This window comes from Kitasatospora sp. NPDC002965 (assembly GCF_040611255.1).
In the GTDB taxonomy this organism is placed as follows: domain Bacteria; phylum Actinomycetota; class Actinomycetes; order Streptomycetales; family Streptomycetaceae; genus Kitasatospora.
Genome location: NZ_JBEXNT010000008.1, coordinates 1 through 115,343 on the forward strand (window position 1 = coordinate 1; position 115,343 = coordinate 115,343).

Genomic DNA, 115,343 nt, shown 5'->3' on the forward strand with positions numbered 1-115,343 from the left:
GCTGCCCGTCGGCCGCCGGGCCGGCGGACCGCCACGCCTCCTCGGCCTCCCAGGACGGCTCCACGGGCCGCCCGCCCGCCTCGGCCGCGAGTGCGGCGAGGTCCGGGGCGTACCCGTCGACGAACAGTTCGCCGAGGGCCGTCCGCACCCGCAGCGGCCCGCCCTGGCCGCGCCGCAGCGAGCCGCGCACTCGGGCGTCCAGACCGGCGGCGAGGGCGGTCTCCTGGAGCGCCGAGGTCAGCACCGGGTGCGGGCTGACCTCCAGCAGCAGCCGGTGGCCGTCGGCCAGCAGCGCCGTGGCGGCCTCCGCGAACCGCACGGTGCCGCGCAGGTTGCGGCACCAGTGGTCGGCGTCCAGCACCGGGTCGGCCAGCCGCCCGCCGGTCAGGCCCGAGTAGAACGGCAGCCGTGCGGGCCGGGGCCGCAGCGGGGCGAGCGCGGCGCGCAGCTCGGGCAGGATCGAGTCGATGTGCGCGGAGTGCGCGGCCAGCCCGACCGCGACCAGCCGCGCGTGCAGGCCGAGTTCGCCGGAGCGGGCGACCAGGTCGGCGGCGGCGTCGGCGTCACCCGAGACGACCACCGAGCCGGGGCCGTTGATCGCGGCCACCGCCAGCCGTCCGCGCCAGCGCTCCAGCAGCGGGCGGACGCGGTCGGCGGGGGCCATCACGGAGACCATCTCGCCGCGTCCGGTCAGCGTGGCCTGCAAGCGGCTCCAGTGCGCGACCACCCGGGCCGCGTCCTCCAGGTCGAGCGCTCCACTGACCACGGCGGAGCTGATCTCGCCCATGCTGTGCCCCAGCACGGCGGCGGGCCGCACCCCGTGGCTCTCCCAGAGCGCGACCAGCGCGAGCGTCACGGCGAACAGGGCCGGCTGCACCACCGCGGCGCCCTCCAGCGCGGGTGCGCCCGCCGTGCCGCGCAGCACGTCCTGCACCGCCCAGCCGGTGAACGGCTCCAGTGCCTGCGCGCAGTCGTCGAGCCGGGCCGCGAAGGCCGGTGCCAGGTCCAGCAGTTCCACGGCCATGCCGGGCCACTGGGACCCCTGGCCGGGGAAGACGAAGGCCACGGTGCCGTCCCCGGCGGTTCCGGTCAGCGACACCGGTGCTCCCTCCGCGCCCGCTCCGGCCGGCCCCGTCCCCGCTGTGCCCGCCGTTCCTGCGGCCAGCGCGGCGAGTTGCGCGAGCAGGCCGTCCCGGTCGGTCGCCGCGAGCGCGGCCCGGTGCCGCCCGGTGGCCGGCCGGCCGGCGAGGGCGGCCGCCACGTCGGCGGCGCCGAGCTCCGGCCGGCCGACCAGTGTGCCGTGCAGCAGCCCTGCCCGGGCGGCGAGCTGGCCCGCGGTGTCGCCGGACAGCGGATACAGGAAGGGCACACCGGTGTCGGATCCGTGAGTCATCGTGCTGCACTCCTTCGCGACGGGCCGGACGGTCGGACGTGGGCGATCCGCCGGGGGTCCACCCGGCGGAGCGGTGCGAGCTGGTTCCGTGCGGAGCCCGGGAGAGGCCCTGCCGGGGAGCGGAGGCCCCGGAGCGGCCACCCGGCCACCGGAGGGCTGCCGGCCCTACGGACGGCCGGCGTGACGAGCGCCGGAACTTCCCCGGCGCACGGGAGCGACCCGGCGGTGTCTCCCCCTCCGGGGGGCCGGCCGGCGGCGGCGCACCGGTAGTCCGGACCGCCTCCTCCGCATTCCCGCCCCGGCGATTGCGACCGGGATCCGATGAGGGAGCCGACCGGAACGGGAATTGCTGAATGCTCGGGGCATATGCTGCCAGCCGCAAATATCATTTCAATAGCGGGAACCGCGACACTGCTCGTTCGGGGCGTCCGGGGCACTTCCGGAAGCCGGTTTCGACTGTTTCCGGTTTATTCTCCGGGCCGCCCCTGCTACGGTGCTGGAGCGGCAGTTGAGCGGTCGGTCGGCCGCCCTCCGGTGGGACTCGCGCTCCACGCCGACACCCTTCCCCTTTCATTTTCAAGGAATTCCCGAAGGAGTCGCACATGGCACTGGGATATCTTTTCGGCGGCGGTGTCGGAACCGAGCCGCACGGCATCGAGCTGTACCAGGCATATCCCGTGATGCGGGACCTCTATGCCCGCATAGCCGAATGGAGCGGGCTGACCACCGGCCAACTGCTCGACGAGGAACTGCCCAAGGAGGTCGAGGAGCGCCAGAGCGTCGGCAGCATCCGGGAGGCCGCGCTGGCGCTGGCCGTCCACGACATCCTCGCCGAGCACGACCTGCACCCGGCGGTGCTCGGCGGCCTGAGCCTGGGCGCGATGACGGCGAGCGCACTGTCCGGGGCACTGGAGCGGCGCGCGCTGATCGAGATGCTGGCGCACTCCCGCGCCGTCACCCCGCCGCCCGCCGACGCGCCTGCCCAGGGCATGGCGCTGGCCTTCGTCCCGGCCGGCACCGAGATCACCGCGCTGACCGGGGACCGGCCCGGCGTCCACCTGTCGGGGGATTTCGGTCCCACGGCGGACGGCGCCGCGGCCATCATGATGCTCTCCGGGGATCGGGAGGCTCTGGAGGCGCTCGCCGCCGGGTTGCCGCCCGGCCTGGTCACCCCGCTCCCGGACCGTCCGATCGCCGCCCACTCGCCGCTGCGCGGGTACTTCCGGACGTTCATGGCCCCGTACATCGACGCGATGTCCTTCGAGGCCCCCGGGCTGCCGCTGGCGTCGTGCCTGGACCGCAAGCTCCTCGTCACCGGCGAGGACGTCCGTGACCTCTTCCACCGCAACGCCACCGACCCGATCAGTGTCGTCGACGTGTACACCGGCATGAAGGAGCAGGGGGTGCGGCTCGGGCTGGTGATGGGCGGGTCCATCCCCGACGGCATCCTGCGGTTCCCGTTCCCGGTGGTGCACGTGGACCGGCCCGAGCACGTCGAGCAGGTGCTGACCACCGTCTACGAGCTCGGCATCGAGATCACCGAGGGGCGGTCCGCGCGGTGACCGCCACGGCGGCCGCCACGGTGACCGGAGCGGGGGCGGTGCGGCCGGGTGCCGCCTGCGACGCGCTGGTCGAGGGCTGGCTCGACACCGACCTCGACGAGTGGACCCGCCGCATCCTGCGGCGGCACTTCGACCCCGAGGCCGGCAGTCCGTACTGGCTGCGCCGGGCGGCCGGGCTGGACTTCGATCCCCGGGACATCACCCGCTACGAGGAGCTCACCGCCTTCGGCCCGTTCCCGTTGGAGGACCTGCGGTCCGGCGACCCGGCGGACCTCGTCCCGCTCGCCGTGCCGCGCCCGCTGACCGGGCGGGTGTGGGACACCGGCGGCACCACCGGCGCGCCGTGCCGGGTGTTCTACACCCCGGACATGCTGCTGCACCGCGGGGCGTGGCGGCGCTGGTCCTTCGTCAGCGAGGGTTTCGAGCCCGGCCGGAGCTGGTTGCAGGCCACCCCGACCGGGCCCCACCTGATCGGCAACGGCGTCTGGGAGTCGAGCGAGCTGTACGCGGGCCGGGTGTACGCGATCGACATGGACCCGCGCTGGGTGAAGCGGCTGATCCGGGGCGGCCGGCTGGCCGACGCCCGCGAGTACACCACCCACCTGCTGGAACAGATCGCCGACGTCCTCGGGCGCGGCGGGGTGCACTACGCCACCACCACGCCGGCGATCTTCCAGGCGCTCCGGCAGCGCCACCCCGAGCTGGTCGCCGCGCTCGACGGGGTCCGGCTCAGCGGGACCCAGATCTCGCCGGACACCCACCAGGACTTCACGGCCGCGCTCAACGGCGGTATCTGCGGCATCAGTTACGGCAACACCTTCGGCAACGCGGCCGGGCTGGCCGAGCGGCAGACGGGAGACCTGCTGCCGTACGTGCCGAACTACCCGCAGGTGACGATGGCGGTGGTGGACCGGGAGGACTGGTCGGCCCCGGTGGCGTACGGGGCGTCGGGGCAGGTGCGGCTGACCGTGCTGCACGAGGACCTCCTCCTGCCGAACATCCTGGAGCGCGACCAGGCGCTGCGCTACGACTGCGCGGGGCTGTGGCCCAGCGACGGCGTGGCCAACGTCCGGCCGCTGCAGGTGACCAACACCGCCCCGGAAGGGCTCTACTGACCGGCAGCCGCACAGCCGTGACCGGGGCGGCCGCCGTCCCGGTCCCGGGCCCGGCCAGCGGCCAGCAGGTCGGACTCGCGGGTGACCACCTGCCGGAACGCGGCGGGCGGCACGCCTCGCGGAGGAGCTGGTGCGGGGGCAGGTGCGGTTCATGCTCGAACCCGGGGACTACCCGGTATCAACCGGCGCCGCTGCCTGCACGGGAGGGAGGCGGTGCAGTGCGGGCAGGAGGACGTCCCGGAGGCCGAGCGCCGGCTGCTGCAGCTGTTCCTGCGCGCCCCGGCCAGTCTCGGGGCGGCCTCGTAACCCGCGGACCTAACGGCCTCGGGGGAAATAGTGATGGGCCTGGTTCCTTCTGAGGGCCACGTGCCCGGCTCACGCGTCGGCGCCAGTAGGCTCCAGCGCATGTCACAGCCGATCAAACTCGTCATCCTGATCACTACTCTTCCGGGCCGCGGCCGGGAACAGATCGCTGCATTCGAGCGTCTCGCGCCGATCGTGCGAGCCGAACCGGGATGCCTGCAATACGACCTGCACCAGGTGAGCGGCGAGCCTGACCGCTTCGTTCTCATCGAGCGGTGGTCGTCGAAGGAGACACTTGCCGCACACGACGTCGCACCGCACATGATCGAAGCCGATGCGGCCAGCCCAACGTTCCGAGCGGGGCCCGCAGAAGTCATCCAGCTCGTCGCTGAACCCCTGGCCTGACCGCATCGTGTACGGTGCCCCGAATCCGGCGCCCGGCCCGGCGCGCCCCCGGTGACCAGGCGGCGGGCGGTGAGGAAGTCGCCGTCCCAGCGCCGGTTCTGGAGGACCGAGAGCAGGGTCCCCCGGACACGGGCGAACGCGCACAGCTTCAGTGCCTCGGCGGCGCCGGCGGCCAGCGGCTTGTCCACCACGGTGGCGAGCCCGGCTTCGAGCGCGGCGCGGGCGAGCGGGACATGGGTGCGGTTCGCCAGGCCGTAGCCGATCAGGCCGACGCGGAACGGGGCACGCGAGGAGGGACGCGACACGTGACTCGTACGCCCCGCTCAATCACGAGGGCTGTCACCGGGGCCGTGGCGCGTCCTCCCACCGGGGCCGGGAGGCGCGCCGGGCACTGCGGCGGTCAGCGGGCGGCGTGGGCGCCCCGGGGGCGACGCTTGGAACGGATGACGACGACGACTGCGCCGGCCAGCAGGAAGGCGGAGCCGATCGAGGCGAGGATGCCGGCCGAACGGTCGGAGCCGGTCTGGGCGAGCCTCTCCGGGGCGGTGACCGGCGCGGACCCGTCGGCGGCGGTGGTGGGCGGGACAGCGGCCGCCACCGCGATGGGAGTGGAACCGGCCGTGGTCGCGGACACCGGGGTGGTGGCGGCCGGGGCCGGGGTGGTCGGAGCCGCCGGGGCGGTGGTGGCGGCCGGGGCCGAGGTCTTCGGGGCCGGGGCGGTGGTGGCCGAGTGGGCGTGATCGCCCTGGTGGGCGTCGGCGCCGCTGGTGCCGTTCGCGGTCGGCACCGGCGCGGTGCCGGGGGCGTTGCCGCTGCCGTCGAAGACCACGTCCGAGCAGGAGTAGAACGCCTCCGGGCTGTCCGAGCGCTGCCAGATCGCGTAGATCAGCTGCCGGCCGCTGCGCCCGGCGGGGATCGTGCCGGGCAGGATGTACGAGCCGTCGACCAGCTTGGGGTCGGTGACCGTGAGGAAGGGCTGCGCCTCCAGGTTCGACCAGGCCAGCGGCTTCGCCGGGTCGTAGCCCGCGTTGGTGAGGAAGAGCTGGAAGGTGCCCTTGTGCGGGGCGGTGGCCCGGTAGCGGAAGGTGAAGTCGGTGCCGGACACCAGGTTGGTGGCGGGCCAGTCGGTGCGCGGCAGGTCCAGGCCCTTGTAGACCGGGTCGCCGGCGCTGCACAGCTTGCCGTCCGCGATCAGCTGACGGTGACGGCCCGCGGCGTCGCCGATCCGCAGGCTCATCCAGTCGTACAGCGCGGCCTTGCCACCGGCCGCGACGGCGGCCTTGCAGGCGGCCGACTTCGGGTTCTCGGCACCTTCCAGGAAGCAGCCCTCGACCCGGCTGAGCGGGTTTTGCATCGAGCCGTGCGCGGCGGCGGTGCCGCCTCCGAGGACACCGGTCAGTCCGGCGGTGGCGAGGACGAGGGCTGCTGTGGAGAGACGGCGGCTGCGCACGGGCATGGTGGGGGAACCCCTTCGGAGGGAGCCGGTAGGTGAGGGTGCCGCTCACGCTAGCCGCTGTCGACGGCCCTGCCGGGGGTTGACCAGCTCGGTTAGGGGCCGCTTAAGGAGCCTTTGAGGCACGGGCGCGGGAAGCGCACGGAGGGCCGGCGGCACCCGCGGTCACGGCGGGCTGAGGTTGACTCCGGTACTCGAGCGCGGGTCGAAAGAGGACGGGAAGTTCTATGCCCTCCAGGGTGAGCCGCCACTTGGCACTCTGAAGACCAATGAGCGGCCTAGTGGTGCATTCGTCCGGAAAGAACGCGTTCATGTCTTGCCAGCATTGAACCTCCAGGCGCTTCGGGAAAAACCCGGCCGGAGGGAGCACGGTTCTGCATCTATCTCCTCTCGACCGCCACGTCCGATAGGAATGAACCACTGAAAACTGAGTATCTCATCAGTCCTGGAATCGGGAAACGCGTGCTGCCTGACGGCACCATCCGCAGCCACAACCCTCTCGGCAACTATGAGGAGGCCCTGGCCTTCCCCGCCCCGCAGGGCGAGTTGAACTCCATGGCCGCCTGACCTTCACGGACCGGGAGGGCGAACCCATGAAGCGAATCGCTGGCCAGGAGCCGTGTCCTCGCGCCAGTACCTCAAAACGGTCTCGTGCACGATGTCCAGGCGATTCGCAGCGACGAGGCACGAGACCGGGTCCGGCCCGCCGGCGTCCGCCTCGAAGGCAACGAGGACGGGCGGTCTTCCACCAAGCAGACCGGTGACCGCCGCCAGTTCCTCGGACGTGGGGGCGCGAAAGAGAGGATCTTGGAACGTCGCCGGGCAGCTGACGAAGAGCGGATCGCCGAAGACCAGTTCCAGACCGTGGTGATAGGTGAGGTCGTAATCCGCAGCGAGCCGGAACTGCCCGCGGTCCCAGGCGACAACGTCCCAGTCCCACCAGGACCCCTCGGGGAGCTCGACCCCCGCATGCCCTTGTTCAGCGCCCACTTCCCGGCCCCCGATCAGTTCGAACTGACGACAGGCTACACAGCCGCTCGCCGCCACTGTTTGACGAGTTAGGTCCCTGAGGTGTCTGGACAGACCCGTTCACCGGGCTGAGCCCGCGTGCTTTGGGTCAGTTGGTGACCCAGCTGCGGAGAGAGGGCGCCGGACGCTCCGAGTCGCGGGCGGCCGTGGAGGATGCCCCTGGCGGACCGTGTCCTGCTGGTCGCCGCGTACTGGCGTACCAACCTGACACTACGGCAGCTGGCGCCGCTGTTCGGCGTGTCGAGTCTGCGGCCAGTCGCGTCATCGATCGCCTTGGCCCCGAGCCCGCGCTCACACCACGCAAGCGGTTCGCGAAGGACGCAGTGCTGATCGTGGATGGCACCCTGGTACCCACCCGCGACCGAAGCATTGCCGAGCAGTCAAAGAGCTATCGGTACTCCACCGCCAACCAGGGCGTCATCGATGCCGACACCCGGGCGGTCGTGATCGTCGGCCGGCCCGTGCCGGGTAACCGTCATGACTCCCGTGGTCGGGAGGAGTCCGGCGCCAGGGCCACCGTCGGTCACACCACGACCGTTGCCGACGGCGGCTACCAGGGCACCGGACTTGTCATCCCGCACCGCCGCGCCAGAGGCAAGGGACTTCCCGGCCTGGAAGGAGGAACACAACCGCTCACACAAGCGAGTTCGGGCTCGCGTCGAACACGCCTTCGCCTGCATGAAGAGCTGGGGGTCCTCCGCGACTTCCGCCTGAAAGGCAACGGCGTCCACTGCGCCGTGCTCGGCGTCGCCCGCCTGCACAACCTCGCCCCCACCGGATAGCCGCGCCCCCGGCCACCCGCGTCCACACTGCCCCCAGGATCACTTACGGGACAGGCTTTAGATGTGGGACTTCCGCACCGAGTGCCATGCCGCGCCGGCCAGAGCCCGGGTCGACCGGACCAGTCCCAGCCCTTCGTGCTCCCGGTACAGTCGCCAGTTGTGTTCGACGAGGTCGAGCTTGTTGGAGGACAGCGACCCCGCCCGCCCGGCCCGGTATACCGCCAGCGGCTCCTGCAGGCCCCGGGCGTGGTGTCCGTCCCGCATGATGTCCAGCCACAGCGCGTAGTCCTGCCGCTTGGGCATGTCCGGCATCAGCCTCGTGCCGAGCACGGTGCGGGAGTACATGGCGGTCAGGGCCCCGATGTGGTCCTGCACCAGCATGTCCCGGTACGTCACGCGCTCGCGCGCCTCGATCACCCGGCCGTTCGGAACGAAGTCCCGGGCCTCGCCCTCGTAGTCGCCGTCGACCTTGAAGTACGAGGTGAACGTCAACGGCGCGTCACCGGTGGCGGCGAACTCGATCTGCCGCTCCAGCTTCTGGGGCAGCCACATGTCGTCGCTGTCGAGGAAGGCCACGAACTCCCCGCGTGCCCGCGCCAGGGCGAGGTTGCGGGCACGGGCGGCGCCGCCCTGCTGGGGCGCCGCCTCGGGGAGCACCCGCTCGTCCTCGCGGGCCAGGTCCCGCAGCAGCTCCATGGAGCCGTCGCCGGAGGCATCGTCGGTGACCAGCAGTTCCACGTCGACGTGGCTCTGGGCGAGCACCGAGCGCACCGACGCGCCGAGGGTGGCCGCCGAGTTGTGGACCGGCATCACCACGGAAACCAGGGGCACGGCAGTGCTCCTCACTCGAATCGGGGTCGTCATGGACGTTGTCGTCGCCGGTCAGGGCCACGTCGGGCGGTCGCTCGCGGTGCGCGCCGCCGAGGTGGGCGACCGCGGCGTCGGCCACGACCTGGACCAGCACCGTATCAAGCAGCTCGCCACCGGCGAGTCCGGCGGGTTCCGTGCGCGGTTCTGCTGAGGTCGCCGGGTGGTCGGCTCCGGATGCTCGCTGCCCCGGCTCGGTACTCCGGCTCGGGCCGCGGCGCCGTCGAATCTTGGGGCGAGCCATGCCGAATTCGGCCACACAGGTGGCGAATTATCGCATTGAGAGACGAATTGATCACTATCTGTGATGTGATCGGTTCCTGTCAGGCGGGCGGTCCCGATGGCGACGGGTCGATGCCTGCTGCTCGGTGCCCGGTGTGGTGAGTCCTGGCCTGGTCTGCTCCGTCGGCCGGGTGCTTCCAGCAGCGTCACTCGTGTCGGTAGCGAGGGAGTGTGTCTCATGTCCGTCTCCGTTGCGGATCTGTTCGTCGGCCTTCCGGCTCGGAGGACTCTTCGCGCTGGGCCTAGATCTGTTCGAACTTCCTTGGCTGTGCGCGCTGTTGGGGTCCGGAAGGGAGCTGGTGCTCCAGGGGGCCTGGGTCCGGCGGGAGCGGCTGACGCCGGCCGGGCTGTCGCGGGGTGAGCGGGCGGATCGGCCGACGCTGAGTTCGTCGCGGATGCGGCGGGCGAATGAGACCCGCCACTCGACCGGTACGCGGTACTGCCCTGCCCTGCACGCCCGAGACCTGGAGTCTGCGATGGCAATTCCTGTTCCGCCCGTTCCCCACGCGAGGGTGATCTTCGTCGGCGTCGGCCAGGGGGACTGTACCTTGATCGTCTTCCCGGACCCGCCACACGGCACCGGCGAGGTGGTGCTGATCGACTGCGGCTCCACCAAGGGTGCGAAGTGCCTGATTCCCGGACCGCCGGAGCGGGTCGTGGACGCGCTCACCAACGTCAAGCACCTCCTCACCACGTACGTGCCGAAGAAGACGATCGACTACCTGTTCATCACACACGCCGACGAGGACCACTACAACCTCCTGGTGCGGGCGCTCGACGGGTTCACGGTCAAGGACAGCTACTTCACCGGGGTGCTGGAGGACTACAAGAACGGTCGGGACTCCTTCGGCACGGTCAAGGCCGATGCGACCTACGCCTGGTTGAAGGCCAAGGGGGCGAAGCCGCTGGCCAACTCCCTGGCCTTCAGCGGCCCTGCGGCCGGTGGTGGTGCGAGCACCCCGTGGCAGTACGGGCGGCCGGTCGTTCCACTCGGCGGCGACGACGGGCTCTACGTCGTCGCCGCCAATGCCTCCGGCTCCTACGCGACGCGGCACGCCAAGTGGCAGCAGGTCCTGGCCGCGTCGACGGATCCGCACGAGAAGGTGCGGCTGCAGAAGGAGCTGGGCCGCTATGACCCGAACCCGGACAGCGCGGTGCTGGCGCTGGTCTACAAGAAGGCAGTCATGATGCTCATGGGCGACGCGACGGTACTCACCGAGGAGTTCATTCTCGGCGCCTGGGCGCCCCAGCTCCCCTCGGCCAACATCACGCTCAAGATGGGGCATCACGGCAGCGACACCTCCTCCCGCGAGAAGTGGGTCAGGCTGCTCAAACCGCAGCGACTCACGGTCAGTTCAGGCACCAAGGCGTTCAACGGCTCGGGCATCCCCAAGATCAGCCACCTGGAACAGGTCAAGCTGTGGTCCGGTGCCGTCCAGCCGGCCGACTCCCACGAGTACACCTACTTCGACGACCGCCCCGCGTACAAGTCGTTCGTCCCCGACTTCACCGACCAGTCGATCTTCACCTCGCAGTTGATGGTGAACCCGCTCTGGACGGACACGATGCCGGACGACGAGCGCTTCATCTGCGGTACCTGGCACCTGACGCTCGATGCCGCCGGCAACGTCCTGATCGACTACTGACGGACCAGCGAGGGGACACATCATGGCGCTGACAACAGAGGAACTCCGGCGCAGGTTCCCCGTGGTCGGAGGCGAGTTCCGGCTGACGGCGGAGGAACTGGCCGTGCCGGGGACGGAGGAACTCTTCGGCACCCACCTGGGCGGCCCCCTCTCCGTGACCGGGGTGACCGCCGCCGACCCGGAACACCTCACGCTCTCCGGAGCGGTCGCGATCCCCGGTCTCTCTCCGGGAGCCGCGGTGACGGTCACCTTCTCGGCGAACGCGACGGCGTCACCCCCGGTCGTGACCGGCCTGACCCTCGACGTCACCCTGACCACCGCCCCGGACCCGGGCGAGTGGAGGATCGACCTGCCGTACCTGCGGCTCGAAGCGGGCTTCCTCCGCGAGTACGGGTTCGAACGGCTGCTGTTGGTGCTGTCGGCCGAACCCGGCGCCGGTGATGTGGTGTCCACGGTCGCGACCGTGGGCGGCGATCTGCCGTTCGCCGCCGCCGGGGGAGTGGCGCTGAGGCTGCGGACACTGGTCCAGGAGGGGCCGGCCGCCAGCACGTACACCCTGAACGGCGAATTCTCCGGAGTGACCTTCTCCGCCGTGGGCGACCTCGGCCAACTCGTGCCGGGCGCGTCCTCCGAGCGCTTCGCGCTGCCCGACCTGCCCGGCCTCCCGCTCCCGGCCACGGTCGAACTCGCCGGTCTGAGCGTCGTCTTCACCCCCGACGTCCATCGTGCGGCCGCAGGGCTGGACCCCGTGCTGGCCGCCTCGGTGCGGGTGAACATCCCCGCCCGCTGGCCGCTGATCCCCGGCGTGTTCGAGATCGAGGAGATCGACGTCGAGTTCGGCGTCGGGTCCCCCCGCACCGCCGGGGCGAGCGTGCGTGCCCGGCTCGGCGGCGTCCTGCGCATTGGCGAGGCCTTCGTGGGGGTGTCGGTCTCCGTACCGGAACTCGATCTCACGGCCGAGCTGCTCCGGCCGCTCCCGCTCACCGACGCCCTCGCCCTGTTCCTGCCCGGTGTCGAGGTCCCCCTCGGGGAGGTCGAGGCCTTCAGCGCGTGGGTCAACGCGAGGTCCAAGGACTACAGCGCCGAGTTGGACCTCGCGGGCCCCTGGAGCATCGGGGACGTCTTCGCCCTCACCGGTATCACCCTGTCCGTCCAGAGCACCGGAACCGGCCGCCCGGCCGCCCGGCTGTTCGCGGAGGCCGCTCTGGGCCGGTCCGTGCTGAGCGTCGAGGCCGGCTACGACAAGGGCGTGTGGCAGTTCACCGGCATCGCCAGGGACGTGGTCCCCGCCGACCTGTTCGACCTGTTCGGCGTGGCACCGCCCGCACTGCTCGCCGACCTGACCGTCCGCGAGACCAGGGTGTCGTTCGACAGCGGCGGCCGGGAGTTCGACCTGGTCTGCTCCTGTGAATTCCCGCTCGGCGACGCCGACGCCGTGCTCGCCCTGGCCGTCCGTCTGTCGCACAGGGCATCGGGCGGTTACGACAGGACAGTCTCGGGGACGCTCACGGTGCAGGTCCCGGACGGGCACGGTGGCTTGCGCGCGCTGGACTTCGGCGTCGACCATCGCGAGGATGCCACCGGGTCGACGATCACCGCGGTGTGGAACGCGGACGAAGGCATCGCGCTGACCGACCTGGTGGCCGCGCTCGGCGTCGAGCTGCCCGAGCTGCCCGAGGTGTTGCGGCCGGTGCTCACCGCGCTGTCGGTGCGGTACGACTCCGTGACGGGTCAGGTGCTGCTGACGGCTTCGACCGAGCGCACCGGGTGGGTCTACGTCAGCCGTCCGGGTACCGGCGCCGGTGCCCCCCGGGTCAACGCGGCCGCGGTGCGGGCCCGGCTCGGGGCGCGCGTCTCGGATCTGCCGTTGGTCGGCGAGGCGATTCCGCCCGGTGCGGACCTCGTCATCGACGGTGTCGCCTTCACCTCGACGCCGACCGGGTGGACCGCGGCCCAGGCCGTCGCGGTCAACGACGCGCTGAACCGGATCGACTCCGTGGCGGGGCGCCGGCTGCCGCGCTTCGCCGCCGGTACGACGGCCGGGCCCGGCCTCGCCGTCCAGATCGAGCTGAGTATCGGCGGGGTGCCGCAGGAGCCGCTGCTCCTGCCGATCACCACAGGGTCGGGCGGCACACTCGTGGCCGCCTCCCGGGGCCCGGTCACCGTGCACGCTGCTTCGGACGACACGTCGTCACGTGACCTCGGCCTGACCTTCGGGGCGCTGCGAATCTCGCGGATCGGCGTCGGCCTCGCGGACGGGCAGATCTTCGTCGCGCTGGACGCGGTCCTGTCGGTGGGCCCGGTCCGGCTGGTCCTGATGGGTCTCGGACTGGGAATCGACGGGGAGTTGAGCGTCTCGCCGCGATTGCGCGGGGCGGGCGTACAGCTGGACAGGCCGCCACTGAGGATCAGCGGCATGGTCGAGCGCCGTACCGGCTCGGAGGTCGCCCCGGGGCTCAAGGAGCAGTTCGTCGGGCTCGCCTCGGTCGAGACCGGCTTCTTCGCCCTGAACGCCGCCGGGTCGTACGCCAAGGCCGTGGACGGCTGGTCGTCGATGTTCCTCTTCGGCGAGATCTCCGGCGGCGAGCGCGGGCTGTTCGGCCCGCCCCCGTTCCGGGTGATCGCCCTCTCGCTCGGCTTCGGTGTCAACAGCACGGTCCGCACACCCCGGATCGACCAGGTCGGCGAGTTCCCGCTGGTGAACCGGCTGGACGGCAGCGGCAGCGGCGACACCCCGGAGAAGGTGCTGGAGAAGCTCGCCGGCCCCGGCGGCTGGATCACCCCGCGCGAGGGCCAGTACTGGGGCGCGGGCGGGATCGAGTTCAGCTCGTTCGAATTCATCCGCTCCCGCGCGCTGCTGCTGGTCGAGGGCGGCCAGTCCTGGAAGGTTCTGCTGATCGGCCGCACCACCGTCGACCTGCCGCGCAGCAAGGCCGCCAGGAAGCCGATCGCCCGGCTCGTCATCGACCTGGCCATCGGCTACCACCACGACCAGGGCCTGTTCTCGATGGACGCGGTCATCGCGCCCGGCTCGTACGTCATCGACCCGGCGGCCGAGCTGACCGGTGGCCTGTCCTTCTACATCTGGGGCCAGGACCGCACCGCCGTCGGGGGCGGCAAGGGCTTCGTGTTCACGCTGGGCGGCTACCACCCCCGTTTCAGGCGGCCCGCGTACTACCCCAACCCGCCGCGCGTGGGGTGGCGGTGGGCGATCGGCCCGGTGGCGATCCGCGGCCAGGTGTACGCGGCGCTCACCGACGGTGCGTTCATGGCCGGCGGCGAGCTGTCCGCGAACTACGACAAGGGACACGGCATCCAGCTCCAGGCGTGGTTCACGGCCTGGCTGGACGCGCTGGTGCAGTGGAAGCCGTTCTACTTCGACCTGTCGATGGGCCTGAGCATCGGGGTTGCGGCCACCGTCAAGGTGCTGTTCATCCGGGTCCGGGTCTCCCTGGAAGTCGGGGTGTCGCTGGACCTGTGGGGGCCGCCGATCGGCGGCCGGGCCAGGATCAAGGTCTGGTTCATCAGCTTCACCGTCGAGTTCGGCACCGGCCGGGACGGCGTACCGCCGATCGAGTGGGGGGAGTTCAGCGTCCAGCTGCCCGCCCCGCTGTCGGTCACCCCGCTGCGCGGGCTGCTGGTCGACGTCGACCCCGAGGAGACCGCGATCCGGTCCGCAACGGGGGAGCCCCTGCTGGTCTCCATGGACGGATTCGCCGTGCGCACCGAGGCCGCCGTCCCCGCCGGCCGCATCCTCCTCAACGGCCGGCCGTTCGCCGGGACCGAGGACGACACCATCGACATCCGGCCGATGGGGCCGAAGGGACAGGGCGTGGTCTCCGATCACCACGTCACCCTGAAGCGGTTCGACAGCGTCTACACCCCCACCGGATGGGGCGTGGCCGTCTACCGGCAGGACATGCCCAAGGCGATGTGGGGTGCGCCGCTGGGAAAGCCCGGCGACGTGCTGGACGGTGACGGGCTCCTCAGCGGCTGCCTGGCCGGCATCACCTTCGAGATCCCCAAGCCCGAACTGGCTCCCGCGGTCGGCTGGGTGGACGCGGAGGCGCTGGAGGCCGACGGGCTGCCGGATGCGCCGATCCCGTTGCTGGGCTCGGCGCCGGAGGGGCCGCCGTCCGTCCCGGACGACGAGGGCGAGGGCAGCATCGGCGCCATCGTCGACCCCGACCGCGGTATCGCCGCCCGGACCACCGCCGCCCGCCGCGCCTCGGTGCACGCCGCCCTGGCCGGCCTCGGCCTCGCCCCCGGCACCGACGAGCCGCTGACCCGCTACGCGGACCTCGCGAAGACCACGTTCACCAACGCGCCCATGACCACCACAGCCGAGAGGTGAACCGACGTTGAGCGGTACCGAAGACCTCCGCGTCGCCTTCCACGACTACCGTCGCCCGCTTGCCGCCGCCGGCGTCTACACGCTCACGGCGGAGCACCACCTGACCAAGGACGGCAACCGGGTCGACGTGAACCCGGCCATCCCCGCCACCACACAGCAGTTCGAGATCCGCGCGGTCCGGTTCGTCCTCGACCCCTCGTCCGTGCACGCCCACTACCCGGCCGAGGGCGCCGCCGGCGACTTCGGCCGCACCCTGCCGCACATCACCCTGGACCGCTCCATCCTGCCCTGGGAGCGGCTGCTGAAGGCCCGCGCGGTGCCCGAACAGGCCCCGTGGCTGGCGCTGATGGTGTTCCGCGCGGGTGAACTGCCCGACGACCCGGAGGGTTTGGGCCGGACCACCACCCGCACCGTCGCCGAACTGTGCCGCCCCGGCGACGGCATCCTCGGGCCCGACCTCAGCAACGAAGGCATCACCCCGGCCATCGAGGCAAGCCGCTGCCAGAGCATCGACGTCCCGGCCGGGCTGTTCACCGCGCTGGTGCCGCGTGAGGAGGAACTGAACTACCTCGCCCACGTCCGCGACGTCTCCACCCGACCGCAACGGCGCGACGACGGCGAGATCCTGACCGAGGGCCAGTACGCCGTCCTGGCCGCCAACCGCCTCCCCCGACAGCCCGGCACCTACACCGCGCACCTGGTCTCCCTGGAAGGCTTCAACGGCAAGCTCGACCCCGGCCAACTGGGCGCGAGCGTAAGGTCCGTGCGGCTGTGCGTGCTGCACTCCTGGACGTTCACCAGCGACCCGGCCGGCACCCGCGACGCCGCAGCCCTGCTGAGCAACCTCGTCGCACCGGCCCGCGAGGAAGGAGGGCGGGAGAACCTGGCACTTCGCCTGCGCCCCAGCGCGGACACCGCGGCCCGGTCCACGCCGGACGCCGAGCGGTATGCCGAGCGCCGCCTGCACCTGGGCTACACCCCGCTGCCGTACCGGCTGCTGTCGGGGGAGACCACCTACGGCTGGTACCGCGGCCCGTTCGTCCCCGTGATCGCCGCCGAGACCCGTGACTTCGCCCGCGACACCCCGAAGACCACGGCCGACCACGCCCTGATCTACGAGCCGGAGCACGGCCTGTTCGACGTCTCCTACGCCGCCGCCTGGACACTCGGCCGCACCCTGGCGCTGAGTGACCCCGACTACAGCGAGGAGATCACCCGCGCGCGGCGCGAACTGGCCAACACCGCGGCGACGATGATGGCCCTGGCCGCCGCCGGCCCGGCGCTCGCCGACGCCGACCCCGCCGACCTGAACGGGCGGACTCTACGGGAGCTGGCCGCTCCCGGTTTCGCGTCGAGTCTCCTCGACGCGTTCACCCGCCCCCTCGCCCCGCACGACCGGGCCCCGGCATCGGCCCGCCGCACCCGCGTCACCCGGCAGAGCGCCCGCGCCGTACTCGCGACCGGACCCAAGGCCGCGGCCCTACAGGCCACCGCCGAACGACACACCCGCACCCTGCCGGCCTGGCTGGACGAACTGACGCTGCTCCGCCGGGTGCCGTTCAACTACCTGGTGCCCAACCCCGCGATGCTCCCCCCGGAGTCGATCCGGCTGTTCCGCATCGACGAGAACTGGATCGAGGCACTGCTCGCCGGAGCCCGCGACGTCGGCGTCCACACCTCGCTGGACGCACTCGTCGACACGGCGCTCACCGCCGCCGTCGACCGCCGCCGCACCCGCGTCCGCACAGCGGAAACCGGCCGGGCCGGGCTGCTGATCCGCTCCGAACTCGTCGAAGCCTGGCCGGTGTTCGACATCCTCACCACCACCGGCGGGGCGAACGTCGCCGAACTGCGCCGCGACCACCTCGCCCCCGACACGCTGCTGCTGCTCCTGGACGCCCTGCCCGACGAGATCGTCATCCGCGAGCCCGGCCAAGGCATCCACTTCGGCATCGACAGCAACGACGCCGCAGGCGACAACAGCGTCATCAACCTGCGTGAGCACCGGCCCGGGCCCGACCTCGGCCACCCGCTGCGCCGCGACTACCCCGCCGCAGGCGGCCTGCTCACCCGCCACCTGCGGCTGCCCGACGGGGGCGGTGCGCCGGACGTTCTCGCCCTGCGCGGCGACCGGGGCCTCGTCCCCGCGCTCGCCGCCGACCTCGACCCGGACCTCGACGACCTCGCACCCGGCGAGTTCGCCCTGCAACTCGTCAACGCCCCCGTCGAGCAACGCCTGACCCTCGACGCGACGCCCGGCCAGGAGAGCGCCCGATGACCGACACCGACCTGATCGTCCCCGTCGAGGTCCACGCGCTGCTGGCCACCCGCGACGTGGCCGCGTACGACGACTTCCGGCGCTGGACCCCCAAATACCCGTGGACGTTCTCCAAGGACCACCGCAGCAACGCCGAACCGCCCATCCAGCACTCCGAGGGGAACCCCGGCGAGGGCATCCACGTGCAGTGGCAGCTGCCCGAGGCCCTGACCACCGGAGCGATCGACCCCGTCACCGGCGTCAGCACCTTCCCGTGGGTGCCCAACCGCTGGCTCGTGGTGCGCTACGCCCAGGTGCGCGGTGAGCTGAAGGCCGCCGGGTTCCTGATCCACAGCGACTACCTGGAGAAGGCCGACGGCGGGCCCGAAGAGTCGGCCTTCACCCCGTTCGTCGACCCGGCCTCCCCCAAGGAAGCGCCGCGCCACGACTACATCGGCCGCGTCCACCCGCTGAGCGATGGTCCCTGGCGCGAGCCGCCCGCCCGCCCGCAGCTGTTTCTCACCGCGATCGGCAGCGGACTTCCCGCCTTCGCCGCCTTCGCCCCGTACCACGAGAACGTCTTCCTCTTCCACGACACCCTCGCCGACCTCAAGGCCAACGACAACTACCCGCCGCCGTGCACCGTCAGCTACTGCGTGATCGGCTGGTACAGCCGGGACGACGCCGACATCCTCACCACCGCGCGCGACATCGAGGGCCTGCTGCCTCCCGACGCCGACCCCGACAGTCCGGCCGACGTGCTGCGGGCCCTGGGCTGGGCCGCCCCCGACGACATGCCGAAAACGATCACCCGGACCCGGTACGTCGGCACCGCCCTCGGCATCCCGTGGAACCGCGAGGGCGGACACCACGACTCCGACCGCCCCAAAACCCAGGACGTCAAGGTCGCGATCGGCCACAGCACCGCCGACGCCGTCGCCGCCCTCGCCGACCACCAGAGCGGCGGCACCGACCTCGCCGACCAGGTCCGCGCCCTGTTCCACGGCAACCCCGACGCGCTCGACGGCCCCGACCGGCAGGTCTCCCTCGACGAGATCACCCGCCGGTCCTGGTTCAGCGGCCACGACGGCGGCGCCACCTGGCAGGTCGTCAACCGGCCGAGCGACCAGGCCGACACCCAGGCCCCACCCCCCGACCAGCCGGACTGGATCACCGCCCTCAACCGCGACCAGGACGACCACGACCAGGCCAAGCACCGGCTCGCCTCCGCACAATGGCGGCTGTGGACGCTGTGGTGGCTGCGCCGCCTCCCCGAGAACCGCCGCCCCCTCGACTACACCTTCGACGAGCAAACCTGGGACCAGCGGATCCACGAGGCCGGAACGCGGGTGACAGAACTCGAAGCGGAGGTCGAACGGCTGAGCGGGAAGGTCCCGCACGGTCTCACCCCCGAAGAGGTCCAGGCCGCGATCGACCGCTACCCCGCGGACAACAAGCTGGAGCTGGCCGACGAGCTGGAGCTGAAGCGCACGCCCCGGCAGAGCTACCACCGCCCCGCAGACCCCGTCCTCGCCCTGACCGGCTCGGGCACCTCGCAGCCGCTCGGCCGCGACGAGGACGACCCGCTGCCTTGCCGCCTGCCCTCCGCGCTGCTCACCCGGGTGAAGATCAACAATGGCTGGGTCGACGCCCCGGCCAACCCGAAGCTGCCCGCCAACACGCCCGAAGTCCCGGGCATCATCGGGGCGGTGGTCGCCGAGTTCGCCCTGCTCGACCAGGCCGTGCGCACCCCGGCCGCCGGCGGCGCCGACACCGCGCTGCACGCCGTCGTCGCCGACCCGGCCGCCAACTCCCAAGGCCCGTGGCCCGAGTACAGCCAGGTATGGCGCCAGCCCTGGCTCCCGCTCTACCTCCAGTGGGAGATCAAACACTGCGCCACCCCGTACCAGAGCCAGGACGCCGCCCCCAACTGGGAGTTCGGCCTCGGTGAGGACGGCGATCCCGAACCCGACCGCTACCGCTACCGCTGGACGGGCAGGGGTGCGGCCCCTGGCGACGGTGACGGCGGACGGCGGTGGAACGCGTTCGGTGGGCGTGCCTTCGTCACCCCCTCCACCCGCTTCGTGCTGCGCGAGCAGGCCCGCAGGCTCGCCGAGCACGCCCCGCCGCAGCTCGCCCGTCAACTGCGCGCCATGCGCGAGGAACTGGAGGGCGTCGACGTGCTCTCCCAGACCCTCGACGGCTTCCACGACTGGCTCATCCAGCAGGACGGCGCAGCCCAGGCCGTTACCGACCACTCGATCCTGGCCCTGGCCGGCGAGACCAACCACGTCCCCGACGGCGCGGAAGGCCACGGCGCGCAACGCTTCCAGCCCGTGCGAGCCGGCCAGTTCCACTTCGTCGAGCTGGTCGTCATCGACCGCTTCGGACGCGTGTGCTCGCTGGTGCAGCCGGTCGACACCCAACCCGTCCAGTTCCCCCTGATCCGCGCGGACAGCGTCGTACCCGACCGCGACCTGTTCCCGAACCCGCCCGGCCCGCAGCGCTTCGTCCAGCTACCGCCCCGGCTCGTCCAACCGGCCCGGGTACGCCTGGACGCCGTGCCACTGCGCGCCGACCAGCCACCCGCCGAGGCGGCCGAAACCGTCGACACCACACAACTCCCGGGCGCCGACGCGCCCGTGGCCGGATGGCTGCTGGTCAACCACCTCGACCGGACACTGCTGGTCTACGGCCCCGACGGAGAACCCCTCGGCGAACTGCGCGTGGTCCGCGACGTCCGGAACACCCGCACGACAGCCTGGAACACGCTCCCGCACGCCCCCTACCGCCACCCGGAGGACGACGACTTCGCCGCCGCCTACCCGCATGTCTCAGCCTTCGCCCGCGGCCTGCTCGGCCACGAGCCGGAAGCCTTCGAGGCGCTGGCCAGGACGATCGACACCGCGCTCGACCACATCCTCGAACCCTCACCCGACGAGGACCGCTCCCCGGCACGGCTGATCGGCCGCCCCATCGCCCTCATCCGCACCCGCCTCAACCTGGACCTGATGGGCGAGCCGCTGACCGACCCCAGCTGGAAGCGCGCGCTCGTCCCGCCGGACGAGGACTACCCCGACCCGAGTGACTACCCCGACCACCGGAACTACCCCGACTACCGCTGGACCGTGCGCCTCGGCGACCCCGACCGGCTGTCCGACGGCCTCATCGGCTACTTCGCCGCCGACGACCACGACCGGCGCACCCGCTACCACCGCTTCCACGCCGTCGACCCGGACGGCCCGTCGAACGACTACGTGACGGCCATCGACACCGGCGCCCACCTCACCCTTCCCGCCCGGCCCGCCGACCGCCCCGCCACCCACCACCTCACCCTGCTCGCCTGCCCGCACACCGCCGTCCATGCCACCACCGACATCCTCCCCGTCGCCGACGTCACCGTGGACGCGGACACCACCCACCGGGCCCTGGCCCGCATCCGCGCCTCCTTCCGCCTCAACCCCCTGCTCGCCCCCGACCGGTTCGGCCCCCCGGTGGCGGCCGCCTCCCTCAAAGCCCGGCCCGGCCACCCCGTCTCGGCGATGACGGACGGCGACCCGACCACCTCCCACGAGAGCAGCGAACCGCCGGCGGCAGGTGACTGGGTCCGGCTCGACCTGCACACCGAACGGCGAGTGGAAGCCGTCGACATCCTCCTCGGCCGCCCGGACGGCAGCGGCACCCCGACAGCCACCGAGCTGGAGGCCTCCACCGACGGCGAGCAGTGGACCGTCCTGCGCGGCCACACCCGGGTGACCGAGATCCACCACACTCCCGAACCACCGCTCACCGCGCGCTTCCTGCGGCTGCGACACACCAGCTCCGCCGCCGAACCCTGCGCCGTCCGCGAGTTCGGCGTGCAAGCCGAACCGCCGGACAAATCCCTCGTCATGCCCCGCCCCGCAGCCTGGCACGGCGACTGGACCTGGGCCGAACCGATCCCCGTGGACGGCACCGCGACCGGCCTGCCGCTGCCCGACTGGGACGAGCACCTCATTGACAACGCCGACCAGCTCTCCCACCCCGACGCACCCCTTCCCGTCGCCCGCTCCGGCTACCTCCAACTCCAGCCGCCGGCCCCGGGACGGACCCGCTCCACCCCGGCCCCCGCCCCTGCCCCGGCCCTCGCCCCTGCCCAGGCCCCGGAAGGAACCGCGTCGTGACCAGCCCCAACCCGGCCCTCCTCCTCCCGTACCGCCTGGAGCACACCCCGGCGACGGCCACACAGCCCGGAGAGGCGGCCCTCGACCGCGTCCGCCTCACCATCGGCGACGACCCGGACGGCCGCAGTGCCTGGCCGGTGCGGTGCGCGCGGATCTCCGTCGGCCTCCCGCTCGCCGAGCACGCATCCGTGCCGTCCGGAGAACCCGTCATCCTGCGCACCCGACTGGAACTCGAACGCGGCACCGGCCACGGCCGGCAGTGGTTGGTCGAGACCACCACCACCGACCCGGCCGTCACCACCCTCACGCTGATCCCCGCCGAACCTGCCCGTTTCGACGGAACCTGGGCCCTCACCCTCACCCTCGACATCAGCACCCCGCTCGGCACCCGGTGCCGCATCACCGAGGACACCGCGCTCGGCGACAGCAGCCCGCAGCGCCGCGCCGGCACCGCCGCCTTCACCGGCGCACCCCTGCCCAACTGACCCCCTGCACAGAGGAGTTCCACAGCCGTGACCACCGCTGACCTCCCCATGCTGCTCCCGCCCGCCATGGTTCCGGAGCCCGGCACGCTGAATGTCTCGACCTTCGCGAAACCGGAGTACGCCAAACTGACCTTCACCTACGGCAAGGTGAAGTCCGGCGGTAACTGGCCCGTGCACTGCAAGTGGTTCAAGGTCCGCATCCCGACCGGCCGCCAGGCATCCGCCCTGACCAGCGAACCGTCCCTGATCCGCCACGAGTTGACCGTGCCGGAGGGCAAACGGCAGTGGACCGTCGAGCGCGACACCCGTGACCCCAACCAGGTCGTCTTCACCTGCTCACCGCCGCCGGGCGAGCCCGCCGCGTTCGACGGAACCTGGAGCGTCGAGCTGGAGTTGTGGGGCATCGAGGTCAACGGCGGCGTCGGCCCGGTCGCGATCGTCTGGGAGGAGTCCACCTCGGCCGCCGGGGCAACCGGCCGATTCGAGGACCGCACCGGCCGGGGCGAGGTCAGCAAGCGAGACGACTCGTTCTACCTGCACAGCTTCCGCCCGGCCTCCGTGGCCATCGGCCGCAACACCAAGGCCACCCTCCACTGGGAAGGCACCCCCCACGCGACGTACACCATGTACTACCGCAAGCCGGACGGCACCCAGGGATCGTCCACGGCCGCCGGCGGCAGCTGGACCTCCCCGGTGGAGCTGGTCGACGACTCGACCTTCACCCTCGAAGCGAAAATGGAGAACGAAGTTCGCTATCTCACCACCTACATCAAGGTCAACGACCCCGACATCGCCGTCACCACGGTGACTGCCGCCGGCGACAGTGTGTTCAACGGGCATGTCACCCAGGCGGCCGGCAAGGTCCTCCGCGTCGGGGAAATCCGTGGTCCCCACAGCGCCACAGCGCCCAACGAGAGGCCCCTGACCATCGCAGGCGGTGCCTTGACCATCTCGAACAGCAGCACCGAATTCAGCAACGCCATCATCGCGAAGGCCATCAAGTCGCCCGAAAACGCTGCGCTCACTATCGAGAACATGCCGAGTGCCGTGAACATCGCCAAAAAGGTGAAGGTCACTTTCGCCGACGGCGTTCTCTCGGTCACCGGCGATGGGACCTACAGCGGCGCCATCAGTACCATCAGCATCGCGGCCAGCCAGATCAACGGACGCGGGGCCGGCGCGCTCGGCCTCAACGGCAGTGTCACGGTCAACGGCACCCTCGCTGCTACCGGTGACGTCACCGCCGGCGGCAATGTCACTCTTGACCCTGGGGCGACCGGGTATCTCTGGCTCAAGACGGGCCGCTTCGACACCGCGGCGCAGGCCACCGTGAACCTCCACGGTGGCCTCAACGCCAACGGTGGCCTGAACATGGGCGCAGGCAAGAACATCACCGTCCCCCAGGGCGGTGGCTCGCTTGTGGTGGCCGACGCGTTCGTCGCGAAATCCCATCATCCGGGCTACACGTATCCCAAGGTGGAGGTGGGGCCGACGGGCGTTGCCACCTCCTTCACCCACAAGGGGAGGCGCGTCCTGCGTACCGGTGACCTGGTCTACCTCAAGTCTCACTGGCAGAACAGCTATCTCAAGGCCGACCCCAACGACAAGGAACAGAAGGTCACCCGGACACCGTCCCCCGACATGAGCAACGGTCGCTTCATGTGGTATTTGGACATCTCCGGATATTCGCCTGCCGCCGTGGTCGACGAGGAGGCCGAGGACGCCGAGGACGCCGAGGCCCTGGAATAGCAGGGGCGTGGCAAAGTCCCGGTGACCACGTGATCCTGGAGCCGATCGCCCGGCTCCCGGCGGACTCAGCGCCCTCGGCGGACCCAGTTCCTCAGGTGCGGTGCCTCCGCGCCGACGGTGGTCGATCTGCCGTGGCCGGGGTGCACCACGGTCTCCGGTGGCAGAACCAGGAGTTCGGTTCGGATGGAGCGGATGATGGTGGGGAAGTCGGAGTAGGAGCGCCCGGTTGCGCCGGGGCCGCCCGCGAACAGGGTGTCGCCGGTGAACACCGAGCCCAGCGCAGGGGCGTAGAGCGAGATCGCGCCCGGGCTGTGGCCGGGTGTGTGCAAGACGGTCAGTTCGGTGTCGGCGGCGGCGATCCTACGTCGGTCGGTGAGGTAGCCGTCCGGGTCCCGGTCGGGATGGATGTGCTTCCACAACAGTCGGTCATCGAGGTGGATCAAGATCGGTGCACCCGTCGCGTCGGCCACCGCGGGGGCGGCGTTGATGTGGTCGTTGTGGCCGTGGGTGCAGACGATCGCTGTCACCCGTCGGTCGCCGACAGCGGTGGCGATGGCATCGACGTCGTGCGCCGCGTCGATGACGACGACCTCGCTGTCGTCGCCGACGATCCAGACGTTGTTGTCCACCTCCCACGTCTCGCCGTCCAGGTGGAAGGTGCCGGAGGTGACGGTGCGCTCGATTCGGGTCAGGGTCACAGCACGACCACCGAACGCAGAACGTCCCCCTTGTGCATGCGGGCGAAGGCGTCCTCGACCCCGTCCAGTTCGACGGTCTCACTGACGAAGGCGTCCAGGTCCAGACGGCCCTGCAGGTAGAGGTCGACGAGCACGGGGAAGTCGCGGGAGGGGAGGCAGTCACCGTACCAACTGGACTTCAGCGCACCGCCTCGGCCGAACACGTCCGACAACGGCAACTGCAACTGCATCTCGGGAGTGGGGACGCCGACCAGGACGACCGTGCCCGCCAGGTCGCGGGCGTAGAACGCCTGCTGGAACGTCTCCGTGCGACCGACCGCGTCGATGACCACGTCGGCGCCGAACCCTCCGGTCAGACCTCGTACGGCGGCGACAGCGTCGGTCCGGCTGGAGTCGACGGTGTCGGTGGCTCCCAGGGACAGCGCGGTGTCCAGCTTTCGGTTGTCGAGGTCGACGGCAATGATCTTCGCTGCGCCGGCGAGTCGTGCGCCGACCACGGCAGCGCTTCCCACGCCGCCGCACCCGATGACGGCGACCGAGTCGCCGCGGCCGATGTTGCCGGTGTTGAGAGCAGCTCCCAGCCCGGCCATGATCCCGCAGCCGAGCAGGCCCGCGGCGGCGGGCGCCGCCGCGGCGCTGACCCTGGTGCACTGTCCTGCCGCGACCAGGGTCTTCTCGGCGAAGGCGCCGATCCCCAGGGCGGGCGTCAGCTCGGTGCCGTCGAGCAGGGTCATCTTCTGCGTGGCGTTGTGCGTCTCGAAGCAGTACCAGGGCCGACCGCGCCGACAGGCCCGGCAACGGCCACAGACCGCGCGCCAGTTGAGGATGACGAAGTCGCCCGGGACGAGGTCCGTCACGCCCGCGCCGACCGACTCCACCACACCCGCGGCCTCGTGGCCGAGCAGGAACGGAAAGTCGTCGTTGATGCCGCCTTCTCGGTAGTGCAGGTCAGTGTGGCAAACCCCGCACGCCTGCACCTGCACCACCGCCTCGCCGGGACCCGGATCGGGCACCACGATGGTCTCGATCCGGACCGGCTCGCCTTTCGTCCGAGCCACGACACCTCGTACGTGCTGGGGCATTGTGTTGCTCCTCTTGTTTCGTTCGATCGATGGGTTTGCTTGCAGCCGGTCACTGCGGCGCGCGGACGAGAACCGGGCAGGAAGGATCCGGGCGCGCAGATCTCGCGCCGGCGGGCCCGGCCGGCTGAGACCAGGACGAGAGCGGTGACCGCGGGGCCGGGCTTGTCGTGGTCGACAGGCGCCGAATCACCCCCGCCCGCTGCCGCCGCTCCGAGCGAGCACGGACCATGCCGAGCGGGACGTATGCGCCCGCGAACGGCGTCTAGAGGTCGAGTGCCAGGTTCTCATCCCGGCCTCGGGAGACGCAGACGAGCATGACGTCTCCGCGCTTCTTCTCGTCATCGGTCAACAGGTGATCACGATGATCCACCGCACCGGCGAGGACCCGCGTCTCGCACGACCCGCAGACGCCCTCCCGGCAGGTGGACGGGACGATGATCCCGGCGCCTTCCAGAGCGTGCAGGACGGTCCTGTCCTTCGGTACGAGGATCTCCTTGCGCGTGCGGGCGAGCCAGACGCGGCACTCGCGCTCGTTCCCCACAGCGGCGACAGGCTCGGCAGGGGGTGCGAACCTCTCCACGCGCAGGGTGACGGCCGGCTTGTCCGTGGCCGCCGTGGCGAGGTCGTGGAGCATGCCCTCCGGGCCGCAGGCGTAGACCTGGGTGCCGTCAGGGACGGAGCGCAGGATCGCCGTCAGGTCGGGCCGCCCCCGGTCGGCGGTGGTCCAGACCTCTACTGCCGGAGCGAATGCCTCCACTTCGTCGAGGAAGGTCATGGCGTCTCGGTCACGACCGACGTACAGCAGGCGCCATCGCGCACCGGAACCGGCCAGGGAGCGTGCCATGGGCAGCAGCGGGGTGATCCCGATGCCGCCGGCGACGAGGAGGTACGCGGGGGCGGGGGCGAGCCGGAAGGTGTTGCGGGGAAGGACTGCTTCGAGCACATCGCCGACTTCCAGGGCGTCGACGAGGAAGGCCGATCCGCCGCGGGAGTCCGGGGTGCGGCGCACGGCCACGCGCCAGGAGTACCGGTCTGCGGGGTCGCCGCACAAGGAGTAGGAGCGCCGGAATCGCTGGTCGGAGCGGGCGATGGTGAGATCGACGTGCGCCCCCGGAGTCCAGGGCGGCAGTTGGTCTCCTCGCTCGTGCCGGAGGGTGATGACGGCGACGTCACCGACCGGCCGGTGCAGGTCGGCGACCTGGAGCGTGATCACCGGGGCCGCCGCCCGGGCTGCCGTCCGTGCTGCGGTCTGGGCTGCCGCCCGTGCCGCCGCCTGGGCTGTGGCCCGGGTGGCGGCCTGCACCGCCGCCCGGGCTGCCGCGACGTCCCCGGCCGGCGTGGTCGCTCCCGCGCCCCCCAGGTCGACCTTCAGGCTGGTCGGACCGCGGAACTCCCAGCCTCGTACCACTGGCTCCTCGGCCAGTCGCATGGACGGGTAGGCCGTCAGCAATTCCTCCAGCGCGATGCGCACCTGGGTGCGGGCCAGTGTGGCGCCCACGCAGGAGTGGACCCCGGCACTGAAGGCCAGATGCTGGTTGTGCTCACGCCAGAGATGGAACTCGTCGGGAGACTCCCAGTGCCGCGGGTCCCGGTTGGCGGATGCCAGGACTGCGAGCACGATCGCGCCTTCGTCCAGGGGCACGCCCGAGACGATGGCCGGGGCGGTCACCCGCCGGGTGACGGTTCCGACCGGGGACCCGAACCGCAGCGCCTCCTCGACGAGGCGCACGATCGCGGACTTGTCGCGGTCGATCTCCCGGCGGACCGCCTGGTTTGCCAGGTAGGCCGTGAGCGCATGCCCGAAGAGGTCACGGGGCTCCTGCATACCGCCGATGAGCAGCAGCTTGGTAGTCGCCGCGATCTCGTCGAACGTGGCACCGCTCGCGGCGAGGCCGGCCAGCAGCGTTCCGGGTTCAGGCCCTCGTCGTAGCCGGTGGCGCACCATGTCGTCCACGGCGGCACCGGCCTCGTCCGCCTGTCGCTGCTTGCCCGGGTCACGCTCGTAGTTGGCGGCGCCCGCGGCGATCCCCTCGACCCACCAGGTGAATACCGCGGCGGGCATGTCGGGCAGCCCGGTGACGTGCAGCAGGGTGCGGATCGCCAGCGACTGGGCGAACCCGTTCACGAGGTCCACCTCGCTGTGTGGGCGAAGCTCATCGAGAAGGCTGCGGACGTTCCTGCGGACCGCGCGCTCCACGGTCCGTTGAACGACCGATGGGCGCAGCCCCTCTGTCAGGGGTGCCCGCAGCCGGTCGTGGTAGGCGCCGTCGCTGTGCAGCAGGTTCGGACCGATACTCCGCGACAGAGGTGAGTCGTGCACTGCCGCGCTGAAGGACTGCGCGTCGCGGGAAATGCGATGCACGTCCTCCCATCTCGTCACCAGGAACGCGTGTGCGGCGGGAACCCAGGAGACAGGTTCGATGTCCCGGAGACGCTCGTAGACGGGGAAGGGGTCACTGTCGAGTTCACTGATCGAAATGGTCGCACCGAGCGAGCCGGGCGTCGGCGGCCCGGGCGCCGGCGGCTCGGGGCTGGAAGTCGTTGTGCTCATGGGATCAGCGTGAGCGGCCGGACGGGGAAAGGCAGCAGGCCGCGGCGTTCCCCGAGCGGCTCTCCGGAAATGGGGATTCTTCCTGCGCGGTTGTTCTGCCGGGGCCGGTCTGCCTGTACATCTGCCCAGTGCCCTGGTTCGTCGGTACGGCCCGTGCCGGGCAGAAGCGGCCTGTCAGCTCTGCGGGACGCTCCTGCCGTCGCGATATGCCGGGGCCCTGCCGCCGCCCTGGGCGTGCCTCGCCAGCAGCGGCAGCGTGCGCGGCTCCACCACCGTGGAGAGGACCATGACGCTGGTGGAGCGGGCGATGTGCGGCGAGCCGGTCACCTCCAGGAGAGCCTGCTGCAGTTCTTCCTGGTTCCGAGCGGCCATGCGGCAGAGCACATCGCCGGTTCCGGTGGTCGCGTACGCGTCGAGCACGGCCGGATGGCGTTCGAGTACCGCGCGGACCTCGTGCAGCGCGCCCTGGGCGATCTCGAGCGTCACGAAGGCCTGGACGGCGTAGCCCGCGGAACCCAGGTCGATGTCGGGCCCGTATCCGGTGATCACGCCGGAGGATTCCAGCTTCTCCACCCGGGACTGCACCGTCGCTCGCGCTACGCCGGTGAGCCTGGACAGCTCCAGGTATCCCACGCGGGGGTGGTGCTTGAGGGCGTTCAGCAGGGCGACGTCCAGTCCGTCGAGGCCGCGCATGGGCAGATTCCTTCCGCCAGTGGCAGGTCAGGTGCCAGAAGTAGGCGCAGCGTATAGCAGAAGCGCATCTCTCCCAGGCTTACTTCGCAGATCTACCGGCGCATGCAGCGTGTGTTGCGCAGTTGCGGGGCCGCCTGTTCATACTCCCGCTGCCAGCCACTGTCGCCCAGCGACATCCAGCCAGTGGAGTAAGCCATGAGCCTCGCGCACATCCTCACCGACCAGGAGCGACTGGCCGGCCTCGGCCTCGACCAGCTGGAGCAGCTGGTCGGACTGGTCACCTACGACGCCACCACGGATCCCTTTCCGGTGGCCGGATGGGACGCGGTCGAGTGGGTCGTCGGCAACGCCAAGCAGACGGCGCACTTCTTCCAGTCCGCCCTGGGAATGGAGCTTGTGGCCTACTCCGGACCCGAGCACGGCAATCGTGATCACCACGCCTACGTCCTCGCCAGCGGAGCGGTCCGCTTCGTGGTCAAGGGCGGTGTGCACCCGGACAGCGGACTGCACGAGCACCATCGCCGGCACGGTGACGGTGTCATCGACATCGCTCTGCAGGTGCCGGACGTGGATCGCTGCATCGAGCACGCACGAAGCCAGGGTGCGACGGTGCTGGAGGAACCGCATGACGTCGCGGACGAGCACGGGGTGCTTCGCGTCGCGGTCATCGCCGCCTACGGCGAGACCCGGCACAGCCTGGTGGACCGCTCGCGCTACGAAGGCGTCTACCGGCCCGGGTACGTCGGCCTGACCTCGTCCTACGTCAAGCGTCCGGGCGCGCCGAAGCGCCTGTTCCAGGCCCTGGACCACATCGTGGGCAACGTGGAACTCGGCCGCATGGATGAATGGGTGGACTTCTACAACCGCGTCATGGGCTTCACGAACATGGCGGAGTTCATCGGCGACGACATCGCGACCGACTACTCGGCTCTCATGTCGAAGGTGGTGGCCAACGGCAACCACCGAGTGAAGTTCCCGCTCAACGAGCCGGCCGTCGCCAAGAGGAAGTCACAGATCGACGAGTACCTGGAGTTCTACCAGGGACCGGGGGCGCAGCACCTGGCCCTGGCGACGAACGACATCCTCCGCACCGTGGACTGCCTCCGGCAGGAGGGCGTCGAGTTCCTCGCCACCCCGGACTCCTACTACGAGGACCCGGAACTGCGGGCCCGCATCGGTGAGGTCCGCGCCCCCATCGAGGAACTGCACAAGCGAGGCATCCTGGTCGACCGTGACGAGGACGGCTACCTCCTGCAGATCTTCACCAAGCCGATCGGGGACCGTCCCACCGTCTTCTTCGAGTTCATCGAGCGCCACGGCTCCCTCGGCTTCGGAAAGGGCAACTTCAAGGCGCTCTTCGAGGCGCTGGAGCGCGAGCAGGAGCGGCGGGGCAACCTCTAGCCGCCGGCCGCGCGCGGCCACCTTCACCAAGGATCCAGGAGCGACAGATGGCTCGTTACCTCAGCGTTGGGCTCGTCCCGCCCAAACGTCACACCCAGCACCGCACTCCCACCGGCGGGCTGTACTACGAGGAACTGATGGGTGAGGAGGGGTTCTCCTCCGACTCCTCCCTGCTCTACCACGCCGGTGTTCCGTCGGCAGTCGTGGACGCACGGCGCTGGGACTTCCTGGACCAGGGCACGGTGGCGAACCACCCCCTGAAGCCCCGACACCTCAGGCTCCACGACCTGTTCCCCGGCCGGAGCTGGACGACCGCCGATGCGGTGACCGGGCGGCGTCTGGTGTTGGGAAACGCCGACGTGCGGCTCTGCTACGCCGCGGTCGGCCGGCCCTCACCGCTGTACCGGAATGCCACCGGCGACGAGTGCGTCCACGTCGAGTCCGGATCAGGGGTGCTTGAGACGGTCCTCGGCAGTCTGGCGGTGGGTCAGGGCGACTATGTGATCGTCCCCCGGGCCGTAACCCACCGGTGGGTACCGAACCGTGGAGTACCGCTGCGGCTGTACTTCATCGAGGCGAACGGTCACATCGGCCCGCCCCGGCGCTTCCTGTCGCGCTACGGGCAGTTCCTGGAGCACGCCCCCTACTGCGAGCGCGACCTGCGCCTGCCGACGGTACCTCGCGTGGCGGACGAGCAGGACGTCGAGGTCTACATCAAGCACCGCGGCCACGGCGCCGGCGGGCTCGCGGGTACGGTCCACGTCCTGGCACGGCATCCCTTCGACGTGGTGGGGTGGGACGGGTGCCTGTATCCGTACGCGTTCAACATCTCCGACTACGAGCCGATCACCGGGCGTGTCCACCAGCCGCCCCCGGTACACCAGGTCTTCGAGGGCGACAATTTCGCCGTCTGCAATTTCGTGCCCCGCAAGGTGGACTACCACCCCTTGGCCGTGCCGGTCCCGTACTACCACTCCAACGTGGACTCCGACGAGGTCATGTTCTACGTCGGCGGTGACTACAAGGCACGCAACGGCTCCGGCATCGGTCAGGGCTCGCTCTCCCTGCACCCCGGCGGTCATGCGCACGGGCCGCAGCCTGGCGCCGTCGAGCGCAGTCTGGGGGCGGAGTTCTTCGATGAGCTGGCGGTGATGGTCGACACCTTCCGGCCGCTGGAACTCGGTGAGGGCGGCCGTGCGGTCGACGACGGGGTGTACGCCTGGTCGTGGGCCGGCCGGGGGAGCACATCATGACCGCGCTGCCGCCACCCGCAGGCGCCGGCGGTCCGGACACGCGTCGGGCGGTGGCCGCACCGCTGCGCCGAGAGAACGACGACACCGTGAAGGGCATGGGTAGTGGACAAGGTTGCTTCCTCCGTATTCTCAGCAGTTGCCGACATCGGCGACGGGGCTCGCCTGGCGGTCGGCGGATTCGGGCTCTGCGGCATCCCCAGTGTGCTGATCGCCGGCCTGCACCAGGCGGGCGTGAGCGATCTGGAGATCATCTCCAACAACTGCGGCGTGGACGACTGGGGTCTGGGAATCCTGCTGCACGAGAGGCGGATCCGCCGGGTCATCTCCTCGTACGTGGGTGAGAACAAGGAGTTCGCGCGGCAGTACCTGGCGGGCGAACTGGAGGTCGAGCTCACACCACAGGGCACGCTCGCCGAACGACTACGGGCCGGCGGTGTCGGTATCCCGGGCTTCTACACCCTCACCGGCACCGGCACCCAGGTCGCCGAAGGCGGCCTGCCGTGGCGCTACCACCCCGACGGCAGCGTCGCGGTGGCCTCGGCGCCCAAGAGGACCAGAGACTTCCACCTCGACGGGGTCACCCGCACCTACATCCTGGAGGAGGCGATCACCGCCGACTACGGCCTGGTCCGGGCCTGGAAGGGCGACCGGCACGGCAACCTGGTCTTCCGCCGGAGCTCACGGAACTTCAACCCGCTGTGCGCCATGGCCGGGCGGATCACGATCGCCGAGGTCGAGCACCTGGTCGAGCCTGGCGAGCTCGACCCGGACGCGATCCACCTGCCCGGGATCTACGTCCACCGCGTGCTGCCCCTGACGCCGGGCCAGGCATCGTCGAAGAGGATCGAACGCCGCACCACGCGACCTGCCGCGGTCCACGCCGACGGTCGGGAGGCATCGGCGACCACCGAGACCGGAAGGCCGAAACCATGTCCATGACCCGCGATCAGATGGCCGCGCGCGCAGCCGCGGAACTGCGCGACGGCGACTACGTCAACCTCGGCATCGGACTGCCCACCCTGGTGCCGAACCACGTCCCCGACAACGTGGAGATGGTGCTGCAGTCCGAGAACGGCATCCTGGGCATCGGGGCCTATCCCGCTGCGGGAGACGAGGACCCGGACCTCATCAACGCCGGCAAGGAAACCGTGACCGTGCGCAAGGGCGCCTCCTTCTTCGACTCCGCGATGTCCTTCGGAATGATCCGCGGAGGGAAGATCGACACGGCGATTCTCGGCGCGATGCAGGTATCCGCCGATGGTGACATCGCCAACTGGACGATCCCCGGGTCGATGATCAAGGGGATGGGCGGGGCGATGGACCTCGTCCATGGAGCGAAGAGGGTCATCGTGCTCATGGAGCACACCACCAGGGACGGCGCCTGCAAGATCCTGCGGGAGTGCTCCCTGCCCTACACCGGACGCCGAGTGGTCCAACGGATCATCACCGACCTCGCTGTTCTCGACATCACCCCGTCCGGCCTGGTCCTGCGCGAACTCGCACCGGACGTGACGCTGGAACAGGTGCGCGCCCGGACGGAACCCGACTTCGCCGTCGACCTGCGCTGACAGTCGCCCCGCCCTCGCCACCCTGTCCCGGCAACGAAACCCCCTCCGAGGAACCCCATGAAGAACCTCCTTGCCCAGTTCGAGCAGAAAGCCCCGGAAATCGTCTTCGAGTGGAACGACACGGAGACATCCGCCAGGGGCTGGGTAGTGATCAACTCTCTGCGGGGAGGCGCCGCAGGCGGCGGAACCCGTATGCGGCAGGGACTCGACCGCAACGAGGTCGAGTCCCTGGCGAAGACCATGGAGATCAAGTTCACGGTGTCCGGCCCGCTCATCGGAGGGGCGAAGTCCGGAATCGACTTCGACCCCCAGGACCCCCGGAAGCACGAGGTGCTGCGCCGCTGGTACAAGGCCGTCGCACCGTTGCTGAAGTCCTACTACGGCACCGGTGGTGACCTCAACGTCGACGACAGACACGAGGTCGCGCCCATCACCGAGAGCCATGGCGTGTGGCATCCGCAGGAAGGCGTGGTCAACGGCCACTACGGGGACGCCGGCGGCATGCGCCTCGTTCAGCGTGTCGGACAGCTCCGGCAGGGAGTGTCCAAGATCGTGGAGGATCCTCGCTTCACTCCCGACCCCCACGGCAGGCACACGGTCGGCGACCTCGTCACAGGATGGGGTGTCGCGGAATCGGTGCGGCACTACTACGCCATCTACGGCGGTGACTTGGCCGGCAAGCGTGTCATCGTCCAGGGATGGGGCAACGTCGGGGCTGCGGCCGCCTATTACGCGGCACGGTCCGGCGCCCGCGTGGTCGGTGTGATCGACCGCAGCGGCGGACTCGTCAACCCTGCCGGATACAGCGCGGACGAGGTACGCTCCCTGTTCCTCGGCAAGCAGGGCAACACGCTGCAAGCCGATGCCCTCGTCCCCTTCGATCGGATCAACGACACCGTGTGGGACGTCGGCGTGGAGGTCTTCCTCCCCTGCGCGGCGTCACGTCTGGTCACACGCGAACAGGTCGACCGTCTGACGGCGAACGGCCTCGAAGTCATCGCCAGCGGTGCCAACGTGCCGTTCGCCGATCCCGAGATCTTCTACGGACCCGTCTACGAACACGCGGACAACGGCGTTGCTGTCGTCCCGGACTTCGTCGCCAACTGTGGCATGGCACGTACCTTCGCCCTCCTGATGCAGGGCGACGTGGAGGTCTCCGACGAATCGATGTTCGTGGACGTCTCGTCAACGATCGAGCACGCACTGAAGCTGTGCCATGCGCGTTCACCGGCCCCCGTGCGAGTGGCGAGCACCGCTTTCGCGATCGCCCTCGACCAACTCCTCTGACGCCCGGTCCGGCAGTCCGCCTCGCCCCCGGCACAGAGCGTCGTACGCCGGCTCCTGAGGGCGGCGCCCGTGGCACCTACCCGGCAGGGGACCGCCCGTGGCGTCGCCCTCACGGGCGCCGTTCGCAGGGTTCCCCTGCCACTGTCCCCTGCCGCTCCATCCTGCGCCTCGGCTCGCCCTGAAGGGACGAATGCGCGGCCGCTGCGGTCCGCTCCGGTTCGATGGGGAAAGCGTTGCGGCCGACGCGTGCCGCGCGGCGGCCACGGCCCTCCGCCACCGAGCAGGGAGCCGCGTTGGGTACCACACAGATCATGCGTGGCCGTACGGTGCTCCGCGGTGCGGCCGTCCGGGCCGCGGTCCTCCTGCTCCTGGCCGGGTTCTGTCCGGCGCCCGCCGCCGCGGCGGCATCGGGCAGCAGGGGCCTGTCGGCGGTCATCCGCTACACGGAGTACGGCATCCCGCACATCGTGGCCCGCGACTACGCCGGGCTGGGCTTCGGCAGCGGCTGGGCACAGGCCCGGGACAACGTCTGTGCCCTGGCCGAGGCCTTCCTCACCGTGCGCGGCGAGCGCTCCCGCTGGTTCGGGCCGGACCCCGCTCCCGACCCGCAGGGCTCGTTCGCCACCAGCAACCTCGCCAGCGACCTGTACTACCGCGGAGTGCGCGACGCCGGGACCGTCGAGCACCTCCGCGCGACCCCCGCTCCCGCCGGCCCCAGCCTCGCGGTCACCGAACTGGGCCGCGGCTGGGCCGCGGGATACAACGCCTGGCTGCGCCGCAACCCGGTCACCGACCCGGCCTGTGCCGGCGCCGGATGGGTCGGGCCGGTCAGCGCCGTCGACGTCTCCGCGCTCGACTACTCCCTCGCGGTCCTTCTCGGTGAGGGCCGCGCCATCGACGGCATCACTGCTGCCGAGCCTCCGGCCCCCGTCACCACCCCCGCCGTCCACGGGGACGAACCGGCCCGCGTCCCCGCACCCGGGGTGCCCGCCACCGGGAAGGCGAGCCACGGGCCTCCCGTCGCCCGTTCGGCGCACCCCGGCTCCAACGCCGTGGCCTTCCACGGTTCGACCACCGCGAACGGCCACGGGCTGCTGCTCGGCAACCCGCACTTCCCCTGGCACGGCACGCACCGCTTCTGGCAGTCGCAGCAGACCATCCCCGGCGAACTGAACGTCATGGGCGCCTCCCTGCTCGGTACCCCGACCGTGGCGATCGGCCACAACGCCGACACCGCCTGGAGCCACACCGTCGCCACGGGCGTCCCGATGAACCTCTACGAGCTGACCCTGGACCCCGCCGACCCCACCACCTACCTCGTGGACGGCCGCCCCGAACGAATGACCCGGCGCACCGTCACCGTCCCGGTCAAGGACGGTACGCCCGTCACCCGTGACCAGTGGTGGACCCGCTACGGGCCCGTCCTGACCGCCCTCGACACCACCGGCCCGCTGCCCTGGACCAGCACCACCGCCTACGCCCTCACCGACCCCAACGCCGCCAACCTCCGCGGCTCCGACACCGCCCTCGCCCTCGCCCGTGCCCACGGCACCGACGAGGTCCTGAGCGCACTTAACCGCACCCAGGGCCTTCCCTGGGCCAACACCGTCGCCGCCGACGCGGCCGGACACACCCTCTTCACCCAGTCCCAGGTCCTCCCGCGCATCACCGACGACCTCGCACGGCGCTGCTCCACCCCGCTGGGCACGGCCACCTACCCCGCCACGGGACTCGCCGTCCTCGACGGCTCACGTTCGCACTGCGCCCCCGGCACGGACCCGCAGGCCCTCCAACCCGGAATCTTCGGCCCCGACGCGATGCCCACACTCCAGGACACCTCCTACGTCGAGAACTCCAACGACAGCGCCTGGCTCACCAACGCCGACCACCCGCTCACCGGGTACGAGCGGGTCTTCGGGACCATCGGCACACCCCTGTCACTGCGCACCCGCGGCGCGCTCCAGGACGTCTCCGCCCTGGCCGACCGGGGCGACCTGAGCGTCCGGGATCTCCAGCACCACCAGTTCGCCGACCGCTCAACCGCCGGAGACCTCGCCTCCACAGGGCTCGCGGCGTCCTGCCCCGCACCGGCGCAGGACCCACGCGAAGCGGTCGACGCGGGCGGCGGCACGGCCGACGGCATCGCCGGGGCCTGCCGCGTCCTGGCACGGTGGGACCGGACCATGAACACCGACAGCCGCGGCGCACTCCTCTTCGACCGCTTCTGGCGCCGCCTCACCGCCGACACCCCGCCGCAGGACCTCTGGAAGGTCCCCTTCTCGCCCGCCGACCCGCTCCGGACCCCGCACACGCTGAACGCCGCGTCGCGGGCCGTCCCCCGAGCACTGGAGGGCGCAGTCGCCGAACTGCGCGCCGCCGGAATCCCACTGGACGCCCCGTGGGGCGACACGCAGTTCGTCGTCCGCGCCGGCAACCGGATCCCGGTCCCCGGCGGCTCGGCGGAGCTGGGCGTCTGGAACGTCATCGATGCGCTGTGGGACCCCGCGGGCGGTGGCTACCGCGACGTCGAATCCGGCACCAGCTACCTCCAGGCCGTCGGCTGGAACGGTTCAGGCTGCCCCGAAGCGCAGACCCTCCTCGCCTACGCCCAGTCCTCCGACCCCACATCCCCCCACCACGCCGACCAGACCGCGCTCTTCTCCACCGGCCAGTGGGTCACCTCCCGCTTCTGCGAGAAGGACATCCTGCACTCACCCGACCTACAGGTCGTCACCGTCTCCGAACGGCCCTTCCCCGGCTACGACCCACAGCAGACTCTCGAACAGGGCAGCGGCGTCGGGCTGCGGAAGGGGTGAACACACCCGCACGCAGCCTTCGTGGGCGGGAAACCCTGCCACCCTGTGCGACCTGCACGTGTTCGTGGTGAGCCTGCCGAATCCGGGTTTCGGCGGACGTGGAGGGTCTCTCACGGCTCGTGAGAGGCCCTCCACGTCCTCGCGGTTCAGGTGGGTGTGGATCTGTCGGTGGCCACGTCGGTCACGTTTGTGAGGTCCTCCTTGCGTTCCTCGTATTTGAACGTCCCCTCCTCGATGGCGCCGAGGAAGACCATCCGGCCTGCGCACCCTCGCGGGCGCCGGCGGCTATTGCCGCGTGGCGTCGCTGGTGACGACGATGGACGTCAGGGGAATGCACAGGTACAGGTGCTCCCACAGGCGCCGGGACGCGGCCCCGAGCGGCTCGCGCGCCCAGCGCGTGTTCTCGCGACGCAGGGCCTGGACGGTCTCGTAGACGAGGGCGGCGTTCAGTTGCCGAAGGAGGCCGGGGCGCTCGGGGTTCATGAGCCTGTCGATCGTCGCGGCGAGTTCATCGCGCTCAAGGCGCCCCGGGGTAGGCGCGGGCGGCGTGGTGGGGGAGCGCGAAGCATCGCGGTGGCCGTCGGGGCCGGCTGCCTCCCGCAGCCGGTTCGCTAGGCCGCCGTTCCACGGGGCGGTGGCGGCCGAGGGCGATGCCGGCACGCAGTGGTCGAGCACGGACGCGGCGACGGCGATCAGTGAGGTGTCGACACAGGTCGGAATGCTGGACCTCGTCGCGATCTGTGCGGCCCCGGGAACTGCGGGGGCGACGTTCCGAACTCGTGTCATGACATCAGAGCCTCTCCGGCGCGGATCCGCACCGCCATGAGGGGCCGCCCTGTCGGGTGACGCCGCAGCCGCGGAGTCCGGCACCCGTGCGCCGGTGGTCGCCGATCACGGTTGGACGGCAGGTTGCGGTGACGAGGAGCCAACTCGCCATCAGCGGCTCCGGCGAAGTGCCGGACCGCCGCGCCGGAGGTGGAGTTCTCGGGTGATTGCACGCGGACTGTCGCCGCGTCATCGCCGCCCTCGCGGAAGAGCGCCGATCGGCCCCCGTCTGAGCCGCCCCGGCCGGCGGGGCGGTCGTGGGCCGTGCGGTACGGAGGGCGCCTGACACGCTCCCGGAAGACGTGGCCACACCGGAAGGGCGGGCACCTGCCGGTCCGGGCCGATCGGGCTGGGTAGGTGAACGGGGAATGGTCATGACGGCCTGCCTCCAAGCGGTCCCGAGGGGATGTGCGGCGCCAATCGCCACTCGGGGGGTAAGACACCGGCGGTACGTCCCGAGAAGGCGGGCGGCCGGGGGTTGAGGGTTCCGATGATCGGCCAGCCGGGCGAGCGGCGACAAGACGCGAATTTCTGATAGGCCGGATAACAGGATCGCATGGGTGGAACTCAGGATCGCCGCGCCCCGTGGAACAAGGAGTCCCAGGCTCGGATCAGCCGGGTCGAGCGCCGGCCCGAGTGTGTTCCCGACCGCCGGACGATCCTTCGCGAATTCCACCGGAACATCCCTGCCCTCGAAGGGTAAGTCCCCAGGTGGTTCAAGAGTTGGGATGTCAATCCCACTCCGTTCAACCGCCCCGGGGCTACGATGCAAATCTCCCTCGCCCGACTCGGTCGACGAATTCCCGGTGAGGTGTGTTGACAGCGGCCTACGGTGCCCCGGTAGAGGAACCCGCATCCGGCGACTTCGGCGACGTCCAGATCGGGAAGTGCAGCGTCCTGCCGCTCGACTAAAAGACGAAACTCGCCCCGCGGCTTTGGGTTCAGCGCTCGGGCGACGTCCTGGGTGAATTCCAAGGTGCGGTGCCGCAGCCACTGTTCGTAGCTCGACTCGGCATTGCACATCATCGCCGTCTGCCAGGTCCGCACCGAGGGCCCCGGCCAGGACTGCTGCCGTCGGAAGATTGTCGAAGGAGAGACGCCAACGGAGGCCCGTCGGGCCCTCGAACGGTGCTTGTCGAACGTCATCTACCGGATCATGAAAACGAGACCAGCGCAGGCAACTCACCGAAGCTGCTTGACACGCAGAGGCACTGATCAGCGGTCTGCCAATGCCCTCGGTGTCCGGCGACACCACCCTTTCGATCGTGATCGACAGGTGAGTCAGTCATGCGCGGCACCAAGGTGTCGGGGGCATCGAGGTGTGTGCGGGCCACCTTGACGCCCGCCCCGGGCCAGGCCGCTGGAGCGCGGCCCCGAAGCTGCGCCCGGGGTGCCGTATCGGGGCCGAAGCACTGGCGCTGCCGGTTTTAGCGGTTCGGCCCCGCTGTCAGGTCCGTCACCGGGTCCGCCCGCGGCGCCCATCGGGGTAAGCGGCGGGCGTAGTCGGCCGGGACCGCGGGGACGGGGGTGCCCGGAGTCCCGGCCTGGGGGCACCGGTCGCGTGAAAGACGCGACCGGTCTGCTCGGCAGCCCGCCAGGGGGGGGAAGTGGGGCTGCCGTGACGGGAATGCTAGCTTCGCCCGCCCCGGGAGAATAGGTGTTTGACCTGCAATATTTCGAACGCGAACATGCCATCCGGCATGGCTGCCGGCCCCGGGGTGCCCGGCCCTGTGTCCTGCGCCGCGTACCAGGCCCGCGGACCCGCACAACACCGTCGAGGTCGAGCCCCCTGAACCCACGCGCACTGCGCGAACGGCCGGACGCTGCGATCGAGCACCAGGCGCGTGACGTCCACCAGTGGAACGTCCTCGCCCGCGCCGAGCAGCACGACCGCGGCATGCTCCTCGGCGTCTGCCTGAGGTGACGCGGGGGCAACCTCCACCGGGCCGGTCCGGGCCGGCCGGCCATCGCCGCGCTGTCGATTTCGCTACCGGGTCGGGGAGTGCTTGCGCCTGGGGTTCAGCCGGAAGTCGGGGCAGTCGCGGTTGTGACATGCGCCCGGGCCCCATACGGGTACGAATACGCCGCAGGTCACGCGGCGGTGAACTGCGACGGGCACGGGTTTCTTGCAGGCCGGACATGCATACGCTTCGGGCTCACGCTTTCCTTTGACCATTTCTTTACGATATGCCCGTATGGGGACAGGGGGAAGTGTCCTTCCTCTTCGCTGTGAGCGCGGGCGGGGTCAGGGGTCCCGGTCCGGTGAACCGGTCGGGGGCTCAGGGTCGTCCACCGCAGGTGGTGGGCCGGGCTGCTCGGTGGCCGCGACGGCGGCTCGCTGTTCGTCGGTCTGCTCCACCGCTCCTGTCGGGGCGGGCCTTCTGAGACTGAGCACCACGGAACCTGCCAGGACGACGGCGATGACTGCCAGGCTGAGCGGTGAGGGGATTTCCGGGATGTCGGAGCTGATCATCTTGTGGGACGCCTGAAGGACGAGCTTGACGCCGATGAAGGCGAGGATGACCGCCAAGCCCTTGCTCAGGTAGTGGAAGCGGTCCAGGAGGCCGGCGAGCATGAAGTAGAGGGCCCTCAGGCCGAGGATGGCGAACGCGTTGCTGGTGTAGACGATGAAGGCGTCGTCGCTGACCGCGAGGACGGCCGGAACACTGTCGACAGCGAAGATCAGGTCCGCGGCCTCGATGGCCACGACCACCGCGAGCAGCGGAGTCGCCACCCTCTTGCCGGCTTCCCTGACGAAGAACCTCGCCCCGGCGTACTCGTCCCGGACCGGGATGATCTTGCGGAGCATCCGGACGGCGAAGCTGTCGCCCGGGTCGAAACTCTCCTCCTCGTCCTTGAGGAGTTTGTAGGCGCTGTAGAAGAGCACCGCCGCGAAGACGAACAGCACCGCGGTGAAACGGCTGACCACGGCGACGCCGAGGGCGAGGAAGATCCCGCGGAAGACGAGTGCGCCGATGACGCCGAAGAACAGCACGCGGTGTTGGTAGGCGCGGGGCACTTTGAAGTACGCGAAGATCACGGCGAAGACGAACAGGTTGTCGACGGACAGGCTCTTCTCCAGCAGCCAGGCCGTCGTGTACTCGGTGCCGGCGGTGGTGCCGAGGACGAGGAAGACGACCACGCCGAAGATCAGGGCGAGGCCTACCCAGAAGCCGCTCCAGGCGGCTGCCTCCTTGAAGTGGATGACGTGTTCGGTGCGGTGGGACAGCAGGTCCACCGCCAGCGACACGACCACCGTCGCGGCGAACGCCCCCCACAGCCAGAGCGGGACCTCAAGCACGCCGAACACCTCACTATGGCCCGCGCGAAATGCGCCGGCCTCTATACAGGAGTGTCCGGCATTGCGTCCTCGGGAGCACGCGGAGCAGGCTCCCGCTCCGAGGCCGAGATCCACGTCGTGACGATCGACCTCATGACCCGTCGGCGCACCGGCGAAACGGCCCCGACCTGGCGCGGAACATGAACCCCGGAGTGAGGGGTGAACGCCCATTAACTCCCGCAGGGTGGGGATTCAGGGCAGCGGTGTTCCGCCGGTGGCGTTGACGATCTCACCGGTGATGAAAGACGCCTAGAGGCGTCCACACCGGTCCGGGGCGACGGCGTTGACGCGGATGCCTTCGGGGGCGAGTGGTACAGCGAGGCCCTGGGCGAACGCGGCGATCGCGTCCTTGGTCATCGGGTGGTCGAGCAGGTGCGGGCTGGGCTTGTTTGACCGATGCACCCTGCCCCAGGTGCGGCAGCGCCGCCCGGGTGAGCCAGAACATGCCGTACAGGTCGGTTTCCATCACGCGGTCGAACCGGTCGCTGCTGATCGCGGCCGGCCCTGGGTTCCCCGGGGTTGCGGCGGCACCGGGGCGCTCCCGTCCCGTGAGCGCCGGCCTCGCCGGTCGGCGGGTGGGGGAGCGGTGGCAAGACCTGAATTGCTGATGGGGCGGATCACGGAATCGTATGGGTGACGCACCCTGCCCGCGCCGCGTGGGCCGCGATGGGAACTCCCGGATGTGACGCGGAGATGTCGGTGGCGTGACACCCACGGTTCACGTCGGCCTGGGTATGCCCGGCGCCTGTCAGAAAGGGCGACCCACCGGTCGCCGAGCCCATCGCCACGCCGTCAAAGCCGCCGGCTCGGGCGGGGACGGACCAGGCCGTCCGAGGTGGCAACAGACCCAACAACCATGACTTCAGGCGCACTTGCCCGCTCCCCGGATCCTCACGAGCGAACCGTGTCGAGCGCCGGCCCGTAGATCCCCGCCCACAGGGCGGGACCGTCGCGAACTTCCCCGGGGGAGCGCCCCGGCCCCGAAAGCATCGCCCCCGACCGGATCGAGGACCGGCACGACAACCGGCACGACAACCCGCCCCGTTCCCCAGCCCGTACGCCACCTCACCCCCCGATTCCGCGGACGGATGTTCGGCGCACGGGTGTTGACGGCGCCGTCGCGCCGACGCTGTAGTTCCACTCAATCACCCCGCTCCGTTTCATCGGTTCCGGCCCACCTCCGCACCGGCCCACCGAAGCGGCTGCAGCGTCTCGTCCGCACGGGGTGACCACCCCCCACCTGGGCACCCCACGGCCTGCGGGTGCCACACACCCCGCCGATCCGGCTTGCCCGCACCCCCACCCCCACACGGCCACGCCCGGCCCAGGGCCGTGGGCCGACGGCACCGGCCGGCACCCATCACCTCAGGAGAAGATCATGGACGACTCTTCCCGTACACCCTCCGACATCAGCCGCCGCAGGGTGGTGCAGTTTCTGGGCGCCGGCGCGGTGGCGGCCACCGCCGGTACCGCCCTGACCGGCACCACCGCCGCGGTGGCGCACTCCAACCCCCACACGGGGCTGATCGCGGCGGTGCTGGACGACACCGACGGGCACACGGCGGCCCGCGGGCTGACCAGGCTGCTGAGGAACGCCGGGTTCACCGTGGTGGCCCTGAACCCGAACCAGCCGGTGCGGCTGAAGGCCGGGCTGCTCCCGGATCCGGTCGTGCCGGTCGCGGAGACCGTGCCGGCCGACCCCGCGCCGGCCGGTCCGCAGGACGTGCACCTGGTCGCCTTCGGCAGCTTCGCCGGCGCCTCGTACTCCGCCTTCGTGACGAACCAGCGCGCCTCGCTGCAGGCGTTCGTCAGAGCCGGTGGAGTGGTCCTCGACCTCGCCAAGTCCGACGTTCCCGGCGAAGGTGTCCCCTATCTGCCCGTCTACCAGGCCCACTGGACCAACGGCGTCTGGAACTCCCCCGCGAACAGGTATGAGGACTACGCGATGGCCGCGGTGCGCACCGACGCCGACTTCAACACGGTCTACCCGGTGATCCCCCCCGACGTTAAGGACGCTCACCCGCTGGTGCAGGCGCTGACAGCGCGCGGTGGCCAGGTGTTCACCGGGCGCCGTACCTCCCGCCTCGACGGGACGGTGACGAGGCCGATCAGTTCCAGCTGGGAGACGTTCGGTGCCTGGCGGGACATGCGCGTGCTCCTGGCCTGTGCGCCGGGGACGTCGGGCTTCCCGGCGGCGCTGCTGGAGGGGATGGACAGGGACGGAACCGGCAGGTATCTGGTCTCCAGCCTCACCATCGACAAGTGCTACGCGGCGGACGGCACGACGGCGGTCGAGTCCCCTGCCGCCATCGAGGACAGCCACGCGTTCTTCCACGCCCTGGCGACGTATGTGGAGAACGTGCGGATCGGGAAGGCGCCCGCCATGATTCCCACGCCGTCGCCCAAGGCCGGTCCGCTCGTCGGTGACGTGGGCGTGTCCACGGCCCGGATCTGGGTCCGGCCCGGCCGGACCGGGGCCTGGAAGTGCGAGGTGAGAGAGGGGACCACGGTGAGGGCCACCCAAACCAGGAGCACCGTGGCCGCCAACGACGACACCGTCCTGTTCGACATGGCGGGCCTGACGGCGAACACCGTGTACACCTTCACCATCACCCCGGACACGGCGGTGCCCTGCGTCCCGCTGACGGGGTCCTTCGGGACCGCGCCGGCGACCGCGGCCACCCCGGTCACCCTGGGCTTCGGCTCCTGTGCGCACAGCGTGCCGAACCCCGTGTGGAACCAGATCATCGCCCAGGGCTGCGACGGCTTCGTCATGCTCGGCGACACCCCGTACGTCGACAACGGGGTCGTGGGCTTCACCGGTACCGCTCTGGAGAAGGCACACAGGCAGCACCGCGACTTCCTGGCCGCGCCGGGAATCGACAGGCTGGTCAGTTCGATGCCGGTGTGGGCAACGTGGGACGACCACGACTTCGGCAAGAACGGCGCCGACGGCGACCTCGATACGAAGGCCACGTACCGCCAGGCCTTCGTCGACTACCGAGCCAACGCCACCTTCGGCCACGCCTCCGACAGCAGCACCCAGCCGCTGACCACCCGGGACACCGGCCTGGGCGTCTACACCTCCTTCCGGCGCGGCCCGGTCGAGGTGTTCGTCCTCGACCCCCGGTGGTTCTCTTCTGCGAAGGCGAAAGTCTGCCTGGGACCGGTCCAGATGGCCTGGCTGAAGGCCGGGCTGTCCGCGAGCACCGCCACGTTCAAGATCCTCGCCTCGGGAATGACCTGGTACGACAAGTCCGGCGGTGAGACTGACGAATGGCACACCTACACCAAAGAGAGGGACGACATCTTCAAGTACATCAAGGACAACGGCATCAAGGGCTGCGTCCTGCTCACCGGGGACGTCCACGTCTCCCGTGTCCTGAAGAACCACTACGGGACCGATGCCGACCCGGCCCTCGGCTACACCATGTGGGAGTACGTCACCAGCCCGCTGCACAGACTGTTCCTGTCCGGGGAACAGAATTACAAGCCCACCGGCCTGCAGCACAGCGTGCCCGAGCCGTACACCTTCCTCAAGCTGGAAGCCACCCTGACGACGCTGACCGCCACCTGGATCAACGGGTCGGGCGCGGCGGTCATCGGCCCCCTGGTGCTCAACGCGACCGACCTCGGCTACCCGACAGCGCCGACGGGTTACCACAAGGCGACCGTCGCCGCCACCAGCGACGCGGTCGACGTGAGCGCGGCCAGTACGGCCGAGGGCGCCCAGGTCGTCCGGTGGCTCTACAACGGCGCCTCGAACCAGCGCTTCCAGGTCAGGCCGCTCGACGGCGACTACGTGCGCATCGTCAACCAGAGCAGCGGCAAGGACCTGAGCGTGGCGGGCGCCTCCCAGGCCCCCGCAGCGGGGATCGTCCAGAACACCTACACATCCGGCGCCCCCGCCAACGACGAATGGCGTCTGGAAGGCGACGGCGTCGGCCGCGTGCGCATCCGCAACCGCCACAGCAAGCTCTACCTCACGGCGGGCACCACCCCGGGCAGCCAGTTCACCCAGCAGCCCCACGACGCCAGCAACAACCTGCAGACCTTCACCATCACACCGACCTGACCCCGCAAGCCACCAGCGGGCATGACGGGGTGGGCGGGCATCGCCAGACCCCACCCACCCCGGTTTCCCCAACCTCGTAAGGAGTCCACCAACCGCGTCGCGTGACGCATCGGCGGAGCGTTCGCCCCGGCGTACTCCCCACCACACCCCGACTCACCCGCCCGGCCCGACACCCGGTCGGCGAGGAAGCGCGCGGCGACCGCCCTCCTGCGCCGACCACCCCACCCACCACCGAGCAGCCCTCACCGGCCGCACCCCACCCACCTGAACACCCCGCTGAACAGAGCACCCCACCCAGGCAGACCCCGCCGCCCCCGACCGACCTCGACGCCCGACGCCCGGCACCCGGCTCACCGCCGACCGGGCGTCCTCCATGAGACCCCTGGCCGCGACTCGTACTCGAGTCACGGCCTCGGCAGGCATTCGAGGCACGGGTGCCACAGGCCGTATCCGCCAACGGCGCGAAGCCTCCCGTGACGGTGCCGGCGGGCGCGGGCGCGGGCGAGCAGACCCGACGGGCCTCGGGGCGGCTTCGGTGTGCTCTGGTGATGAGTGTTGCCCCGGGTCCGGGTGCCACAGAACCGCACCTGGGACAACGGCCGGTTCATGCCGGTCCGTGGGCGAGGTCGGTGCGGGTGGTGTCGAGCTTGGCCAGCACCTGGGCCACGTGCTTCTCGACGGTACGTTGCGAGAGGAACAGCGCGGCGGCGATGTCCTTGTTGGTGGCACCGGAGACGAGCAGGTCGCGGACCTGCTCCTCGCGCGGGGACAGGTGTTCGCCGTAGCCGGCCCGGCCGCGCGGGTTGAGGGTCTTCTGACCGAGCTCGCGCAGCAAGCGGTGACAGCGGGCCGCGTCGGATGTCGCCCCGAGGCCTTCGAACGTGGCGATCGGACCGGCCAGGCGGGCGGCGACCTCGTCGAGGTCGGTGCGGGTGCGGGCTGCGCGCTCTGCGGCCAGGGCCGCCCGGTAGGGGCGGCCGATGTCGGCCCACCGTGCGGCCGCGAGGTCGAAGGCCGCCATCGCCGCGTCGGGGTCGCCGCCTTGCAGCAGCAGGCCGCGGCAGTGGTGCTGTTCGGCGACGGCACCGGGTGCGTCCCGGCCCTCGATCTGGGTGGCGTGGCGCGCGGCCAGGGCCTCGGCCTCCTCGGCCCGGTCCAGGGCGAGGAGGGTTTCGACGGCGGTGGGGACGAGGCCCCAGGCCCAGGCCCAGGCCTCCTTGCGGTCGAGGAACCTCAGGAAGTCGAGCGGGTCGGTCAGGGCGCGCCAGGCGGCCCGGGGGTCGTTGCGGGCGAGATGGAGACCGGCGGTGCCGGCGGCGGCGCCGATCGCGTTCAGGTGCAGGCCGCCACGGGACAGGACCTGCCCGAACTCGGCGGCTGCCCGGGCGGTGAGGCCGCGGGCGGCGGCGGTGAGACCCCGCACGGTGGCCAGGGTCCTTCCCGCCCCGAACAGGCTGTCCGGGTAGCGCTCCTGGAAGGCCGCCAGGCCCCGTTCCGTGTCGTCCCAGCGCCCGGCCTGCCAGTCGAGCTCCACCTGGAAGGCGTCCACGTAGATCTCCATTACGGGCAGGCGGACCTGCGGTGCCAGGGTTCGCGCCTCGGCGATGCAGGCCGCGGCACGCGCGTCGTTGCCGACGCCGAGCGAGCGGCCGATACTGCCGTTGACGATGATCGCCGTGCGCTTGAGCGCCTGAACGTCGTCACTATCCCGGGGCAGCGACGCCAGCAGCTCCGGGATGGCGGGGTCGGCCACCACACACCGTTGCAGGAAGCGGGAGGCGTCGAGCAGTGACCGGACCTGGCGGTCGTCGTTCCCGGCCAATAGGGCGTAGCCGCGGCCGACCATGGCCCGTTGTTCGGCGAGTGAGAACCGGTCCGTCTCCAAGGTGCCCAGCAGGGCGAGCAGCCGGGCGGCAGCGACCGGGTTGCTTTCGCCGACCTCCGACAGGGCGGTCAGCAGTTCCTCCTCGCCCGACAGGTTCCCGGCCTCATAGGTCAGCAGTGCCCCGAGGCTGGTCCTGATCCGGCCGCGCACCGCATCGGGCAGGCCGGTCGCCCGCAGGACCCGGCGCAGGATCCTGATCGTGGTGGGAGCTTCGGTGCCGGCCGAGGCTGCGTAGGCGAGGGCCGAGGCGGCGTGGGTGAGCTGTTCCGGGGTGAGGCTGGGCTGTTCGATGATCTCGTTCAGCAGGGCGACGGCGGTGCCGTGGTCGCCGACCTCGGTGGCCTGGTCGGCGGCGGCCTGGGCCCGGGGCAGCCAGGCCGCCCGGTCACCCAGGGCGCGGGCGTGGTGGGCGATCTGCACGAGCGGCGGCGGGTCCAGTACCTGCAGCACCTCCAGGACACGGCGGTGGATCCGGTTGCGCACCGGCCCCGGAAGGGCGGCGTAGGCCGCCTCCTGTGCGAGGACGTGCGCGAATCCGTAGGCGTCCGGGCCCAGTTGGCGCAGCACTACCGCGCCGAGTGCCTCCAGGAGCGCCGTGTCTCCCCTTGCCTCGTCCAGTCCGGCGGCCTCGGCGAGCAGGATCTGTCCGGCCGGGACCGCCAGCACGGCAGCGGCGTCGACCAGCGCCGCAGCGTCCGGGCCGAGCCGTCCGGTCCGCTCGGCCAGCACCTCGCCGAGGCTCCGGGGCACCCTCAGGGCGGCCACGTCCGTGCCACGCGGTGACCGTGCGAGTGTGATCAGGTCCTCCTCGATCACCAGCGGCAGCCCCCCACTGCGCTCCAGTAGGACCCGCACCAGGCCGGGTGCCGGATCGCCGCCCAGCACGTCCCGCGCCATCGCCCGCAGCTCCGCCTCGCCCAGCGGGCCCAGCACGATCTCCGCCCCGCCGGTGGCCGGCGGACGCCGGAACGGCGCCCCCAGCACCGGCCGGCCACCTGGCAGGTCCTCCGCCCGATAGGTCAGCACCAGCGCGACGTCCCGCGGCATGTCCCGTGCCAGCAACAGCAGCAGTTCGCGGGTGGCCTCGTCCGCCCAGTGCACGTCCTCCACGACCAGCACGGCCGGTGCCACCGCTTCCAACAGCGTCCGCACGCCCGACACCACCCGGAACCGGCCCATTCCGAACACGGAGGCACCCGCCTCGGGCGGCAGCGCGGGTGGCGGCTCCGGCAGCGCGCCGGCCAGATCCGGCAGCAACGGCGCCAGCGCGCCCGCCGACGCACCCAACACCCCCACCGGCGGCAGCCAGGGGCCGATCAGGCGCAGCGCGTCGATCACCGGCCCGTACGCCAGCGGCTCACGCAGCGGATGGCACCCGCCCGTCAGTACCCGAAGACCATGGGCGCGCAGTGCCGCCGACGCCTCGGCGACCAGCCGGGATTTGCCGATCCCCGCTTCCCCCTCCACCAGCACCACGGCCGGACGCTCCTCGAACACCGTGTCCACCAGCAGCCGGAGCTCCACGGCGCGGCCCACGAAGGAGCACCCCCGCGGCCCGCCGGCCTTTCTGTCGCCGAGGCTTTCCACAACCGGCTCCCATTGGGCTCGTCGTGACCATGACCCCACCACCCACCGTAGTCCGGCCGGAAACAGGCCGCCGATCCCGTCGGTCCGCGGTGGCTGGAGCCCGTTTCGGGGGGAGGGGGGAGGGGGAGGCATCGACCGGGCCTTCGGGGGCGGCCCGATCCGCTTCGGCGCCGTCCACGAGTTGCTCCACCCGCAGGTGGGCGGAGAGGCGTTGGACCGCGCGGACCACCTGGGCACGCTGGCGCTGTTCTTCGCCGAGGTTGCCCCGATCCTGCGCCGACGCGCCTACGGCCTCCGCCCGGTTCGAACACGGCCACCTTGTCGAGCGTCCCGAGACCCTCGCGGTATGAGCTCAACCGGTCCAAAGGATTTGACGATACTCGTCGTCTTGAGTCCCATTCCGACACCAAGGACGACTGCCAAGCGCAGGCCGCCGCCCTGCCGCCACCCGGCGGGGGACCAGTCGTCGTACATGCACGTCAGGTTCGGTTCAGTCTCCCACCCGGCCGGTGTCGTACGCCCACATCGCGATCTCGACCCTGTTCCGGGCGCCGATTTTGGTCAGCAGGCTGGCGACGTGGGTCTTGGCGGTCGTCAGGCCGATGAACAGCTCGGCGGCGATCTCGGCGTTCGTGCGGCCACGGGCGACCAGCGTCAGCACCTCCTCCTCGCGTTCGGTGAGCGGCTCGATCGGTTGGGACCGTCGGCTCGACGGTTCTTTGGCGGCGAGGGTGGCCAGCAGCCGGCGGGTGATGTTCGGCGCGATCAGGGCATCGCCGACGGCGGCGGCATGGACGGCCTGGACGAGCAGCGCCGGCCCGGCGTCCTTGAGCAGAAAGCCTCGGGCGCCGGCCCGGAGCGCGCCGTGGACGTACTCGTCGAGGTCGAATGTCGTGATCACCACTACCGCGATCGGGTCCGGGACGCCCCGCCCTGCGAGGAGCGCGGTCACCTCGATGCCGTTGAGCCCGGGCATCTGGATGTCGACCAGGCACACGTCGGGGCGGAGCCGGTGCGCGAGCTCGACGGCGGTGTGGCCGTCGGCGGCCTGCCCGACGACCTCGATGTCGGGCTGGGCGTCAAGGATCATCGCCAGTCCGGTGCGCACGAGATCCTGGTCGTCGGCCACCAGTACGCGCACCGTCATCGGCGTGCCTTCGTCGGCAGGTCGGCGTCGACCGTCCACCCGCCCTCGGGAGCAGGCCCGGCACGCAGCGTGCCGCCGAGCAGCTGCACGCGCTCGGTCATCCCCAGCAGCCCGAAGCCGTGCTTCACCGACCGTGCCGGGTCGATCTGTCCGTCGTCGGTCACGCGCAGTCGCAGCCTTCCCGCGCCCCCGACGACCCGGATCTCCACCCGCGAGGCGTTGCGCGCGTGCCGCAGGGCGTTGGTCAGCGACTCTTGCGCCAGCCGGTAGACCGCCGCGTCGACCTGGGGCGCAAGTTCGTCCAGGTCATCCGGCAACTCTACGTCGACGACCGGGACCGGGGCGCGTCGGGCGAGGGACACCAGGTCGGCAACGCCGGGCTGGGGGGCGTACTCCGCCGGGGCTCCGTCGCGCAGCACCCGGACCATCGTCCGCATCTCCGCGAGCGTCCGCGACGCTTCCCCTTCGATGACCGCCAGCGCCTCGAGCGCCGCTTCAGGTCGCTGCCCGGCCATCGCCCGGCCCGCCTGCGCCTGCACAGCGATCGCCGAGACGTGGTGGGCGACCATGTCGTGCAGCTCGCGCGCGAGGCCGACCCGCTCCTCGCTGCGGCTCTGGTCCAACGCCCGGCGCCAGCTCTCGGCTCGGTACCGGAACGCCGCCCCGTCCGCCGCCGCCGCCAGGATGGCGAACCCGCCGATGACGTCGGCCGGCCCGGTGTAGTCGGCGACCGTGCCGATTCCCGCAGCGACCGCCACCACCGCCAGGCCGATCACGATCTCGCGCCCCGAGCCCCAGCGGACCAGCGCGTAGACGAGCACCAGGATGTAGATCATCGTGTCGAGGCCCACGCTCGGGGCCCCGCCCAGCAGGCTCCCCAGCCCCAACGCCATCACGGTGCCGAAGGCCACCACGACACAGGCCAACGGGTGGGTGCGCCGCCACAGCAGCACCGGCGTAAGTCCGACCGCCAGAATCGTCGCGAACGGCCGCCAGGCGACGTCGTCCCGGAGGACTCCCTCGAGCAGCGCCGTCACCATCAACACCCCGACCAGCACCCAGTCGCGCGACACCCGTTCGGGAGCGTCCGTGGCGCGGGGCTCGGCCCACAGTGAACTCAGGGTGTTGGTGGTCACACACCCAGTGTAGGGACCGCCGAGGCGTCGGGGACCGACCGAAAGAACGAGACGCCGCTCCTCCCAACAGCCGAGGCGGGTCCGGCCTCGACACCGATGTGCCCGCCGCCGGGCTCAGCGATCGTGGACCTACCGATCCTCACCACAACAACGGAGCCTGCGATGAGAACACGTCAACCCACCACCGCACTGGAAGACCCGCGGATCCCGGTGAGAGCCAAGCTCGCCGCAGCGTGGACAAGCTTCGTGTTCCTGTACGTCTACGTGGACATTCTCGCCTTCTTCAAGCCCGGCGTCATCGATGACATCGAGGCCGGCGTCGTCTGGGAGTTCGACATCAGCCAGACGTTGTTGACCACCTTCCTCGCGGTCATGGCGATCCCGATCCTCATGGTCGTGCTGTCGATGACGCTGCCCGCCCGGGCGAACCGCATCACGAACCTCATCGTCGCCTCGGTACAGGTCCCCTTCGCGGCGTTCAACGCGGTGGGCGAGTCCTGGACGTACTTCTACGGCCTTGGCGTCGCACTGGAAGTGATCGTTCTCGCCCTCATCCTGCGGTACGCCTGGACCTGGCCCCGCACCACACCGTCGGCGACCATGGCGACCAGCCCGGACCGTGAAACCGTCCGCGCCCAGCAGTAAGCGTGAACCCCGGAGCAGTCCCCGTCCGGTTCGGAGCCATCTGCCTCGGTGTCGCGGTGCGGGCCTCCCGGCGGTGAAACAGCAACTACCACGGGGGTCGTCGCGTAGGGGCCTTCCAAGGCCCCTACCGGCAGGTCAGGTCTCGGATGCGCACACAGGCCCACCGCATCGTCGACACCGACCCCAAGCGCGGCAAAGCCGTCTGGCACCCGCCACGACGAGCCGACGTACCAGGTCCGACAGTCCCCGCCGAACAGCCCGTAGGTCCCCGGTCATGATCCAGGCACACCAGCTCACCGAGCGCCACGGCGACAAGACCGCCGTGCACGCCACCAGCTTCTCCTTTGGGTCGTGGATCGGGTCGAGAATGCGTGAGGGGACGGCAGGCACGGATCCCCCGGTGATCATGAAGCGCAGAGGACTCCATGATCACCGGGGGATCCGTGCCTGCCCTGCTGTCACCACCTACTGGCGGACGCCCTGAGGGACTTGACCTGCGTGCGGAGCTTCCCCCGATTGTCCCTGGCGACTGCGACCGGTCTCCTTGCGTCGCGCCCTCAAGTGACGCGCATGCTACAGAATCTCCACCTTCCAGATGTGCAGCGGCCTGTTCGGGTACGAGACGTCATACCACCGGTTCACGCTCACCGTGGCGCCGTTGTAGTCGTACATCTTGATGTCGTTGTTGCCGGTGAAGACCCGGTCGACCCATCCGTCGATCTTGTAAACGCCGGCGTTGGCAAAGCAGTTCACATCGCCGAAGCGGCTACCGTGCGACCAGATCTTCAGGAAGTCATTACCGCTCTGGCAGTCGACGTTGCCGGCGAAGGCAGTACCGGACGGCCCGATCAGGGTGAACACGCCTGCTGCGGCCAGGGCCGAGGTCAGAAGGCGCACCATTTTCATCTTGCCGGAAGCCATTGCTTCTCCTCTTCGACTCGGCGCCCCGCGCAGCAGTCATGGCGTCGCACGGAGCGGTGTCTGCGGTTCTGGTGTGGCGCCGCGGCGGTTCGGGCGCCGCGGCTTCAGGATCACCGGGCGCTCGCCGAAGGGGACTTCAGCACTCGCCCCCTCGGTCCGACGCACATCGCGCCGCTGCCCGGGCGCCACTCCCACGGTCAGCTCCGACCAGCGTAGAAGGACCATTGCTGCCGACGCTTGAACATCGGCGCCACCTCGATGGAACATCAGCGCCAGGAAGTGGCGCGAGGACCCGGACGAGGCCGGTCCGTTGAACGGCCCTGTCCCGTGGTCCGTGGTAGCGCTCTGTGTCTGGTCTCCGAGCACCGCGCGGCCCGGCACCGGATCGGGATCCTGGCCCCCGAGGTTGTCCCGGCCTACGTGGGCGACCGCCCGGCCGAGGATGTCCTCTCGCCGGGCACCCACGCCATCACGATCACAACCGCCGAGATGCCGACCCGCCGCCGCTACGCGACCTGCGGCGAAGTCCGGGCGATGGACGACCGGTGGAGCCGCAGGCCCGCGGGGGTGGCTTGACCGGTGAGCTCGCATGGCCGCGATGAGTTTGCAGGCGCTCGGCCGGGGTTTCCCAGCGTGGAAGGCCCGCAGTGTCACGAGGCTGTCGGATGCGGTGGCCCTCTCCACCTGGTTTTCCACGGCCTCGCCGCGCTCATGGATGATTCGAACCCGCCGCGAAGGCTCGTAGCAGGGTGTTGCGGCCACGGAGCGGAACCGACCACAGGTCGTGTCCTCGCAGGCCCCAGGCGTGTAGGAGGCTGTTCGCGGCGGCAAAGCCGGTGGTGGCTGCGCGTTCCATGAGGGCGGTGGGCAGGGGGCACCTGACCGCGTCGCCGGCGAGGACGAGTCGGGGATACCGGGTTCGGGTCCGTGGACGTCGTGCGTGTGAGCCGACGGCGAAGAGCGGGCAGTCGGAGTGCCATTCGTGGCGGCTGTCGACGACGCGGGCGTTCGCCGTCTCGGGGTAGAGCAGCCGGCTCTGGGCGAGGGCCTGATCCTGTACGGCGGTGCGGTCGGCCGAGGGGTCCACGGCGTAGGCGTGGAGTTCGAGGACCGAACCGCCGGTGCGGGCGGTCCAGCGCGCGGCCTGTCCCTCCCATCGTTCGACGACGCTGACGTTGTCCAGCGGGCCGTAGCCCGACGTGCCGAGGAATCCGGCCCGGTCGGGGCGGGCAGGCCGGTCGATCCAGTGGCGGCTGACGAGGAAGGGCGGAGCCTGGCGCACGGCGGCGGCGCAGGCCCGCAGCTCGTAGTCGTCGAGCAGGGGGGATTGATCCACCAGGGTCCGCAGGCCCGCGAGGTCGGTGGCGAGGACGACGGCGTCGAAAGCCTCGGCGCCGTCGTCCAGGTCGAGGTCGAAGCCGCCGTCGGGACGTGGCGCGACGGCGCGGACGGCGGTGGCGGTGTGCACCTGGACGGACAGTGCGGCCAGCCGGTCGGCGAGCGGGTTCCACAGGGCCTGCGGGAAGGGTTCGTTGACGACGTCGAACAGGAGGCCCTCGGAGGAGCCGAGAAAGTAGATGTGGAACATGAGGGCGAGTTCGGCGGCCGAGAGGGTCTCGGGGGCGCTGAAGAAGCTGCGTGAGAAGACCTCGAAGGCGAGGTGGCGGGCCTTGGGCGGGAAGTTGACGGCCGCGAGGAACTCGGCGGCGCTGGTGGTGTCGAGCGCGTTGTAGACGCCGGGGACACGGACGTCGAACAGCGGGCGGGCCCGGCGGGCGTCGATGCGCGCCAGGTCGGTCAGCCGGAAGGTGGGGCTTCGCAGGGCGAAGAGGACGGCGTTCCACGGCGGTGTGCGCGGGAGCCCGGCGAAGCGGTCGGTCCCCCCGGTACGGCTGCGCAGCGGGTAGTCGGGTAGGGCGGTGAGGAAGCCGAGTGCGGGGTCGATCCGGCGCAGGAGGGCACGGAGGTTGTAGTACTGACGGAAGAAGGCGTGGAACCCGCGGTTCATCGTGACGGTGGTGCCGTCGGCGAGGGTGGTGTCCCAGCCTGCGAGTCTGCCGCCGAGGTGCGGGCCGCGTTCGTAGAGGTTGACGGCGATGCCGCGCTCGGCAAGTGCGACGGCGGCTGTCAGGCCCGCGATGCCGCCTCCGACGACGGCGGCGCGCGGCGGCGGAGATCCCGCGCGGGTCGCGCCGTGGTGGGCGGGCCATAGGACGGCGCGGGTGTCGCGGGCGCCGGGCGGCAGGGGTCTGCGGGTCACGGGTGCTCCGGTGGCCGGACGGCGGTCAGCGTGTGGACGACGCCGGCCTGCCACCCGGTGGCCGGGTGGACCCGGACGTCGGTGAATCCCGCGCGCTCGATCCGGGCCGCCAGTGCGTGCGCGGTGTCGAACCCGAGCACGCTGCGACGCAGGTGGCGGTAGAGCCTCGGTCCGCCCGCGCCCACCGTGCCGAGGGGGATGACGATGCCCCAGCACAGAGCGTTCCAGAGGACGCGGTCGACGGTGCGTCCGCGCAGGGTGTAGTCGTGGACGACGAGGGGGCCGCCGGGGCGCAGGACCTGGCGGATGCGGTCCAGCACGTGGTCGGGGTCGGCGGTGTTGCGCAGGAGGTAGGCGGCGAGGACGGCGTCGTAGGGGCCCTGCACCGGTGGCCGCCCGAGGTCCTCGGCCCGGGCCTCGACGAACTCGACCCGCGGGGGCCAGGGTTTCGCGCGGGCGTGCTCCAGCATGCCGGCGGACGCGTCCGCGGCGGTGACGACGGCGCCTGGGTCTGCTGTGGTGACGGCCAGGGTGGAAGCGCCGGTGCCGCAGCCGAGGTCCAGGATGCGTCGGGGGGTTGCGCTGCCCGGCCCCAGGAGTGCCGCGGCCGAGGCGAGTTGGCGGTGGTAGCCGGGGCTGAGGGCGGTGAGGCGGTCGTAGGCGCCGCAGGCGCGGTTGAAGGCGTCGTTCAGCGCGGGACCGTGCAGGACGGTCATCGGTGCTCCGAGGTGGGGGCGGCGGGCCGTCGGCGGGCGCGGTGGAGCGCGATGTCCAGGCAGGAGCGCAGCATCGGTGCGAGCGGGCTGTGCAGGCCGATGGCGAGTTCCTGGCGGGCGGTCGAGGCGCCGTCGAGGAAGCGCAGCACGGTCTCGGCGGGGTTGGCGCGGAAGAGTGTGGTGAAGAAGTCGGGGCCGATGCGGCCCTGGTCGAGGGCGCGGAGGAGCACGGCGTCCAGGGCCAGGTGGCGGCGCGGGTGGGGGCGCGGTGGTACGGGTGGCTTTCCGTCGAGCAGGTACCGGGCCGCGGCGTCTGCCTGGCGCCGGCTGGCGGCGAAGCTGTATCCGGTCGAGGGCCGGGTGGCGCCGCCGCTGGTGCCGATCCTGATGTGGCGGGGGCTCTCGCGGCGGGGGTAGGTGGCGTCCGTCATGGGGACGACGCCGTGTTCGACGGCGTCGATCCGGTAGCCGGTGGTGCCGATCCGGTCGCGCAGGTAGCCGCGCAGGGCCGGGTCGTAGGCGGGATCGGGCCAGGTGAGCCGGCTGAAGACCGTGTACTCGACCAGGGCGCGGCACTCGTCCAGCGGCAGGATGTAGCCGAAGGCGAGCCCTGCGGCCGGCTGGGGGACGCGGAAGTCCATCAGCAGGGGGACATGCGGGTCGAAGGAGGGCCGGTCGGTGGTGACGAACCAGCCCCGGAAGTGCTGGAGCAGGGCGGTCCGCGCATTCGGCCGCGGTGGCCTGGGCCGTGAGTCGAGGACCCAGCGGGCGCGCAGGGTGCGGGTGGCGGCGCCGGTGTCGACGGGGACGAGAACGTGGGCGGGCGTGTCGAAGACCTCCCCGGCGACCCCGGTGACGTGCTGGAAGTTGGGGCAGCGGTCCAGACGTCGGTGGACGGCTCGGCGGAAGGTCTCGGAGTCGAGCATCTTGTAGCGCTGGCGTCCCAGGGCGTGCCGGGTGAGCGTGCCGTCGGTGGAGCAGAGGGCTGCGCTGTCCCAGCTGGCGGTCAGCAGGTCGTCGTAGGGGCCGCCCGCCGGCTCCCAGAAGCACCAGGTGCGCGGGGCCGGGCGACGGCCGTCCCCGTCGGAGGGTTCGACGAGTGCGACGGTGGGCGAGGCTGGGTCTGCGGTGGCGAGCCGGTGGGCGAAGGCGAGGCCGGCCGCTCCGGCACCGATGACGACGATGTCGACGCCGTCCGGCCCGCTCACAGGGGGTCCGTCCGGGTGCGCAGCAGGTGGCGTCGTTCGGCGTAGGCGATGTCGTCGCGCCACAGACGGGCAGCGGTGCGGCGGACGGCCGGGCGGACGAGGGGGGCGAGGGCGCGGGCGAGGGCGAAGCCGCGTCGGCCGGAGGCGGCCACGACGGCTTCGGTGACGATGCTGCGGGCCGGTCGGTCCGGGCCGCGCAGGGGAGTGGCGTGCGTCTCCACGACGCTGCCGGCTCCTTCGCCGCTGATGATCTCCATGACGACGGTGCGCGGCCCCGGGGCGGTGAATGCGGCGGTGACGGGGACGGCGAAGCGCCGGCCCAGACGGAATTCCACCTCGACGAGGAAGCGGTCCGTGCCGGCGGGGGTGTCGCGGGGCAGGTCGGCGGGCGGGCTCTCGCTGACCCGCAGGGCGCCGAACGCGTAGGGGTGGAACCAGGCGCCGTGCCAGGGGTCGAGTCGGTTGGCGAGGATGTCGCGGGGTTCGCACCTGCCGGCGACGCAGGTGACGGCGGTGAGCGCCGTCCGCGGGTCGGGGCGGTGGGTGCGTGGCGGAAGGGGTGTGGGGTCCTCCCCGCCGATGCTGTCCAGGCGCACCCACAGGAGCGCGCCGTCGTCGTGGCAGGGGTGGGTGCGCCAGGCCGGTGTGCCGGCCGGTCCGAGCCGCATCCCGTGCCAGTGGCAGACGAGGTCGGCGCCGTCCACGGGGCCGCCGCACAGGGGTGCTCCGAGGTGGGGGCAGGCACCGGGCCCGGCGTGGACGTCACCGCCGGTTGCACGCCATACGACGAGTTCGCGGCCGGCCACGTACCGGGCCGCCGACCGGCCCGGCCGAAGGCTGCTGCTCGCCCCCAGGACGTACCAGTTGCCGGTGGGGCGTGCGCTCGCGCGGACGACGGCCGCCTGGATGACCGCAGGGCGGGCCTGCTCCCAGGTGGGGCTCTGGTCGAGCCAGCGTTCGCGCCGGCGCCTGCGCACGGGGAGGAGGCCGGTCGGGGGCGGGCGGTGCTCGGTCACGTGGTCGTCTTTCCTCCGGGGGAGTGGTGCGGTGTTCGGCGCCGTGCCGGGGCTCGGGCCGCGGCCGCGTACCAGGGGGCCGTTCCCGCGGTCCCCGCCCATCAGCGGCCCCCGCGCCGTGCGGCCGCTGCGCCGAACCGTGCGACCGCGGCCCCGGCCGCACCGCGGGCCGCCACGGCCGCGCGGCGGCCGCGCGACACGCAGACCCGCCGGTGGAGGACCACCTCGACCCCGTGGTGTTCGACCTCGTCGAGGATCCGGCGGTAGAGCACCAGGGCCGCCGCCACACACGGGCGGGAGGCGGGGGCCAGTATCGGCACGCCCAGGGAGGCGTACCGGTAGAGGCCCCGGGTGTGCGCGATGCGCTCGCGCAGGGCTGCGGCCACCCGCGTGCTGCCGCGCCCGGTCCGTCGGCACCACATCAGCAGTTCGCGGTCGACCCCGTGCGACGCCAGTTGGTCGGCGGGCAGGTAGATCCGGCCGCGATCGAGGTCCTCGCCGACGTCGCGGATGAAGTTGGTGATCTGGAAGGCCGTCCCCAGCCCGGCGGCGTGCGGCGCCGCCCGCTCCTGGGGGCCGACCGTGCGGAGGACCGGCAGGCACTGCAGGCCGATCACGGCCGCCGATCCGTGGACGTACGTCATCAGTTCCTGGAAGGTCGGGTACTCCTCGACGTGGAGGTCCATCCGCATGGAGGCGAGGAAGTCCGTGAAGTGCCGCCGCCCGATGCCGTAGCGGCGGGCCGTGTCGACCACGGCGTCGACCACGGGGTGCCCCCCTCGGCCGTCCTGCCACGCCGTGCCGAATCGGCGCTCCAGTTCGTCGAGCGCGGCGGCGCGCCCCGCGAGGCCCTCGGGGACTCCCGGATCGTCGACGATGTCGTCGGCCCAGCGGGCGAACCCGTACAGGGCGTGCACGGCGGGCCGCTGCGCGGGCGACAGCAGCCGGGTCGCCAGGAAGTAGGTCCTGCCGTGACGGGCGTTCAACCGCCGGCACTCCTCGTAGGCCAGCCGCAGGTCCCGGTCCGACACCCCCGCCCTGTCCAGTTCCCGGGCGCTCACCGGCCGCCGCCCGTCGCCGCGGCGCGCACGGACAGGCCGGCGCGCCTGCGCGGAACACCCGTGACCCGGGCGGCGGCCAGCTTCCCGGACAGCAGCACCGTCGGCACCCCCACGCCCGGCGTGGTCCCGCAGCCGGCCAGCACCACGTTCTCCTCCCCCGCGACGAGGTTGCGCGGCCGGAACGGCCCGGTCTGACGGAGGGTGTGCGCGGCTGAGAAGGGCGTCCCGGCGGCGAGGCCCGACCGCTGCCAGTCCGCAGGCGTCACCAGCCGTTCGTACTCGATGGCGTCCCCGAAGCCGTCCAGGCCACGCCTCTCCAGCTCCGCGACCACCTGGTCCCGGTAGCGCGGTGCGATCCGGTGCCAGTCCATCGGGCCCTGCTCCAGGTTCGGGCAGGGCGCCAGCACGTAGTGCAGGTGGCGTCCGGGCGGAGCCAGCGACGGATCCGTCACCGTCGCGTTGGTGATCAGCAGCGAGGGGTCACTCATCAGCCGTCCCGTCCGGGTCAGTTCCGTGAACGTCGAGCGCCACGCCCGGCCGAACGACAGGGTGTGGTGCGCCAACTGCTCCCACCGCCGGTCGGTCCCCGCGTGCAGCACGAACGCCGACGGCGCCCACCGCAGGCGGGCCACCCGCCGCGGGGCGCGGCCCAGCAGGCGGTAGGCAGCGGGCAGGTCGACCGTGAGCACCAGCGCGTCGCAGCCGATCCGCTCGCCCGCGTCGGTCCTGACCGCCGTCACCCGCCCCGACGGGCCGCGCTCCAGCAAGCCGACCCCGGCCCCGTAGCGCAGTCGCGCGCCGGCCGCCGCCGCAGTGTCCGCCATGGCCCGCGCGACGGTGTGCATGCCGCCGCGCGGGAAGTGGACCCCGGCCACCGTGTCCATGTACGCGATGACGGCGTACGCCGCGAGAGCGCGGCCCGGTCCCACCCCCGCGTACAGCGACTGGAAGGAGAACACCCGCTGCAGCCGCTCGTCGTGCAGGAACGACGCGACCTTCGGCCCGAGTCGGCCGAAGCCGCCCAGTGCCGCCAGGCGCGCCAGGTCCGCGCCGAGCAGGTCCAGCGGTGAGTCGAAGTTGGCGTCGATGAAGCTGCGCATCTGCACCCGGTAGAGGTCCTCCATCCACCGGCGCAGCCGGCGGTACCCCAGGACCTCCCGCTCGCCGGCGAACCTCCGTACCTGCTCCTCCATCAACTCCGGTTCGCTGTGGACGTCGAGGGTGGAGCCGTCCGCGAACGCCGCCCGGTAGGCGGGGCTGAGCGGCACCAGCTCGACCTGTTCCGCCAACGAGCCGCCCGCCGCCGACAACGCCTCGTCCAGGATCTCGGGCATGGTCAGCACGGTGGGGCCGGTGTCGATGCGGTAGCCGCCCGCGTCGAGCCGCCCGGCCCTCCCGCCCGGCCCGCCGTCGCGTTCGACGACGGTCACCCGCCGCCCGGCGCCGAGCAGGTGCAGCGCCGCGGACAGTCCCGACAGTCCCGCGCCCACGACGACGACATGGTCGGTGCGGCCCGTCACGGTGCCCATCGCGCCCCTTCCTCCACCACGGCCGGCGCATCCGCCGCGGAATTTGAACCCTGCGCCTGTCGACGCGGTTCCGGTTGCCGGCCCGCCACCGTCTCCGTACGCATCTCCCGCCACGGGCCGCGCAGCCGCCGGCCGGCCGCCGGGTCCCCGCAGCAGATCGCCAGCACCAGGTCGTCCGCCGCGGCCGGGGCCAGGCCCCAGGCCAGGATCGCCTGGGCGACGCCGTACGTCTCTCGCACCCGGTCGCTCTCCGTCGTCGTCGTGAGAGAGGCCGGACGTCAGAGCCCAGCCTTCGACTGCCAGTCTCCGGAGCTCGGCGGCCACACCCCGGCGCCACACGCACCGCGCGCACCGGTCCACCCGTCCGGCCCCTGCCGGACGGGTGGACCGACCCGCGTATCCGGCCGGCCCGCCGGGCCGCACGATCCTCACCGGCGCGGCATGCGGCAACGGCCGCGACCGGGCGTCAGGATCGTCCGCCTCGCGGCGCGTCGGGCAGCCCGTCATCCGGACCGGACGGTGTGGCGGGCGAGGGAGATCCGGTCGGGGCGGCGATGCGAGCGTGCAGGTGGGGCCGTCCTTGAGGTCGGCCCGGGAGGGGGTGAGGGAGCACCTGTCGCAGGTGGCCGTGGCGACAGCGGGGTGTGTCTACCGTTCCCCGTTCTCGTGCCTCACGGTGCGGCGGGCCTGGCGCATCCTCGCCTCGGCGAGGTGGCGGCGGCTGGCGGCGAGGTCGTCGCGGACCTGCGCCTCGACGGCGACGAACGCCTCGTAGTAGGTGCGGTCGTACGCCTCGACGACCTGGTACGTCCACATGTCCGGCAGGACGTCCCGGCCGACGAGTTCACGCTCCACCAGGTCCGCGTGCCCGCCGTGCCCGGCCTCGCGCAGCATCCGGACCGCTTCGGTGAGCATCCGGTCGGCCTCCCCGGTCGTCTGGTGGAATCCGTAGAGGTGGCCCCGGGCCCGCTCCGTGCCTTCCAGCGCCTTCGACAGAACCCCCAGCGCCTCCACCGTCGCTGCGCCTACCTCGGGCGGAGGGTCCTGCTCCGTGCCGAGCCCGGCGGCTCCGTCCCGCCCGGGCCGCCCCGTTCCGAATCCCCCGTGTTCCGTGCCGCGGCCGCGGTCCCGCTCGCTGCTGTCCATGCCGAGCGGGTGCCCGACCTGCGGCACGGCAACCGGACGACGGGGACCCGCCTGCGGCGGTCCGTGCAGTGCCCGGCGGCGAGGACAGTACGGCTCCCGCCGGGGCGCGCCCCCGGCGGTCGTCGAGGATCAGAGCCGGCTCGTGTCCCGTTGTTCCAGCGGATGGAGGGCGGGCCCCTGGAGCACCTCGCCGTCGACGGCGAAGCGGGAGCCGTGGCAGGGGCACTCCCAGGTCCGCTCCGCGTTGTTGAAGGCAACGAGGCAGCCGAGGTGGGTGCAGACGGCGGAGACCGCGTGCAGTGCGCCCTGGTCGTCGCGGTGGACGGCGCAGGGCTTGCCGTCGGCACGCACCACGGTGCCCTCGCCGGGGCGCAGCGCGGCCACCGGCCCGTTCGTGCCGTCCCCGAGGGTCTCCAGGCGGTCCTTCACGAAGTGCTTGCCGGCGTCCCACTGGGCCTTGAGGATCTCGGGGGCGGTGCGGAGGGTCGCTCCCGGGCGGTGGGGGTCGTAGAGCTGCGCCCATGCCGGGTGCGGGGTTGCGGTGATGAGGCTGGTCAGGAGCTGTCCGGCCACGACGCCGCCGGTCATGCCCCATCCCGCGAATCCGGTGGCGGTGTAGACGTGCTCGGCTCCTGGGCGCAGGCGTCCGATCAGGGGGAGGGTGTCGGTGGAACTGTTGTCCTGTGCGGCCCAGCGGTGGGTGGTCCTGAAGCCGGGGAACCGTTCCTCGGTCCAGGACCGGAGCCGCGCGTACCGGACCTCGGTGTCCTCGCCGTCGCCGGGGGTGAACGCCTCGCCGGTGACGATCAGCAGCCGCGTTCCGTCCGGAGCGGGAGCGGTGCGGACGGACCGTTTGCCGCTCTCGCTGGTGATGTACATGCCCTGCGGGTCCTGGTCTGCGGGGACGGGACCGGCGATGACGAGGTCGCGGTGCTGGGTGAGGCGTGCGGACAGCAGAGCGTGGTCGAAGACGGGGTGGTGGGTGGCCACGACCACGTGCCGGGCAGTGGCGGTTGCCCCCGAGGCGGTCGTGAGCCGGCAGGGCTCGCCCGCGTCGAGTGCGGTGACGCGCGTGTTCTCGTAGATCCGGCCGCCGTGGGCGGTGAGATCGTCGGCGAGTGCGCGCAGGTACTTCAGCGGGTGGAACTGGGCCTGCTCCTCGACCCTGACGGCGCCCGCCACCGGGAAGGGCAGGCCGGTATCCGTGACGAAGGCCGCGTCCAGGCCCGCGTCCCGGGCGGCCGTCACCTCGGCGTGCAGTGCCTCGACCGAGGAGGGGTCCTCGCCGTAGGTGAAGGCGGGGCGCCGTTCGATTTCGCAGTCGACGGCGAGTTCTTCGGCCACCTCCACGATCCGCTTCAGCGCGGCGCTCTGCGAGGCGGCGTAGAGGCGGGCGGCGCCCTCCCCGTGCCGGGAACGCAGCCGGCTGTACACGCTCGCGTGCAGGGCCGTGACCTTGCCCGTCGTGTGGCCGGTGACGCCTGCCGCGATCCGTCCTGCCTCCAGCACCACGACCTTCAGGCCGGCACGGGAGAGTTCCCATGCGGTGCTGAGACCGGCGATGCCCGCACCGACCACGACGACATCGGTCTCCGCCGGCGCGGTGAGGGACGGGCAGGCGGGCATGTCGACCGACTGCATCCAGTAGGAACCGTACGCATCAGGAAGTCGATTCATACCCGGCGACTGCCCAGGTAGCTCCCGCACAACCCGCACCGCGGCCCTTCGCGGACTCGATTGCCCCGGAGACCGCTCAGTTCGCGCGGTCAGGGTCGGGCGTGTCGGTCGGGGTGTCGCGGTGCGGGCCGGGTCTGCCCCTGGCCGTGTTCGGGCCCGGTGCCGCCGGCCGCGGGGCCCTGGCCGTCGGGGGCGCCGTCGTAGGAGGGGGCCAGCAGCCCGAGGAGCGCTTCCACGCTGAGCCCGGCCTCCGCGGGGTGGCGCAGCCAGGTGCCCGTGGTGATGCTGTAGTGGTTGCGGCGTCCGACGCGGGTGCGGGTGAGGTATCCGGCCTTTTCGAGATCGGTCACGATCCCCTGGACGGCGCGCTCGGTGAGCTGGGATTCCAGTGCGACGTCCCGCAGCCGGACTCCCGGGTTGCGGGCGATCGCGGCCAGCACGCGGGCGTGGTTCGTCACGAACGTCCAGCCGGTCCTGGTGGATTCCTCGAAGGCCATACCTCCATCGTAGGAGCATCGATTCACCTGTCACCACACACGAATCCCCGTTCGCGTATCTGTTGACGTGAACGGTGATGCGGGTCACGCTGGAAGCGTCTTCGCCCTAGCCCCCGAGGAACGACCATGTCCGAGGACCTGCCCGCCCCCGGCCCGCGCCCCGGTCCCCGCACCGGTGACGCCACCGATGCCGGCGCCGGAGCGGGTCACCTCGCACCCCGCCTGCTGGCCGGACGCCTCGCGGTCGGCTTCACCACCACACTGAGACGGCCCCGGGCGCACCTGAAGGGCGAGATCGACATGGACCTCGCCGGGAGCCTCTACCGTGTCCTCGGCCAGGCACTCGCCCGCAGCGACACCGGCCTGGACATCGACATGTCCGGTGTCGAGTTCTGCGACAGCTCCGGTCTCAACACCCTGATCCGGCTGCGGCTGGAGGCGCGGGCCGACGACCGCACGGTGACGATCACCGCCGCCAGCCCCCAGGTCCGACGCCTGCTGACCATCACCGAGACCGCCGCCCTGTTCACCCCACCCCCGGCAGCGCACCACGACGAGACACCTGAACCATGACCGTCACCAGCACACCCGCGACCTCCGCCGCCCTGGCCGTCGGAGTCCACCGGCACCGCCTCCCGCTGCGACCGCTCGACGGCGAGCGCGCCGTCGGCCTCACCCTCACCGACCTCGACGCCGACCACGCCCCCCGACCGAAACCCGCCACCGCGGCCCCGCACCCCGTCGTTCGCCGGCTCACCCCGCCGCTGGACGTGCTCCTCCCACCCGTGCCCGGCGACGCCGACCCTCACGTCACCGGCCTCGCGAAACCCGGCCCCGCCCGCCACCGGGGCGGTGCGCCATGAACACCTGCCCCCGCTACGCCATCGCCCTGCCCGGCACCCCGGGCGGCCACGCCGCACCCCGCACGGTGATCGTGCACCGCACCGACCGGCTCGGCCCGGCGCACGAACCCGTGTACGAGGACACCACCGGCCGCTACCGCTTCCAGATCACCGGGACCGTCGCCGAAGTCCTCACGTTGCCGGCCGAGTACGGTCCGACACACCCGTGCCTCGAAGCCGTACCGATGCCCTGACTCGGCCACGGCCGTGGCCCGGCCACGACGGAGCCCCTGCCCGCGGCGGAAAGGGAGGAGACCCCGTCCCCGTCCACCCCGCCCGCCCTGCCACGTCCTCGGTGCGCGTTCTGACCGTCGGCCCGGGGCGCTTCCCCGGTGTGCGCAGCACGCGATGGCAGGGAAGCCGTCCGTCACCGATCCGGGCCGCTCGAATGGATGGTGCCTGTTGCCGGTCCGTCCGGTGCGGGGCCGAATTGGTAGGGACTGGCATACCTGCTGGTGGTCGGGGCAGGCGCTTGTTCGACCATGAAGCGATTCGAAGGCGGGTGTGCAGCGATGAGCAAGGTGCAGGAGCAGATCGACGTGGACGTGCCGGTCAGCACCGCGTACAACCAGTGGACGCAGTTCGAGCAGTTCCCGCAGTTCATGGACGGCGTCGAGGAGATCACCCAGATCGACGACCGCCACAACCACTGGAAGACCAGGATCGCCGGGGTGTCCCGCGAGTTCGACACCGAGATCGTCGACCAGGTCGCCGACGACCACGTCGCCTGGCGCACCACCAGCGGCGACATCAGGCAGACCGGCATGGTTCGCTTCGAGCCGATCGACGCGACGCACACCAGGGTCCTGATGGAGATGGACTTCCAGCCCGGTGGCATGGCCGAGAAGGCCGCCGACATGACCGGCATGCTCGACCGGCAGGTGAAGGGCGACCTCAAGCGGTTCAAGCACTTCATCGAGAAGCGCGGTACCGCCTCCGGCGGCTACCGCGACACCCTCTGACCCATTCACCACAAGCGCCCCGCCGCCCTGCGGCGAGGGCGCCTGTGCCGCTGCGAGCGAAGGAGTTCCGGATGGACGGGATCGTGCTGCTGAAGGACGACCACAAGACGGTGGAGAAGCTGTTCAAGGAGTTCGAGAAGGCGGGCGCAGCCGCGCACAAACACAAGCGGGAGATCGCCGACAAGGTGATCGAGGAGCTGACGGTCCACACCTGGATCGAGGAGAAGATCTTCTACCCGGCCGCTCGGGAGGCCGCCCCGGACACCAAGGACCACGTGCTGGAGAGCGTGGAGGAGCACCACGTGGTGCTGTGGATGCTCTCCGAGCTCGCCGGCCTCGACCCGGCGGACGAGCGGTTCGACGCCAAGATGAGCGTGCTGATGGAGAACGTGCGCCATCACGTCGAGGAGGAGGAGAAGGAATGGTTCCCCGAGGTCCGCAAGACCATGGGCCGCAACCGCCTCACCGAACTCGGCGAGCAGATGGAAGCCGCAAAGCCCGACGCACCTCGTGACCCCCTGAAGGTCCCCAGCGCCCGCGAGTAACGCCGACTCGCGCTCGGCAGCCGGCCGGCGGCGGGCCGCCGCCGTAGCATCGCAGCGTGCCCGCCTCACGGCGTGCAGGACCTCACCACCGCGCTGCCCGGCGGCCCCCGTCCGCTACCACCCGAGACGGGTGGACACTCACCGGAACAGGCCCCCGACCACCCCGGCGGAACAGGAGAAGACGATGAGCGCCAGCCCTGAACTCGAACCCGTGCTGCGCGGTATCGCCGAAGCCGTCCACGACCGCGACGACCACGTCCTGCGCCGTCTCCTGGCCCGCCTCGCCGAACAGGCCACGATCGACGACCTCTACGCGCTGCGCGACGCCCTGCCCCGGCTGCGCCACTCCACGGCCGACACCGCCCACTGATCCCGCCCCCGGCGCCGCAGCAGCCGAGACCGGTCAGAGGACGAAACAGGACGGCCACGGGACCGGAGGCCCTCATCGCGGCGAGTGTGGCGAGCAGCCGCGCCGTGAGGTTCTCGCCGTCGGCGGGACGGTGGTTCGCGTGCTCGGACAGGGGCTCCGGCGCGACGATCCAGCTGACCTGCGGCAGCGTGCCCCGCGCGACCTCGTCGCCGAAGGCCGACACGAGGTCCGCGGCGGTGGCGATCCCCTTGTCGTGGAGGGGCCGGCCGGGGGCGGACTGCTTGAAGGTGGCGAACGAGGCGAGCGTGTTGTCGTTGACGTCGTCGGCCTCCTGGTAGACCTTCCAGCAGACGCCGGCCGACTTCAGGCGTTCGGTACAGGTGGTCCGGCCGAACCGCCAACTGAGCCGGGGTTTCGAGGTACGCCGCCGGTGCGCAGAGTGTGCGGGCTGTCCGGTGCGCCTGGCAACGGTCGGGATTCGGGTCCGTGCTGCGCTCTGCCCGAGCGGTCGGCCAGGGGAATGTGGGGGACGTGGAGGCTGGTTGCGTCGGCGGCCCGGGTGCACGACTTCGGCGGAGATCCGCGCGGTGACGATGCGTTGTCGGCAGAGGCGGGGGACTGGGGCAGCGCATAACGATCGTGTCACGAGGCGGGGGCTCGATGCCGGTTTCCCACTCCTTCGACCGAACAGTCCAGCGGTTCGCGAGAGCGCAGGAACCGAGCCCCGTCGGCGTGGCGTCCACTCCGTCGACCACCAGATCTCCGAGGACTCTCATGACGACGTCCGTCACGGCCGCTCCCCTGGCCGACTCCGTGGCCGACTTCCCCGTCCGGGACGTCACCCTTCGGGACCTCGCCCTTCGGGACGCGGCCCGACTCACGAGGAGCACAAGCCGGTTCGAACCTCCGGGAGTGACCACGGGCATGGTCGACGTCGAAGACTCCACCTCCTGCGGCCGCGCCGACGGCACACCGCGGCCGTCGTCGGATCCTCGGGGAGACCTGCGGCCGAACCGGCCCACGTCCGCCCGGGTGGCGAGCCTGATGCTCGCGGGCAAGGACCACCTCGCCGCAGACCGGACGCTGCTGGACCGTCTGCGGGCCGAGGACGCGACCTGCGTGGACGCGGTCCGGCGCGGCAGGGAGTTCCTCCACCGCGCCGTCAGGCTCCTGGCTGAACGCGGCCTGGAGCAGTTCCTGGACCTGGGGTGCGGACTGACGACCGGTGTGCCCGGCACCGCGCTCGCCCCGATCCACACCTCCGTCCTGACCACCCGGCCGGGCGCACGGGTCGCGTACGTGGACCGCGACCCGGTCGTGCTGGCCCACGCCCGGGCGTTGCTCGACGTGCCGGCACCCGCCCGGGTCCGACACGTGCACGCCGACATCGCCGCGACCTCGCTCATCGCGACGCTGCGGGAGCAAGCGGGCCTGGAATGGCATCGCCCGGTGGCAGCCGTCCTCGGTGACGTCCTGCACGAGCTGAGCGACCCGCAGGCCCGGTCCCTGCTCGCGGCGCTGCGCCGGGAACTGCCCGCAGGCAGCGTGCTGGTGCTCAGTCACCGGGCGGCGGACACCGGCGCACGGGCTCGCGCCGCGCGGGTGGCCGCCTGCTGGGCGCAGGCCGGTCTGCCGTGGCATCCGCGTACCCCGGACGCCGTCGATGCTCTTCTCGACGGCTGGGAGCGGCAGGACTTCGGGGCCGGGCCTGCCGCGGGCGGGGCCGTGGCGGGGGTGTACGTGACGGTGGCGGTCGGCTGCGGCGGCGGGTGGTGACCGGGCGGGCCCGGGGGTGCGCCCGCTGGACACCCCTGTCCCGGCGGGTCGGAGCGGTGTTGCAGGTCGAGGTTCGTCGAGCCGGCGGGGCAGGACGGCTGGGGCACTCTCCCGCAGGTCTCCCGGAAGGTCACCGGAGCCTGGAGCGCCGACCTCAACGGGTTTCCGTGGACGGCCAAGGACACGATCAGCGCGCCCCTCGCATCCGGCGCCGTTGCCTGCGCCGTCTATTCCGTCTGCACCGCGCAGGCGAGCGCCACGCCACCGATCTGCCCGAGACCACGTCCTGAGCGGCCGTGCCGCCGGACCGCGATCACGGTTCGGCGGCACGGCCGTTCTGAGCGCCCACGGGGCCGGGGTTGACGAAACGACCACTGGTCCGGGCCCTCCACGTGATGTCACCTTCCGTTCACGGAACGGAACTGAGCGTGTAACGGGTCCGGGACACTGTTCCGGGTATGCGAGTCGTCGGCGCAGGCGTTCTGGGAACCATGCACGCCTGGCACGCGATCAAGCGCGGTCATCGGGTGGTCCACATCGAGCGGGAGGCCGAGGCCCGGGGTGCCTCGGTACGCAGCTTCGGCCTGGTCCGGGTCGGCGGCAGGGCCGAGGGCGAGGAACTGGCGGTCGCCCAGCGGGCGCGGCAGCTCTGGGGGGAGTTCCTCGCGGCCCTGCACTGCGCGCGGGACGGCGCGGTGGAGCCGCGTACCGCCCAGCTCGCGCTTCGTGCGGTCCTGCGGGCCAGCGGCCGGTACGACTTCCTGCCGGGACGGGAGGTGCGCGAGCTGGTCGGCGCGAGAGCGGTGCGCGACGATCATGGCGAGGTGCACTGCGGCGACGCGGTCGTCCTGTGCACCGGAGCCCATCTCGGTGGCCTGGTGCGCGAACTCGTCCCCGACCTGCCGGTCCGCCGGGTCAGGCTGCAGATGATGCAGACGGACCCGCTGGGGGAGCAGCTCACCACCTCGGTCGCGGACGGGGACAGCTTCCGCTACTACCCGGGCTACGGCGGCCCGGCGCTGGACGCCCTCGACCTCGGGCAGCCCCAGCACCCGACCGCTGCCCGGCACCGGATGCAGCTGCTGATGGTCCAGCGCCGGGACGGCGGGCTGACCATCGGTGACACGCACGCCTACGACCAGCCGTTCGGCTTCGACGTCGTCGAGGACTCCTACGCCTACCTCACCGGCCTCGTCGAGTCCGTCCTGGGCCGCGCACTGCCGCCGATCCGGCGTCGCTGGGCCGGCGTGTACGCGCAGTGCGCGGACACCGCCCGGGTCGTCCACCGCCAGCAGGTGCGCGACGGCGTCTGGCTGGTCACCGGACCCGGCGGCCGCGGCATGACCTGCTCACCGGCCATCGCCGAGACCACCGCCGACCTGCTCGGCCTCTGACGCCGGCCGGACCGCCCTGCTCATCGCTCCGGCAAGGCGAACCCGAGTGTGCGCGGAGCTGCCATGCCCCGCTCACCCCGGCCCCTGTGTTGGGTCGTCCTGGACACGGCCGGGGGCGGCAAGGGTTGGCGGCGCGCTGGCGAGGTCGGCCTCGGTGAGACGGGGGAGCTGGTTGCCGCCGGCGCTCCCGTGGCCCCCGGTCGTCACTCTCGCCCGCGTCGGCCTGCCTCCCTGGTGATGAGGGACACGAAGCGATACGGGTCCTGGCTCGACAGCCTCAGTTACACTCCGCACACCATCCAGACCCGGCGTCGGCACGGGGGCCGCGGGACAGTCCCGCAAGCCTGCCTGTGCCGGTACCCCACCCCCAGACGACAAGGACCCATTTGTGGCAACCGACTACGACGCTCCGCGCAAGAGCGACGACGACGGCTCGACCGACAGCATCGAGGAGCTGAAGGCCCACCGTAGCGACAAGTCGGCCTCCACCATCGACGTCGTCGACGTGCTCGAGTCGGCCGACGGCTTGGAACTCCCCGGCGCCGACCTGTCGGGCGAGGAACTCACCGTCGCCGTGCAACCGGTCCTGAGCGACGAATTCACCTGCATCAACTGCTTCCTCGTCCACCACCGCAGCAGACTCGCACGCCTCAAGAACGGCAAGCCGATCTGCCGCGACTGCGACTGACAGATAGGCCGGTGAGGGCCCAGCGGCGTCCCGCTGGGGCACGCCGCGGTGCACTGGCCGGGGCCGCGGCGTCGCGCCGTTCACCGCAGGTGAACGGTCGCGGCCCGGCCGGGGCGATCCGAGCAGTGCAGGCGGCGCCGCCAGGTGACTGGCACGGGGTCCAGCAGATCGTCAGGCCGGTCGAGGCCGGAGCCGCAGTCGCGCTCTAGGCCGGCCGCGCGGGTGTCGGTCAGGCTGTGGCGCTCCGGCGGCTCGGCAACGCCGCACTGGCCAGGGGGCGGGCTATCGGCCGGGGCCGTCGCCGGGTTGCCGGGCGACTTCCGGGAGCGCGAAGTGCGGGTTCTCGATGATCCCGATGACTGATCCGCTCGGATCGGTCACCGATGCGGCGCGGATCGATCCGCCGACGTCGCGCACTCCTTCCTTGACGGTTGCTCCCGCGGTGACGAGTTGTCGCAGGGCCGTGTCGGCGTCGGCGACGCCCCAGTAGGTCACGGGGCCGTCGGCGGGGTCGGCATGCGGGCTCAGAGCCAGCTCGTAGCCGCCGACGTTGTAGCCGACGTAGAACGGCTCGTCGAAGTAGGGCTCCGTGCCGAGGACCGAGGTCCACCACGCCTTGCCGGCGGCGAGGTCGGGCGCCGGATACACCACCAGTCGTAGACCCAGGAACATGGGCAACCAGCCTCTCAACATGCGGACAACAATTTGATCAGGGTAGTCGTCGGCCTGTTCCCGTCGACCCACCGTCCCCGTCGGCGCCGCCGGACCTTTCGTCCGGCGCCCGGCGCGGCCACTATCCGGTGGACCTGCACCGGCACATCAATCAACGGACCGTCACCCCGGTCAGCGGCGGCTACACCATCGCCTCGGCCGCCAGCAAGCTCCCGCTCACCACACCCTCGAACGCCAACGGCGCCCTGATCACCCAGCAGGCCGCCTCGGACACCGCCCTCCAGAAGTGGAACATCGGCTGACCGAACCTCCGGACGGCCGCACTGCCCTGCCCCACACCACCCGGAGCAGGGCAGGTTCACGGGTGGATGCTCTGCCGGCCGCGCTTACCGGCCCGCGTACGCGCGCTGCCAGGGCCGGGTCCGGTCGGTCTGGACCGTGCATGGACGGGCTACGACGCCGTGGTGGCCGGCACCGGTCGCAGCTGCCGGCCGGGCCGCGGTTCCCCCGACTTCCACCTGAAGCGGAACTGGCAGTCGTTCGTCACCCGTGCATGGGGGCTGTCGGCTGGAAGCTCACCGATCCGTGGTCTGCCGCGATCACGGTGACGGTGCCCCCAGTCCGCGGACTCCATGAGACTCGGGGGCAGCTCACCCCGGATGTTGGTCAACCGTCCAAGACGGTGCGATACCATGGTCGGGCGCACGCTCCGTTCTCGAATCCGAAGGCGATCTCCATGTCTCGTATGGCGGCGAAAGACAGACGTGAGGAACTGATCGCTGCGGGATTTCGGGTGATGATCCGTGAGGGAGTTGCCAAGGCGACCACGCGCGCGATCGTGAACGAGGCGGAGATGCCGCTGGGTGTCTTCCACTACTGCTTCCGCTCGCGTGAAGAGCTGCTTCAGGAGATCCTCACCCGCTTCACCGACAGCACGGTGATCGCTGCGCGGAGAACGTTCGAGGGGGAGGGCGACCTCGGATCGCGTATCACCAAGAGCCTGAACGCGTTCTGGGGCACCGTCGAACTCAGGCCCGGAGAGCACCAGGTCAGCTATGAACTGACGCACTACGCCTTGCGTCAGGCCGGGTTCGAGGACCTGGCCCGACGCCAGTACCAGCGCTACCGGGAAGTCCATCAGGAGCTCCTGGAGGAGGTCGCCGAGGCGGCGGGGATCGATTGGGCCGTTCCGGTTCCGGTGCTGGCCCGGTACCTCAACTCGGTGCTCGACGGTGTCACCCTGAACTGGCTGGTCGATCGCGACAGCGAGCACAGCCGCGAGGTTCTGAGGCTGACCGGCGAGCATCTCTTGACGCTGGCCCGTGAGCGGTCCCGGCAGACCGCGCAGCCGGGGCCCGTGTCGTAGGGGACGTGAATTGCTACCTGTTGCGGCCGCGTAGGCCGGTGCAGTACATGGCGTCCACCAGGCGGAGGATGAAGCGGTAGGCCGAGGGGTTGTACGGGATCATGTGCATGTCCCGGCGCATCGGGAACCGATTCGTCGTGATGGCCTGGAGCCTCGTGTACGTGTGAAATCCCTCGGCCCCGTGGCGTACGCCGAGGCCGGACTCCTTCCAGCCGCCCATGGGCAGACCGAGGGCCATGTGGTTGGTCTGGGCGTCGTTGATCGTGACGCAGCCGACCTCGAACCGTTCGGCGAGGCGGCGGGCGCGCTTCACGTCCGAACCGATGATCGAGGCCTGCAGGCCGTACGTGCTGTCATTGACGAGCCGGAGGGCTTCCTCGGCATCGGCGACCTTCATCACCGGCAGCGTGGGGCCGAAGGTCTCCTCCCGCATGCACGTCATTCCGTGGTCGACGTTCACGAGCAAGGTGGGTGGGAAGAACCTGCCGGGGCCTTCGACGGCCTTCCCTCCGACGAGCACGCGGGCGCCCTTGTGCACGGCGTCCCTGACGTGGTCCGCCATGACCGCAAGCTGAGGAGGGAAGGTGACAGCGCCGACGTCGACACTACCGAGCCCGGCCGGCCGCCCCGATGTGACCTGCTGGAACCGTTCGTGCAGCAGGGTGATGTATGCGTCGTACACCGGCTCCTCGACGTAGACCCGCTCCACCGAGGTGCACATTTGGCCTCCGTTGGACAGGGCTCCCTGGATCGTGACGTTGACGGCCCGCTCCAGGGAGGCGTCGGCGAGGACGACCAGGGCGTCCTTCCCACCCAGCTCCAGCGAGCAGGGGATGAGGCGTTCGCCCGCCCGTGCCGCGACCAGTCGGCCGGTCCTGGTCGATCCGGTGAACATCACGAAGTCCACGCTGTCCACGACCGCGCTGCCGGTGGCCCCTGCGCCGGTGACGACCTGGAAGACGTCTTCGGGCCAGCCGCATTCGCGGGTCATCCGCTCCATGAGCAGCGCGGTCAGCGGTGTCTGTTCGGAGGGCTTCAGGACGACCGCGTTGCCTGCGGCGAGGGCGGGAATGGCGTCGCCGAATGAGTTGAGCAACGGGTTGTTCCACGGGCCGATGACCCCCACGACACCACGCGGCGCCCTGCGGGTGTACATGTCGCGTCCGAGGAGGAACGGGGAGAGGGAGCGAATCCTCGTGGTGGCGAGCAGGCTGCGGGCCCGCTTCGCCCAGTAGGCGAAGGCGCTGGCGCAGTAGACGATCTCGACGATCGCGTCCTCCTCCGTCTTGCCGTTCTCCTCGACGATGAGGTCGGCGATCTCCTGGCGGTGGGTCAGGAGCCAGCGGCGGCCACGCTTGAAGAACTCGGAGCGAGCGCGGGTGTCCAGTTCGGCCCAGCCCTTCTGTGCCCGCCGGGCGCGCTGCACGGCTTGGACCACCTCTTCCGCGGGCATGTCGGGGACCTCACCGACGACCGCGTCGCTGGCGGGGTTGTCGACTGCGATCGGCGGGCCTGTCGGGGGCCGCCCTGCCCGGTGCGCTCGATTCTGAGCCACGGAATCTCCTCGGTGGAGCATTGACTTCTCTTCGCTCAGAATGAGACGGTCGCCCGAACAAGTCAAGCGTCTTGTACGAGTGACCAAGTTGCGGAGGGGATGGCGGAGAACCATCTCGATCCCGCGCGGTGAAGGAGCGATTGGATGAAGAGGACCGCATCGATCGCACTGAGCGGCCTGGGCGTTCCCGAGTCACTGCGTTGGCATCAGGGGGCCCTGTGGTTCTCGGACCTCGCGCGTGGCACGGTGCACCGGTGGGACGGCACCGCGGAGCCGGAGACGGTTCTCGAGGTCCCGGGTCGGGCCGGCGGACTCGGGTGGCTGCCCGACGGCCGCCTGCTCGTCGTCTCCATGGACGGGGGCCGTGTTTATCGCCTTGAGGCCGACGGCGAGCTGGCTGAGCACGCCGACCTGAGCCACGTCGTTGGCGGCCCGCTCAACGACATGCTCGTTGATCCGGAAGGACGCGCCTACGTCGGCAACTTCGGCTTCGACTTCCACGCCTTCTCCCGAAAGCACCCGAACTCGATGCTCTACGTGCCACCCGGGCCCCCGAGGACCCCGATCGCCTGCCTGGCGCCGGACGGAAGCCTGCTCGGACTGTCGGAGCCACTGCTCTTCCCGAACGGGACCCTGCTCAGCGCCGACGGCAGGAGTGTGATCGTGGCCGAGACCCTCGGCATGCGGCTCACGGTCTTCTCCAGGAACCCCGACGGCTCCCTGGGAGATCCCGAACCGTGGGCGCCCCTCATCTCGCCGCTCCTGTGGCGCCTGGTGAATCACCGGGGAGTGGTTGGCCGCGTCACCCGCAGGATTTCGGCACTCCTGGACCATCCGGTCCTTTCCAAGTACTCCTCGTCCCTGATCGCTCCGGACGGAATCTCGTGGGACGCCGACGACACGTCCATCTGGGTCGCGAACGCCCTTCGGGGTGAATGCGTGCGAATCGCCCCCGGCGGCCGCGTCCTGGACCGGGTCGCCACGAGCCAGCGCACCCTGAGCTGCCTTGTGGCCGGACATGACGGACGCACCCTCTTCGCCGGCACCGTCCCGACCGATGATCCCGTCCGTGCCGGCGAACTCAACCGCGGCCGCATCGAGATCGTGCGGCCGTGCGGCCGGACGTAGCAGTTCGAACCCCCTCCCGGAAAGGGTGCGGAATGTGAGTACGCACACAGCGTCCCGAGGGCGCGTGAGATGGCTGGACGCTAAGAGGGCCGGATCCGCTGTCACCGCGCCGGACGAGGCCCGGATGATCCAGTTGAACAGGGCGACTGCACACCTCGACCCGCCGTTCGCCGTGGTGGACCTGGACGCCTTCGACGCCAACACCGCAGAGCTGGCACATCGGGCTGCAGGGCAGGCGACCATCCGTCTGGCCAGCAAGTCGGTCCGCAGCCGCGCCCTGATCCGGCGTGCCGTCCGACACGAGGGCTATCGAGGAATCCTTGCCTTCACCCTGCCCGAGGCCCTGTGGCTCGCAGAGGGGCACGAGGACGTGGTGATCGGGTATCCGACGGCAGACCGGGCCGCGCTGGCGCGGCTCGCCTCGGACGAGCGCGCGATCTCGCGGATCACCCTCATGATCGACTCGGTCGGCCAGCTGGACTTCGTCGACGAGGTGGTGAGCGCCCCCTGCCCCGACATCCGGGTCTGCATCGACCTGGACGCCTCGCTGGAGCTGGCCGGCGGCCGCATCCACCTGGGCCCGTACCGATCGCCCGTGCATTCTCCCCAGCAGGCTGCGGCACTCGCCCGCGCCATCCACGAGCGGTCCGGCTTCCGGCTGGTCGGGGTTATGTCCTACGAGGGCCAGATCGCGGGGATGGGCGACAACCAGCCCGGATCGCCTCTCAGGCGGGCAGCGATCCGGGCGATGCAGCGTATCTCCGCCGGTGAACTGGCCGACCGGCGTGCGGCGGCAGTGGCTGCGGTTGAAACCGTGGCGCCGCTGGAATTCGTCAACGGCGGTGGTACGGGCTCCGTCGAACAGACCGCTGCCGAACACGTCATCACCGAGATCGCTGCCGGATCGGGGCTCTACGGGCCGGGACTCTTCGACTTCTACCGGCGCTTTCGCCCCCGGCCTGCCGCCTTCTACGTGCTGCCCGTCGTCCGCCGTCCCAACGCCAGGCTCGCCACCGTGCTTGGCGGCGGCTGGATCGCCTCCGGCCCGTCCGGCCCCGACCGCCAGCCGACCCTCACCTGGCCGCAGGGCCTGCGTACCAATCCCAGGGAAGGGGCCGGCGAAGTCCAGACACCGGTCCTCGGCGCCGCCGCGTACGGATTGCGGCTCGGCGACCACGTGTGGTTCCGGCACGCCAAGGCCGGTGAACTGTGCGAACGCGTCAACACGCTCCACCTGGTGTCCGGCACGGAGATCGTCGACGAGGTCGCAACCTACCGAGGCGAGGGACACGCGTTCCTCTGACTCGTTCCCGTACAGGCCCGATCCCGCTCAGGAGGCCGTGTGTCCACCGAGTTCCACCCTCCGCCCCCACCACCGGCGGCGACCGTTGCGACAGGCACCGATCATGCGCCGAACGAGCCCGTCTCCCGTGCCTGGATCACCCTGTTCGGCCTGGTCTGGTTCGGATACTGGGCGGCGAGCCTCGTTCCCCTCCAGCTGCTGCTGCCCCAGCAACTGGAGATCATCGACCCGGTGTCCAAAGTCCACAGTTTCGCAGTCGTCAACGCCCTTGCCGGGCTGGTCTCGTTGTTCGCACTCCCGGTGTGCGGGGCGCTGTGCGACCGCTCCCGGAGCCGCTTCGGGCGCCGAAGGCTCTGGCTCGCAGGCGGCGCGCTGTCCTTCGCGGCGGGGCTGATCATCACCGGGGAGCAGACGACGGTGACGGCGGTGGCCCTGGCCTGGTCGGCGGGCATGCTCGGTCTCAGCGCTGCCACCGCCGGCTTGACTGCCATGATCGCCGACCACGTCCCCGTCAGCCAGCGCGGTGTGGTGTCCAGCGTGATCTACGGTCCTCAGGCCCTCGGCGTGGTGGTCGGCATAGCGCTCGTCGTGGCATTCGCACTGTCCCCCGCACGCGGCTACCTCGTCGTCGCGGCCCTGCTGGTCACCTGCACGGCCCCGTTCCTTGCGCGCTTCCGCGACACCTCGTGCATCTCCGAGCCTGCGCTGAGCCTGCGCACCCTGCTCGGCTCCATGGGCCGCTCGCTCAGGAACCGCGACTTCGCCTGGGCCTTCGGAGGACGGTTCCTGGTCAATCTGGCGAACTCGCTGGGGGTCTGCTACACCCTCTACTTCCTGACCGACGATCTGAAGGTCCCCGATCCGGCCGGCAGCCTCCTCGCCTGTACGGCCCTCTACCTCGTGGCCGGCATCCTGGCCAGCTCCGTCTCCGGCGTGCTGTCCGACCGCCTCCTCAGACGACGGATCTTCGTCGCACTGGCGGCGCTACTCCAGGCGGCCTCGGGGTTCCTTCTGGCGGTCTTCCCCGGCCTCGGCGTCGCACTGGTGGCGTCGGCCGTCATGGGCGCGGGGTTCGGTGCGTACATGGCCGTCGACCAAGCCCTGATCACCCAAGTCCTTCCCCGAGCCGAGAGCCGGGCCCAGGACCTCGGGATCATGAACATCGGCACGCTCGTCCCGCCCTCACTCGCCCCTCTGATCGCCAGCTTCATCATCGCCTCCGACGGCGGCTATCCGCTCCTGTTCTCCTGCGTCGGCGTGGCCGCGACCGCGGGGGTCCTGCTCGTCTACCGGGTCCGGTCCGTCAGATAGAGACGCCGAGTCACCCTAATTGCGGCCTCCCGAAAGGAAGGAAATCAGTGGAAGCACTTCCCTCCGGCACCGTCCGGAACAGAGTGAATCCGAAACCGGACACCTGGCGGAACTGGGCCGGGAACGTCGCCGCCCGTCCGGCCCGAGTCGTCTTCCCCGCCTCGGTGGAGGAACTGCGCGATGCCGTTCGCCAGGCGGCCGAGGACGGCCTGACCGTGAAAGCGGTGGGCAGCGGCCACTCCTTCACCACTGCGGCCGCGACCGACGGCGTTCTGATCCGCCCCGACCGGCTCGGTGGCATTCGCGCGATCGACCCGAAGGCCGGCACCGTCACCGTCGAGGCCGGCACCCGGCTCAAGACGATGAACGTGGCTCTGGCCCAACAGGGCCTGTCGCTCACGAACATGGGCGACATCATGGAACAGACCGTGGCCGGCGCCACCAGTACAGGTACTCATGGCACAGGCCGCGCATCAGGCGCGATCGCGGCGCAGATCCGCGGCCTGGAGCTGGTGACGGCCGACGGTTCGCTGCTGAGCTGCTCCGCGCGTCAGAACCCGGACGTGTTCGCCGCGGCGCGCGTCGGACTCGGTGCCCTGGGCGTCATCAGCGCTGTCACGTTCGCTGTCGAGCCTCTTTTCCTCCTCTCCTCACAGGAGGAACCGATGACGTTCGACACGGTGACCTCGACCTTCGACGAACTCCACGCGAACAACGACCACTTCGAATTCTACTGGTTCCCGCACACGGACAACTGCAATACGCTGCGCAATAACCGAACCATCGGCCCCTACGCCCCGTTGGGTCGGCTCAAGGCATGGTTCGGTGACGAGTTCCTTTCCAACAATGTCTTCCAGGCCCTCAATTCCGTGTGCCGGACCATTCCTGCCGCCGTCCCGGCGGTCGCGCGGATCACCAGTCAGGGCCTCTCTGCAAGGACCTACACGGACATCCCGTACAAGGTCTTCACCACCCCGCGCCGCGTTCGGATGATCGAGATGGAATACGCCGTCCCCCACGAGGCCCTCCTCGACACCCTCCGCGAACTCAAGGCCATGATCGAGCGATCCGATCTGCGGATCAGCTTCCCCGTCGAGGTCCGTACCACGCCCGCCGACGACATCACCCTCTCCACAGCGTCCGAACGCGACAGTGCCTACATCGCCGTCCATGTGTACCGGGGAATGCCGTATCGGCAATACTTCGCTGAAGCAGAGCGCATCTTCGTCGCCCATGGGGGACGCCCGCACTGGGGGAAGCTCCATACCCGGGACGCCGCTCACCTTACGCGCGCCTACCGTCGTTTCGACGAGTTCAGGGCACTGCGCGACCGGCTCGACCCTGGCCGCCGCTTCACCAACGGCTACCTGCGCCGGGTGCTGGGCGACTGACGGCGATTCCCGATGATGCTGCCAGGTCAGGGCGATGACACCGGCCGCGGCGCCCACGGCGAGACCGACTACGCGGGGAACCAGGTCGACCGCCTGACCTCGTACATGCTCCTCCTGGCGGGGTGTCTTCGACAGCAACGAACTGCTCGCGGACTGCAGCCCCGGGAATCAGCGCGGCGGCTCGCCCGCCCCGCGTCGCCCGGTGCGCGCCGCATGACCGCGGTGCACGAAGCAGCTGCGCCCGGGCAGAATTGTGGCTATGGACAAGGCGGAGGAACGCCGACGACTCCTGGAGGCGTTCCCGGCGGAGCGGGTGGCGGAGGAATCCGCCGCCGCGTTGGTGCGGGAGGCACCGGCCTACGCGGGACGTGACGAGGCGAGCCTTCGGCGCGACATGCTGGGCATCGTCGAAGCCGTACTGTCCACGCTGCGGGCGGGCCGGGAGCTGTCGGCCGAGGAGTCGGGGCGGTTCGAGGAGTTCGGTGCGCTTCGGGCCGAGCAGGGGATCGGACTGGAGCCGTTGCTGGAAGCCTTCCGGCAGACGTCCCGACGCGCGTTCGACGCCCTCTACGCCACCGCCCGCCACCATCCGGACCCGGCTGCGGCGCTGGAGCTGACCAGGGAGCTCTGGGCCTGCACCGACGCGGTCTCCATCGCGATGGTGCGCGGGCACCGCCGCCACGAGGCCGAACGGGTACGCGCCGACCAGGAATACCGAACCCTGCTGCTGAAACAGTTGCTCCTGGGTGAGCTGCCGCCGGACTGGCTGCCCACGGCGGCCGGGGTGCTCGCTCTGGACCCACGAGCGGAGTACCGGGTCTGCTACGCGAGGCCCGAGGCGGGCGAGGACGTCCGGGAGGTGGAACGGGGACTGCGCGGCCATCTGCTGGTGCATCTGGCCGAGCCCGCTGCCCAGCACGTGGTCGGCCTGACGACCGGCCGCCCGCGCTGGACGGTGAACCTGCCGGTGGGCCTCGGCCCGGCTCGGCCACTGGCGCGGTTGAACGAGTCGCTGGTCCAGGCCCGGCGGGCGAACGAGCTGGCGCTCGCCTTCGGTCTGCGCCGTCCGGTGGTCGACGGAGAGCTACCGCTGCACAGCGCGGTGCTGGCACTTCCGGAGACGGGCGAGCTCCTGGCCGGGCGGTGCTTCGGCCACGTCGACGGCAAGCGCCGCCGCACTCTCGTCACCACGCTCGACGCCTACCTGAAGGCCGGCGCCAACGCCGACGCGGCCGCTGCCGCGCTCTTCGTGCACCCCAACACGCTGCGGTACCGCCTGCGGGGTTTCACCGCCGCGACGGGGCTCGACCTGGCGCACGGGGAGGACGCCATGACCGTCTGGTGGGCGCTGCGGCACCTGGAGGCCGCGAGCCGGCACCGAGAGCCGCCCGGGTGACGGTCGGAATCGTGTCCCTTCACACGTCGGAAGGCGCCGCACACCGTGACCGACGGGGCCCCAGATCCGAAGCGGTACCCGCACCGCGGGCAGGCAAGTTGTCGCCACCGACAGTTTCGACCCGCTCGCGCTGTCCCGAGCTCCATGGTGGGAGGCCCCGCCCGGCAGACACAGTGGGGGTGTCCGGGCAGCGAGATCCCCCGCAGGACTGTCCGGCCGCCGTTCGGGGCCCGGTACACCGGTGCCCGGGCGGGCTCCCGTACGACGTCGGACCGTGAGGACGGACGGTGCCGTGCCACCAGTGGCGTGAACGGAGTACGCGAAGTGATGAACCGGCTTCTTGCACGCGTCACACGGCGTGCCTCGGCCACCGAGGCCGTGTCACCGGCCGCTGGTTCGGACACGGCTCGGACCGCCCGAGCGGGCGGCGCGGGAGCCGATCAGCAACCACGAGGGAAGGCCGAGCACCGTGACCCAACAGTACGGCGACTACCAGAACGAGATCTACTTCGACGGCCTGCGCGGGGTCCTGCCCACGCTGCCGACGACGTACCCGGAACTTGAGGCGGGGGCCTGGGCGGCGCTGCCTCCGGCCGTCCGCTCCTACGTGGCGGGCGGTGCCGGGGACGAGCACACCCAACGCGCGAACGTCCGGGCCTTCGAACGGTGGGGCCTCTACCCCCGCGTGATGGTCGGCGCCACCCGCCGCGACCTTTCGGTGGACCTGTTCGGCCACACCCTGCCCTCGCCGCTGTTCATGGCCCCCGTCGGCGTGATCGGACTGTGCGCGCAGGACGGCCACGGCGATCTCGCCACCGCCCGGGCCGCAGCCCGCACCGGCGTTCCGATGATCTCCTCCACCCTCACCGCCGACCCGCTGGAGCAGGTCGCCGACCGGTTCGGCGACACCCCGGGATTCTTCCAGCTCTACACCCCGACCGACCGCGACCTGGCCGCCAGCCTGGTCCGGCGCGCGGAGACCGCAGGGTTCAAGAGCCTCGTCGTGACACTTGACACCTGGGTCACGGGCTGGCGCCCGCGTGACCTGGGCACCTCCAACTTTCCCCAGCTGCGGGGCCACTGCCTGGCGAACTACTTCACCGACCCCGTCTTCCGCGCCCGGCTCGCCAAGGCACCCGAGGACGACCCGGGCGCGGCGATCCTGGAGTGGGTCACGATCTTCGGCAACCCGCTGACCTGGGACGACCTTCCCTGGCTCCGCTCACTCACCGATCTGCCGATCATCCTCAAGGGAATCTGCCACCCCGAGGACGCCCGCAGGGCCAGGGACGGCGGCGTCGACGGGATCTACTGCTCCAACCACGGCGGTCGCCAGGCCAACGGCGGCCTGCCCGCCCTGGAGGCGCTGCCCGCCGTGGCGGAGGCCGCCGACGGCCTGCCCGTCCTCTTCGACTCCGGCGTGCGCACCGGCGCGGACGTGGTGAAGGCACTCGCCCTCGGCGCCACGGCGGTGGGCATCGGACGACCCTACGCGTACGGGCTGGCGCTCGGCGGCGAGGACGGTATCGTCCACGTGCTGCGTTCCCTGCTCGCCGAGGCCGACCTGATCATGGCGGTCGACGGCTACCCCACGGTGGCCGACCTGACCCGCGACGCGCTGGTGAGGCTCTGACGCTCACAGCCGGCGTCACGGTTCGGGCGCGGTCCGGCGAGGGCCGCGCTGCGGCCGTCCGCGCCGTGGGTCCGCGAACTCCACCGGGAGCCCGTTGACCGCCTCCGGCTCGTCCACGTCGACGTTGCCACCGGTCACATGATGCAGCTTCCCACGATTGATTCAGCAGGGGCTCGGCACGTCAACAGCTATCTCGACTCCTTCAACCGGCGCGTGGCCGCGGTGATCGAACGCGACCCGTTCCATTCGGACGGAGACGAGGACAACGACGAGGAGGCGGCGGAAGAGCTTCGCGATCTCATCTCTGGCCTGGTGATGAGTTTGCGAGAGCGTTTGCTGCTCGGGGTCGGGAGCGCCTTAGTGTGGAGGGAGTGGATCTCGCCGAGATTCGGTTCTGGTTCAACTTCTGGGCTCTGCCGCTGATTGAGGGTTCCGTGTCGACCGTGATCGGGTGGTGGGCATGACCTCGGCGTGATGGATTCGGTGCGTGTGGCGGACCTTCTCTTCCCGGGAATCGGTGTTGAGGTCGAGGAGATGGTCCTTGGGGATAGTGAGGTTCGTCTCGCCTTGCGGTCGGTGGCGGCAAAGGCCGTCTGCCCGGGGTGCGAGCGGAGATCATCGCGGCTGCACTGCTACTACCGGCGCTGTCTTGCGGACCGTCCGGTCGCGGGTCGGCGGGTTCGGTTGGACCTGAGGGCGCGTCGTCTCGTAGGCGGCAACGACCGTTGCGGGGCGGACGTTCGCCGAGCAGATCCCGGCTTTGACGTCCCGCCACGCGCGTCGCACGACCGCGCTCACCGCTCAGCTCACCGACACCGCCCTGGCCCCTCGACGCGTTCCCGTACCAGGAATAGGAAGAGGTGCAGCGACCACGTCCACCAACCCGCCCCGCACACCGAACACCTCCGACATCGTCAGCTCGTTCGACGACGACGACCCCGCCTACACCATGGGCCGCGCCGCCGCCATGACCGGAACCACGGCCGGCTTCCTGCGCACCCTCGGCGACCAGGGCCTCATCACCCCGCTACGCTCCGACGGCGGCCACCGCCGCTACTCCCGCTACCAACTACGCATCGCCATGCGCGCCCGCGACCTCGTCGACCAGGGCACCGCCATCGAGGCCGCCTGCCGCATCATCGTCCTCGAAGACCAACTCGAAGAAGCCCTGCGCATCAACGAACAGCTTCGCCACGACGCCGGACAGCCGCCCACCGCCGACACCTGACCCCGGCGTCACCGCCTGGCCCGGACGGGCCGCCTGCGGCCCGGTGACTTCCACCCCTGGGCGGTGCGACAGAACGCGGGGAGGGCGTCACCCACAGGGTCACGGCTTCCAGTGCCTCCAGGCCTTCGCGGACTTCTCCGGCCATCCCAACACCGACGACGGCCCGGCGCCTGCGTCGACGAGACGACGTGGCGTCCTGTTGCTGTCGCCGAGACACCGGCCCTGTGCCGGACCGGCGGAGATGCACCCCGCTCTTCGGAAGGCGACGGCTTCCGGGTGCTTGCCCGCCGAATTGCGCTTGGCAAACTCGCCGCAATCCCTTGACCCTTATTTCGTATATCACATACATTTCGGGTACTCCGAAGCCGCGGAGGGAGACCTTCCGGCGGACGGTCGGGGGGCGAGTCCACCTCGGCCCGGTACTCCGGCTCCTCTCATCCCCGGCCCCGCGATCGAGGCACGGCAGCGCCGGGGCGCGGAGACGGCGGACGGCGCCGGCGGTGAGTCCGCAGTGGTCCGAGCCGGGCCCGCCCGCGAGGGCGGGCAGGACGCTCACCACACCGCCGTGACCGGGTGTCGCCCGCGCGATCGCCGAAGCATGGACCGCCCCGGACGAGTGAGCAACACCTCAGGTGAGGGGCGGCGCAACCGGCCGGGAGAGGACTCAGATCGTGATAGCACCGCAAAGCCGGGCGGAACGGGACCCCGCCGCGAAGAGCAAGACCGACGCCGTCTACGAGAGCCTGCGCGACGCCATCGTCCAAGGGAAACTCAAACCCGGCGAGCGGATCAACATGAACGAGCTGGCCCGCACGCTCGGCATCAGCAAGCCCCCCATCCGCGAAGCGGTGAAGAGACTGGAAGCCGACAGACTGCTGGTCTCACGGATCCACGCGGGTGCCACCGTGGCGCCGATCGACGTCGCCGAGATGCGAGGTGTCTTCCTCGCCCGCGAAACCATCGAGACGCTGGTCGCCCAGCTCGCGGCCGAGCGGATGGACGACACCCGGTTCGCCGAACTCGAGGACACCCGGCAGGCAATGCGTGACGCACTGGACGCCGGCACACTGGAGAAGATGGCGGAACTCAACTCCCGCTTCCACCAGACCCTGGCCCAGAGCGCGGGTCACCGCGTCCTGCACGACCTCACCGAGCAACTGCTGCTCACCATCCGCCGCTACCGCGTCACCGTACCGATGGGCGACCGGGACTGGCGCTCCGTGGTCACCGAGCACGACGTGATCATGGACGCGCTGCGCCGGCGCGACCCGGTGGCGGCCGCGGACGCGCTCCGCGCCCACATCGGCTCCCAGGCCGTGCACGAGGTCGAGTGTTCCTACTGAGCCGGCAGGGTGTCGCGTTCCCCGGGTCCGCCCGTCGGGCGCCTCCGCGAGGTACCCCGGAGCAGGCCGCGGGCTTGTCCGGTGCCCGCTTCCGGTGTCGGCCCCGAGGTGGCCGAGGCTGCCCGAAGGCGCCGGGCCGCCATGATCGTGGCCCGCATGTCTTGACACGGGCCACGAGTGTGATCGCGGACGAGTGATTGCCGGAATCGACGGCGCGAGGGCCGTGAGGCTGTGCCTGCGCCTGCCGGTTGCTCTCCACGGTCGGGTCTCGGGGGTGGGTTGTCGAGGGCGGCGTGCCGGGTGGTGGTGCCGCCCTCGATGGGTGGTCGGGTGTCAGGCGGGCCCGATCCAGAACTCGATGGAGCGGGGCGGGACGGTGATGGTGAGGGTCGGGCCCGTCTTCGTTTCGATGCCCTGGTTGTTGGTCGTGGGTCCGAATCGGATTCCCTGGAAGGCGCCGGCGGTCTGGGTGTTGATGGTGTAGGTGAAGGGCGTGGTGGGGTTGCGGTTGGTGATGACGAGGACGGGCTTTCCGGCAGGGGTCCTCCAGGCCATGATCCGGTGGTCCCGGTAGGGGAGTCCGTCGCCGGCGAGCGGCTTGTCCACGCCGTAGCGGACGGAGTCCCAGGGCATGTACTTGAGGAAGCCGTTGACGGCGTTCCAGTGTCGGGGGTTGAAGTCCCAGTGTCCGGCGGGGATGTTCGGGAAGTGCGAGAAGTTGGTGTCGCTCGGCGGGCGCCAGAAGCCGAGGCCGTAGCCCAGCGACTCGGAGTTGGTGGTGGGCTTGAGGGCGTGCAGCCAGAACCAGGTGGGGGAGTTCTGGAAGGTCATCCAGTTCATGATCGACTGGGCGGTGTTGATGCACTGGAACTCGGGAGTGAATTCGTTGTTGAGGTACTCGAACTCGTTGTTGAAGACGGGCCTGCCGTCTGCGCCGGTGGTGAAGTTCCGGGTGATCTGTTCGGTGCTGTCCTTTCCGATCCGGTGGTAGGTCCAGGCGTCGACCAGGGCGTTGGCCGCCGGGGTGTTCCTGATCGTTGAGCCCTGCTTGCCGTCCCAGCCGTCCTGGCTGGCGACGTGGATCATGGCGTTCGGATAGGCGGCCTTGATCTTGGGGGCCACGGCGAGGAACGTCTTGCGGTAGTTGTCACCGGTGTAGTAGCAGGTGGAGTAGTCGGCCAGGGCCGACGGCTCGTTCTGCAGGCCCCACATGGAGATCGGGACGTTCCGGGAGGAGAGGTAGTTCAGGTCGGCGACCATGGCGTCACCCAGCGCGCTCAGTGCGGCGGGGGTGAAGGAGGCGAGCGTGGCTCCTCGGCCGATCAGGGAGTTGTTGGCCTTCCACGCGGGGGCGGGTGACCAGTACTCGGCGGAGACGCCTTCGATGCCCGCCTGCTGGATCATGTCGGCGAGCAGCGCGGTCTGTCCGGCGTAGCGGTCGATGAAGTACTTGCCGGTGGGGTCGACGCCGCGGTGGTAGAGGCCGAGGGCGAGGCGGCAGTAGCGGAACCCGTGGTCGCTGCGGCCGGCCTTGAGCATCTGCTGGTAGAAGCGGGTGCGTTCGCTGGTGGTGAGGTCGTAGGGGACGCCGGTGGCCTCGGTGGGCAGGCCGGCGTTGCCGGAGGCGATGGAGTCGGACTGGATCTCGAAGCCCAGGCCCTTGATGGTCTGCTTGGCGGCCTGGTCGAAGCGGATGGTGTAGCTGCCCGTAGTGCCGTCGGGGGCCGGGGCGGGGTCGCCGACGGCGAAGGCGGGGCCGGCGGTCGCGAGGTTGAGCAGCGGGGAGGCGGCGGCTGCGGCGCCGGCGACGGCGGCGCCGCGCAGGATGGATCGGCGGCTGATGCCGTGGGGTTCGGGTCTGGACATGGTTTTGCTCCGTGGGGGACGGGTGTGTGGCGGGGGTTGGAGGTTGGCCGGTGCCGGCTGCGGGGGTGCGGCCGGTTTCGGGAGGGGAGGGGTGTTGTGGCGCGCCGGGCGGGCGACCGGTTGGTCGGTGCGGTGCCCGGGAGCGGCAGTGTGAGGTTGGCCGGTGGGTGGGTGGGTGCGGTCCGGGGGCTCGGTGCTTCGCGGTGTCGGACCGTGGGGGCGATCGGGGTCCGCACCACGGGGCTTCGGGGCTCGACGGTGGCCGGGCCGGCCGGTTCCGGGGTCTGCCGTCGGGGGATAGGCCCGGGCCGGCGGGTGCGGAAGCGGCTGTCAGGGAGATGACGGTGAGTCTGGGCGCGGTGGTGCTACGGCGTGGGTCTCCTTGTGCGACGGGCTGCGGCCGGTCCGTCCCGGTACGTGCGGGGCGGGGAGGGCCGGTGGCGATCCGGCTCCGAAGCGGCGCGGTGTCGAAACGTCGGCGCAACTGCCGGAACCGTGGACGCAACATATGCGATATACGAAATGAATGCCAGGGGTGTTGCCGTCCCATTTCCCGGTGAAACCGGATCTCCGCCGACCGGGTCGGCGTACGCCGCATTCCGGTCGGTTCTGACGGACCGTCCCGCGCTTCGTCCGGGAAGGGGGCGCCTGTCGGTCCCCGTCGCCGACCGCGCCGGCCGGCCGGGCGGTCGTGTTGCCGGCCCCCAGGGGGCGTCGGCGCCCCCGCGCGTGGGGTTCGCCGTGCCGTGCGCTGCCGTCGGTCGCACCCTCCGGGCCCACGGGTGAACCGGGGCGTGGAGGCCGGTGTGTGGGATGCCCAGGCCCTGTGCCCGGCCCCGGTCGCCCTTCCCAGGGGGGGCGACGGTACGTGCCGCGATCGGTGGGCGGGAAGGTCTGTCCGGGATAGGTCGCGTCAAGCCCTGGTCATGCTTTCGTATATCGGATAAATTCCTTCCACATCGCAGGACCTTCCGATCCCGGGCCGGCACTGCGACGCCCTACCTGTACTCCGTTCATTCCCGGGCGTATCCGTGAGCGGAATGTTCTCGTCCTTCCGGCCACGGATCGGTGCCGCGCGGTATGCCCGCCGCCGGCGCCATCGTGTCCCCGCCAACAGCCAGGGTGACGGCATCACCACCGGTCGCGGCGGTGTAGGCCTCGACGAGACCGCGCGGTAAACCATCAGTCGCGGCTTAGAGATCCAGGCCGGGTCCACCGAGCCGGCCGTCACCCACCCACACGCTTTCCACCGCCGGCGGCCCCCATCGACCGCACCGCCCGTGTGCGGGCCCGCTTCCTCCCGCCTGCGATCAGGGCCGGCCGCTCCGGCCGAGGCCCGCGTGCCTCCTCAAGACTCCGGGCACCGACGGACCGGGTGGGGCCCGTCGGTACCCGGCCCCGGCCGGCGCCCCGGACACCGATGCTGCCCCGCCCACACCCACCCACCACCCGGAAGGACCCGGTGGCCGACCATGCTCCGTAACGCCCTCGAACCCTGGCACCTGCTCCTCGTCGTCGCGGCGATCGCCCTCCTGTTCGGCTCCAAGAAGCTCCCCGACCTCGCCCGCGGCCTCGGCCGCTCCATGCGCATCCTCAAGGCCGAGACCCGCGCTCTGCACGAGGACGGCCCCCGCACCGACGCCGAACCGGACCCCCTCCCAGCCATCGAACCGGCCACTGCGGCCGAACCCTCGCCACCGCGACCGACCACCACCGCCGCCGGGCCCGCCGGGACAAGCCCGTCGGTCCGATGACCGCCATGACCCGCCCGACCCGGCGCCCTCTTGAGCGCCTGGCCTCCCCCGGCGCACCCCGAGTGGCCGCGGACGCCACTGCGCGCGGGGCCCTACCACCGGTGAGGCGTCCGCTTGCAGATGCGCAGCGAGCCGACGGACTTCCGCTTCATTGGTGTCGGCGCCGTCGTGAACCGCGGGGGCCTCGACGTCGGAGCCGCCGGCCCGCGCGGGCCGGCGGACGCGGCGGCCTGGCCCGGAAGCGGGACTGTGCCGGGTGTCGGGGGGAGTTCCTTCGCCAGGCACGACGCCGTGCTGGCGGGCGCCGCACCGCGGTGGTAGGCCGGGCTGGCGGCCCCGCAGAGGCCTCCGACCCGCGAGTGCCTCCCGGCATGACAAGCGGACCCTCGCTTACCCGCGACTCGTGAATGAAGCCCGGGTTCAGGCGGGTGGGTGGGTGAGGCCGGCGCGGGTGGTGGAGAGCTTGGCGAGGATGCGGGCGACGTGGTTCTCGACGGTGCGGGTGGAGAGGAACAGGGCGGCGGCGATGTCCTTGTTGGTGGCGCCGGAGGCGAGCAGGTCGCGGATCTGTTCCTCGCGGGGGGACAGCCGGTCGCCGTAGCCGGCCCGGCCGCGCGGGTTGAAGGTCAGCCGGCCGAGTTCGCGCAGCAGGCGGTGGCAGCGGGCCGCGTCGGAGGCCGCACCAAGGCCTTCGAACGTGGCGATCGGCCCGGTCAGGCGCGCCTCGGTCTCGGCGGGGTCGGTGCGGGTACGGGCGGCGCGTTCGGCGGCGAGGGCGGCCCGGTAGGGGCGGCCGATGCCGCTCCATCGTGCGGCCGCGAGATCGAAGGCCGCCATCGCGGCGTCGGGGTCGCCGGTGCGCAGCAGCAGGCCGCGGCACAGGTGGCGTTCGGCAACGGCGCCGGGCGCGTCCCGGCCCGCGGTCTCGGTAGCGTGGCGCGCGGTCAGGGCCTCGGCCTCCTCGGTGCGATTCAGGGCGAGGAGGATCTCGACGGCGGTGGGGACGAGGTCCCAGGCGTGGGTCCAGGCCTCCTTGCGGTCAAGGAAGGCGAGGAAGTCGAGCGGGCCGGTCAAGGTACGCCAGGCGGCCTGGGGGTCGCCTCGGTTGAGGTGGAGGCGGGCGGCGCCGGCGGCGGCGCCGAGCGCCTCCAGGTGCAGGCCCTCGCGGGTGAGGACCTGTTCGAAAGCGGTAGCGGCCTGGGCGGTGCCGCCACGGGCGGCGGCGATCAGGCCCCGGACGGTGGCCAGCCAGCCACCCGCGTCCAGCGGACTGTCCGGATGACGCTCGTGGAAGGCGGCCAGGCCCCGCTCGGCCTCGCTCCAGTGCCCGGCCTGCCAATCGAGCATGACCTGGAAGGAGTGGCTGTACGGGTCCATCATCTGCATGTGGGTACGTGCCGCCATCGCGCTCTCCTCGGCGAGCGCCGCCGCTGCCCGCGCGTCGTTGCCGACGGCGATCGCGCCCACGACACTCATGCCGAGAAAGGACACCGTGCCCTGGAGCACGCGCACATCGTCACTCTCGCGGGGCAGCGCCGCCACCACCTTCGCCGCGGCGGGATCGGCGGCCACGCACAGCTGGCTGAACCTGGCAAGGTGCAGCACCGCCTGGGCATAGTGGTCCCCGCCGGCCTCCGGCAGGCCCCATCCGCGCTCGACCATGGCCCGCTGCTCGGCGAGCGAGAACCGGCCCGTCCTGGACAGACCCAGCAGGCCGAGCATCCTGGCCGTGTAGACCGGGTCGGTTCCCTCCACCTCGGACAGGGCGGTCAGCATCTCCTCCTCACCCCCCGGATCACATTTCTTGTAGATCAGTGCCGTCGCGACGGCCGCTCTGATCCGGCCGCGAGCCGCGGTGGGCAGGCCGGGCAGCAGCATGATCCGACGCAGCGCCGCGACGGAGGCACCGTGGTCGGTACGGAAGTGTGCGGCCAAGGCCATGGCCATGGCCGCACGCGTGAGCTGTTCGGGGGTGAGGCCTGGCTGGTCGAGGATCTCCTGCAGGAGCGTGGCGGCGGTGCCGTGGTCGCCGACCGCGGTGGCCTGTTCCGCTGCGGCCTGGGCGCGGGACAGCCACGCCGCCCGGTCACCCAGAGCACGGGTATGGTGGGCGATCTGCACCAGCGGCGCAGGTTCGAGAGTCTGCAACACCTCCAGGACCCGCCGGTGGACACGGTTGCGCACCGGCCCCGGGAGAGAGCCGTAGACCGCCTCCCGCGCGAGGACGTGCCCGAACCCGTAGGAGTCCGGGCCCACCTGCCGCAGCACCGCCCCACCGAGCGCCTCCAACAGGGCCGCCTCACCCCGCTCCTCGTCCAGGCCCGCCGCGTCGGCCAGCAACGCCTGCCCGGCCGGAACCGCGAGCACCGCCGCCGTATCCACCAGCACCGCCGCCTGCGGCCCCAACCGCGCCCGGCGCTCGGCCAGCACCTCACCCAGACTCCGCGGCACACGCAACACCGCGAGATCCGTGCCGCGCGGCGAGCCGGCGAGGGAGACCAGATCCTCCTCGATCACCAGCGGCAGACCCCCGCTGCGCTCCAGCAGGGTTCGCACCAGCGCCGGCGCCGGCTCGTGGCCGAGCACCTCGCGGGCCATCGCCCGCAGTTCCGGCTCGCCCAGCGGGCCGAGCCGGATCTCGGCCCCGCCCGTGCCCGGTGAACGCCGGAACGCGGCACCGAGTACGGGCCCGCCGCCGGGCAGGTCCTCCGCCCGGTAGGTCAGCACCAGCGCCGCATCGGCGGGCATGTCGCGCGCGAGCAGAAGCAGCAGCTCCCGGGTCGCCTCGTCCGCCCAGTGCACGTCCTCCACGACCAGCACCGCCGGCGCGATCGCCTCCAACAGCGTCCGCACGCCCGACACCACCCGGAACCGCTGCCCGCCTGACCCGGGGGAATCCGGCGGTGACGGCGGCGGCGTCGGAGGCAGCACGCCGGCCAGCCCCGGCAGCAGGGGCGCCAGCGCCCCCGCCGACACGTCCAGCCGCTCGACGGGCGGCAGCCACGGTCCGATGCGGCGTAGTGCGTCGATCACCGGCCCGTAGGCCAGCGGCTCCCGTAGCGGATGGCACCCGCCCGACAGGACCCGCCGACCCTCGGCGCGCAGCGCCGCCGATGCCTCCGCGACCAGCCGCGACTTGCCGACCCCCGCCTCCCCCTCCACCAGGATCACCGCCGGACGCCCCGCGCCCGCCGCGCCCAGCAACTCCCGCATCTCACGTTCGCGACCCGCGAACGCACACCCCCCGGAGAAGGCCGCTCCGCCACCCAGACCGTCCATACCCAGCTCCCATCACCGCGGGGGCCCCATAGTCGGAAAGGAGCGCCGCACCGGGATCGATTCCACCGTAACCCCGGCCATCGCAGACCGGTGAGAACGTGCGCTTTCGGGCCGTGACGCAGCCTCTCGGGAGCTTTAACCCCCACCAGGTCCTGGGCCCAGCCCGGGGCCCCCGGCGAGGTGGGCCGGTTCGTCACTGCGCCGAGCAGCGCCGTTCCGCCGGACGAGCCGAGCCCCACCAACCCAGGGCGGCTGATCAGTGGCTTCGAGTTCCGGGCAGCCCGGCCGAGGGCCAGGGTCCCGAGACGGCCGAAGGTTCGTTCACCCTGCCGTGGGGTGGGCAGGGTGTGGGTGTGAGTGGAACCGAGTACGGCTTCGATGCGGCGAGGCTGCGTGCGGCGCGGACGGCGGCCGGGGTGTCGGCGGCTCGGATCATGCGGGTGACCGGGGTGTCGGAGCGCGCTGTGTTCCTCTATCTCGCGGGCTCGCGGGTGCCGCGTCCGGGGCACCTGGTCCTCCTGGCCGCCGCCGTGGGTGTCGCGCCGGCGGACCTGTGTGCCGTCGACCAGGAGCGCCTGGCGCACCTGCGGGTGTTCACCAGCCGCAGCCGCGCGCGGATGGCCACGGTCCTCGGTATGGCCGAGGCCACCTATCGGGAGCTGGAGAACACCGGCCACCGGGGCCGGGCCGCCCGCGTCCGCTACGACCCGGACCAGGGTCGCTGGACGCCCTGGGAGCACTGGGCGGCGCCCCTGTTCGGCGTCACCCCGGAGCGCCTGGCCGCCGCCGGGCAGCGTACCCGGGAGCGCTGCCGGGCCGAGCGCGAGCGGCGCTGGGCGAGGATGCGCGAGCGCGACCCGGCCCGCACCGCCGCGGCGGAATTCCTCGCAGCAGCGGATGCTGATCAGCGCCGAGGTGTAGAAGACACGTTGGAGGTGTCGGCTGTAGCGGGTGGGGCGGTGCAGGTTGCCGCTCACCTTCCCGGAGTCACGAGGCAGCGGGGAGACGCCGGCGAAGGCCGCGAGACGGTCCGGGTCGGCGAAGGCTTCCATATCGCCGCCCGTGGCAGCCAGAAACTCGGCAGCCAGGAGGGTGCCAATGCCGGGCATGCTCGCGAGCACCTCGGCGTGGCGGTGCCGGCGAAACCGGCCCTCGATGAGCTTGTCCGTCTCCGAGATCCTCTCGTTGAGGGTCATCACATCTCCCGTGAGGGACCGCACCACGTGGGCGGTCATCTCCTCGCTGGGCCGCAGAGGTGCGAGGTCGCGCCGGATGCGCGCCTGATCGGCGATGACGGCCGCGTCCTTGGCGTCGGTCTTGCCATCACCCCGGTATCCCTCGGAGGCCCGGTTGACCACCCGACCGGGGATGGAGAGCAGCTGCTGGCCGTGGTTGAGCAGAACGGCGATGACCAGGGCGGCCCCGTCGTCGGCCAGGTCGATGCCCCTGAGTGGTTCGTGACCGAGAGCGAGAACGTCTCCGAGGACCTTGAGCAGTTCGGTCTCGTCGTTGGCGGGGTAGGGACAGCTGACCGCCCCACCCACCGCAGCGGGACCTACCAGTCGGTGCCGGTTCAGGTCGATCGGGCATGCCTGTCGTCCGGTCGGGAGACTCGGTGTGAAGTCCGCAGGGAAACGAACGTCACCTCCGGGGCCCAGCGGACGCGTCGGCCGGGCAGGGGCCGGCAAAATGTCAACAACTTCCTTGATTTGAGTGGTACTTCACCACACGAATCCCGCCCGGGGTGACCGCTTCGGGAGGTGGATCGCAGGTCGCCGCCCACCCGGCGGCCCGTCGCGGATTCCCTCGGGGGGTGTCCCGGCCGCCGAAGGAGTCTGCCGGAGTGGATCAAGAGCTGGAGTAGTGATCCACCGTGTTCACCCGGCTCCGGGATCGCGCCGTTTCCACCGCCTTCGATGGATATCCGGGTGTCCGAGTATTGACAGTGCAGTTGTGCGGCGCTGTCCTGCCTTACCCGCTGCGCAACTACGATGGCCTGCGCGGCCGAGCAGGTACAGCTGGCCGGCAGAGCGGGCCCGGGTCGGCGTCGGTGGGAGCAGTGCGGCGTCGTCGGGTGCGGGGCGGCTGTCGTGGCCGGGCGCCCGGTGGCTTTGGTGCGCGCGGTTTGGACGGCGAGCGTGGTATGTCCCGGTCAGCTTGTGTACGAGTTCTTGCCGGTGTTCGGGGTGCGGCAGGGCTCGCAGGAGAGGCTGGAGCTGGCGGTCTGCCTGCTGTTGCGCGACGTCTGGGACCGGTGCCTCGACCTCGGCGACCCGGAGGCCGCGGTCGTGCCGTGGCTGATCGGCACGGTCCGTGGGCGGAGGAGGCCCGTCCGGTCCGGGTCTGCTGGCTGGAGCCTGAAGGCGGACGGGTCGGGGGCCCGGCCCTGGACTCGCTGTTCCACTGGGTCTTCGCCCGCACCGGTCCGGGCCGTCGGCTGCCCAAGGAGTTCGCCACGTTGCTGGTGGACCTCCTGGATGCCGGCCCCGATGACCGAGCCAGGGCTGTCGTCGGCTTCCACCTCGGGGCCCTCCACGACCGGGCGCCCGGCCAACCGCCGACTACCACGCCTGGCTGGTCACCCTCGGCGACCCGTTGCGGCCGTTCCTGGCCCACTCACCATCCAGCCCCCGCCCCGGACGAGTCGCCCCTGGCGGTCGTCAACCGGCTTGACCGGGCACGGCTGGCGCGGGAGCACAACCATCCGGGCCTGAGTGACAACGTGGCATTCGTCAACCAGGCAGTCTCCGATCACTTCCCGAATGATCACGCCCTCGAATCCCAGGCCGAAGCGCTGCTGCTGAACGCCGAGCGGCGCTACCGGCGGGCGCCGGCAGTGGCGGTCCAGCGGATCGTCGATCGAGGCCGGAGCCGCGAAGCCGCCCTCGGGCGGCCGTGGCGGGCGACCACGGTTCTGCGCCGGCGCCACGGTGGTGCTCAGCCAGGCTGAGAACGTCGACCACCCTTGTCCATCTGACAAGGTCCATTTACATTTCGACAAGTCTCCTTTACGTTTCTCGCATGGATAAGTCTCCAAAGAACCGTCAGAGCCGAAGCGACACAGCCCGTGCCCGCGCGTGGCTGCTCGACTGGTTGCCAGCACTCGTCGCCCTCGGGCTGCTCAGCTTGATCGCAGAGTTCGGCCTCTTCGGTTCGGCGGATTCATGGAAGCTGTTCTGGTCGCTGCTGAACCTCGCCCCGGGACTGTGGATCGTCCGGGCCGTGGTCAGGGGCCTGCGTCGTGCGGACGAGTACCAGCGCCGCTGCCAGCTCGAGGCCCTGGCGATCGGCTTCGGTGTGCTGATCACAGCGATCTACACCGTCGGGCTCCTCCAGGCGGCCGGGGTGGGCGACCTGCGGCAGATGGTCCAGCTCAGCTTCCTCGCTAGCATCCTGATCTGGATCGCGGCCCTGCTGTTCAAGACCTCGCGAACCCGATGAAGAACCGGCTCAGGGAACTGCGCGTGGTGCGACGCTGGAGCCAGACCGACCTCGCCGACCGCCTCGACGTGTCACGGCAGACGATCTACGCCATCGAAACAGGCCGCTACGACCCCAGCCTTCCGCTCGCATTCAAGATCGCCGCAGTGTTCGGCGAACCGATCGAGGGCCTCTTCTTCCCGGACGAAGACACGGACTCTGCAACGTGACCTCCCGTTGAGGGAGCGAACGCCCCCGGCGTTCGGCTGCATCAGCCCGGGGCTCTCTGGGCCTTCGGAGGGGGCGGGCTAACGCTGCGGGGCTCCTACCGCTCGCGGATACGGCTGTCGAGGGTGCCGGGGCTGATCCCAGGAGCATGGCGATCGACGGACTGAGCGGTTGATGGCGGCGCCCTGCCGGAGCGTTCCAAAATGGCGTCACTGTTGAGATGCGGGTCCTCCGGTGCGGCCCACTTCCGCTCGGCTCGGTCGCGGCCGAAGGTGTGGTCGGGTGCGCTCGCACGGGGTCCGACGAGCGGACCGGTCGGGGGGCACGAGGCCGGCCCCGGAAACCCGGGCCCCGGTGGGACGCCAGCCGACGTGAGGGCTCGACACCGCGGCGGGGACGTCAGCGCACCAGCGACGGTGAGCCCGAGCAGCGCGCGGTGCCCGCCAGAGCGCCGCATTCATCACAGAGTCGTGGACGGCGCGGCCGTGGCCGGCACTCCACGGGCCTGCGACCTCTGCCCTGAGTGCGGCCGAGCAAAGGAGGTAGGCACGGCGGTACGCACCCGAATCACCCTGACGTGCGGTAGGCGGATGAGCGGGCCGGACCCTCGACGCGTGCACCCTGGCGAGGACGGTTCGCAGAGAGGAGTTGGCCATGCTCGACTACCACGGCGACTGCGTTGCGCTCGGCACGTTCGTGGACACGCTTGGTGCCGCGAGCTTCCCGGACCCCGCGGTAGCCGCCGCACAGCGTGAGGCGATGGAGGCAGTCGGCCGGGAGCCTGGCCCAGCGCTGCTGGGCGCCTTCGTCCAGCAATTGCTGTGTCACGCGGCGGCCGACGGCTGGGAGCTCGCGCTGCTGCGACGGGCCGCCGACCTGTGGCGCCGGGGGCAGACCCTGTGTGATCAGCTCGGTGCGATCCGCGCCGATCTGGAGGGCGCCATGGAGCACCCCGCCGATCCTGGATCGGCCGAGCGGTTCAACACCGCCGCGCTCCGGGCGCAGGAGTTCGCCAACGAGATGGCGGGCATCCGGGCGGAGATCGACGAGCTCCGCGCCGACGCGCTGACGTTTCGACACCTACCGCGCCATCCGCGCCAGGCAGATCTCGGCACCGATGCGTGGGACTGGGGCAACCTGCAACTTGCCCGACGCACCGACGCCTTCGTCCGCGCGCTGTTCCAAGCGGCGGGCGATGCGCGCTCGCTGTCCTTCGCGGTAGGCGCGGCCTGCGCGTACGGTGCCAACGTCGCAGGCTCCGCCTATCTCGGGCACACCGTCGGCGGTCTGCGGCGCACCCATCGACACCGTGACCGGCTGGCCCGAAACACGGTCGGCAGCTGGCTGGCCGCGCACCATCCCAAGGCGCTCCCCCTGACCGCGATGGCCGACCAGGTGCGCTTCGGCCAGGCCGGTACTACGGAGCTGCCCACCGATCTCGCAGGCCTGATCGGCACTGCGCTCGTCAACACCTTCGACACCACGCGCACTGCCCCCTTGCCTGATCTGGGGCTCGGCTACCAGCGCCTGCTCGAACACCTGGAACTGCTCGACGCCTTCAGACTTCCGGCGGAACCGCCGCCGCCCGGGCAGGTCTGGATGAACACGCTGTGGAGCGACCCCGGCGCCCCGCCGCCGTCACTGCGGCCGCAGGACGTCGACGTGGTCGGTCAGGACGGCGGTGGTGTCGCCGTCCAGTACGGCCCGGGTGAGCCGGGTTCCCACAAGCCGGACGGCTCGGACGGATCCAAGACGGCCAAGGGCTGCGGGATCGGCATCGTGGTGATCATCCTCTTCGACCTGCTGCAGGCGTTCATCCAGTGCATCGGACAGTGGGCGAACCACCACACCTGCACCTTCTGGAAGAACATGCTGCTCAGCAAAGTCTTCGAGAAGGATCCACCCGATCCGCGCGATCCCACCAATCCCGGGGTGACCCAGGACCAGCTGACCGCGATCGCCGCCACGCCGCAGGCGGCGGAGTTCGTGGGTCTGCTCTCCGACAGCCACGGCCAGGCCTGGGAGGCGATGAGCCGGGCGCGGACCTTCCTGGCTTCCACCGGCCTGGTGTATCCGGCCGACCTCGCCGGACTCCCGCTCTTCGAGCAGTTCACAGCCGTACCCGCAGTGGACGGTTGGCCGCACCGGGAGGTGGCCGACCCGGAAGCCAGCTACCACAGCTATCCCGTGTCCCCGATCGAACACCCGGCCACAGAGCCTCCGCCCTTCCCGACCGGGGCGAACCCGGAGGTCTTCCTGGAAGGCGGATCCCCCCTCCAAGCCGCCACCGTCACGCTCGGGCTGTGGGGGCAGATCGCGGCCAACGAGCACAGCAGCCGCAACCTCGACCTCGACGCCGACCGCGGCTTCGGCCACCCGTGCTGGACCGCGGGCAACTCCGTCCAGACCGACCCGATCGATGTGTCCGTCCTGGACTACGACGACCAGTAGGAGCCTGCGATGAACGAAGAAGGCCAGCCTGACGGCCAAGGCCACGAGGGACCGCCCGACACCCGGCCCTACCTCTGCATCCCATACTGGACCACACCTCTGTCCCCTAACGGCTCCTGGGACACCGGACAGCAGCGACCCTTGCCCGGCACGGTGGTCAGTTACCTGTGCGACTCCATCCAGGCCAGCCCGTACCAGCCCGGGCAGCCACTCGACGTCGAAGTGTCCGTCCGCAACTCCGGCGGAGGCAACTCCGCCTCGCTCGCCACCGTCGTCGTGTACTGGGCGGACCCGACCGTTGGCTTCGCCAAGCCGAACTTCTTCGCCGCCTCGGTCGTCGCCGTCAAGCCGAGCCGTACGGCCCCAGCATCCACGACCACGCCGACGATGACGGCGACCGTCCCAGCCTCCGCACCGCCACACATCTGCCTGCTCGCGGCAGTCTCGCATCCCCAGGACCGGGCCGGTACGGTATGCGACCCGATCGGCGACCGGCACTGGGCCCAGCGCAACCTCCAGGCGGCTACCGTGGCCCCTGGCGCTCCGGCGCTCGTACCATTGACAGTAGCCAACCCGTTTGCCGAGGAGGCTCCCTTCCTTGTACGGGTCGGCCCCGCCGAGCTGCGGCATGCCGAGCGGGTCGCCCAGGAGTTCGGGACTGAGCCCGCCGACGCCGCAGCGACTGTACGCCTGCTCGACATGGACGGTGCGCAGGTCAGCGAGGATGGTCGGGCGACACAGCTGTTGCTCAGCCTCGGTCCCCGCGAGTCGGTGCGCTTTCAGCTCCTGGTCGACGTCGCCAGCGAACTTCCCGCAGGCCAGAGCCTGGCGCTTGAGGCGACGCTGCTCGACCGCTCCGGAGAGCGCGTCATCGGCTCGCTTGGTGCGGCCCTGCTCGGACCAGATCAATGAGTCCGACGGCGACGGTGGGGGTGACGGTGGCGAAGCATCTCCTCATCGGACGCCTGCCTGCCCGCCCTCGCCATGGCCCTCAACGACCTCTCCGTCGGTCTCGGTCTCGGTGCGGTGGGTCGGCGGGAGGAGGGCCTGGCCGCCGTCCAGGAAGCCGTTGCCATCCGCCGTGCCCTGGCCGAGGCCACCCCCGACCTCTTCGGACCAGCTCTCCATCATCTCGGCATCACCGCTGACCCCGGCCTTGCCGGGGAGGTGCAGCGCCTCGGTCGGCAGGGCGAGGACACGAACACCCTGCGGGCGTTGCTGATCGCCGGTGGCTCGGCCGCTATGTTCTGGCTCTGCGCAGGCCAGGACTGCGATGCTTCGATGGAACTTGCCCAGTGTCGGACCATATCTCCGCAGACCGGGACAACCTCACTCGACGTCTACATGGATTCCCTTGGCGTTGTCATCGACTGGGTGGCCGGACGCTGGGACGACGCCGAGCGCGGCCGCCTTTCCCACCCACCACCGCGCCGTCCCGGTGGTCGCCGGGGGGCTACTCATGCCCACCGTGGCCGCGCACATCGACGCCGCCCGCGGCCTCACCGCCCGCGCCGACGCTGCCTACGCACGCGTGATCGCCCGCGGCGGCCTCAACCTGCACACCGCCGCTGCCGCCGCGGGCGCCGCCCGGCTGCGGCTCAACCGAGGTGACCCTGCGGCCGCCTGGCGCCGCCTCACCGACCCGCTCGACCACCTTGGCTTCCTCGACCGCAAGGAGTCCTGGGCGCTCTCCTGGGACCTGGTATCCACCGCCGTCGAGACACTCCTCACGCTGGACCGCCCCGACCGGGCACAGCAGTTGTGCGAGCGCCACGCGGCAGCGACCGAGGGCCGCAACGCCCCCGCGGCCCCCGTCGAACAACAGCTGTGCCGAGGGCTGCTGCTGCACACCACCGACCCCGACGCGGCAACAGCGGCCTTCGACCAGGCCGCGCAGGAGTGGAAGCGGATCGGTCGGCCCTATCACGCCGCCCTCGCCGCCGAACGGGCTGCGCGCACCTGCGGCGACCGCACCGAGACCGGGGCGCGCCTCGTCGAGCCGATCGCCGTCTTCGAACGCCTCGGCGCGACCTCCGACGCCGCCCGCTGCCACCACCTGCTGCGCGAAAGCGGCGGCAAAACCCCCAACCCGCGCGGCCGGGCCGGCTACGGAAACCGGCTCTCCCCCCGCGAGGAACAGATCCGCGACCTGCTCGCCACCGGCGCCACCAACAAGGCATCGCCACCGCCCTGTTCCTCTCGCAACGCACCGTCGAGAACCACGTCGCCCGCGTCCTCGCCAAACTCCAGCCGCGCCGACCTCACCGACGGCGCGGTCTGAGAGGACCGGACGCGCTCGCCGGACGGAGCTTTTGGCTCGGGAGGTTGTTAGCGATCCGCCGGCTTCGATCCCATTAGGGCTACGGCTCCCGCAAGATCCGCGCCTATCTGCGCAGACGGGGCATCCGCCACACCATCCCCGAACGCGTCGACCAGGCACTGAACCGTCTCAACCGAGGTTCGCACGGGGGCCGACCACCTGGTTTCGACCGACGGATCTACCGGCTCCGCAACGTCGTCGAACGCTGCTTCAACCGGTTGAAGCAATGGCGTGGCCTGGCCACCCGCTATGAGACCGGCGGTGTGGATCGCTCCAAGGAGACCGCGGGGGTCGGGCCCGGCGACGCGTCGGAGCTCTGTGATGCGTGCGGGGTACGGGTGGCGGTGGGGAAGGCGGCGGTGCTGTGGGTGTCGGACTCCTCCGCGGTGGGCACGGACGGGCACTCCGACGGTGAGCGGTTGCTGCGTGCGCACCCGATGTGGGACGGCGTCGACAGGGTCGCCCTTCCGGACCCGGTCCGCGTCTACCTCCACGTCCGCGCCCAGGCCGCCACCGCCACAACGGCCGCGGCTGCCTCATCGCGCCGGCCTCGGTGCCCGGCGGGGTGGATATCGCCACCGGCCTGAGCGCCGACCTGTTCCGGCGCGTTCACGACATCCCCCTCGCCGCCGGCTGGCTGCGCGCGGACGACGCCGTGCGCGATCAGGTGCTGCTGGTCGATGTGCCGCGCTGGCCGGCGAAGATGATGGACCTCGGCATCTACGACGACGCGGACGACCCAAAGTGGCACGGCCGGCCCGTCGAGCCGTACAGCGACAACGAGACGTACCGGGCGCGGATCGGCGACCTCGCTCTCGCGTGAGCCCGTAGGCACCACCGCAGTGTGGTGAGCGTCCGGCGGGTGCCGGCCGCGCCTCCCGGCTCGAACGCGGCCTGCTGCTCCCCGGCGATCATCGGAACGCCAGCCCCGGCCCCGGTCCGGGCCGACTCGGGGGCCCGCTGTCGGAGCGCAGGCCGGGGTGGTGAGCGCGAAGGCGGACGTCAGCGAGAGGGTGGCGGTGAGTCCGGGCGTGGTGGTGCCATGAGTGGGTGTCCTTGTGCGACGGTCTGCGGTCGTGCGGGTCGCCCCCGGTACGTTCCGGTGGCGATCCGGCCCGGCGGCGAGGAGGGCCTGGTGGCATCGGCGCCCCCGCATGGGGCCAGGGCGTGGCCTGTCGGTGCCGGCCCGCCGTTCGGCGGGTGATCTCCGCCGAACGGCGAGTGCCCGGCCCGCACCCCCGTCGGCACGATGGACGCACTGGTCACACAGGCGTGGCCGTGAGCACGAGGAGTGGCCATGACAGCCGATCCGACGACCCCGACGACCCCGGCGACCGCGGCCGATGCCGAGGGAATTCTCCCACCCGTCCCGTTCGATCCGGAGCTGGCGGCCGCGCTCGAACTCGTCGCCGAGCTGATTCCTCAGGTCGGCACGCCCCTCGCTGAATTCCGCGAGGCCGTCAACGCTCACGGTCTCTCCGTCGAGGCCCTCACCCGGGACGGGGCTTTCGAGGTCGAGGACAGGACTGTTCCGGGGCCGGCCGGGGCGCCGGACGTCTCCTTGCTGATCGGCCGCCCGGCAGGCCTGGAAGGTTCGCGGCCGGCCGTCTACTACACGCACGGCGGCGGGATGATGCTCGGCAACAATCGTCTGGGCATGGACATGATGCTCGAATGGGCCGCGGAACTGGGTCTGGTCGTGGTGTCCGTGGAGTACCGGTTGGCTCCGGAGCATCCGCATCCGGCGCCGGTCGAGGACTGCTACGCGGGTCTGGTCTGGACGGCCGCGCACGCGGCGGAGCTCGGGATCGATCCCGAGCGGATCGTGATCGCCGGCGTCAGCGCCGGCGGGGGCCTCACCGCGGCACTCGCGCTCCTGGCCAGGGACCGTGGCGGACCGGCGCTGCTGGGCCAGATGCTGCTGGGCCCGATGCTGGACGACCGCAACGACACGGTCTCGGCACACCAGATGGCCGGGCTCGGGGTGTGGGACCGTGCCGCCAACGAGGCGGGCTGGACCGCACTGCTCGGCCGTGCCCGTGGCGGGCCGGACGTCTCGCCGTACGCGGCGCCCGCCCGGGCCACCGACCTGTCCGATCTCCCCGCCGCCTTCATCGACGTCGGTTCCGCCGAGACCTTCCGCGACGAGGACATCTCCTACGCCGACCGCCTGTGGCAGGCCGGCGGGAGCGCCGAGCTCCATGTCTGGCCCGGAGGATTCCACGGCTTCGACGGGCTTGCGCCGCAGGCCCAGCTGTCGCAGGACGCGGGAGCCCCCCGGCTGCGCTGGCTGCGGCGAATCCTCAACGCCTGACCCGCGCACCGGCCCGGGACCCCGGGCAGACAACCCCGCCTATGACCGCCCGGGGCCACCCTGGGCGTGAGGCCCGGCGGACCCCGGCGCCCGACCCGGCACACCCGATCGCCCGGGACCACCGACCGACGCACGAGGCCCGACCCTCCAGGATGCGGGAGGCACTCACGACATTTGGCAGCAGCGGCCCGGGGCCGGAGGATGGTAACCGTGAAGGAGCTGGCAGGCAGGCTCGCGGCGCTCGACGCCGACGCTGGTGCCGCGCTGCGGGTGATCGCGTACTTCGACCGCCTGATGGAGGCCCGCGCGGGCCTGGAGTCCCTGGTACGCGGTGCCGCGGTCCTGTCCGGCTCGCCCGCCCGGCTCGTCGACGTACGGCGCGGTGTCCGCGTCCGCGTCGAACCCGACGGACGGCGCAACGACGTCCTCGGCCCCGCCGACCCGGCCTGGCCCCGCACACCCCTGGAACCGAACGACCCCTCGACCACGGGCAACAGCACCGCAACCCCGCCTGCGGCCGTCGGCCCGCGCGCGGCCGAGCCCCCGGCGGACCCCGACAGCGCCGCCGCCCTCTGGCTCGAACGCCCGGGGCCACCCGACGGCGTGCACGCCATGGTCCTGGAACGCGCGACCACCGCCATACGGGCGGTCATCGACCGCACACGCGGCCGGGCACCCACCGCTACACCCGCCGACGACCCCGCGCTCGTCGAAGTCCTGCTGGACCCCTCCTCCCCACCCGCCGCCCGCCTGCACGCGGCAGCCCAACTGGGACTGCGCACCACCCAGCGGGTGCGAGCAGTGGCACTGTACGGCGGCGGCGCGCTGATCCAATCCGCGGCAGAGGCCGGCCGGCCGCCGCCGGACGGGCGGCGAGCCGGAGTAGGGCCGGCCGTCGATCTGGCGGAGCTGCCGCAGTCCTGGGCCGCCGCGCGGACCGCCCTGCGGCTGACGGCCGAGGGGACAGTACAGGACCCGGGCCCGCGCACGGTGTACGCCGAGGAACTGGGCGCGCTGACCCTGCTCGCCGCCGCGGTCGGTCCGGACACGCCACCCGTCCCCGACGTCCTGGCACTGGAGCACGCCATCACGGAGGCCCCTTGGATCGCCGCGACACTCCACGCCATCGCGAACTCTCCCAGTCTGCGATCCGCAGCCACCGAACTGACGGTGCACCACTCGACGCTGCAGCAACGCCTCACCCAGGCCGAACACCTGCTCGGCTGGGACCTGCACTCCCCCCAAGGACGGCTGCGCCTGCAACTCGCCCTCACGGTGCGGAAGCTGAGGCAGACCCCGCCACCCGGCCACACGAACGGCAGCCCCTCAAGGTGATCACCCCCACCCGCAGGCCAGCACGTCGGCCATCCGGCCAGCTGCCGGCACTCGCCGCAGGTCATGACCTGCGGCGGCTCCTCGGTGACGTGTCGCTCCATCGCGTTCACCCGCTCCGCGTCTCGCCCCGCCCCAAGGGTACGACGCGCCTCCGCACCGGCACCCGCACGCCCAGCCCTCGTACGGCCCCGTGGCCGCCATCGGGGGCTGGACGTTCGGTGAGCCCGTGAAACGCTGACCGGCCCCCCGGAGGCCGCCCCCGTCGGCGTCCGGCCGTCCGGATTCCCGTCCAGACCGTCGCCGCCGCTGCGGTGACCGGGGCCGCCATCGGTCGTTGAACCGGGCAGAGCGCCCCGGTCGGGGCGCGTGGCGATGCCTTGCTCCACATCCGATACACGGACACCCCCGTGGGGGTCGGGCCCGAGCACGGCACCGTTTGCCGGGGCGGCCGGACGTACACACCGGCCGCCCCGGCGGCAAGCGCCGCTGAGGACGTTCCGGCCGTTCAGGTCCACAGCTCCGGTTCCTCGGCCGTGGCCCGCGCCTGGTCGGGGCCGACGTGGCGCTCCTGGACATCGCGGACCACGCCGTTCTGCTCCGTCCGGGCCCGGCCGGGTCGCGGTGACGCCGGCCTGCGGGCCCGGCTGCCGGGACCGGTGTAGATGATCGGTGAGCGGCGCTGCGGTGCGGGCGACAGCCAGGTGCCCGCGGTGTTCTGGGCCACCGGCTCCAGGACAACGGGCGTGAAGGTGTCGATGAACAGCGGGACCACCGCACCCCGATGTCGGGACGCACCGAAGCGACCAGGCATGTTCACCGCCCGGCCCATCCGCAGGATGTCCACGACCTGGGAGGCGGCCCCGGCGGCTTCCTTGTCGCCGGCATCGGCGGCGTCCTGGGTCAGGTCAAGGTCGTCCGCGACGACCACGCGCCAGTCCGCGACGGTCGTCCGGACCGGCTCGCGCTCCTTGTCGAAGACCCGGTCGTAGCGGGCGCCCGTCTTGCGCCGGCAGCCGGTGATCCCCCCGATGCTCGGGCGCGGGCCCCGATACAGGACACGGTGGTGCGCGCCGGCGAAGTGGTCCAGGTCAGGACCAACAACATCAAGGGCTGCGTCCTGCTCAGCGGCGACGTCCACGTCTCCCGTGCGCTGAAGAACAACGACAACCAGCTGCGCAACTATGACCTGTGGGAGTTCGTCGTCAGCCTGCTGGACGACATCACACGTCCCTGACCGCTCCAGGCCTCGTGGCCCACACCGATGCGCCACGTACCTTCCTCAAGCTGGAGGCCGACACCGGCCCCGGTGTCCGGGCTAAGCTGACCGCCACCTGGATCAACGACAAGGGCGAGAACGTCATCAGCCCCATCGTGCTCACCGCAACCTCGCTCGGGTACTCGGCCTGACCCGCGGCCGCCGCGGACCACCGGGTGACCGCGGTCCCACGCCGGCCACCTCACCCTCTCGGCCCGGCAGCGGGCAGGGCCGGCTCGCCGGAGGGATCCTCAGGGGGGCGGGACAGGGTGCCTCCGACCCCGTACCACCTGCAGTCGCTCAAGGGCCGGCCGCCCTGGCCGAAAGCCCGCGCGACCCCGGAGAACTCCGGGCACTGACGGGCTGAGTGGTTCTGTCAGTGCCCGGCCGGCACCGGTCCATCGGTGCCGGCCACCCCCGGCCTCCGCCCCACCCGGAAGGACCCGGTGACCGACCGTTCTCCGCAACGCCCTCGAACCCCTGCTCCTCGTCGTCGCAGTGATCATGCTGCTGTTCGGCTCCAAGAAGCTGCCCGACCTCGCCCGCGGCCTGGGCCGCTCGATGCGCATCCACAAGGGCCGAGACCCGCGCCCTGTACGAGGACGAACCCCGTCCAGGTGAATGTCCCGGGAATCCCGTACATCACTCGTGATGGCCACTCCACGCCGTGTTCGGCGAGTTGCGCGAGCTGTCCCGGGGTCAACTTCTACCTGGCAGGCGAACCCCACGACGCCGCTGAACGCCTGGTCGAGAACGCCATCCGGCACGCACACGCGCTCCCCACCGCCCCCGCGGACAATGCCGCCGTCCTCATCGCACGACTCTGACGGCAGACCCACCCAGGCCGTCGCCGCCGCCGCGGTGACCGGGGACGTGTCCGGTCGTTGAACCCGGCAGAGCGCCCGACCAGGACGCGCGGCGATGCCCCGCTCCACACCCGGCGCCCAAACACCCCCCGTGGGCGATGGGCCGGAGCGGCACCGTTCGCAGGGGCGGCCGGACACGCATGCCGGCCGCCCCCGGACACACGGAAGGCCGCCACCCGCGCGGGGTGGCGGTCTTCCGTGCTGTTCAGAACCGGGAGTCCCGGGGGCCGTCCGGGGCGACCTGGAACCGCCTGCGCTTCGGATGAGGGACTGCTGGAGGATGCACGCCCGGCGCGGGCCCACTCCAGTGCGGCGTCCAGCTCGCCGGGCACCTCACCCTGGTCGTCGTTCTCGTCGTCGAAGCCGCCCACCACGAGTGTGGCCTTCTCCGCCGGTGTCCTGGTGATCCGTGTCTTCCACGGCAGGGACAGCCGGTGCCCGGTGCGGTGCCTCGGGTGCGAGGCGGCTCTACGGGCCGGGTTCGGCGGGTGGCGCGTGCGCGGGTGGGCGGGCGGCCGGTGGGTGGGCGGCGTGGGCGCATGGGCCCGGGGGTGTGTGGTGCCGGGTGATCCGGTGTACGGTCCCGCGTGTGTCCACGGCCCACAGCACGTCCGCGGCGATCTCGCGCCGGGCCATGCGGACGATTCCGGGGCCGGCGTCGGGCAGGTCGACCGTGCGCCCCACCCAGCGGGTCCAGGCCGGGTCCGAGCTCGTGATCACCGTCCCCACCCCCACTGGGCGATCAGCGCAGACGCCGGGAGTTCGATCACACGGTTTCCCGAACTGGTGAGTTGGGACCAGATCGAGCGCGCTTCGAGGTCGGAGAGGGAGAAGACGAACGGGCCGGGGACGAGCACCGCGCGGAAGGCGCCCGCGGTCAGCAGCCCGATCAGACGCTGGAGGGCGGGAAGCGGGCCCCGGGAGCGGTGGCCGTTGTCGAGGAACACGGCCAAAGGCGTGAACCTGAGCTCGTTCGCGAGGTGCCGCAGTGCGTGGAGGTGGGGTCCCATCCCGCCTGGGTCGAAGGGGTAGCAGCGCAGGTAGACAGCTGCGGAAGTATTGGCACGAACCGGTTTCATGTGTCACGCCCCGGGAATCCGGATAATCCGGGCCAATGGCCCGGAATCGGTCATGGCGACAGGAAACCGCTCGGCGACCCGCCGGGGCCAGCCCCACCGGCTGTCGTTCTCGTCACAGTTCGGCCGAAGAGCGGGGCGATCGACGGCGCACCGGGACAGGAGCCGCCCGCCCGAGACTCCCCGGTGGGCCGTGGGGCGCCGGACGGCGCCGCCGGCCCCGAATCCGGCCGGGCGTCCCTCCGGCAGGCGTTCCACCGCCTCACCGCTCCCGTCGGCTGAGACCGGCCACGCAGCGCCCGCAACGCCGGAGCGGGGCGGGGCGGGAACCACACGTCCTGGCGGTGTGACGCCTCCTGCTTCAGCCCGGGCCGCAACCACTCGGAGTTACCGCCAGGCCAAGGACGCTCGACGACACCACCAGCCGGATCCGCGCCGCCTTCAACAGGCGTCGCGGATCCGAGGAGAGGAACGCAACGAGGCCTTCTACGGTCCGGCGACAGGCGGACGCGGCCCCGCCCTCCGCGCCGAGGGGGCAGTTGGAAGGCCCAATGACCGCTGTGCGCTCCGGTCTACCCGCACCCGGCAGGGACGGCTGCGCCGTCAGGAGGACGGGACGGGCTTCGGCGGGACGGTCTTGTCCCAGTTCTCCTTGACGACTTTGCGGGCCTGTTCCAGCTGTGCCGGGTTGGGGAAGTGGGGTGTGCCCTCCACGGTGGGCAGCCTGGCGGCGAGGTTCGTGTCGAGGGTGTCGTTCTTGGCCATGGCGTCCATCTGGGCCGGGCGGGCGTAGCCCACGAGTCGCAGGTTCTGACCCTCGGGGCTGGCGAGGTACTCCTCCCACAGCCGGGCCGCCGCCGGGTGGGGGGCGTCCTTGTTGATCGCCTGGGCGTAGTACTGGGAGAAGCTGCCGTCGAAGGGGATGGCGACCCTCCAGTCCACCCCTTGGCCGCGCAGGGCGTCGACGTGCTGGAGGTTGAGGTAGTCCCAGTCGATGGAGATCGGCGTCTCGCCTTTGACGATCGACTCCGGTACGGGGTTGCCGGTGTTGTAGTTGCCCACGGCGGCGAGCCGGCCGAAGTAGTCGATGCCCGGCTGGATGTCGTCGAACGAGCCGTTGTTGGCGAGGGCCGCGGCGTAGACGCCGGCGAAGGCCGATCCGGCGGTGTTGGGGTTGCCGCCGTTCAGCGCGACCATGCCGTTGTACTCCGGTTTCAGCAGATCGGCGAAGGAGGTCGGACAGGTCCTCACGCGGGCCGCGTCGCAGCCGATGGACACATAGCCGCCGTAGCTGTTGTACCAGCGGGCCTGCGGGTCCTTCTGGTTCTCCGCGATCTGCCCGTAGGCGGCGACCCGGTAAGGCGCCAGCAGACCCTCCTCGGCGGCTGCTACGGCGAAGGAGTCCCCGAGGTCGAGCACGTCGGGCGCCCGATCCTGGCCGCGGTAGCGCTTCATGTCGTCGATCTCGTTCTGACTGTCGCCGTTGGGATTGTCGACGGTGACCTTGATCCCGTACTTCTCCTCGAACCCGTCGATCAGACCCCCGTAGTTCGCCCAGTGCCGCAGCAGCGTGGTGGCGGTCAGAGCCCCTTCCTGCTGCGCCGCCCGGATGAGTGCGTCCATGCCGCCGGCCTCGGCGGCGGAGGCCGCCACCTTCGGCGCCACCGGAGCGGGCGGGCTCTCGCTTCCGCAGCCGGCGCTGCCGAGCGCCACAAGGCCGAGGCAGAGAGTCAGGGCCAGTGCTCGGGGGGAAGCCACGACACCTCCGGAAAGAAGCGCCTCGAGCACCGCTGGTGACCGGGGCTCGCTGACAGGGCAGCCGACGGCTTCAGGCTACTCCGGTCCGGTCGCCTCGCGGGGAGTGGCGCGGCGGGCACCCGGCGCGGCCGCGCTGTTCGTCACCGCCGGGCGAAGAGCCTCCTGATCTCCTCGGGGCCGCCGGCAACGGCGCGCCGACGGCGTCCCGAGGCACCACCGCCCGTCCCCAGACACAGCTGTGCCCCTGGGAGACCGCCTCCCCGCAAGGCGCTCTCGGAGCCGCAGGCACAGATGCCCTCTGTGCAGCTCCTCGTCGCATTCGTCTTGGTGCTTCCGCCTGGCGGCCGGCCTGGGGCTGCACGGAACAGCCCCAGGCCGGCCGCCGACGGCCACTTCCGTCACGACCGGCGCCCACACACCGCCCGCTCCGCGCCGTGATCGGCGAGCTGCGCGAGCCGGCCCGGGGTCAGCTTCGCCCGCCTGGCTCTTCTGGTTGTCGAGCCAGGTGCCCAGGGCAAAGTGCGACACGGAGACGCTGCTTGTGCGGGCGTGGGACCCGTGGGTGGCCGTGCTGCTCGACGAAGGCCGCCAGGGCGGCCGGGCCTTGGGCGAACCGGTCGGTGCGGGAGACCTTCGGCTTCGTCTCGGCGGCGGGGCCTTGGCGGCCACCAGCTCGGGGTCCTCCTCGATGCCGACCCCCGCGAGCAGGTCCCGCTGATCGGCCTCCAGACCCGGCCGGCCCGCTGCGCCTGTGCGTTTGCCTGTCGGGCACGGCTTTTCGCAACGACCGTGCCCAGGACGGTCGTGGGTCTCGCCGCGACGGACTCCTGAGCCGGCGTTGGGCTTACCAGGAGCTTCCACGGTGGAAATCCCCCGGTAACGCCATGTGCGTCTACTGATAGGCAACGATGGATCACTGCAGTAGACATCCTGGGAGGGATTCATGGCGACCGCCATCCCCGATCTCGCCGAGTTGGTTCGCGCCGACGGCATCGAATTCGTCCTTGCCGTCTTCGTGGACCTGACCGGAAAGCCGTGCGCCAAGCTCGTCCCGTCCCAGGCCGTGGAGGAACTCCGGGACGCGGGCGTCGGTTTCGCCGGATACGCGGCCGGTGCGCTCGGCCAGCAGCCCGGCGATCCCGATGTCGTCGCACGGCCGGATGCCTCCTCCTACACGCCCGTTCCGTTCGTCAAGCCCGGTCTGGCCCTGGTCCACTGCGATCCGCATGTGGAGGGGGAGCCCTGGCCGTACGCTCCGCGGGTCATCCTGCGCAGGCTGGTGGAGCGGGCCGCGGGGCGGGGGCTGTCCCTCTCGGTGGGGGCGGAGGTCGAGTACTTCCTGGTGAGCCGGGACGCGCACGGCGTGCTGAGCGTCGCCGATGCCAGGGACACGGCCGCCCGGCCCTGCTATGACGCACACGGACTGACCCGGATGTACGACCATCTCACCGCCGTGTCCTCGGCCATGAACGCCCTCGGCTGGGGCAACTACGCCAACGACCACGAGGACGGCAACGGACAGTTCGAGCAGAACTTCCGGCATGCCGACGCCCTCACCACCGCCGACCGGGTCATCACCATGCGGTACCTGGTGTCGGTCCTGGCCGAACAGCGCGGCATGACCGCCACGTTCATGCCGAAGCCGTTCGCCGACCGTACCGGCACCGGCATGCACCTGCACCTGTCGCTCTGGCGGGGTGACGACCCCGCGTTCCCCGACGCCACCGACGGGCGTGGCCTCGGCCTCTCTCCGCTCGCCTACTCCTTCGTCGCCGGGATCGTCGAGCACGCGCGGGCCCTGCAGGCCGTCATCGCGCCGACGGTCAACTCCTACAAGCGCACCGGCGCGGTGGCCACCCGCTCGGGTGCCAGCTGGTCACCGCGCATCGCGGGGTACGGCGGTAACGACCGCACCCGCTTCGTGCGGATCCCCGACGGCAATCGCATCGAGCTGCGCGGCGGGGACGGCGCTGCCAATCCCTACCTTGCCGCCGCAGTCGCCCTGGCCGCCGGCCTCGACGGCATCGACCGAGGCCTCGACCCCGGCGAGCCGGGCGCGGGCGGGAAGGGGCCCGAGCTCCCGCCGACCCTGCTGCACGCCGTGGAGGCGCTCCAGGCCGATGAAGTGGTCAGCGGCGCCCTGGACGTGGCCGGGAGCGGCGTGAGCCGGTACTTCGCCGATCTCAAGCGCGAGGAGTTCTTCGACTGGCACGCCACGGTCGGCCCCTGGGAGCTCGACCGCTATCTGACGGCCTTCTGACCGGTCCCCGAACGTCGTCCGCTTCGCCGTTCTCTGAAGGGATTTGAGATGTGCGGAATCGTGGGGCTCCATCTGCGTGAGCCCTCGCTCGAACCTCGGCTCGGTGAGCTCCTGACCGCGATGCTGGGGCAGGTCGTCGAACGCGGGCGGGACTCGGCCGGTGTCGCGGTCTACGGTGACCCGCGCCTGTCCCCGCCGGGACGGGCCGTCGTCTCGCTGCTCGGCGTCACGCCGGCCGACGCGCGGGCCGCGCTGCCGGGCGCCGTGGCCCTCGCGGCCGACGCCACCACCGTCGTTCACGCGGACCTCCCCGTCGCCGGGCTGCTCGCGGCCGTCGCGGACGCGCTGCCGCGGGCGACCGTCATCGGCTCCGGCATTGGAATGGCCGTACTCAAAGGCACCGGGAACCCCGTGGAACTGGCCGAGTCCTTCGGGCTCGCGTCGGTCACCGGCCGGCAGGGCGTCGGCCACACCCGGATGGCCACCGAGTCCGCCGTGACGCCCGAGGGGGCCCACCCGTTCTCGGTCAGCCCCGGCCAGTGCCTGGTGCACAACGGCTCCTTCGCCAACCACGCCACCATTCGCCGTGAACTGCGTTCCCGAGGCATGGAGTTCGACAGCGAGAACGACTCCGAGGTCGGTGCCCGCTTCATCGCGCACCAGCTCTCGGAAGGCGCCGATCTGGAGAGGGCGCTGCGGCTGCTGTGCGAGCGGTTCGACGGCTTCTACACCCTGCTGGTGTCCACGAGCGACTCCTTCGCCGTCGTCCGCGACGCCATCGCCTGCAAGCCGGCCCTCGTCGCCGAGACCGACGGGTGGGTCGCGATGGCCTCCGAGTACCGGGCCCTGGACGTCCTGCCGGGCATCGAGAACGCCCGCATCTTCGAACCCGAGCCGGAAGAGGTGTACGTATGGCAACGCTGATCGATCTGGCCCAGACCCCGGTGCGCGAGCTCAACCGGGCTCTGCACACGCCCTCGGCCACGGCCTGGCGCATCCTCAATCCGCGTGGCGCCCACGCCGTGGCCTGCGGAATCCGGGAGGAACTCGTCGTGGACGTCGAAGGCCACGTCGGTTACTACTGCGCGGGAATGAACCAGCGGGCCACCGTCACCGTCCACGGGAACGCCGGGACCGGCGTCGCCGAGAACATGATGTCCGGCACGGTGCGTGTGCGTGGCAACGCCTCCCAGTCCGCCGGCGCGACCGCCCACGGCGGCCTCCTGGTGATCGACGAGGACGCCTCCGCCCGGTGCGGGATCTCCATGAAGGGTGTGGACATCGTGGTGGGCGGAAACGTCGGCCACATGAGCGCGTTCATGGGCCAGGCCGGGCGGTTGGTGGTCTGCGGCGACGCGGGAGACGCCCTGGGAGACTCCCTCTACGAGGCGCGCATCTACGTCCGCGGGACGGTCAGGTCACTGGGCGCGGACTGTGTGGAGAAGGAGATGCGGCCCGAACACCACGCCGAGCTGGCCGAGTTGCTCAGTGCGGCCGGGCGGGGCGAGGATCCGGCCGACTTCCGCCGGTACGGATCGGCCCGCGAGCTTTATCACTTCAAGGTCGACAACACGTCATCCTACTGAGGGAGTTCGAGGAAGCATGGAACCCGCATCACACGGCCTTCGCGAGTCCGCGACCTTCGATCGCGCCACCATCCACGCCATCCAGCGTGCCGCCGAGACCGGCGTCTACGCCATCCGCGGCGGAGGCGCCAAGCGCAGAGTTCCGCACTTCGACGATCTACTGCTGCTCGGCGCGTCCATGTCCCGCTATCCGCTGGAGGGCTACCGCGAGAGCTGTGGCACGGACGTCGCCCTCGGCACCCGGCACGCCTCGCACCCGCTGCGGCTGAAGACACCCGTCACCATCGCCGGCATGAGCTTCGGGGCGTTGTCCGCCCAGGCCAAGGAGGCGCTCGGCCGTGGGGCCAGCGAGGTGGGCACCTCGACGACCACCGGTGACGGCGGCATGACCCCGGAGGAACGCGGCCATTCCCAGCACCTCGTCTACCAGTACCTGCCGTCCCGGTACGGTATGAACCCCGACGACCTGCGCGCCGCCGACGCCATCGAAGTCGTCCTCGGCCAAGGCGCCAAGCCCGGCGGCGGGGGCATGCTGCTCGGTCAGAAGGTCACCGAACGGGTCGCCGGCATGCGGACGCTGCCCGTCGGCATCGACCAGCGCAGCGCTTGCCGCCACCCCGACTGGACCGGCCCCGACGACCTCGCCATCAAGATCCTCGAACTGCGCGAGATCACCGACTGGGAGAAGCCGGTCTACGTGAAGGTGGGCGCGGCCCGGACGTACTACGACGTCAGGCTCGCGGTCCAGGCCGGTGCCGATGTCGTCGTCGTGGACGGCATGCAGGGCGGCACGGCCGCCACTCAGGACGTCTTCATCGAACACGTCGGCATCCCCACCCTGGCCGCCCTGCCCCAAGCCGTACGGGCACTGCAGGAGTTGGGTGCCCACCGTGAGGTCCAGCTGATCGTCTCCGGCGGCATCCGCAGCGGCGCCGACCTGGCGAAGGCGCTCGCCCTGGGCGCGGACGCCGTCGCCATCGGCACGGCCGCCCTGATCGCCCTGGGCGACAACCACCCGAAGTACGACGCCGAGTACCGTCGGCTCGGCTCCGCCGCAGGCTACTACGACGACTACCAGGACGGCCGCGACCCCGCCGGCATCTCCACCCAGGACGAGGAACTCTCCGCCCGCCTCGACCCCGTGGAGGCCGGTCGGCGACTCGCGAACTACCTCCGCGTGATGACGATGGAGGCCCAGACCCTCGCCCGCGCCTGCGGCAAGGCACACCTCCTCCACCTCGAACCCGAGGACCTGGTCGCCCTCACCATCGAGTCCGCCGCCATGGCCCGCGTCCCGCTCGTCGGCACCCGGTGGATCCCCGGGGAGGGCCTGTGATCGCCGTCGTCGGCGCAGGCCTGATGGGTGCCGCCACCGCCTGGCAACTGGCCCGCCGCGGCCACGAGGTCACCCTGATCGAGGCGTACGACATCGGCCACCGGCACGGCAGTTCACACGGCAGCTCCCGGATCTTCCGACGCGCCTACGCCGACCCCTTTTACGTCGGCCTGACCGGCAAGGCGGCCGAGAAGTGGTGCGAACTGGAGCACGACAGCGCAACTCCACTGCTGCGCACCACCGGTGGCCTCGACTTCGGGGAGCGACGTGACCTGGAGAGCCTGGCCACCGTGCTGGGCGCGGCCGGAGTGCGCTGCGAGGTACTCGGTGCGCCGGCCGCCGCGGAACGCTGGCCCTACATCCGCTTCACAGGCCCGGCGCTGTACCACCCGGACGCGGGTGTCATCGACGCCGACGGGACCGTCGCGGCGTGTGTGCGCAGGGCGACCGAGCACGGTGCGGACATCTGGCCCGGCGTACGCGTCACGGGCATCGACGTACCGGGCGCGGTGGTGCTGCGTACGGACGACGGACGTGAGCTCACCTGCGACACCGTGGTCGTAGCCGCCGGTGCGTGGCTGCCCGGCCTCGAACTGCCCGTCACGCTGCCGCCGCTCAAGGTGACCCAGCAGCAGGTCTTCCACTTCCGGCAACGGGAGCCGTCCGTGGCCTGGCCGGTCCTGGTTTGCAAGGACGCGTCTATGCAGGTCTTCGGCCTGCCCTCCGGCGCCGACGGCGGTGCCCTCCCCGCGGTCAAGGTCGCCGAACACGACCGCGGCACCCCCACCACGGCAACCACCCGTACCGGCATCGTCGACCCGTCGTCGCGGATCCGTGTGAGCGCATTCGTCCATGACCGGCTCCCGGGCCTCGACCCCGACCCGGTCGCCGGGACGACCTGCCTCTACACCACCACCGTTGACGACGAGTTCGTCCTCGACCGCCACGGCCCCTTCGTCATCGTTTCCGCGTGCTCCGGCCACGGCGCGAAGTTCGCCCCGGTCATCGGCGAGATGGCCGCCGACCTCGCCACCGGCCGCGCACGGCCCCACCCCCGCTTCCGCCTGGACCGCAGGGCATAGGGGTTCGAACAGAATAGGATGCGTCGGTGACAGAGCGCGCCGAGCACACCGAACCCGCAGCGGACTCCGACGACACGGCCCTGGAGCGCATCATCGCGATCCGGGCCCGCGGGTACCGGCAGGCGGCCGGTCTGTCGGTCGGTGAGATGGCGCGGCGGGTCGGCATTTCCAAGGCCATGCTGTCGAAGATCGAGAACGCTCAGACCGCGTGCAGCCTCACCACGCTCTCCCGGCTCGCGCGCGGTCTCGACGTCCCGGTCACCGCCCTCTTCCGCGGCATGGACGACGAACGCGAGGCCGTCTTCGTCCCCGCCGGGCACGGCGCCCGC

Annotated in this window: 93 protein-coding genes and 5 pseudogenes (1 of these 98 running past the window's edge); 62 read left to right on the forward strand and 36 right to left on the reverse strand. The window is 71.3% G+C overall.

What is annotated here, in order from left to right:
* On the reverse strand, positions 1–1,393 hold a 1,393-nt coding region (locus ABZY91_RS05555), incomplete at its 3' end, for an acyltransferase domain-containing protein (protein WP_355399946.1).
* 602 nt (positions 1,394–1,995) lie between these two features.
* Between ABZY91_RS05555 and ABZY91_RS05560 the strand changes: the two genes are divergently transcribed.
* From ABZY91_RS05560 to ABZY91_RS05570, 3 genes are all read left to right on the forward strand, one after another.
* Positions 1,996–2,955, forward strand: a complete 960-nt coding sequence (locus tag ABZY91_RS05560; protein WP_355399948.1) for an ACP S-malonyltransferase — start codon at positions 1,996–1,998, stop codon at positions 2,953–2,955.
* Between the two features lie 20 nt (positions 2,956–2,975).
* The gene (locus ABZY91_RS05565; protein ID WP_355400153.1) at positions 2,976–4,070 is read left to right on the forward strand and encodes an arylcarboxylate reductase; all 1,095 of its coding nucleotides are present in this window, start codon (positions 2,976–2,978) and stop codon (positions 4,068–4,070) included.
* A 405-nt stretch (positions 4,071–4,475) separates the two neighbouring features.
* A complete protein-coding gene (locus ABZY91_RS05570) occupies positions 4,476–4,778 on the forward strand; it encodes a putative quinol monooxygenase (RefSeq protein ID WP_355399950.1) in 303 nt (100 codons plus the stop codon).
* 35 nt (positions 4,779–4,813) lie between these two features.
* On the opposite strand, the pseudogene ABZY91_RS05575 reads toward ABZY91_RS05570, so the two are convergent.
* From ABZY91_RS05575 to ABZY91_RS05585, 3 genes and pseudogenes are all read right to left on the reverse strand, one after another.
* Positions 4,814–5,083 (reverse strand): annotated as a pseudogene (locus tag ABZY91_RS05575) (Gfo/Idh/MocA family oxidoreductase); the annotation flags it as partial.
* Positions 5,084–5,178: 95 nt separating this feature from the next.
* A complete protein-coding gene (locus ABZY91_RS05580; RefSeq protein ID WP_355399952.1) occupies positions 5,179–6,234 on the reverse strand; it encodes a lytic polysaccharide monooxygenase in 1,056 nt (351 codons plus the stop codon).
* Positions 6,235–6,801: 567 nt separating this feature from the next.
* Complete coding sequence (locus ABZY91_RS05585) at positions 6,802–7,221, reverse strand: hypothetical protein (RefSeq protein ID WP_355399954.1); 420 nt, start codon at positions 7,219–7,221, stop codon at positions 6,802–6,804.
* Positions 7,222–7,413: 192 nt separating this feature from the next.
* Here ABZY91_RS05585 and ABZY91_RS05590 point away from each other — a divergent pair, with 192 nt between their 5' ends.
* Both ABZY91_RS05590 and ABZY91_RS05595 read left to right on the forward strand, forming a co-directional pair.
* Entirely contained in the window at positions 7,414–7,590 is a 177-nt protein-coding gene (locus tag ABZY91_RS05590; protein ID WP_355399956.1) for a transposase family protein, read from the forward strand.
* Positions 7,584–8,042 (forward strand): transposase, encoded by a 459-nt coding sequence (locus ABZY91_RS05595; protein ID WP_355399958.1) that lies wholly within the window; start codon positions 7,584–7,586, stop codon positions 8,040–8,042. Before ABZY91_RS05590 ends, ABZY91_RS05595 begins: the two co-directional genes overlap by 7 nt.
* Positions 8,043–8,099: 57 nt before the next feature.
* Here ABZY91_RS05595 and ABZY91_RS05600 read toward each other — a convergent pair whose 3' ends face one another.
* The gene (locus tag ABZY91_RS05600; protein ID WP_355399960.1) at positions 8,100–8,873 is read right to left on the reverse strand and encodes a glycosyltransferase; all 774 of its coding nucleotides are present in this window, start codon (positions 8,871–8,873) and stop codon (positions 8,100–8,102) included.
* A gap of 31 nt (positions 8,874–8,904) precedes the next feature.
* Here ABZY91_RS05600 and ABZY91_RS05605 point away from each other — a divergent pair, with 31 nt between their 5' ends.
* From ABZY91_RS05605 to ABZY91_RS05635, 7 genes are all read left to right on the forward strand, one after another.
* Positions 8,905–9,063, forward strand: a complete 159-nt coding sequence (locus ABZY91_RS05605; protein WP_355399962.1) for a hypothetical protein — start codon at positions 8,905–8,907, stop codon at positions 9,061–9,063.
* Between the two features lie 604 nt (positions 9,064–9,667).
* On the forward strand, positions 9,668–10,837 hold the full coding sequence (locus tag ABZY91_RS05610) for an MBL fold metallo-hydrolase (RefSeq protein WP_355399964.1): 1,170 nt from the start codon (positions 9,668–9,670) through the stop codon (positions 10,835–10,837).
* Between the two features lie 22 nt (positions 10,838–10,859).
* A complete protein-coding gene (locus ABZY91_RS05615) occupies positions 10,860–15,191 on the forward strand; it encodes a DUF6603 domain-containing protein (RefSeq protein WP_355399965.1) in 4,332 nt (1,443 codons plus the stop codon).
* 7 nt (positions 15,192–15,198) lie between these two features.
* Positions 15,199–17,469 (forward strand): hypothetical protein, encoded by a 2,271-nt coding sequence (locus ABZY91_RS05620; RefSeq protein WP_355399967.1) that lies wholly within the window; start codon positions 15,199–15,201, stop codon positions 17,467–17,469.
* Positions 17,466–21,611 (forward strand): discoidin domain-containing protein, encoded by a 4,146-nt coding sequence (locus ABZY91_RS05625; protein ID WP_355399969.1) that lies wholly within the window; start codon positions 17,466–17,468, stop codon positions 21,609–21,611. The genes ABZY91_RS05620 and ABZY91_RS05625 overlap by 4 nt, the downstream gene beginning before the upstream one ends.
* Positions 21,608–22,096 (forward strand): hypothetical protein, encoded by a 489-nt coding sequence (locus tag ABZY91_RS05630; RefSeq protein ID WP_355399971.1) that lies wholly within the window; start codon positions 21,608–21,610, stop codon positions 22,094–22,096. The genes ABZY91_RS05625 and ABZY91_RS05630 overlap by 4 nt, the downstream gene beginning before the upstream one ends.
* A 27-nt stretch (positions 22,097–22,123) precedes the next feature.
* The gene (locus tag ABZY91_RS05635; protein WP_355399973.1) at positions 22,124–23,845 is read left to right on the forward strand and encodes a hypothetical protein; all 1,722 of its coding nucleotides are present in this window, start codon (positions 22,124–22,126) and stop codon (positions 23,843–23,845) included.
* Positions 23,846–23,910: 65 nt separating this feature from the next.
* Here the strand turns inward: ABZY91_RS05635 and ABZY91_RS05640 are convergent, their stop codons facing one another.
* The 4 genes from ABZY91_RS05640 to ABZY91_RS05655 form a co-directional block, all read right to left on the reverse strand.
* Positions 23,911–24,543: an MBL fold metallo-hydrolase gene (locus ABZY91_RS05640; protein ID WP_355399975.1), complete on the reverse strand. Its 633-nt coding sequence runs from the start codon at positions 24,541–24,543 to the stop codon at positions 23,911–23,913.
* Positions 24,540–25,625, reverse strand: coding sequence for an S-(hydroxymethyl)mycothiol dehydrogenase (locus ABZY91_RS05645; RefSeq protein ID WP_355399977.1), 1,086 nt, complete (start codon positions 25,623–25,625; stop codon positions 24,540–24,542). The genes ABZY91_RS05640 and ABZY91_RS05645 overlap by 4 nt, the downstream gene beginning before the upstream one ends.
* 262 nt (positions 25,626–25,887) lie before the next feature.
* Positions 25,888–27,750 (reverse strand): cytochrome P450, encoded by a 1,863-nt coding sequence (locus ABZY91_RS05650; protein ID WP_355399979.1) that lies wholly within the window; start codon positions 27,748–27,750, stop codon positions 25,888–25,890.
* A 600-nt stretch (positions 27,751–28,350) separates the two neighbouring features.
* Positions 28,351–28,869 (reverse strand): Lrp/AsnC family transcriptional regulator, encoded by a 519-nt coding sequence (locus ABZY91_RS05655; protein WP_355399981.1) that lies wholly within the window; start codon positions 28,867–28,869, stop codon positions 28,351–28,353.
* Positions 28,870–29,064: 195 nt separating this feature from the next.
* Here ABZY91_RS05655 and hppD point away from each other — a divergent pair, with 195 nt between their 5' ends.
* From hppD to ABZY91_RS05685, 6 genes are all read left to right on the forward strand, one after another.
* Complete coding sequence (hppD, locus tag ABZY91_RS05660) at positions 29,065–30,270, forward strand: 4-hydroxyphenylpyruvate dioxygenase (RefSeq protein ID WP_355399983.1); 1,206 nt, start codon at positions 29,065–29,067, stop codon at positions 30,268–30,270.
* Between the two features lie 47 nt (positions 30,271–30,317).
* A complete protein-coding gene (locus ABZY91_RS05665) occupies positions 30,318–31,523 on the forward strand; it encodes a homogentisate 1,2-dioxygenase domain-containing protein (RefSeq protein WP_355399985.1) in 1,206 nt (401 codons plus the stop codon).
* 102 nt (positions 31,524–31,625) lie between these two features.
* Entirely contained in the window at positions 31,626–32,462 is an 837-nt protein-coding gene (locus tag ABZY91_RS05670) for a CoA transferase subunit A (protein ID WP_355399987.1), read from the forward strand.
* Positions 32,453–33,091, forward strand: a complete 639-nt coding sequence (locus tag ABZY91_RS05675) for a CoA transferase subunit B (RefSeq protein WP_355399989.1) — start codon at positions 32,453–32,455, stop codon at positions 33,089–33,091. The genes ABZY91_RS05670 and ABZY91_RS05675 overlap by 10 nt, the downstream gene beginning before the upstream one ends.
* A gap of 57 nt (positions 33,092–33,148) precedes the next feature.
* Positions 33,149–34,378: a Glu/Leu/Phe/Val dehydrogenase dimerization domain-containing protein gene (locus ABZY91_RS05680; RefSeq protein ID WP_355399991.1), complete on the forward strand. Its 1,230-nt coding sequence runs from the start codon at positions 33,149–33,151 to the stop codon at positions 34,376–34,378.
* Positions 34,379–34,689: 311 nt separating this feature from the next.
* Positions 34,690–37,194, forward strand: coding sequence for a penicillin acylase family protein (locus ABZY91_RS05685; RefSeq protein ID WP_355399993.1), 2,505 nt, complete (start codon positions 34,690–34,692; stop codon positions 37,192–37,194).
* Between the two features lie 285 nt (positions 37,195–37,479).
* On the opposite strand, the gene ABZY91_RS05690 is transcribed toward ABZY91_RS05685, so the two are convergent.
* The 3 genes and pseudogenes from ABZY91_RS05690 to ABZY91_RS05700 form a co-directional block, all read right to left on the reverse strand.
* Positions 37,480–37,980 carry a hypothetical protein gene (locus tag ABZY91_RS05690; RefSeq protein WP_355399995.1) on the reverse strand — a complete coding sequence of 167 codons (501 nt, stop codon included), beginning with the start codon at positions 37,978–37,980 and terminating at the stop codon, positions 37,480–37,482.
* Positions 37,981–40,264: 2,284 nt separating this feature from the next.
* The gene (locus ABZY91_RS05695; RefSeq protein ID WP_355399997.1) at positions 40,265–41,320 is read right to left on the reverse strand and encodes a TerC family protein; all 1,056 of its coding nucleotides are present in this window, start codon (positions 41,318–41,320) and stop codon (positions 40,265–40,267) included.
* A gap of 288 nt (positions 41,321–41,608) precedes the next feature.
* Positions 41,609–41,855 (reverse strand): annotated as a pseudogene (locus tag ABZY91_RS05700) (SDR family oxidoreductase); the annotation flags it as partial.
* A gap of 882 nt (positions 41,856–42,737) precedes the next feature.
* Between ABZY91_RS05700 and ABZY91_RS05705 the strand changes: the two are divergent.
* Positions 42,738–45,434: an alkaline phosphatase D family protein gene (locus tag ABZY91_RS05705; RefSeq protein ID WP_355399999.1), complete on the forward strand. Its 2,697-nt coding sequence runs from the start codon at positions 42,738–42,740 to the stop codon at positions 45,432–45,434.
* A gap of 604 nt (positions 45,435–46,038) precedes the next feature.
* Here the strand turns inward: ABZY91_RS05705 and ABZY91_RS05710 are convergent.
* The 3 genes from ABZY91_RS05710 to ABZY91_RS05720 all read right to left on the reverse strand — a co-directional run bounded on the left by ABZY91_RS05710 (position 46,039) and on the right by ABZY91_RS05720 (position 51,189).
* Positions 46,039–48,855: an AAA family ATPase gene (locus tag ABZY91_RS05710; protein WP_355400001.1), complete on the reverse strand. Its 2,817-nt coding sequence runs from the start codon at positions 48,853–48,855 to the stop codon at positions 46,039–46,041.
* Between the two features lie 541 nt (positions 48,856–49,396).
* Positions 49,397–50,053, reverse strand: coding sequence for a response regulator transcription factor (locus ABZY91_RS05715; RefSeq protein WP_355400003.1), 657 nt, complete (start codon positions 50,051–50,053; stop codon positions 49,397–49,399).
* On the reverse strand, positions 50,050–51,189 hold the full coding sequence (locus ABZY91_RS05720) for a sensor histidine kinase (protein ID WP_355400005.1): 1,140 nt from the start codon (positions 51,187–51,189) through the stop codon (positions 50,050–50,052). The genes ABZY91_RS05715 and ABZY91_RS05720 overlap by 4 nt, the downstream gene beginning before the upstream one ends.
* Before the next feature lie 162 nt (positions 51,190–51,351).
* Between ABZY91_RS05720 and ABZY91_RS05725 the strand changes: the two genes are divergently transcribed.
* Together ABZY91_RS05725 and ABZY91_RS05730 are read left to right on the forward strand one after the other, a co-directional pair.
* Positions 51,352–51,834, forward strand: coding sequence for a DUF6326 family protein (locus ABZY91_RS05725; RefSeq protein WP_355400007.1), 483 nt, complete (start codon positions 51,352–51,354; stop codon positions 51,832–51,834).
* A gap of 274 nt (positions 51,835–52,108) precedes the next feature.
* On the forward strand, positions 52,109–52,318 hold the full coding sequence (locus tag ABZY91_RS05730) for a hypothetical protein (protein WP_355400009.1): 210 nt from the start codon (positions 52,109–52,111) through the stop codon (positions 52,316–52,318).
* Positions 52,319–52,407: 89 nt separating this feature from the next.
* On the opposite strand, the gene ABZY91_RS05735 is transcribed toward ABZY91_RS05730, so the two are convergent.
* Entirely contained in the window at positions 52,408–52,755 is a 348-nt protein-coding gene (locus ABZY91_RS05735; RefSeq protein WP_355400011.1) for a beta/gamma crystallin domain-containing protein, read from the reverse strand.
* A 327-nt stretch (positions 52,756–53,082) separates the two neighbouring features.
* Between ABZY91_RS05735 and ABZY91_RS05740 the strand changes: the two genes are divergently transcribed.
* Entirely contained in the window at positions 53,083–53,331 is a 249-nt protein-coding gene (locus ABZY91_RS05740) for a hypothetical protein (protein WP_355400013.1), read from the forward strand.
* A 133-nt stretch (positions 53,332–53,464) separates the two neighbouring features.
* On the opposite strand, the gene ABZY91_RS05745 is transcribed toward ABZY91_RS05740, so the two are convergent.
* The 10 genes from ABZY91_RS05745 to ABZY91_RS05790 all read right to left on the reverse strand — a co-directional run bounded on the left by ABZY91_RS05745 (position 53,465) and on the right by ABZY91_RS05790 (position 63,865).
* The gene (locus ABZY91_RS05745) at positions 53,465–55,015 is read right to left on the reverse strand and encodes an FAD-dependent oxidoreductase (RefSeq protein ID WP_355400015.1); all 1,551 of its coding nucleotides are present in this window, start codon (positions 55,013–55,015) and stop codon (positions 53,465–53,467) included.
* The gene (locus tag ABZY91_RS05750; protein ID WP_355400017.1) at positions 55,012–55,731 is read right to left on the reverse strand and encodes a class I SAM-dependent methyltransferase; all 720 of its coding nucleotides are present in this window, start codon (positions 55,729–55,731) and stop codon (positions 55,012–55,014) included. The genes ABZY91_RS05745 and ABZY91_RS05750 overlap by 4 nt, the downstream gene beginning before the upstream one ends.
* Entirely contained in the window at positions 55,728–56,939 is a 1,212-nt protein-coding gene (locus tag ABZY91_RS05755) for a lycopene cyclase family protein (protein WP_355400019.1), read from the reverse strand. Before ABZY91_RS05755 ends, ABZY91_RS05750 begins: the two co-directional genes overlap by 4 nt.
* The gene (locus ABZY91_RS05760; protein WP_355400021.1) at positions 56,936–57,955 is read right to left on the reverse strand and encodes a DUF5914 domain-containing protein; all 1,020 of its coding nucleotides are present in this window, start codon (positions 57,953–57,955) and stop codon (positions 56,936–56,938) included. The genes ABZY91_RS05755 and ABZY91_RS05760 overlap by 4 nt, the downstream gene beginning before the upstream one ends.
* Before the next feature lie 101 nt (positions 57,956–58,056).
* Positions 58,057–59,016 carry a phytoene/squalene synthase family protein gene (locus ABZY91_RS05765; RefSeq protein ID WP_355400023.1) on the reverse strand — a complete coding sequence of 320 codons (960 nt, stop codon included), beginning with the start codon at positions 59,014–59,016 and terminating at the stop codon, positions 58,057–58,059.
* On the reverse strand, positions 59,013–60,545 hold the full coding sequence (gene crtI / locus ABZY91_RS05770) for a phytoene desaturase family protein (protein ID WP_355400025.1): 1,533 nt from the start codon (positions 60,543–60,545) through the stop codon (positions 59,013–59,015). Before crtI ends, ABZY91_RS05765 begins: the two co-directional genes overlap by 4 nt.
* Positions 60,533–60,784: a hypothetical protein gene (locus ABZY91_RS05775; protein WP_355400027.1), complete on the reverse strand. Its 252-nt coding sequence runs from the start codon at positions 60,782–60,784 to the stop codon at positions 60,533–60,535. The genes crtI and ABZY91_RS05775 overlap by 13 nt, the downstream gene beginning before the upstream one ends.
* A 409-nt stretch (positions 60,785–61,193) precedes the next feature.
* The gene (locus ABZY91_RS05780; RefSeq protein WP_355400029.1) at positions 61,194–61,691 is read right to left on the reverse strand and encodes a hypothetical protein; all 498 of its coding nucleotides are present in this window, start codon (positions 61,689–61,691) and stop codon (positions 61,194–61,196) included.
* 129 nt (positions 61,692–61,820) lie between these two features.
* Entirely contained in the window at positions 61,821–63,332 is a 1,512-nt protein-coding gene (locus ABZY91_RS05785) for an FAD-dependent oxidoreductase (RefSeq protein WP_355400031.1), read from the reverse strand.
* A 125-nt stretch (positions 63,333–63,457) separates the two neighbouring features.
* Positions 63,458–63,865, reverse strand: a complete 408-nt coding sequence (locus ABZY91_RS05790; RefSeq protein ID WP_355400033.1) for a helix-turn-helix domain-containing protein — start codon at positions 63,863–63,865, stop codon at positions 63,458–63,460.
* A gap of 126 nt (positions 63,866–63,991) precedes the next feature.
* Between ABZY91_RS05790 and ABZY91_RS05795 the strand changes: the two genes are divergently transcribed.
* The 6 genes from ABZY91_RS05795 (at position 63,992) to ABZY91_RS05820 (ending at position 66,644) form a co-directional block, all read left to right on the forward strand.
* The gene (locus tag ABZY91_RS05795) at positions 63,992–64,438 is read left to right on the forward strand and encodes an STAS domain-containing protein (protein WP_355400035.1); all 447 of its coding nucleotides are present in this window, start codon (positions 63,992–63,994) and stop codon (positions 64,436–64,438) included.
* Positions 64,435–64,728, forward strand: coding sequence for a hypothetical protein (locus ABZY91_RS05800; RefSeq protein WP_355400037.1), 294 nt, complete (start codon positions 64,435–64,437; stop codon positions 64,726–64,728). The genes ABZY91_RS05795 and ABZY91_RS05800 overlap by 4 nt, the downstream gene beginning before the upstream one ends.
* Positions 64,725–64,961: a DUF6296 family protein gene (locus ABZY91_RS05805; protein ID WP_355400039.1), complete on the forward strand. Its 237-nt coding sequence runs from the start codon at positions 64,725–64,727 to the stop codon at positions 64,959–64,961. Before ABZY91_RS05800 ends, ABZY91_RS05805 begins: the two co-directional genes overlap by 4 nt.
* Positions 64,962–65,279: 318 nt before the next feature.
* Positions 65,280–65,729, forward strand: a complete 450-nt coding sequence (locus tag ABZY91_RS05810) for an SRPBCC family protein (RefSeq protein WP_355400041.1) — start codon at positions 65,280–65,282, stop codon at positions 65,727–65,729.
* A 71-nt stretch (positions 65,730–65,800) separates the two neighbouring features.
* Complete coding sequence (locus tag ABZY91_RS05815; protein WP_355400043.1) at positions 65,801–66,274, forward strand: hemerythrin domain-containing protein; 474 nt, start codon at positions 65,801–65,803, stop codon at positions 66,272–66,274.
* Between the two features lie 184 nt (positions 66,275–66,458).
* Positions 66,459–66,644: a hypothetical protein gene (locus tag ABZY91_RS05820; protein WP_355400157.1), complete on the forward strand. Its 186-nt coding sequence runs from the start codon at positions 66,459–66,461 to the stop codon at positions 66,642–66,644.
* 82 nt (positions 66,645–66,726) lie between these two features.
* Here ABZY91_RS05820 and ABZY91_RS05825 read toward each other — a convergent pair.
* Positions 66,727–67,290: pseudogene (locus ABZY91_RS05825) on the reverse strand (alkaline phosphatase family protein); the annotation flags it as partial.
* Between the two features lie 266 nt (positions 67,291–67,556).
* On the opposite strand from ABZY91_RS05825, the gene ABZY91_RS05830 reads away from it, so the two are divergent.
* The 3 genes from ABZY91_RS05830 (at position 67,557) to ABZY91_RS05840 (ending at position 70,502) form a co-directional block, all read left to right on the forward strand.
* Positions 67,557–68,420, forward strand: coding sequence for an SAM-dependent methyltransferase (locus tag ABZY91_RS05830; protein WP_355400045.1), 864 nt, complete (start codon positions 67,557–67,559; stop codon positions 68,418–68,420).
* A gap of 458 nt (positions 68,421–68,878) precedes the next feature.
* Complete coding sequence (locus ABZY91_RS05835) at positions 68,879–69,814, forward strand: FAD-dependent oxidoreductase (RefSeq protein ID WP_355400047.1); 936 nt, start codon at positions 68,879–68,881, stop codon at positions 69,812–69,814.
* Between the two features lie 388 nt (positions 69,815–70,202).
* Complete coding sequence (locus ABZY91_RS05840; protein ID WP_355400049.1) at positions 70,203–70,502, forward strand: DUF4193 domain-containing protein; 300 nt, start codon at positions 70,203–70,205, stop codon at positions 70,500–70,502.
* A gap of 282 nt (positions 70,503–70,784) precedes the next feature.
* Here ABZY91_RS05840 and ABZY91_RS05845 read toward each other — a convergent pair whose 3' ends face one another.
* A complete protein-coding gene (locus ABZY91_RS05845) occupies positions 70,785–71,174 on the reverse strand; it encodes a VOC family protein (RefSeq protein WP_355400051.1) in 390 nt (129 codons plus the stop codon).
* A 128-nt stretch (positions 71,175–71,302) separates the two neighbouring features.
* Here ABZY91_RS05845 and ABZY91_RS05850 point away from each other — a divergent pair, with 128 nt between their 5' ends.
* Positions 71,303–71,476 (forward strand): hypothetical protein, encoded by a 174-nt coding sequence (locus tag ABZY91_RS05850; RefSeq protein ID WP_355400053.1) that lies wholly within the window; start codon positions 71,303–71,305, stop codon positions 71,474–71,476.
* 443 nt (positions 71,477–71,919) lie between these two features.
* On the forward strand, positions 71,920–72,540 hold the full coding sequence (locus tag ABZY91_RS05855; protein WP_355400055.1) for a TetR/AcrR family transcriptional regulator: 621 nt from the start codon (positions 71,920–71,922) through the stop codon (positions 72,538–72,540).
* Positions 72,541–72,553: 13 nt separating this feature from the next.
* Here ABZY91_RS05855 and ABZY91_RS05860 read toward each other — a convergent pair whose 3' ends face one another.
* Positions 72,554–74,116, reverse strand: coding sequence for an aldehyde dehydrogenase family protein (locus ABZY91_RS05860; protein ID WP_355400057.1), 1,563 nt, complete (start codon positions 74,114–74,116; stop codon positions 72,554–72,556).
* Between the two features lie 123 nt (positions 74,117–74,239).
* On the opposite strand from ABZY91_RS05860, the gene ABZY91_RS05865 reads away from it, so the two are divergent.
* From ABZY91_RS05865 to ABZY91_RS05905, 9 genes are all read left to right on the forward strand, one after another.
* A complete protein-coding gene (locus tag ABZY91_RS05865) occupies positions 74,240–75,223 on the forward strand; it encodes an SMP-30/gluconolactonase/LRE family protein (RefSeq protein ID WP_355400059.1) in 984 nt (327 codons plus the stop codon).
* Positions 75,224–75,347: 124 nt separating this feature from the next.
* Positions 75,348–76,526: an amino acid deaminase/aldolase gene (locus tag ABZY91_RS05870; protein ID WP_355400061.1), complete on the forward strand. Its 1,179-nt coding sequence runs from the start codon at positions 75,348–75,350 to the stop codon at positions 76,524–76,526.
* Between the two features lie 39 nt (positions 76,527–76,565).
* Positions 76,566–77,837 (forward strand): MFS transporter, encoded by a 1,272-nt coding sequence (locus ABZY91_RS05875; protein WP_355400062.1) that lies wholly within the window; start codon positions 76,566–76,568, stop codon positions 77,835–77,837.
* Positions 77,838–77,884: 47 nt separating this feature from the next.
* A complete protein-coding gene (locus ABZY91_RS05880; protein WP_355400064.1) occupies positions 77,885–79,228 on the forward strand; it encodes a D-arabinono-1,4-lactone oxidase in 1,344 nt (447 codons plus the stop codon).
* 259 nt (positions 79,229–79,487) lie between these two features.
* Positions 79,488–80,624: a helix-turn-helix domain-containing protein gene (locus ABZY91_RS05885; RefSeq protein WP_355400066.1), complete on the forward strand. Its 1,137-nt coding sequence runs from the start codon at positions 79,488–79,490 to the stop codon at positions 80,622–80,624.
* Between the two features lie 469 nt (positions 80,625–81,093).
* Positions 81,094–82,257: an alpha-hydroxy-acid oxidizing protein gene (locus tag ABZY91_RS05890; protein WP_355400068.1), complete on the forward strand. Its 1,164-nt coding sequence runs from the start codon at positions 81,094–81,096 to the stop codon at positions 82,255–82,257.
* A 138-nt stretch (positions 82,258–82,395) separates the two neighbouring features.
* Positions 82,396–82,680: a hypothetical protein gene (locus ABZY91_RS05895; protein WP_355400069.1), complete on the forward strand. Its 285-nt coding sequence runs from the start codon at positions 82,396–82,398 to the stop codon at positions 82,678–82,680.
* Between the two features lie 526 nt (positions 82,681–83,206).
* Positions 83,207–83,485 carry a MerR family transcriptional regulator gene (locus ABZY91_RS05900; protein WP_329950677.1) on the forward strand — a complete coding sequence of 93 codons (279 nt, stop codon included), beginning with the start codon at positions 83,207–83,209 and terminating at the stop codon, positions 83,483–83,485.
* Positions 83,486–84,156: 671 nt separating this feature from the next.
* Positions 84,157–84,828, forward strand: a complete 672-nt coding sequence (locus ABZY91_RS05905) for a GntR family transcriptional regulator (protein ID WP_355400071.1) — start codon at positions 84,157–84,159, stop codon at positions 84,826–84,828.
* Between the two features lie 333 nt (positions 84,829–85,161).
* Here the strand turns inward: ABZY91_RS05905 and ABZY91_RS05910 are convergent, their stop codons facing one another.
* Positions 85,162–86,694, reverse strand: a complete 1,533-nt coding sequence (locus tag ABZY91_RS05910) for a hypothetical protein (protein ID WP_355400073.1) — start codon at positions 86,692–86,694, stop codon at positions 85,162–85,164.
* A gap of 1,472 nt (positions 86,695–88,166) precedes the next feature.
* On the opposite strand from ABZY91_RS05910, the gene tatA reads away from it, so the two are divergent.
* Complete coding sequence (tatA, locus tag ABZY91_RS05915) at positions 88,167–88,448, forward strand: Sec-independent protein translocase subunit TatA (protein WP_355400075.1); 282 nt, start codon at positions 88,167–88,169, stop codon at positions 88,446–88,448.
* A gap of 420 nt (positions 88,449–88,868) precedes the next feature.
* Here tatA and ABZY91_RS05920 read toward each other — a convergent pair whose 3' ends face one another.
* Both ABZY91_RS05920 and ABZY91_RS05925 read right to left on the reverse strand, forming a co-directional pair.
* Complete coding sequence (locus tag ABZY91_RS05920; RefSeq protein WP_355400077.1) at positions 88,869–91,727, reverse strand: AAA family ATPase; 2,859 nt, start codon at positions 91,725–91,727, stop codon at positions 88,869–88,871.
* An 893-nt stretch (positions 91,728–92,620) separates the two neighbouring features.
* A pseudogene (locus ABZY91_RS05925) lies at positions 92,621–93,241 on the reverse strand (transposase); the annotation flags it as partial.
* A gap of 779 nt (positions 93,242–94,020) precedes the next feature.
* On the opposite strand from ABZY91_RS05925, the gene ABZY91_RS05930 reads away from it, so the two are divergent.
* From ABZY91_RS05930 to ABZY91_RS05950, 5 genes are all read left to right on the forward strand, one after another.
* Entirely contained in the window at positions 94,021–94,677 is a 657-nt protein-coding gene (locus ABZY91_RS05930; RefSeq protein ID WP_355400079.1) for a hypothetical protein, read from the forward strand.
* A 71-nt stretch (positions 94,678–94,748) separates the two neighbouring features.
* Positions 94,749–95,168, forward strand: a complete 420-nt coding sequence (locus tag ABZY91_RS05935; RefSeq protein ID WP_355400081.1) for a hypothetical protein — start codon at positions 94,749–94,751, stop codon at positions 95,166–95,168.
* On the forward strand, positions 95,165–95,377 hold the full coding sequence (locus ABZY91_RS05940; RefSeq protein WP_355400083.1) for a helix-turn-helix transcriptional regulator: 213 nt from the start codon (positions 95,165–95,167) through the stop codon (positions 95,375–95,377). Before ABZY91_RS05935 ends, ABZY91_RS05940 begins: the two co-directional genes overlap by 4 nt.
* 652 nt (positions 95,378–96,029) lie before the next feature.
* Positions 96,030–97,826, forward strand: coding sequence for a hypothetical protein (locus ABZY91_RS05945; protein ID WP_355400085.1), 1,797 nt, complete (start codon positions 96,030–96,032; stop codon positions 97,824–97,826).
* 9 nt (positions 97,827–97,835) lie between these two features.
* The gene (locus ABZY91_RS05950; protein ID WP_355400087.1) at positions 97,836–98,738 is read left to right on the forward strand and encodes a hypothetical protein; all 903 of its coding nucleotides are present in this window, start codon (positions 97,836–97,838) and stop codon (positions 98,736–98,738) included.
* Between the two features lie 42 nt (positions 98,739–98,780).
* Here the strand turns inward: ABZY91_RS05950 and ABZY91_RS05955 are convergent, their stop codons facing one another.
* The gene (locus ABZY91_RS05955; protein ID WP_355400089.1) at positions 98,781–98,957 is read right to left on the reverse strand and encodes a hypothetical protein; all 177 of its coding nucleotides are present in this window, start codon (positions 98,955–98,957) and stop codon (positions 98,781–98,783) included.
* A gap of 328 nt (positions 98,958–99,285) precedes the next feature.
* On the opposite strand from ABZY91_RS05955, the gene ABZY91_RS05960 reads away from it, so the two are divergent.
* From ABZY91_RS05960 to ABZY91_RS05980, 5 genes and pseudogenes are all read left to right on the forward strand, one after another.
* Positions 99,286–100,107 (forward strand): hypothetical protein, encoded by an 822-nt coding sequence (locus tag ABZY91_RS05960; protein WP_355400091.1) that lies wholly within the window; start codon positions 99,286–99,288, stop codon positions 100,105–100,107.
* An 80-nt stretch (positions 100,108–100,187) separates the two neighbouring features.
* Positions 100,188–100,400, forward strand: a pseudogene (locus ABZY91_RS05965) (transposase); the annotation flags it as partial.
* A 311-nt stretch (positions 100,401–100,711) separates the two neighbouring features.
* The gene (locus ABZY91_RS05970) at positions 100,712–100,969 is read left to right on the forward strand and encodes a hypothetical protein (protein ID WP_355400093.1); all 258 of its coding nucleotides are present in this window, start codon (positions 100,712–100,714) and stop codon (positions 100,967–100,969) included.
* A 474-nt stretch (positions 100,970–101,443) separates the two neighbouring features.
* A complete protein-coding gene (locus ABZY91_RS05975) occupies positions 101,444–102,460 on the forward strand; it encodes an alpha/beta hydrolase (protein WP_355400095.1) in 1,017 nt (338 codons plus the stop codon).
* A gap of 210 nt (positions 102,461–102,670) precedes the next feature.
* Entirely contained in the window at positions 102,671–103,795 is a 1,125-nt protein-coding gene (locus ABZY91_RS05980) for a helix-turn-helix domain-containing protein (RefSeq protein ID WP_355400097.1), read from the forward strand.
* 505 nt (positions 103,796–104,300) lie between these two features.
* Here ABZY91_RS05980 and ABZY91_RS05985 read toward each other — a convergent pair.
* Entirely contained in the window at positions 104,301–104,723 is a 423-nt protein-coding gene (locus ABZY91_RS05985; protein ID WP_355400099.1) for a hypothetical protein, read from the reverse strand.
* 135 nt (positions 104,724–104,858) lie between these two features.
* Between ABZY91_RS05985 and ABZY91_RS05990 the strand changes: the two genes are divergently transcribed.
* The 3 genes from ABZY91_RS05990 (at position 104,859) to ABZY91_RS06000 (ending at position 105,671) form a co-directional block, all read left to right on the forward strand.
* Positions 104,859–105,029 carry a hypothetical protein gene (locus tag ABZY91_RS05990; RefSeq protein ID WP_355400100.1) on the forward strand — a complete coding sequence of 57 codons (171 nt, stop codon included), beginning with the start codon at positions 104,859–104,861 and terminating at the stop codon, positions 105,027–105,029.
* Between the two features lie 14 nt (positions 105,030–105,043).
* The gene (locus tag ABZY91_RS05995; RefSeq protein ID WP_355400102.1) at positions 105,044–105,202 is read left to right on the forward strand and encodes a hypothetical protein; all 159 of its coding nucleotides are present in this window, start codon (positions 105,044–105,046) and stop codon (positions 105,200–105,202) included.
* A gap of 352 nt (positions 105,203–105,554) precedes the next feature.
* Positions 105,555–105,671: a twin-arginine translocase TatA/TatE family subunit gene (locus tag ABZY91_RS06000; protein ID WP_355400155.1), complete on the forward strand. Its 117-nt coding sequence runs from the start codon at positions 105,555–105,557 to the stop codon at positions 105,669–105,671.
* A 961-nt stretch (positions 105,672–106,632) separates the two neighbouring features.
* Here the strand turns inward: ABZY91_RS06000 and ABZY91_RS06005 are convergent.
* Together ABZY91_RS06005 and ABZY91_RS06010 are read right to left on the reverse strand one after the other, a co-directional pair.
* Positions 106,633–106,926, reverse strand: a complete 294-nt coding sequence (locus tag ABZY91_RS06005; RefSeq protein WP_355400104.1) for a hypothetical protein — start codon at positions 106,924–106,926, stop codon at positions 106,633–106,635.
* A 669-nt stretch (positions 106,927–107,595) separates the two neighbouring features.
* Positions 107,596–108,750 carry an extracellular solute-binding protein gene (locus tag ABZY91_RS06010; protein WP_355400106.1) on the reverse strand — a complete coding sequence of 385 codons (1,155 nt, stop codon included), beginning with the start codon at positions 108,748–108,750 and terminating at the stop codon, positions 107,596–107,598.
* A gap of 943 nt (positions 108,751–109,693) precedes the next feature.
* Between ABZY91_RS06010 and glnT the strand changes: the two genes are divergently transcribed.
* The 6 genes in view from glnT to ABZY91_RS06040 are tightly spaced (at most 48 nt apart) and all read left to right on the forward strand, a layout consistent with a single transcriptional unit that may run on beyond the window.
* Positions 109,694–111,010, forward strand: coding sequence for a type III glutamate--ammonia ligase (glnT, locus tag ABZY91_RS06015; RefSeq protein WP_355400107.1), 1,317 nt, complete (start codon positions 109,694–109,696; stop codon positions 111,008–111,010).
* A gap of 48 nt (positions 111,011–111,058) precedes the next feature.
* Entirely contained in the window at positions 111,059–111,934 is an 876-nt protein-coding gene (locus tag ABZY91_RS06020) for a glutamine amidotransferase (RefSeq protein ID WP_355400109.1), read from the forward strand.
* Positions 111,922–112,596 (forward strand): glutamate synthase, encoded by a 675-nt coding sequence (locus ABZY91_RS06025; protein ID WP_355400111.1) that lies wholly within the window; start codon positions 111,922–111,924, stop codon positions 112,594–112,596. Before ABZY91_RS06020 ends, ABZY91_RS06025 begins: the two co-directional genes overlap by 13 nt.
* Positions 112,597–112,612: 16 nt before the next feature.
* On the forward strand, positions 112,613–113,932 hold the full coding sequence (locus ABZY91_RS06030; RefSeq protein ID WP_329875486.1) for an FMN-binding glutamate synthase family protein: 1,320 nt from the start codon (positions 112,613–112,615) through the stop codon (positions 113,930–113,932).
* Positions 113,929–115,014, forward strand: coding sequence for an FAD-dependent oxidoreductase (locus ABZY91_RS06035; RefSeq protein ID WP_355400113.1), 1,086 nt, complete (start codon positions 113,929–113,931; stop codon positions 115,012–115,014). The genes ABZY91_RS06030 and ABZY91_RS06035 overlap by 4 nt, the downstream gene beginning before the upstream one ends.
* A gap of 26 nt (positions 115,015–115,040) precedes the next feature.
* Positions 115,041–115,343 carry the 5' portion of an XRE family transcriptional regulator gene (locus ABZY91_RS06040; RefSeq protein WP_355400115.1) on the forward strand. It continues 321 nt past the right edge of the window, so only the first 303 of its 624 coding nucleotides appear in the window; its start codon is at positions 115,041–115,043; its stop codon lies off the right edge, out of view.

Excerpts from the sequence above, each read along its gene's own strand:
- ABZY91_RS05560 (WP_355399948.1), top strand. The coding sequence starts at position 1,996 with ATGGCACTGGGATATCTTTTCGGCGGCGGTGTCGGAACCGAGCCGCAC.
- ABZY91_RS05570 (WP_355399950.1), top strand. The coding sequence starts at position 4,476 with ATGTCACAGCCGATCAAACTCGTCATCCTGATCACTACTCTTCCGGGC.
- ABZY91_RS05580 (WP_355399952.1), bottom strand. The coding sequence starts at position 6,234 with ATGCCCGTGCGCAGCCGCCGTCTCTCCACAGCAGCCCTCGTCCTCGCC.
- ABZY91_RS05590 (WP_355399956.1), top strand. The coding sequence starts at position 7,414 with ATGCCCCTGGCGGACCGTGTCCTGCTGGTCGCCGCGTACTGGCGTACC.
- ABZY91_RS05605 (WP_355399962.1), top strand. The coding sequence starts at position 8,905 with ATGGACGTTGTCGTCGCCGGTCAGGGCCACGTCGGGCGGTCGCTCGCG.
- ABZY91_RS05610 (WP_355399964.1), top strand. The coding sequence starts at position 9,668 with ATGGCAATTCCTGTTCCGCCCGTTCCCCACGCGAGGGTGATCTTCGTC.
- ABZY91_RS05615 (WP_355399965.1), top strand. The coding sequence starts at position 10,860 with ATGGCGCTGACAACAGAGGAACTCCGGCGCAGGTTCCCCGTGGTCGGA.
- ABZY91_RS05625 (WP_355399969.1), top strand. The coding sequence starts at position 17,466 with ATGACCGACACCGACCTGATCGTCCCCGTCGAGGTCCACGCGCTGCTG.
- ABZY91_RS05645 (WP_355399977.1), bottom strand. The coding sequence starts at position 25,625 with ATGCCCCAGCACGTACGAGGTGTCGTGGCTCGGACGAAAGGCGAGCCG.
- ABZY91_RS05655 (WP_355399981.1), bottom strand. The coding sequence starts at position 28,869 with ATGCGCGGCCTCGACGGACTGGACGTCGCCCTGCTGAACGCCCTCAAG.
- hppD (WP_355399983.1), top strand. The coding sequence starts at position 29,065 with ATGAGCCTCGCGCACATCCTCACCGACCAGGAGCGACTGGCCGGCCTC.
- ABZY91_RS05665 (WP_355399985.1), top strand. The coding sequence starts at position 30,318 with ATGGCTCGTTACCTCAGCGTTGGGCTCGTCCCGCCCAAACGTCACACC.
- ABZY91_RS05675 (WP_355399989.1), top strand. The coding sequence starts at position 32,453 with ATGTCCATGACCCGCGATCAGATGGCCGCGCGCGCAGCCGCGGAACTG.
- ABZY91_RS05680 (WP_355399991.1), top strand. The coding sequence starts at position 33,149 with ATGAAGAACCTCCTTGCCCAGTTCGAGCAGAAAGCCCCGGAAATCGTC.
- ABZY91_RS05685 (WP_355399993.1), top strand. The coding sequence starts at position 34,690 with ATGCGTGGCCGTACGGTGCTCCGCGGTGCGGCCGTCCGGGCCGCGGTC.
- ABZY91_RS05690 (WP_355399995.1), bottom strand. The coding sequence starts at position 37,980 with ATGACACGAGTTCGGAACGTCGCCCCCGCAGTTCCCGGGGCCGCACAG.
- ABZY91_RS05705 (WP_355399999.1), top strand. The coding sequence starts at position 42,738 with ATGGACGACTCTTCCCGTACACCCTCCGACATCAGCCGCCGCAGGGTG.
- ABZY91_RS05715 (WP_355400003.1), bottom strand. The coding sequence starts at position 50,053 with ATGACGGTGCGCGTACTGGTGGCCGACGACCAGGATCTCGTGCGCACC.
- ABZY91_RS05725 (WP_355400007.1), top strand. The coding sequence starts at position 51,352 with ATGAGAACACGTCAACCCACCACCGCACTGGAAGACCCGCGGATCCCG.
- ABZY91_RS05730 (WP_355400009.1), top strand. The coding sequence starts at position 52,109 with ATGATCCAGGCACACCAGCTCACCGAGCGCCACGGCGACAAGACCGCC.
- ABZY91_RS05735 (WP_355400011.1), bottom strand. The coding sequence starts at position 52,755 with ATGGCTTCCGGCAAGATGAAAATGGTGCGCCTTCTGACCTCGGCCCTG.
- ABZY91_RS05750 (WP_355400017.1), bottom strand. The coding sequence starts at position 55,731 with ATGACCGTCCTGCACGGTCCCGCGCTGAACGACGCCTTCAACCGCGCC.
- crtI (WP_355400025.1), bottom strand. The coding sequence starts at position 60,545 with ATGGGCACCGTGACGGGCCGCACCGACCATGTCGTCGTCGTGGGCGCG.
- ABZY91_RS05780 (WP_355400029.1), bottom strand. The coding sequence starts at position 61,691 with ATGGACAGCAGCGAGCGGGACCGCGGCCGCGGCACGGAACACGGGGGA.
- ABZY91_RS05785 (WP_355400031.1), bottom strand. The coding sequence starts at position 63,332 with ATGCAGTCGGTCGACATGCCCGCCTGCCCGTCCCTCACCGCGCCGGCG.
- ABZY91_RS05790 (WP_355400033.1), bottom strand. The coding sequence starts at position 63,865 with ATGGCCTTCGAGGAATCCACCAGGACCGGCTGGACGTTCGTGACGAAC.
- ABZY91_RS05795 (WP_355400035.1), top strand. The coding sequence starts at position 63,992 with ATGTCCGAGGACCTGCCCGCCCCCGGCCCGCGCCCCGGTCCCCGCACC.
- ABZY91_RS05800 (WP_355400037.1), top strand. The coding sequence starts at position 64,435 with ATGACCGTCACCAGCACACCCGCGACCTCCGCCGCCCTGGCCGTCGGA.
- ABZY91_RS05805 (WP_355400039.1), top strand. The coding sequence starts at position 64,725 with ATGAACACCTGCCCCCGCTACGCCATCGCCCTGCCCGGCACCCCGGGC.
- ABZY91_RS05810 (WP_355400041.1), top strand. The coding sequence starts at position 65,280 with ATGAGCAAGGTGCAGGAGCAGATCGACGTGGACGTGCCGGTCAGCACC.
- ABZY91_RS05815 (WP_355400043.1), top strand. The coding sequence starts at position 65,801 with ATGGACGGGATCGTGCTGCTGAAGGACGACCACAAGACGGTGGAGAAG.
- ABZY91_RS05820 (WP_355400157.1), top strand. The coding sequence starts at position 66,459 with ATGAGCGCCAGCCCTGAACTCGAACCCGTGCTGCGCGGTATCGCCGAA.
- ABZY91_RS05835 (WP_355400047.1), top strand. The coding sequence starts at position 68,879 with ATGCGAGTCGTCGGCGCAGGCGTTCTGGGAACCATGCACGCCTGGCAC.
- ABZY91_RS05845 (WP_355400051.1), bottom strand. The coding sequence starts at position 71,174 with ATGTTCCTGGGTCTACGACTGGTGGTGTATCCGGCGCCCGACCTCGCC.
- ABZY91_RS05855 (WP_355400055.1), top strand. The coding sequence starts at position 71,920 with ATGGCGGCGAAAGACAGACGTGAGGAACTGATCGCTGCGGGATTTCGG.
- ABZY91_RS05860 (WP_355400057.1), bottom strand. The coding sequence starts at position 74,116 with ATGCTCCACCGAGGAGATTCCGTGGCTCAGAATCGAGCGCACCGGGCA.
- ABZY91_RS05865 (WP_355400059.1), top strand. The coding sequence starts at position 74,240 with ATGAAGAGGACCGCATCGATCGCACTGAGCGGCCTGGGCGTTCCCGAG.
- ABZY91_RS05870 (WP_355400061.1), top strand. The coding sequence starts at position 75,348 with ATGATCCAGTTGAACAGGGCGACTGCACACCTCGACCCGCCGTTCGCC.
- ABZY91_RS05885 (WP_355400066.1), top strand. The coding sequence starts at position 79,488 with ATGGACAAGGCGGAGGAACGCCGACGACTCCTGGAGGCGTTCCCGGCG.
- ABZY91_RS05895 (WP_355400069.1), top strand. The coding sequence starts at position 82,396 with ATGATGCAGCTTCCCACGATTGATTCAGCAGGGGCTCGGCACGTCAAC.
- ABZY91_RS05900 (WP_329950677.1), top strand. The coding sequence starts at position 83,207 with ATGGGCCGCGCCGCCGCCATGACCGGAACCACGGCCGGCTTCCTGCGC.
- ABZY91_RS05910 (WP_355400073.1), bottom strand. The coding sequence starts at position 86,694 with ATGTCCAGACCCGAACCCCACGGCATCAGCCGCCGATCCATCCTGCGC.
- tatA (WP_355400075.1), top strand. The coding sequence starts at position 88,167 with ATGCTCCGTAACGCCCTCGAACCCTGGCACCTGCTCCTCGTCGTCGCG.
- ABZY91_RS05920 (WP_355400077.1), bottom strand. The coding sequence starts at position 91,727 with ATGGACGGTCTGGGTGGCGGAGCGGCCTTCTCCGGGGGGTGTGCGTTC.
- ABZY91_RS05935 (WP_355400081.1), top strand. The coding sequence starts at position 94,749 with ATGGATAAGTCTCCAAAGAACCGTCAGAGCCGAAGCGACACAGCCCGT.
- ABZY91_RS05940 (WP_355400083.1), top strand. The coding sequence starts at position 95,165 with ATGAAGAACCGGCTCAGGGAACTGCGCGTGGTGCGACGCTGGAGCCAG.
- ABZY91_RS05945 (WP_355400085.1), top strand. The coding sequence starts at position 96,030 with ATGCTCGACTACCACGGCGACTGCGTTGCGCTCGGCACGTTCGTGGAC.
- ABZY91_RS05950 (WP_355400087.1), top strand. The coding sequence starts at position 97,836 with ATGAACGAAGAAGGCCAGCCTGACGGCCAAGGCCACGAGGGACCGCCC.
- ABZY91_RS05955 (WP_355400089.1), bottom strand. The coding sequence starts at position 98,957 with ATGATGGAGAGCTGGTCCGAAGAGGTCGGGGGTGGCCTCGGCCAGGGC.
- ABZY91_RS05960 (WP_355400091.1), top strand. The coding sequence starts at position 99,286 with ATGCCCACCGTGGCCGCGCACATCGACGCCGCCCGCGGCCTCACCGCC.
- ABZY91_RS05975 (WP_355400095.1), top strand. The coding sequence starts at position 101,444 with ATGACAGCCGATCCGACGACCCCGACGACCCCGGCGACCGCGGCCGAT.
- ABZY91_RS06000 (WP_355400155.1), top strand. The coding sequence starts at position 105,555 with ATGCTGCTGTTCGGCTCCAAGAAGCTGCCCGACCTCGCCCGCGGCCTG.
- ABZY91_RS06005 (WP_355400104.1), bottom strand. The coding sequence starts at position 106,926 with ATGGGACCCCACCTCCACGCACTGCGGCACCTCGCGAACGAGCTCAGG.
- glnT (WP_355400107.1), top strand. The coding sequence starts at position 109,694 with ATGGCGACCGCCATCCCCGATCTCGCCGAGTTGGTTCGCGCCGACGGC.
- ABZY91_RS06020 (WP_355400109.1), top strand. The coding sequence starts at position 111,059 with ATGTGCGGAATCGTGGGGCTCCATCTGCGTGAGCCCTCGCTCGAACCT.
- ABZY91_RS06025 (WP_355400111.1), top strand. The coding sequence starts at position 111,922 with ATGGCAACGCTGATCGATCTGGCCCAGACCCCGGTGCGCGAGCTCAAC.
- ABZY91_RS06030 (WP_329875486.1), top strand. The coding sequence starts at position 112,613 with ATGGAACCCGCATCACACGGCCTTCGCGAGTCCGCGACCTTCGATCGC.